This is a genomic window from Plastoroseomonas hellenica (assembly GCF_018129085.1).
In the GTDB taxonomy this organism is placed as follows: domain Bacteria; phylum Pseudomonadota; class Alphaproteobacteria; order Acetobacterales; family Acetobacteraceae; genus Plastoroseomonas; species Plastoroseomonas hellenica.
Genome location: NZ_JAAGBB010000016.1, coordinates 56,636 through 147,677 on the forward strand (window position 1 = coordinate 56,636; position 91,042 = coordinate 147,677).

Consider the following 91,042-nt stretch of genomic DNA (forward strand, 5'->3'; position numbering starts at 1 on the left):
CATACCGCCCTGAAATGCGGTCCCTGGAGTCAGGGCCCGGCCTTCCTCCAGCAGCTCGCGCTGCTCGCCGGCTTCGATCTCGCGGCCATGGACCCGGTCGGCGAGGAGCTGGTCCACACCGTCGTCGAATGCGCCAAGCTCGCCTTCGCGGACCGCGAGGCCTTCTATGGCGACCCGGACTTCGTCGATGTGCCGATCGAGACCCTGCTCTCCGAGGCCTACAACGCGGAACGCCGCAAGCTGGTCACCGACAGCGCCTCGATGGAGCTCCGCCCCGGCAGCGTCGGCGGGACCACGCCCTGGGTGGACCATGAGGCCGCCGCCCGCGCCGAGCTGCTGACCCGCGCCCCCGGCGTCGGCGAGCCGACCGTCTCCCGCCTTGGCGTCTCCGGTGCCGATACCTGCCATGTCGACGTGATCGACCGCTGGGGCAACATGGTCAGTGCCACGCCGTCGGCAGGCTGGCTGCAATCCTCCCCGGCGATCCCGGGACTCGGCTTCTGCCTCGGCACCCGCGGGCAGATGTTCTGGCTGAACGAGGACCTGCCGAACGGCCTGAAGCCCGGCAAGCGCCCGCGCACCACCCTCTCGCCCTCCATGGCACTGAAGGACGGCAAGCCCTGGATGGCCTTCGGCACCCCAGGCGGGGAGCAGCAGGACCAGTGGTCGCCCTTGATGCTCGCCCGCATGGTGAACCATCGCCTCGGCATCCAGCAGGCGATCGACCTGCCGGCCTTCCATAGCGAGCATTGGCCGTCGAGCTTCTGGCCGCGCCATGCCCGGCCTGGCAAGCTCGTGCTCGAAGGGCGCTATGCCCCCGCCGTTACGGAGGCGCTGCGGGCCCGCGGGCACGAGGTCGATGTGGGCGGCGACTGGTCCGAAGGCCGCCTTACCGGCGTGCGGCGGGAGGCGGACGGGCAGATCTTCGCCGGCGCCAATCCACGCGGGATGCAGGGCTACGCGGTCGGCCGCTGAGACCTGGCCAAGCCTTCTGTCCGCTACATGCCCTAGCTGCCCTGGCTGGGCCGCCGCGCTGCGCGGGTGACGGCGACGGCGAAGGCACGGGCATCGGCCGGCGGCGGCTCGCGGGCCGCCATCGTCACCTGGCTCTGCACGAAGCGCCCGCCGCCGCCGCCCAGGCAGACCTGGCGCAGCACCGGGGCGGCGCCGCCGATGCCCTCCAGCAGCACGCAGTGCAGCCCGCGCCCGCCAGTCACCGGCAGCTCGAAGCGCTCGCGCTCCACCAGCCGGCGTCCGCCGCGCTGGGCGCCACTGCTCACCTCCGCGATGACGCGGGCAAATTCCTGGGTGACCTGGGGCGATGCGGGGTCGGACGGCACCGCGCCCCCTCCCCGGTCATAGAGGTAGACGGTCGCCACCGCGGCGCGGCTCGGCGCCTGGTAGTCCACGCCGGCACCGAAACCGGGCTGGCGCTGCTCGTACAGCGACACGCCCGCGCGCTGGAGGCCGGCGGCCTCGCCGGGCAGCCGGGCCACCGCCTCGTTCAGACTGGGTCGCCCGGCCGTGCTGCCGGGCGCCAGGGACTCGCCCTCATCGCTGGTGGCGCAGGCTGCCAGCGAGAGGGCCGCGATCAACGCTGCCGCTACCCGCATCAATGACCGGCGGGATGCGGCGCCGGCACGGGCAGACCGAGCGAAAGATGGGCGTTGGCTTGCAGGAGGCCCTCCCAGAAGAGTTCGATGCCGATATAGAAGATCAGCGCCACGCCGATATAGGCGATGATCTTGTAGCGTGTCAGCAGCCCCGCGAGGAAGTTGCCGAGCAGGCCCATCATCACGATCGAGATGGAGAGGCCCACCACCAGCAGCGTGAAGCTTTGCCGCGCCACGGCGGCTACCGCCAGCACGTTGTCCAGGCTCATGGACACATCGGCAATGACGATCTGCCACAGCGCCTGGCCCATGCTCTTTTCGGAAACCTCCGACGTCTCGCCGGCTTCCCCGTCGTCATGGCCGCCGGCGCGAAGCTCCCTGAAGAAGGTCCAGGCGATGTAGAGCAGGGCCGCGCCGCCCAGGATGTCCACCCACCAGAGCGCCAGCAGATAAGTCGCGAAGATCGAGAAGATGATGCGCAGCACCGCCGCGGCGATCACGCCGAACAGCACCGCGCGGCCGCGCTGATGCGCCGGAAGCCCGGCGGCGGCCAGACCGATCACCACCGCATTGTCCCCGGAGAGGACAATGTTCAACCACATGATCGTCAGAAGATCGGCCATGGAGGCCATCAAGGATTCCATCGGGAACTCCGTGCATCGGGCCAAGCGCCGCGCAGCACGGACGATGGACCTTTCCCCTAGATGCGACGGAAGCTAGGCGAGGCCCCTGAACCGGTGAAGCGTCAAAGGTGAACGATGACGGCCGCGTCCTACACGGCCGTCATGTTTCGTACATGCCAGCGCCCGGTCAGTGCTCTGCCTCGGCAGGGCGGCCGCGCTGGGCGTCCCGAACCAGCCCGGCCACCACGGTCACGAGCGCGGTGTAGATGACGAGCTGCGCCAGGGTCGCGCCCAGCCAGAGCCAGGATGGGAAGGCGCCAGGCACCGCCAGGAAGCCGAGCGGCACAGCCAGGAAGAAGTAGTTCTCCGACACCTGCTTGGTCACATCGACGGACCCGCTGATGATCATCTCGATCGCCACATAGAGGATGATCAGCAGGCCGACCCAGGCGATCCAGCGGTGCTTCGACAGCAGGTTGGCGATCAGCGTCGCCGCCACGCCCATCAGCACGACCGAGATCGCGAGGCCGATGATCAGGATATACGGATGGTCCTTGGCCGCGCCGGCAACGGCCAGCACGTTGTCGAGGCTCATGGACACGTCGGCGAGCAGGATCTGGGTCACCGCCTGGCGCAGCGTCTTGCGCGGCGCCGTCGCCTCCACAGCCTCCAGGTCCTCATGGCCGTCGCCATGCGCCGCCCCACGCAGCTCGCGGTACATCTTCCAGCAGACCCAGAGCAGCAGCAGGCCGCCCACGAGCAGCAGCCCCACGATCGCCAGCAACTGGGAGGTGACCAGCGCGAAGCCGATGCGCATGATCGTGGCAGCACCGATGCCCCAGAGGATCGCCTGCCGCCGCTGCTCCTTCGGCAGGCCGGCGGCGGCCATGCCGACGACGATCGCGTTGTCGCCCGCCAGCACGATGTCGATGAAGAGCACTTGCAGTAGTGGGAATACCCAATCGGGCATGATGGCGGATCCTCGATAGCGGCTTCGTCGCGCGGCATAAACACGAAGCAATCTTTTCGCAACCCTAAGCCGACCAGCGCGCATCCCTGGCACCGGCCCGGAGACTGTACCACGCCTTCGTGGCGGCCCTTGCTTTCGCCCGCCTTTGGCGCGACACCCCGGCCGAACCTCCCGGAGCCCGCGCCATGGTCCCGCGCTATTCCCGTCCGCAGATGGACGCCATCTGGTCGCCGGCCGAGCGCTTCCGCATCTGGTTCGAGATCGAGGCCCTCGCCGCCGAGGCGATGGCCGAGCTCGGCACCATCCCGGCCGAAGCCGCCCGCGCGATCCGCGAGAAGGGCGGCCCCCGGGCAGCCGCGATCGGCCCGGCCGAGGTCGAGGCGATCGACGCCATCGAACGCGTCACCCGCCACGACGTCATCGCCTTCCTGACCTTCATGGGCGAAGGCATCGGCCCGGAAGCGCGCTTCATGCACCAGGGCATGACCAGCTCCGACGTGCTGGACACCGCATTCGCGGTGCAGCTCACCCGCGCCGCCGACCTGTTGATCGGGGACATCGACGCGCTGCTGATCCAGCTCGAGCGCCGCGCCTTCGAGCACAAGCTGACGCCGACCATCGGCCGCAGCCACGGCATCCATGCCGAGCCCACGACGTTCGGCCTCAAGCTCGCCGGCCATTACGCGGAGTTCGTGCGCAACCGCACCCGGCTGGTCGCCGCGCGGGCCGAGATCGCGACCTGCGCCATCTCCGGCCCGGTCGGCACCCAGGCCTCCGTCGATCCGCGGGTCGAAGCCTTCGTCGCCGGCCATCTCGGCCTCGCGGTGGAGCCGGTCTCGACCCAGGTCATCCCGCGCGACCGGCATGCCGCCTTCTTCGCGACCCTCGGCATCGTCGCCTCCGGCATCGAGCGGCTGGCGACCGAGGTCCGCCACCTGCAGCGCAGCGAAGTGCGCGAGGCCGAGGAGTTCTTCCATCCGGGGCAGAAGGGCAGCAGCGCCATGCCCCACAAGCGCAACCCGGTGCTGAGCGAGAACCTGACCGGCCTCGCCCGCCTGGTGCGCGGCTATGTCACGCCGGCGATGGAAAATGTGGCGCTCTGGCACGAGCGCGACATCAGCCACTCCAGCGTCGAGCGAGTGATCGGCCCGGATGCCACCATCGCGCTCGACTTCGCCCTCGCCCGGCTGACCGGGATGATGGAGAAGCTGGTCATCTATCCGGAGCGGATGCAGGCCAATCTCGAGGCCCTCGGCGGCGTGGTCCACAGCCAGAAGGTGCTGCTGGCGCTGACCCAGGCCGGCATGAGCCGGGAGGCCGCCTATGCTGCGGTGCAGCGAGCCGCGATGGCGACCTGGACGGCGCTCGGCAGGCCCGAGGCGCGGGATTTCCGCACCAATCTGCTGGCGGATGCCGAGGTCACGGCACTGATGGATGCCGCCGCCCTCGACGCCGCGATGGATCCGGCGCGGGATTTCGTCAGCGTGGATGCCATCTTCACGCGGGTCTTCGGGCGCGCCTGAGTCGCCCACGGCTTCGTGACCAGCCGCCGCCGCGGCGCCACGTCGGTGCCCAGGTTTCGCCAAAGGACTCGGATTAACATGGCGTCATCCCCGAAGGAGGGTCACCTCATGTTCCGCTTCCTCTCGCTCCCGCGCCTGGGCGGCCTGCTCGGCCTCGGCGCCCTCGCCCTGGTCGGCACCGCGGTGGTGCCGAGCAGCGCGGAGGCTGACGGCTGGCGGCACCGCCACCACCATCGCCACTGGGGCGGCCCGCGCTACTACGGCCCGCCGCGGGCCTATTACGCGCCGCCGCCGCGCTACTACTATGCGCCGCCGCCGCGCGTGTATTATGCGCCGCCGCCGCGCGTGTATTACGCGCCGGCCCCCTACTGGCGCTACTAGACCCGGTCGAGCAGGTTCCGTTCGGGTGATTTCGCCCGGACGGAACCTTCTCCCGATCCTGCCCGCAACGACGAAGCAGGTCTTTGCGTCGTTCCGCGGCTAGAATACAGCGTGGCCGCCACGGTCATCCCCTCTCGCCGCGTTTGGGATCATCATCACCGTCCTGGTGATGGCGTTGCACCCCGCTCATCACGTCCTCGGATGACGAGGAAAGCTTCGTCAGCGAGTGGGCGCGCGGCAACCAGCGCCTGGTCCGACGGGATATCGAGCGCGCGCTGGGTGGATTGATCTGATCCTGCGGCAGGACGGCCCCGCCCTGGCCGCCGGTCGTCAGCCTCGGTTGCGCGGTGCAGGATGGCGCATCGCGGGATGAAGGCCTGACCATCCATGTGCACTGTCGTCATCCTGCGCCGCCCCGGCCACGCCTGGTCGCTGCTGCTCGCGGCCAATCGTGACGAGCGTCTGGACCGCGCCTGGGATCCGCCGGCGGCCCATTGGCCGAACCGGCGCGGCGTGGTCGGCGGCCGAGACGCCACGGCCGGCGGAACCTGGCAGGCGCTATCACCACGGGGCGTGGTGGCCGCGGTGCTGAATCGCCCCGGCAGCCTCGGCCCGGCTGCCGGCAAGCGGTCGCGCGGCGAATTGCCGCTGCTGGCCCTGGAAGCCGAATCCGCGGCGGCCGGGGCGGCACGTGTCGCCACCCTGGATGCCAGTGACTGGCGGCCGTTCAACCTCGTGATCGCCGATGCCGCCAGCGCCTGGTTCGTCCGGGGCACCGGCAGCGGGCGCGCCGAAGCCATGCCGCTGCCCGCAGGCATCAGCATGGTTACCGCGCATGACCCGAATGACCTCGGCAGCCCCCGCACCCGGCGTCACCTGCCGCGCTTCCGCGCAGTGCCGCCCCCAGTGCCGGAACGGGGCGACTGGGAGAGCTGGACGGCGTTGCTGCGCGACGGCAGCTACGACCCGGCAATCGGCCGCGCCGAAACGCTGGCGGTTCCGCCCACCAATGGCTTCGGTACGGTCTGCTCCTCCTTGCTGGCGCTTGGCGCCGGCGGGGAGCGTCAATGGCTCTTCGCCGCAGCCGCCGGGGCCGCCTTCACGCCGGTCGTCATCTAACGAACGGGATCAGCGCTCCTGCGCTTCCGGGTGCTTCAGCATCCAGAGGCGCTCATGCGCGGCGACCAGGCTCTCTATATTGCGGCGTCGGTTGGAATCCGGTGATACGACGCGGCGCGTGAGCATGGTCTCCAGAATACGCAGCAGATCCTCGGCGACCTCGTAGTCCGCCTGGTCACAGGCGTGGTGAAAGGCGATCAGGATCTTGTCCGACAAGCGTCTGGTATGGCGGGGCGCGAAGCTCCCGCCGCGCTCTTCGGCCACGACGCCGTCCCCGGCTACCTCGTCCTCAGCCATCCGTCACCTTTTCGGGGAATTCCCGTTCGCGATCAAGCCGTTGCGGTTCAGCCTGCGCACGCTTTCGCGCCCGCGGCCGATTCCGGCGTGGCATCATCGACGCTTCCGTCCAACAAAACCATACATTGCATCGCCCTGCCACGCGCCGCGATCGGCTTCACAACCGCCGGAGCAGGTCAGCCGGCCCTGCCTCCGAGCTGGCCGCGGATCGCCCTGGCCATGTCCTCCGGCGAAGTCTGGGGGCGGAACAGGCTGCGTACCCGCCCGTCGGGGCCGGTCAGGTAGATGAAGCTCGAATGGTCCATCAGGTAGTCGGTGGCATTGGCTGGCGTGACCTTGGCGTAGTAGACGCGGAAGGCTCGCGCCGCCTGCGCCACCTGCTCCGTCGTGCCGGTGAGCCCGACCAGGCGCGGATGGAAGCGCGCGACATAGTCCGCGAGCTGCTCCGGCCTGTCCCGGTCGGGGTCGATCGTGATGAAGATCGGCGTCACCCGGGCGGCATCCGCGCCGAGCAGGTCGACCGCCGCCGCCATGGCGCCAAGCTCGGTCGGGCAGACATCGGGGCAGAAGGTGAAGCCGAAATAGATCAGGCTGAAGCCGCCGGCATAGTCGCGCTCGGTCACCGCGCGCCCGCTCTGATCGGTCAATGCATAGGCGCCACCGAGGGCCATGCCCTGCGGCATCTGCACGCCGCCGGCGGAGGGTGCCGGCATATCGGCCCCGGCGATGCCGGCCAGCCGCCGCACGAAGGCCTCCGCCACGCCTTCGCCCGGCGCCCGCCCCATCCAGGCGAGCCCCCAAAGCCCCCCGAGCAGCACGAGGAGGGCGAGGGCGACATAGCGGACGATGCGCAGCATGGCCGGGGACATAGGCCGCCCCGCCGCACGCCGCAAGCACGCCTCAGGGGGCCGTCAGGCGCTGGGCGGCCTGCCGCCGCCCATGGCCATCCAACAGCTCAGTGCCGCTCCTGCCCCAGGATCTCGCCCTCCGGCTGCGGCGTGCCGAAGGTCTGATCGGCGAAGGCCTCTTCCCAGGTGCCGGCCGTGCTGGCCTTCGAATACTCGGTGGCGCGATTCTCGAAGAAGTTGGTGTGCTCCACCGCATTCAGCATCTCGTCGAGCCACGGCAGCGGATTCTTCTCGATATGATAGAGCGGCTGCAGGCCGAGCTGCTGCAACCGGCGATCGGCGATGAAGCGGATGTATTCCTTGGTCTGCCCCGCATCGAGGCCCTGCACGCCGCCCAATTCGAAGGCGAGGTCGATGAAAGCGTCCTCGTGGTCGACAATGGTCGCGCAGATCAGATAGAGGTCGCGCTTCAGCTCCTCCGTCCAGATCTCCGGGTTCTCCTGCACGAAGGTGCGGAACAGCCGGATGACGGAGAGGCAGTGCAGCGTCTCGTCGCGCACCGACCAGGACACGATCTGGCCCATGCCCTTCATTTTGTTGAAGCGTGGGAAATTCATCAGGATCGCGAAGGATGCAAAGAGCTGCAGCCCCTCGGTGAAGGCCCCGAAGGCAGCCAGCGTCTTCGCGATCTCGGTTTTGTTCTCAACCGAGAAGCCCTGCATGTAGTCGTACTTGTCCTTCATCTCTTTGTACTTAAGGAAGGCCGTATACTCGATCTCGGGCATGCCGATGGTGTCGAGCAGGTGCGAATAGGCCGCGATGTGGATGGTTTCGATGTTCGAAAAGGCGGACAGCATCATCAGCACTTCGGTCGGCTTGAAGACCTGGCTGTAATGCTTCATGTAACAGTTGTTCACCTCGACATCCGCCTGGGTGAAGAAGCGGAAGATCTGGGTGAGGAGGTTGCGCTCGCCGTCCGTGAGGTTCTTCTGCCAGTCCTTCACGTCATCGGCCATCGGCACCTCTTCCGGCAGCCAATGGACCCGCTGCTGGGTCAGCCAGGCGTCGTAAGCCCAAGGGTAACGGAAGGGCTTGTAGACAGGGTTCGCGGTCAGCAGATCGAAGCGGATGGGCAGCTCATCCTGCGGGGGGGTCATGCCGTCGGCCATGGGGGCGCCTTTCCTGCGACAGGGCCGCCCCTGCCAGGCGGAACCCTTCGAATCCGATGCCCGGATTATGCGATCGCTGCCGATGGCCCGCAAGGGCGACAGCCGCGAGCCTTACAATATCTAGTGGTTGAACTCGTCAGGAGACCACCATCTGTTGATCAGGAACCCTTTCAAGGCGAGATCTCGGGATCCGGGTGTGCCGCAGCGCACAGCGGCCAGCCGCACCGCGGCGAAACCATTGACAATTCAAGGCGGCGCTGCGGACAATCCCGCCGCCCGGACAGCACCGCGGCACCGCAGCGGGCAGGCCCAAGCCTTGGACGTCCACCCTCCATCCCTCCTGATCGTGGACGACCAGGACATCAACCGGCGTGTCTACGCCAAGCTCGCCGCCACGGTGGCGGAGGGCGTGCGCGTCACCGCCTTCGGGGACCCCGGCGCCGCCTTCGCCTGGCTCGAGGAAAACCAGCCCGACGTCATCATCACCGACTACCGCATGCCGGGCATGGACGGGGCTGAATTCACCCGCCGCGTCCGGGCCATGCCGCATGGCGCCGATGTGCCGATCGTCGTCATCACCGTCTACAACGACCGCCGCTTCCGGCTGGATGCGCTCGACGCCGGCGCCACGGATTTCCTGCTGAGCCCGGTCGATCATTCGGAGTTCGGCGCCCGGATCCGCAACCTCATCGCGCTGAACGCCCATCGCCAGATGCTGCGCCGCCAGGCGAGCGCGCTGCAGCGGGAGCTCGACGACAGCGAGCGTTCCCGCCAGCGCCTGCTGCACGACAGCCGCGAGGCGCTCGCCCAGGTCATCGACACCCTGCCCGCGCTGATCAGCGCGACCGGGCCTGACGGCCGCTGCGTCTTCGTCAATGCCAACCTCGCCGCCGCCCTCGGCCACGCGCCGGCCGACATCATCGGCCAGGATATGGCGGAGCTGCTCGGCGAACGCGGCGCCCGGTCCCGCGACGCCGATCGGATGGTGCTGGAACGCGGCGCCCCGCTGCCGAACTACGAAGAGGAATTCCCTGACCGGGACGGAAGGATGCGGGTCTTCCTGACCGCCAAGGCGCCGCTGCGCGACGCGGCGGGCGAGCTGGTGGCGGTGCTGACCTCCTCAGTCGACATCACCGAACGCAAGCTGGCCGAGACGCGGCTGCACCACCTCGCCCACCATGACAGCCTGACCGACCTGCCCAATCGGTTCTTCCTGACCGAGCGCCTGCCACGCGGCCGCCAGCACAGCCGGCGTGGCGACCAGCGCATGGCGCTGCACTTCCTCGATCTCGACCGCTTCAAGACCGTGAACGACGTCTTCGGCCACCATGTCGGCGACGGCGTGCTGCGCGCCATCGCCCGCCGGCTGCTCGGGCTGGTGCGGAGCGGCGACGTGGTCGCGCGCCTCGGCGGTGACGAATTCGCCGTGCTGCAGAACGGCGTCAGCTCCCCTGACGAAGCCGCGGCGCTGGCCGAGCGAATCGCCGAGGCAGTCTCCCGCCCCTTCCTGATCGAAGGGCGGGAGGTCGTGGTCGGCAGCTCGATCGGGATCGCGCTCTATCCGCGCGATGGCCTCTCCGCGGACGAGCTGCTGCGCCGCGGCGACCTCGCGATGTATCAGGCCAAGGCCGATGGTGGCGGCAGCTTCCGGTTCTTCGAGGCCGGCATGGACGCCAGTGCCCGCCGGCTGATGATCCTCGAGACCGATCTGCGCTCCGGCCTTGCCCGCAACGAATTCGTGCTGCTGTATCAGCCGCAGCTCTCGCTGCGCACCCGCCGGATCGTCGGCGTGGAGGCGCTGATCCGCTGGCAGCAGCCGGACGGCATCCTGCTCGAGCCCAAGGATTTCCTGCCGCTCGCCGAAGAAACCGGGCTGATCCGCCCGCTCGGCGCCTGGGTGCTGCAGGAGGCCTGCCGCCAGGCGGCGCAATGGAACATGCCGGGGTCCCCGCCGCTTCGGGTCGCGGTCAACATCTCGCCGCTCCAGCTCCGCGGCGCCGACCTCGTCCGCACGGTGCAGACGGTGCTCGCCGAAAGCGGCCTCGATCCCACCCGGCTCGACCTGGAGCTGACCGAGAGCGCCGTGATCCGCGATGCCGATGGCGTGGCGGAGACGCTCGCGCAGTTGCGCTCACTCGGCCTCCGGATCTCGATTGATGATTTCGGCACCGGCTATTCGGCGCTGTCCTATGTGCGGCGCCTGCCCGTCGACCGGCTGAAGATCGACCGCTCCTTCGTCGAAAACCTGCGCCCCGGCAGTGCCGATGCGGCGATCATCGGCGCCATCGTGGCGCTTGGCCACAACCTCCACCTCGAAGTCGCCGCCGAGGGCGTCGAGACCGAGGAGCAGGTGCGCGAACTCGCCGCCTGCGGCTGCGATGAGGTGCAAGGCTATCATGTCGGCCGTCCGATGAGCGCCGCGGCGCTGTCGGAGCTGGTGCTCGACATGGCCGCACCGGACGCATGAGCACCGCGGACACACCCGTTCCGATGCGGCGCCGGCTGTTGCGCGCCATTCTCGGTGGCCGCCCCGATACCGAGATGGAGATGGGCCTCAACCGCCTCGTCTTCTCGGCGATGATCGCCGCCTATGTCTTCCTGACGGACGCGACGTCCGACACCATCCGCATCCTCTCGGTGGTCTACGCGACGCTCGGCATCGCCATCTACCTGCATATCCGCGCGCTGCCGGGGAGCAATACCGCACGGCGCACGGTCGCGCTTTTCACCGACATCGGCATCCTGTCGCTGGCGTTGCATGACGGCGGCGAGGCGATGTCGCTGCTGTTCCCGCTCTATCTCTGGATCACGCTCGGCTTCGGCTTCCGCTACGGCCTCGGCTGGCTCTATGCCGCCATGACGATGTCGGCCGGCTGCTTCGCGGCCGTCATGCTCACCACCCCCTTCTGGTACGGTCAGACGCATCTCTCGGCCGGGTTGCTGATCGGCCTCGTGGTCGTGCCTGCCTATGCCGGCACGCTGATCCGCAAGCTTTCCTCAGCCACGCGCCTCGCCGAGGCGGCGAACCGCGCCAAGAGCGTCTTTCTCGCCGGCGTCAGCCATGAGCTGCGCACCCCGCTCAACGCCATCATCGGCATGGGTGCGATGCTGCGCACCACCCGCCTCGACCAGGAGCAGCGCGAGATGGCGCGCACCGTGGACGGGGCCGCGCGATCGCTGCTGTCGCTGATCGAAGGCGTCCTCGATTTCTCCCGCGTCGAATCCGGTGCCACTGCCACCCGGATCGAACGTGTGGAGCTGCCGCACCTGCTGAGCGAGGCGGAGCGCCTGCTCTCCGGCCAGGCCCAGGAGAAGGGGCTGGAACTGTCCTTCCACATCACGCCCCGGGTGCCGCTGGCGATCGAATCCGATCCGCGCCACCTGATGGCGATCCTGCTCAACCTCGCCGGCAACGGCCTGAAGTTCACCGAGGCCGGTGGCGTCGTCATCGCCTTCGATGCGGAACCGCTGACCGATGAAGGGCGCCTGCTGCTGCGTTGCGAGGTGTCCGACACCGGCATCGGCATCCCGACCGAAGCCCAGACACGCATCTTCGAGAGCTTCACCCAGGCCGATCCCACCATCCTGCACCGCTATGGCGGCACCGGCCTCGGCCTCTCGATCTGCCGCCGCCTGATCACCGCCATGGACGGCATGATCGGCGTGCGCAGCCGGACCGGCGAGGGCAGCACCTTCTGGTTCACGCACACCGTCACCGCGTCGGACCCGCAGCCGGCAGTTCCCGGCAATGCCGCGCTGCTGCTGCTGCAACAGCCCGATGATCCCGCCGGGACGGCCTTGCAGGCCCGGCTTGTGGCCGCTGGCCATCGCGTACGGCCCTGCTCGACCGTCGAGGAGGCGGCCACCCTCTCCCGCCGCCTGATGCCGCAGGAAAGCCACGCATTGATCGTGCTCGGCCAGCGTCTTCCCGCGGGCATTCAGGCGACGGCCGGGTTGCCGGTGATCCTGGCGACGCCGGACGTGATGCCGGGGCTGCCGCCCCTCGCCCTTCGGCGCATCTGCCGCACGCGCCTGGCACCGGATGCCGATGACATCGCCTGGTCGCGCGCGCTCGGCGCGACCCTCGCCCCCGGGCAGCAGGAGGAAGCCGCGCGGCCGCTGCCGGTCAGCGCCATCTCCCGCGCCATCCTGGTGGCAGACGACAATCGCATGAATCGACGCGTGCTCAGCACCATTCTCGAACGCGCGGGCCATCGGGTGCTGCTGGCCAATGACGGCGAGCAGGCGCTCGACATGCTCGAGGCCGGCAGCATCGATCTTGCGATCCTGGACCTCAACATGCCGGTGATGGACGGGCTGGAGGTGGTCAAGCTGCACCGCTTCACCACGCTCGGGCGCCGGCAGTTGCCGATCATCGCGTTGACCGCCGATGCGACGCCGGAAGCGGAGGCCCGCTGCAGGGAGGGTGGCTTCGACGCCTTCCTGCTGAAGCCCGTGGAACCGCGCAAACTTCTGGAGACGATCGACAGTATGATGACCGAGGTGACATCGGAGCCGCGGCCGGCGGTTGCCGATATCAGCGAGCATCCGCGCTGGCGTCCAGGCAACAGCACGATGCCGGCGCTGGATCCCAGCGTCATCGAAAGCCTGGTGGCACTGGGCGGCGCCGATTTCGTGCAGGAACTGGCCCAGGATTTCCTCACCGACGCGGCGGCGCATCTGGCATCCATGGGCGGAGCAGCAGAAGCCGCCGACGTCGTCGCCTTCCGATCGGCGGCGCATGCCATACGCAGCATCGCTGCCAATCTCGGAGCGCGCGCGGTCGAGGATTGCTGCCAGCGCGCCGAGCGCCTGCAATCCCGCGAGTTCGGCTCCGGCGCTCCGGCGGCGGTGGCGCGTATCGGCGCCGAGATCGAACGCGTCCGCCGGGCGATTGCCGATGCCGGCACCTTGCCGGCACAGACCAGCGGCTGATCGCCCACCGCGGATCGCATCAGCGGAAAGCGTGAAGCGCGTGACCGGGTCTGGGCTCCGGCCTCCGAGGGGGCGCCCGGCGCGCCCCCTCCCGGTGAGTGCTCAAGACGCCGCGAAGGAGGACCGCGGCGCGCTCACGCTCTCCATGCGGCGATCCTGGGCGGCCGCCAGCCGCATCATCTTGCGCAGATCCATCTCCGGCAGCGCCAGCGCCGCGTCCACCCAGATGTCGAGGATGTCCGACAGCTCCTCATAGCTCACCGGATTGGCCCGGCGCCGCGCGCGATAAATCGCCAGATGCGCGTTATGCCGGCGCGTCTGCTGCGCGATGTACTGGCGCACCACGACCTCGCCCTCGCCATCCTCGGCCAGCACGTCGACAACGCCCATCGCGTGCAGTTCCTCGGCGCTGTAGAGCCGCCCGCTCATGATCATCTTCTCCGCCGCCACGGTGCCGATGCGCCGCGCCAGGAAGGAGTAGGCACCCATGCCAGGGAAGAGGTTGAAGATGATCTCCGGCAGGCCGAACTTCGCGCGCCGCTCGGCCACGATCACATCGAAAGCGAGCGCGCATTCGAAGCCGCCGCCGAGCGCGTCGCCCTGCACCAACGCGACCGTCACCAGCGGCAGGTCGTAGGCGATGGCGTTGTCGTGCACGGTGCGGATGCAGGCCTCGCCATAGCGGCGCAGTGTGGCGCGGTCGCCGGCACGGATGCGCTCGGCGAAATGGCCGAGGTCACCGCCCAGGTTGAATACGCCCGGAGTGCGCGAGGCCAGCACATGGTACAGCGCCGGCGCCGCGCCGGGCGCCGCGGCGGCGAAGAGGCCGCGCAGCCGCTGCTGCATGGTCGACAGGTCGCGCAGAATATCCATGTTGAAGCAGGGGCGGCCGAGCGGCTGCATCCGGCACCAATGAGTGCGGCTCTCGGCCTCAAGCGTCACGTCGAGCGTGTCATAGCGCGCGAAGGTGGAATAGGCAGCGGTGTCGAGCAGGCTGTTGCTGTTGCCGGCGCCGTGACGGAGGGCGGCGGGGGTGCCGATGAACGTCATCGCGGGGTGTCCCTTTCAAGGGTATCGCGGTTGTTGTCGTGCCCCTTTCCGACGGTCCGGGGCGCTGGGCCTGCGGCCCTCGCCCCATCACGATACTGCAAGTAGTAGTTTTTTTGAATTTGTCTGCTATAGGTCGCAAACTGTCGTCTCTGTATTTGCAACAAATTCACGCAGCCGCTGTCACTGCTGCCATAATGCCGGGCAGAAGCCGTCGTTTCAGGCGCCCTGCCGGCTTTCCCGGACCATAGCATCGGCCCGCTTTGCTACCTGCGGTAGCAAAGCCGTTCCAAGCCCAGTACCTTCCATTGCAGAAATAAATCCACGCTCCACCTTCGGCAGCACAGTCACCAGATCCCGATACCAGGTTGCCAGTGTCGCCCGCACCACTTCCTGGAACACCGCCGTCGACGCGTGCAACGCCAGGTGCAGGGAGGCGACCAGGGTGACCGGCCCGGTGCAGTCATGAGGTGCCACCGGCCGCGCCCAGGCCTCCGCCAGGGCAGCGATCTTCCGCGCCTCCGTGAGTCCCCCGCACCAGGTGAGATCGAGCATCACGATATCGGTCGCCCCGGCCACCAGCAGGTCCCGGAAGGCGACCTTGCCGCCCAGCGTCTCGCTGGCGCAGATCGGCACCCGGGCGCCGCGCCGCAGCTCCGCGAGGCTCGCGACGTCATCCATCTTGTTGAGCGGGTCCTCCGCCCAATAGATGCCGTACGGCTCCAGCGCCCGGCAGATGCGCATCGCCGCCGGCAGCGACCAGAGCGAGTGCAGCTCCGCCATCACCTCGATCCGGTCACCGACCGCAGCGCGGATCTTCTCGAAAGGCTCCAGCCCCCGCTTCAGATCCTCGAGGCTGATCGACTGCCCCTGGGTCGCCGCCGCGTAGGGGTCGAGCGGCCAGATCTTCATAGCCGCGTAGCCTTCCTCCAGCAGCGACTGCGCGAGGGCGCCGGCGTCCCGGGTGAAGGCGATCTGGTCGTCATAGGGCCCGCGCGCGACATCACCGCTGCCGATATCACGCCGCCCGGCGATGCTGCCGGCCTGGCGGGAGTTGTAGTCGTAGCCCGCGCAGGTGTTGTAGGCGCGGATCTTCTCGCGTGAGAGCCCGCCCAGCGCTTCATGCACCGGGATGCCGTGCCGCTGACCGGCGAGATCCCAGAGCGCGATGTCGACCGCGGAGGCCGCCCGTATCTCGGCGCTCGAGGAGCCGAAGCCGACATAGGGCGTCAGGAGCTGGCGCGAGATGCCCTCGATGTTGCGCGCGTCGCGGCCGAGCAGCGCCGGCGCGACCTGCTCGTGGATCACCGCCTCCACCGCCTGGGCGCCGCGGAAGGCCTCGCCGAGCCCGGTCAGCCCTTCATCGGTCGTGACCTCGACCCAGAGCAGGTTGGGCCGCTCCGCGATCCGGATGGTGCAGAGCTTCTCGATCTTCGGCATGGTCCCTCACTCCTACTCCGCGCGGATGTTGTTGCGGCGCACGACCTCGGCCCAGCGTGCGACCTCGGTGCGGATATGGGCGCCCATCTGTTCCGGCGTGCCGCCGACCGGCGTCACCGCCAGCTCCGCCAGCCGCCGCCGCACCGTCTCGTCGGCAAGCGCCCGGGCGAAGGCCGCATTGAGCGCAGCGATGGCGGCAGGCGGCGTCCGCGCCGGCGCCATGAAGCCAAACCAGCTATCGATCACCATGCCCTGCACGCCGCTGTCGCCGAAGGTCGGTACCTCCGGCAGTTCCGGGATGCGCGCGGCACTCGCCGCCGCCAACGCCCGCACTGCGCCGCCACGGATATGCGGCAGGATGGACGGCAGGTTGTCGAAGAAGATGTCGATCCGTCCGGCGATGAGATCGGTGATTGCCGGCGCCGAACCGCGATAGGGCACGTGGTTCATCTCCAGCCCCAGCAGACTGCGCAGCAGCTCAGGCCCCAGATGGTTCGAGGCGCCGACGCCGGAGGATCCGAAGGTCAGCGCCCCTGGCCGCGCCCGGGCGAGCGCGATGAAGCCCGCGACGTCCTGCACCGGCAGGTCGCGCCGTACCGCCATCACGTTGCGCACCGCACCCGAGATGATCACCGGGGCGAAGTCGCGCTGCAGGTCGTAGCCGGGATTGGCGTAGAGCGCCGGATTGGCGCCGCAGGGACCGAAGGCGCATTGCACCAGCACGGTGCCGTCCGGGGTGCCGCGTGCGGCTTCCGCCATGCCGATATTGCCGCCCGCGCCGCCCTTGTTCTCGACCACGGCGCCGCGCGGCAGCATCGGCGTCGCCGCTTCCGCCAGCACGCGCGCGACGATGTCGCTGGTGCCGCCGGGCGTGAAGGTGACGATGATGCGGATCGGCCGGTCCGGCAGATCCGCGGCCGCGAGCGGCAGCGCGAAGAGCAGCATGATGGCGATCAGGACGTGCCGCATGGGGCGCATCGATGTTCCCTCCCGAGGGATGACTGGTTGCGGCAAACCTGCACCGCGGCCGCCATCAGCGGAAGGGGTTCTGGACAGGCCGCGCCGCAAGGTCCTCAATTCGCCCGGCAGCCGAGGGAAACACGTCCATGACCTATCATCCGCGCGAATTCCGTGCCCGCACCTGGCATGACGCGACGCCCGCTTTCGCCGCAGGCCGCGACACGCCGCGCGCTTATCTGGAGCGCTGCCTGGAGGCGATCGCGGCGCGCGAGCCCGTAGTGAAGGCCTGGGTGGTGCTGAATGAAGGATCCGCGCGGGAGGCTGCGGATGCCAGCACCGCGCGCTGGAAGGCCGGCCGGATGCTGTCCTCCATCGACGGCATGCCGATCGGCATCAAGGACCTGCTGGAAACCCGGGACATGCCGACGCAGCAGGGCTGCGAGGCCTTCCGCGGCGCCTTCCCGAAGCGCGACAACGCCGCGGTCGCAGCACTCCGCCAGGCGGGTGCGGTGGTGCTCGGCAAGACGGTGACGACGGAGCTCGGCTCCTCCCACCCCGGCCCGACCACCAACCCCTTCGATGCCGGCCGCACGCCCGGCGGCTCCTCCTCCGGCTCCGCCGCCGCGATCGCGGCGGGGATGGTGCCGGCGGCGATCGGCAGCCAGGTCGGCGGCTCCATCATCCGGCCTGCCAGCTATTGCGGAAACATCGCGCTGAAGCCGAGCCAGGGCGCCATCCACCGCGGCGAGCGGCAGGCGACCAGCATGAGCACCCATGGCGTCCATGCCGGCAGCTTCGAGGACATGTGGACGGTCGCCATCGAGATCGCCAAGCGCGCCGGCGGCGATCCCGGCCGCATGTCGCTGAAGGGCCCGGACGCGGCGCCGGCCGCGCGCAAGCCACGCGCCCTCGCCGTGCTGGAGACCGAAGGCTGGGCGGAGCTCGATCCCGGCAGCAAGGCCGCTTTCGCAGCACTCCTCGACCAGCTCGCCCGCGCCGGCGTGCGCATCCTCCGCCGCGCCGACCACCCTTTCCTGGAGACGCTGGAGCGCCGGATCGCCGATGCCCGGGCCATGGCGAACACCATCACCAACTGGGAAGGCCGCTGGTCGCTGCGCGCCCTCGTGGATCAGTACCCCGACGGCGTCAGCGACCGCGCCAAGCAGCGCCTGGCCTTCATCGAGACGCAGACGGTCACCGATTACGAGGCGCGGCTCGCGGAACGCGCCGCCGCGCAGCAGGCGCATGCGGCGATCGCGGGCCTCGCCGATGCGGTGGTGATGCTCTCCTCGCCAGGGCCGGCGCCGGTCTGGGCCGGCGACGTGCCCGGCCAGAAGCTAGCCCCACGCCCGACCGGCGACATCGCCTTCAACGCCCCCTCCTCCGCCCTCTTCGCGCCGGCGGTCACCGTGCCGCTGCTCGCGGTCGGCGGCATGCCGCTCGGCGTGCAGGCGATGGGCCAGCAGGGCCAGGATGCCGAGATGGCGGCGATCGCCCGCTGGCTGCATGAGAGCCTGGAGCCGATCGCGGTCTGACGCGCGCCGGCGCCCTCAACGCTGCGGCCGGATGCCCATCGCGATGCTGCGCTCGTCCATGCGCGGGTCGTGCACCAGGCCGCGGCGATGCGCCCAGTTGTTCACGTACTGCACGAGCTGGATCAGCGGCACCTGCTCCGCGTAGTAGGCCACCGCCTCCCGCCAGATCGCCTCCCGCGCCTCGTCATCCATGGTCGCGGCGCCGCGCACCAGATACTCGTCCATGCGCGGATCGGAGTAGCGGGACATATTCGCCGCCCCGGTCAGGCGCTGCCGGTCATAGGTGCCGACGATCGAGAGCAGGAAGTTCGAGGCCTCTCCCGTGCTGCTGCCCCAGGCGCCGAGCTGCACCGCGAAATCGAGCCGGGTGCGGCGCGGCACGAAGGCCGAGAAGGGCATCGCGTCGATGCTGGTGCGTACCCCGATCCGCGTCCACATCTGCGCCACCGCCTGGCTGATCCGGCCGTCATTCGGCCAGCGGTCGTTCGGCGTATAGAGGCTGATGCGGAAGCCCTCGGGAAAGCCTGCCTCGGCCAGCAGCCGCTTTGCGCCCTCAGGATCGAAGGCCGGCGGCCGCACATCGGGATTGAAGCCGAAGGCGCCTTCCGGCAGCCATTGCGCCGTCGCCTGTGCGGCGCCGTCCATCACCCGTTCGACCAGCGCTTCGCGGTTGATCGCCATCGACAGCGCCCGCCGCACCCGGAGGTCGAGGAAGGGGTTGCGGGGCAGCGGCACGCCGGCATTGTCGGTGACGCTCGGGTGCGGGCCGGTCCGCGAATAGTCGGTCAGCATGAAGGTGGTGCGCAGGCTCGGGATGCTGGTCACCACGATCCGCGGCTCCCGCCGCAACCGTTCGAGATCGGTGGTCGGGATCTGCTCGATCAGGTCCACGTCGCCCGCCAACAGGGCCGCGGTGCGGGCGCCGTCATTCAGCAGGAAGCGGACATTCACGCGCTCCCAAGGCTCGCGCCCGCCCCAGTAGCTGTCGTTCCTGAGGAGCTCCACCCGATCGCCGGAGCGGTAGGTGCCGAGCCGATAGGGGCCGGTGCCGATCGCGGCGCGTCCGGCGTTGAAATCCTCGGTGCCGGCGCCGGTCGCGGCATGGCGCGCGATGATGGAGACCGAGGCGAGGTCGAGCGGCATCAGCGGATGCGGCTGGTGCGTGTGCAGCCGGATGGTGTGGGGGTCCACCACCTCGACCCGCTCGATGGCGCGCAGGAAGCCGATGAAGCTGCCTGGGCTGTTCTGCACCTGCGGCACGCGTTCGAAGGTGAAGACCACGTCATCGGCGGTGAAGGGGCGGCCGTCATGCCAGGTGACGCCGCGGCGGAGCTTCAGCTCCCAGACCCGGTCGGAGACCGCGGTGATGCTCTCGGCCAGCATCGGATGCGCGCGGGCCCGCGCATCGCGCCAGATCAGCGTGTCGAAGATATGCATGGCAAGCGCGTTGTTCGGCCCGAGATTGTGGTAGTGCGGGTCGATCGTCGTCACCACGGAGGCATTGCCGATGGTGAGCACCTGCGCGGCCGCGATGCCTGGTGCTGCCGCCGCGAGGGCCATGGCCAGCCCCAGCGCTTGCCGACAGCGCGTGACTACTCCGCTCATCTCCATCCCCTCCTGCCTGCGTGATTGGGTCGAGCATGCACCGGGTGCCGCCCGCCATGGAAGCGCCCCCGCATGAGCGGCGGAAAATCCGCCTAGCGGTTTGACAGCCCTCCCCTTTCCTTCCGATGCTGCCCGAAAATCAGAATGTGCGGAGGATGCGGTGATCCTATTGGAACGGCGTTCGGCGAAACGCGGCGTCGGCCGACGACCGCTGCTGGCGGCGGCAGGTGCGCTGCTCGCCGCTCCGGCTCTGGCGCAAGCTGCCTGGCCCAACCGGCCGGTGCGCATCATGGTCGGCTTCCCCGCAGGCGGCACCACCGACATCCTCGGCCGCATCGCCGGCCAGATCCTGCAGGAGGAGCTTGGCCAGCCCTTCGTCATCGAGAACCGGCCGGGCGCCGGATCGAACATCGCGGCCCAGGCGGTGCTGCGGAGCCCTGCGGATGGCTACACCCTGCTGCTCGGCTCCCCCGGCACCAATGCGATCAACCCGCATCTCTATCCCAACAGCGGCTACGACCCGCTGACCGACTTCCTGCCGATCAGCCAGATCGCGGAGATGCCGAACCTGATCGCAGCGCATCCCTCGCTCGGCGTGCGCGACGCGGCCGCCCTGATCGCGCTGGCCAAGCGGCGCACCCTCTCCTACGGGGAGACCAGCATCGGCGGCTCCACCCATCTCGCGGCCGAGCTCTTCCGCCTGGTGGCGGGGATCGAGGCGACGCATGTCCCCTATCGCGGCAGCGCACCGATGATGACCGACCTGCTGCCCGGCCGCATCGATTTCGGCACCGACAACCTGGCCTCCATCCTGCCGCATGTGCGGAGCGGCGCGCTGGTCGGCATCGGCGTCACCTCGACGCGCCGCTGGTCCGGTGCGCCGGATATCCCGGCGATCGCCGAGACGCTGCCGGGCTATGAGGTGACCGCCTGGTTCGGCCTGGTCGCGCCGCGCGGCACGCCGCCCGAGGTGATCCAGCGCGCCAACGCCGCGCTCCGCGCCGGTCTCACCAAGCCCGAGACGGCGTCCCGCCTGCAGGAGCTCGGCGCCACACCGCTGCCCGGCACGCCCGAGGAGTACCAGGCGCGCAACGCCGCGGAATTCGCGCGCCTCGGCGATGTGATCCGGCGAGCGGGGATCCGCGCCGAATAGCGGTCAGGAGAGTTGCAGGAGCGGCTTGCCGATCATGCGGCGATCCTCGAGCGCCGCATGTGCCTGCTCGACATCGTCGAGCGTGTAGCGGCCGGCGATTGCGATCGAGAGGGAGCCGTCGAGCAGTGCCGCGAAGATCTCGGCGGCCCGGCGCCGGATCGTCGCTGCATCGTCGAGGTGGTCGGCCAGGCGCGGCCGGGTGAGGAAGAGGGAGCCGGCCTCGCCGAGCTCGATCGGATCGAGATCCTTCACCGACCCGCCGACACTGCCGAAGCTGACGATCAGGCCCTTGGTGCGGGCGGCGCGCAGGCTGTCGCGCAAGGTCGGCCTGCCGATCGGGTCGAACACCACATCGACGCCGCGGCCACCGGTCAGTTCGCGCGTCCGGTCGGCGAAGCGCCCCTCGTCATAGAGGAAGGCCGCCGCGGCGCCGCGCTGCCGGGCGACCTCCGCCTTCGCCTCGCTGCTCGTCGTCGCATAGATGGTGGCCCCGAGCCGTGCCCCGAGCTGCACCAGCAACTGCCCGATGCCGCCCGAAGCGGAATGCACCAGCGCAGTGACACCCGGGCCGAATTGCCCAAGGTCATGGGCGAGGTAATGCGCCGTCAGGCCGTGGAACATCGCGGCCGCGGCGAGATCCAGCGACATCGCCTCCGGCACCGGCACGACGCGCCAGGCGGCGACGATCGCATAATCCGCGTAGCTTCCCCAGGAGAGGCAATAGGCAACGCGGTCGCCGAGCTGGAATTCGGTGACGCCATCGCCGAGCGCCGCGACGGTCCCGGCGCCCTCCATGCCGATCGTCGTCGGGACCCGCACCGGGTAGGTGCGGGAGCCGGCGTACTTCCCCTGGCAGGTATGGATGTCCATGAAGTTGATGCCGGACCAGGCGAGGCGGATCAGCACCTCGCCCGGGCCGGGCCGGGGGATCGGCAGGTCCCGGCGGATCATGACTTCGGGGCCACCATAGCGGTCGATCTGGATCGCGCGCATGGCGGCTTCTCCCAAGGTCAGCCCAGCTTCTTCTTCAGCAGCTCGTTGACCAAGGCCGGGTTTCCCTTGCCCTGCATCGCCCGCATGGTCTGGCCCACGAAGAAGCCGAACAGCTTGTCCTTGCCGGACCTGTATTCGGCGACCTTGTCGGCATTGGCCGCGAGCACGCCATCGATCACCGCCTCGATCGCGCCGGTATCGGTGACCTGCTTCAGCCCCTTCTCCTCCACGATCGCGCCCGGGCTCTTGCCGGTCTCGATCATGATCTCGAAGACCTCCTTGGCCAGCTTGCCGGACAGCGTGTTGTCGGCCAGCAGGTCGAGCAGCGCGCCGAGATTCTCCGCCGTCACGGGCGGATCGGTGATGTCACGCTTCAGGCGGTTCAGCGCGGCGAAGAAATCGCCGGTCACCCAGTTGGCCGCGATCTTCGCGTCGCGGCCGCGGGCGACGACGTCGAAGAAAGCCGCCGTCTCCTTCTCGAGCGTCAGCACATGCGCGTCGTAGGGCGTGAGCCCCATGGCGACGTAGCGCGCGCGCCGCGCATCCGGCAGTTCCGGCAGCGCCGCCCGCAGCCCCTCCACCCAGGCGGCGTCCAGCACCAGCGGAGGAAGGTCGGGATCGGGGAAGTAGCGGTAGTCATGCGCATCCTCCTTGGAGCGCATGCTGCGCGTCGTGCCGCGGCCGGTGTCGAAGAGGCGCGTTTCCTGCGTGACCTCGCCGCCCGTCTCCCAGACCTCGATCTGGCGCCGCGCCTCGGCTTCCACCGCCTGCATGACGAACCGGATGGAGTTGACGTTCTTCACCTCGCAGCGCGTGCGGAACCCCTCGCCCGACTTCCGCACCGAGACGTTCACGTCGGCCCGCATGGAGCCTTCGTCCATGTTGCCGTCGCAGGTGCCGAGATAGCGCAGGATCTGCCGCAGCTTGGTCAGATAGGCCCCTGCCTCCTCCGGCGAGCGCATGTCGGGCTCGGAGACGATCTCCATCAGCGCGACGCCGGCGCGGTTCAGGTCGATGAAGCTCTTGGTCGGGTGCTGGTCATGCAGCGACTTGCCCGCATCCTGCTCCAGATGCAGGCGCGTCACCCCGATCTCCTTCGTGGAACCGTCGCCGAGGGTGATCTCGACCACGCCGGTGCCGATGATCGGATGCGCGAACTGGCTGATCTGGTAGCCGTTCGGCAGGTCCGCATAGAAGTAGTTCTTGCGGTCGAAGCGGCTCCAGAGGTTGATCTGCGCATTGAGTCCGAGCCCGGTGCGCACCGCCTGCGCCACGCATTCGCGGTTGATCACCGGCAGCATGCCGGGGAAGCCGGCATCGACGAAGCTTACCTGGGTGTTCGGCGCGGCGCCGAAGCCGGTGGCGGCGCCGCTGAACAGCTTCGCCTCGCTGATGACCTGGGCATGGACCTCGAGGCCCACCACGATTTCCCAGGGACCGGTCTCGCCTTCGATCGTGTAGCTCATGCCATCACCCGCGGACGCGCCGTGAACGCGGCGGCGCGCTCGATCGCGCTGCCCACCGCGAAGACCGTCTCCTCGTCAAAACTCCGCCCCAGCACCTGCAGCCCGAGCGGCAGCCCCTGGGCATCGAGCCCCGCCGGCACCGAGAGCCCCGGCAGCCCCGCGAGGTTCGCCGTCACCGTGAAGATGTCGTTCAGGTACATGGTCACGGGATCGTCGGTGTTCTCGCCTTCGGCGAAAGCAGCGCTCGGCGTCGCCGGCGTCACGATGGCATCCACCTTCTGATAGGCTTCGGTGAAGTCGCGGGCGATCAGCGCCCGGATCTTCTGCGCCTTCAGGTAATAGGCATCGTAATAGCCGGCGCTCAGCACATAGGTGCCGATCATGATGCGCCGCTTCACCTCCGCCCCGAAGCCCGCGGCGCGGGTCTTCTCATAGAGATCCTTCAGGTCGCGCCCATCCTCGCGCAGCCCGAAGCGCACGCCGTCATAGCGCGCGAGGTTGGACGATGCCTCGGCCGGGGCCACGATGTAATAGGTCGGCAGCGCATACTGCGCGTGCGGCAGGCTGATCTCGACGATCTCCGCGCCAGCATCCCGCAGCCAGGCGAGCCCCTGCTCCCAAAGCGCCGTGATCTCCGGCGCCAGGCCGTCCAGGCGGTATTCCTTGGGCACGCCGATGCGCAGCCCCTTCACGCTGCGCCCACAGGCGGCGCGGAAATCCGGCACCGCGACCTCGGCGCTGGTGCTGTCCTTCGGGTCGAAGCCGCTCATGCTCCGGAGCAGCACCGCGCAATCCTCGACCGTGCGCGCGAAGGGGCCGGCCTGATCGAGCGAGGACGCGAAGGCCACGATCCCGAAGCGCGAGCAGCGCCCATAGGTCGGCTTGATACCGGCGACGCCGCAGAAGGCCGCCGGCTGGCGGATGGAGCCGCCGGTATCCGTCCCCGTCGCCCCCAGCGCCAGCCGCGCCGCGACCGCCGCCGCCGAGCCGCCGGAGGAGCCGCCTGGCACCAGCACCGTGTCCGGGTCGTTGCGTCGGTTCCAGGGGTTCTGCACGGCCCCATAGGCCGAGGTCAGGTTGGAGGACCCCATCGCGAATTCGTCGAGATTGGCCTTGCCCAGGAACACCGCGCCGTCGCGCTTGAGCTGGGTCGTCACCGTGCTCTCATAGGGCGGCACGAAATTGTGCAGGATCCGCGATGCCGCCGTGGTCCGCACGCCTTCAGTGCAGAACAGGTCCTTGATGGCGAGCGGAATGCCGTCGAGCGGCCCCGCCTCCCCCTTCGCGCGCCGCGCGTCCGATGCCTGGGCAGCCTCGATCGCCTGCTCGGCCGTCACCGTGACATAGGCGTTGAGGCGCGGGTTCAGCGCCTCGATGCCCGCGACATGGGCGCGCGTCAGCTCCTCGGCGGAGATGGCGCCTTCCTCCAGCGCGGTCAGCGCGCCGGCGATGGTGAAATCGGTGGCACGCATCACTCGACGACCTTCGGCACGCCGAAATACTCGCCCTCGCGGTCCGGGGCATTGGCCAGCACCTTCTCCGGGATGCCGCCATCGGTGATGACGTCCTCGCGCAGGCGCATAGCACCGCTGGTGACGGCGCCGCCGGCCATTGGCTCCACCCCGTCGGTGTTCACGGCCTGGAGTTGCTCGATCCAGCCCAGGATGCCGTTCAGCTCCGCCTGGAGCTTGGCGACTTCTGCGTCATCGACATGAAGGCGGGCGAGCGAGGCGACACGCCTCACCGTTGCGGTATCGAGCGACATGATTCCGTTGGTGCTTTCCGGAAAAAGAGTCGCGGACCATAACGGCGGGAATGGCCGTCTTCAACCTGCGCGACCTCCGTGCCTCCCTCCCCCGCGGACAGCGGCTGATCGGTCTCGATCCCGGATCGAAGACGATCGGCGTCGCCCTGACCGATGTGACGCTGATGCTGGCTTCCCCCTACGGCGTCATTCCGCGCGGCAAGCTCAAGGCGGTCGCCGCCGAGATCGCCCGGATCGCCGCCAAGGAAGGGGCGGGCGGCCTGGTGGTCGGGCTGCCGCTGTCGATGGATGGCAGCGTCGGCCCCGCCGCCCAGGCCGCGCAGGACTGGACGGCGGCGCTGTCGGAGGCCTGCGGCCTGCCGGCGGCGCTCTGGGACGAGCGGCTCTCCTCCTCCGCCGTCAACCGCATGCTGATCGCGGAAGCGGATCTGACGCGGGCCAAGCGCGCGCTGGTCGTGGATCGGGCCGCGGCGGCCTACATGCTGCAGTCAGCGCTGGACGCCACCCGCGGCTGATATGAGCATAAATTCCTAGAGCCGAAGCCCTGTTCTCGGGGCTTTGCCCTCGCCGTCCCCGCGCTTTAGCTTCCGGCGGAGCATCTCCCGGACGAATCGCCTCATGCCGGCTTTCCACCAAAGACACCTCCTCGCCATCGAAGGCCTGGAGCCGCCCTATATCGCCGACATGCTGGACCTGGCGGAGAGCTACGCGCTGCTGAACCGGTCCGGGAAAACCCAGCGCGACCTGCTGAAGGGCCGCACGCTGATTAACCTCTTCTTCGAGGACAGCACCCGCACCCGCACGAGCTTCGAACTCGCGGGCAAGCGGCTCGGCGCCGATGTCATCAACATGAGCGTCTCGACCTCCTCGGTGAACAAGGGCGAGACGCTGCTCGACACGGCGTCGACGCTGAACGCCATGCATTGCGACCTGCTGGTGGTGCGCCATGCGCAGTCCGGCGCGCCGGCGCTGCTCAGCCAGAAGGTCGATGCCGCGGTCATCAATGCCGGCGACGGCACCCATGAGCACCCGACCCAGGCGCTGCTCGACGCGCTGACCATCCGCAGGCGCAAGGGCCGGATCGAGGGCCTCATCGTCGCGATCTGCGGCGACGTGCTGCACAGCCGCGTCGCGCGCAGCAACATCCACCTGCTGCTGACCATGGGTGCGAGGGTCCGCATCGTCGGCCCGCCGACCCTGATCCCGGCCGAGGCCGAGCGCTTCGGCGTCGATGTCTTCACCGATATGCGTGCGGGCCTCGACGGCGCCGACGTCGTCATGATGCTGCGCCTGCAGAAGGAGCGGATGACCGGCGGGCTGATCCCCTCCTCCCGCGAGTTCTTCCGCTTCTATGGGCTGGATGCCGAGAAGCTGGCGGTCGCCAAGTCGGATGCCATCGTCATGCATCCTGGCCCGATGAACCGCGGCGTCGAGATCGACAGCGCCATCGCCGACGATCCCGTGCGCAGTGTCATCGGCGAACAGGTGGAGATGGGTGTGGCCTGCCGCATGGCGGTGCTCGACCTGCTGTCGCGCAACCTGCGCCGCAATACCTGAGGGGCGCGATGGCACCGGACCAGCCCGGCAGGGCGCCCGGTGCCTTCGTCACGCGCCTCCGTGCCGGCCCGGGGGGTCGCCGTCTCATCCCGATCATCCTCGGCTGTGTCGGGCTGATCGCGGGTTTCGCCGCCCTCGTGCAGGCCGGCAATGCATTGATGGACGCGGCCATCCTGCGGTCCTGGCCGTTGATCGACGCCGAAGTCGTCGCCGCCGAGGCCCTGCCGCAACGGGGCCGCGGCGGCCTGCCCTTTCATCTTCAGCTTCGTGTCACGGACGCTGCGGGGCAGCCGCTGCTCGGCGAGACCAGCAGCCCCTATCGCCTCCGCGGCTCCTGGTCGGAGCCCGCCCGGCCACCCATGCCCGGCGACCGCATCCGGGTCTTCCTCGATCCGGATGCACCGCAACGCATGCGGCCGGAGGACACGCTGTCCTCGCCCTGGCTATCGGGCTTTTACGCCCTGCTCTACGGCATCGCGGGTTTCGGCGCCCTGGCGCTGCTCATCCTGCTGCTGCGGACGCGCGCGGCGGCCCCGCCCCATGGCGGGGACTCGGGCGCCCCCCTATAACCACCCTGATGCCCGACACGATCATCACCAATGCCCGCCTGATCGACCCGGCCACTGGCCTCGATGCCCCCGGCGCGCTGCTCATCCGGGATGGCCTCATCGCCGATCACGGCGCGGGGCTCACCGCGCCGGAGGGAGCCGCCACCCTCGACGCCAAGGGCGCCATCCTCGCCCCCGGATTGATCGACCTGCGCGCCAGCCTCGGCGAACCGGGCTTCGAGCATCGGGAGACCATCGCCTCCGCCGCCCGCGCCGCGGCCGCCGGCGGCATCACCACCCTCTGCGCCCTGCCGGACACCGAACCCGCGCTCGACGACCCCGCGCTGCTGCAATTCATCATCCGCCGCGGCGAGGCGACCGGCAGCCTGACCATCCTGCCCTATGGCGCCGCGACAGCGGGTTGCCAGGGCAAGGAGATGGCGGAATTCGGCCTGCTGCGCGAAGCCGGCGCCATCGCTTTCACGGACGGGCGGCGCGCGATTGGCAATGCGCGTGCCATGCGCCTCGCCCTCTCCTATGCGCGCGGCTTCGGCTGCTTCGTGGTGCAGCACCCGGAGGAACCCTCGCTCGCCGCCGGCGGCGCGGCGACCGAGGGCGAGCTTGCCTCCCGCCTCGGCCTGCCCGGCATCCCCGCCGCCGCCGAGGCCATCCTGGTCGCCCGCGACATCGCGCTGGTCCGCCTCACGCGCGGCCATGTCCACTTCGCCCATGTCAGCACCGGCGCAGCACTCGACCTGATCCGGGCTGCGAAGGCGGAAGGGCTCGCGGTCACCTGCGACACCGCGCCCCCCTATTTCGATCTGAACGAGACCGCGATCGGCGACTACCGCACCTATGCCAAGCTCTCGCCCCCACTGCGGCGGGAAGCGGACCGGCTCGCGGTGGTCGCAGCACTGGCCGACGGCACCATCGACGCCATCGCCTCCGATCATCAGCCGCATGACGCCGATGACAAGCGCCTGCCCTTCGCTCAGGCCGAGGCCGGTGGCGCCGGCCTCGCGACCCTGCTCGGTGTGACCTTGGCGCGGTTCCATGGCGGCGACCTGACGCTGATCCAGGCGCTCGACCTGCTGACCGCGCGCCCAGCCAGGCTGCTGGGTCTGGAGAGCGGCCGCCTCGCCAAGGGGGCGCCGGCCGACCTGGTGCTGTTCGACGCCGAGCGCGGCTGGAAGGTCGAAGCCGGGAAGCTGCCCGGCAAGGCGCAGAACTCGCCCTTCGACGGGCGCGCGCTCGAAGGCCGGGTGATCGCCACCTTCAAGGCGGGCAGCCGCGTCTTCGGGGGTTGATGTCCGAGATGGCCGAACATCGGGAGAGCCTGCTGTTCCTGGCGGCGCTGGTGCTGCCGTATCTGTTGGGCTCGATCCCCTTCGGCCTGCTGCTGACCCGTGCCGCCGGGCTCGGCGACATCCGCAGCATCGGCTCCGGCAATATCGGCGCTACCAACGTGCTGCGGACCGGCAACCGGAAGATCGCCCTGGCGACGCTGCTGCTCGACGGGCTGAAGGGCGCGGCAGCGATCTGGCTGCTGCGGGCGCTGGGCGGGGTCGGCCAGGACCTGGTCGCCGGCACCGCCGTGGTGCTCGGGCACATGTTCCCGGTCTGGCTGCGCTTCAGAGGCGGCAAGGGCGTCGCGACCGGGATCGGCACCTATCTCGCCGCCATGTGGCCGGTCGGGGTCTTCGTCTGCCTGGCCTGGGCCGCGGCGGCGAAGCTGACCCGCATGTCCTCGGCCGGCGCGCTCACCGCCTTCGCGCTCGCCCCGGCCGTCGCCTGGCTGCTGGTCGATGCCGACCATGCCCTGTTGGCCTTGCTGGTCGGCCTGCTGATCTTCTGGCGGCACGAGGCGAATATCCGCCGCCTGATCGCCGGCACCGAGCCGCGCATCGGCCAGAAGGGCTGATCCCCACCCCTTCCCATGCAGCAGGCCGACCTCCTCGCTCACCTCCGCCTCGCCCGCACCGACGGCATCGGCCCGGCCAACTACGCCCGGCTGATCCAGCGCCACGGCAGCGCCGAGGCCGCGCTCAGCCGGCTGCCCGCCCATCTGCAGGCGGCTGATCCAAAGGCGATTGAACGCGAGATCGCCGCCGTCGCGCGGCTCGGCGGCCGCTTCCTGTTCCCGGGACAGCTAGGCTACCCGCCGATGCTGGCACTGCTGCCCGACGCGCCGGCGGCGCTGGCCTGCCTTGGCGACCCGGCGCACCTCGCGGTGCGGGCGGTCGCGATCGTCGGCGCCCGCAACGCCTCCGCCGCCGGGCGCCGCATCGCCGAGACCCTGGCCGCGACCCTCGCCGAGGCCGGGATCCTCGTGGTCTCCGGGCTCGCGCGCGGCATCGACTCCGCCGCCCATCTGGGTGCGCTCCGCCATGGCCGCACCGCCGCCGCGGTCGCCGGCGGCCTCGACCAGCCCTACCCGCCGGAGAATGCGGCGCTGCAGGACCGCATCGCCGCGGAAGGCTGCGTGCTGGCCGAGGCGCCGCTCGGCACCGCGCCCCTCGCCCGCCATTTCCCGCGCCGCAACCGGATCGTCGCCGGCCTCGCCCTCGGCGTCGTGGTGGTTGAGGCGGCGCCCCGCTCCGGCAGCCTGATCACCGCGCGCCTGGCCCTCGACTACGGGCGGGAGCTCTATGCGGTGCCCGGCAGCCCGCTCGATCTCCGCTCCCAAGGGTCCAATGACCTGATCCGCCAGGGCGCCCACCTGACCGAAACGGTGGACGATATCCTGGCCCACCTGCCGGAGGCGCCGCACCCCGTCGACCTGTTCCGGGCCGCCCCGGCGCCGGCCCCGACGGCCCGGGATCTGCCGCCGGAGGCCCCGCCCGCCTCCGACGAGGCCGCCCAAGTCCTTGCTCTGCTTGGATCTTCGCCGGTTGCGGTTGACGATCTCCTCCGCCGCTGCCACCTCTCGCCCTCCCGCGTCCAAGCGATCCTGCTCGATCTCGAGCTCGCCGGACGGCTGGAGACCTCGCCCGGCCCCCGGGTGGCTCTCCGCCCTCCGGTCAGTCCAGGCGCCTGACGACACGGGCAGGAGCGTGCGCAGACCATCGCCATGTCGGATGTCGTCGTCGTCGAATCCCCGGCCAAAGCCAAGACCATCGAGAAGTATCTCGGGCGCGATTTCACCGTGCTCGCGAGCTTTGGGCATGTGCGCGACCTGGAGGAGAAGGACGGCGCGGTGCTGCCGGACCAGGACTTCGCCATGGTCTGGGGCAAGGATCCCCGCGGCGAGCAGCAGGTCGCCAAGATCGCGGGGGCGCTGAAGGGCGCCAAGCGCCTGTTCCTCGCCACCGACCCGGATCGCGAGGGCGAGGCCATCTCCTGGCATGTGAAGGACATGCTGGCCGCCCGTGGCGCGCTGCGCGGCAAGGACGTCCAGCGCATCACCTTCAACGAGATCACCAAGCGCGCGGTGCAATACGCGGTCGCGCATCCGCGCGAGCTCGACGTGCCGCTGATCGACGCCTATCTGGCGCGCCGCGCGCTCGACTACCTGGTCGGCTACACCCTCTCGCCCGTCCTGTGGCGGAAGCTGCCGGGGTCCCGCTCGGCCGGACGCGTGCAATCGGTCGCGCTCCGCCTGATCTGCGAGCGCGAGGCCGAGATCGAGGCCTTCAAGCCGCGCGAATACTGGACCGTGGAGGCCAGGTTCGCGACCCCGGCCGGCGCGCCATTCAGCGCCCGCCTGACGCATCTGGACGGCAAGAAGCTCGACCAGTTCGACCTGCCGGACGAGCCCAGTGCGCAGCGCGCCGTCGCCGCCATCATGGCCGGCCGGTTCTCGGTCGCCTCGGTCGAGAAGAAGCGGGTCCGCCGCAACCCGCCGCCGCCCTTCATGACCTCGACCTTGCAGATGGAGGCCAGCCGCAAGCTCGGCATGGGTGCCCAGGCGGCGATGCGCGCCGCCCAGCAGCTCTACGAGGCCGGGCACATCACCTATATGCGGACCGACGGCGTGACCATGGCGCGGGAAGCGGTCGCCGCCATCCGCGACCATGTGAAATCCGCCTTCGGCGGCGACTACCTGCCGGCCGCGCCGCGGGAATACGTCTCCAAGGCCAAGAACGCCCAGGAAGCGCATGAGGCGATCCGCCCGACGGACGTGACCCGCACGCCGGAAAGCCTGGTGGGCGAGCTGGAAGGGGCGCAGGCGCGCCTCTACGAGCTGGTCTGGAAACGTGCTGTTGCCTCCCAGATGGCGAATGCCGAGCTGGACCAGACCGCCATCGACATCGATGACGCCGCCGGCCGCGCCCGGCTGCGCGCAACGGGTTCGGTCGTGGCCTTCGACGGCTTCCTGAAGCTGTACCGCGAGGACGAAGACGATCGCGCCGCCGATGCCCGCGCCGGCATCGCGACCGGGAGCGCTGAGGACGAGGACAGCCGCATCCTGCCGCCGATGCGGGACAAGGATCCGCTGAAGCGCGGTGAGGTCACGCCGAGCCAGCACTTCACCCAGCCGCCGCCGCGCTATTCGGAAGCGACGCTGGTCAAGCGGCTGGAGGAGCTCGGCATCGGCCGGCCCTCCACCTACGCTTCCATCCTGCAGCGTCTGCAGGACCTGAAATACGTCACGCTCGAGAAGCGGCGCTTCATCGCCCAGGATCTCGGCCGGATGGTGACCACCTTCCTGGTCCGCTTCTTCGAGCGCTACGTGAACACCGGCTTCACCTCCGCCATGGAGGAGCAGCTCGACGAGATCTCCGAAGGCCATATCGAGTGGCGCGCAGTGATGCGCGCCTTTTGGGAGGAATTCTCCAAGGCGGTCGAGGCGACCAAGGATCTCATGATCCGCGATGTCATCGATGCGCTGGACGAGGATCTCGGCCCGCATGTCTTCCCCGATCGCGGCGACGGCAGCGACCCGCGCCTCTGCCCGAAATGCGGCTCCGGACGGCTCGGGCTCAGGCTCGGCAAGGGCGGCGCCTTCATCGGCTGCTCCAACTACCCCGAATGCCGCTACACGCGGCCCTTCGGCGTCGGCGGCGAGGATCAGGAGAAGGGCGGCGGCGAGCAGGAGCTCGGCACCGATCCGGCGACCGGCTTGCCGGTGACGCTGCGCCGCGGTCCCTACGGCCTCTATGTCCAGCTCGGCGAGCCGGGTGTCGATGCCAAGGGCAAGCCGACCAAGCCGCCGCGCACCAGCCTGCCCAACGGCATGAACCCGGAAAGCCTGACCCTGGAGCGGGCGCTCGGCCTGCTGTCGTTGCCGCGCCCGATCGGCATCGACCCGGAGACCGGCGAGGAGATCACGGCCGGGCTCGGGCGCTTCGGCCCCTATGTCCGCTGCGGCAGCATCTTCAAGTCGCTCGACCGCGATGACGATGTGCTGACCATCGGCATCAACCGGGCCGTGGCACTGCTGGCCGACGCGCGGTCGCGAGTGCGGGAGCTCGGTGCCCATCCGAAGGATGGGCAGCCGGTCGCGATCAAGAAGGGGCGCTTCGGCCCCTATGCCCAGCACGGCAAGACCATCGCCAACCTGCCGCGCGGGGTGGAGATGGAGGCGATCACGCTCGCGGAAGCCGTGACGCTGCTGGCCGAGAAGGGCAAGGTGCTGGCCCCGCGCGGCGCCAAGGGGCGGAACGGGAAGGCCAGGCCCGCCGCGGCGGCGCCGGCCACCCCGGCCAAGACGGTGGCCAAGAAAGCGCCGGCCAAAAAGGCGGCGGCCCGCAAGCCGGCCGCCACGGCGCCGGCGCGCAAGCCGGCCGCCAAGGCGCCGGCACGCAAGCCCGCGGCTGCGAAGCCGGCCAAGGCCGCAGGGCCGAAGGCGGCCGCGAGCAAGGCCAGCGTGGCAAAGAAGCCCGCGGCGAAGAAGCCTGCCGCGAAGGCCAAGGCGAAGCGTTGAGAGCCCTTTCTAGAATGGCGCGGCGGCGGGCTGGCTGGGGATTTTTCGCTCATGTCGTGTCGGTCGACGCAGCCGATGCTGGTTGCATCGGCGAGGAGATCGGCGCGGCAGGGGCGGAAAAGACCCGCCAGGGCGCCCCGTTGCCATTCTCGAAGGGGCTCTGAGTGCCGCGCTTCGGCCCACCGCCCAAGGGCCACAAGGCGAAGAAGCGCCCGCCTGTCCCGAAGCCGGCCGCCACGGCGCCCGGCGTCATGCCCTCGCAGGCGGCGCTGCGCGCCTTCATCGCCGAGGCCGGCGGCAAGGTCGGCAAGAGCGAGATCAGCCGTCATTTCGGCCTGACCAGCGACCAGCGCCCCGAGCTGCGGGCCCTGCTAGCCGAGCTGAAGGCCGCAGGTGCCGCCGCCCCGGCCGGCGGCCGCAGCCTGATCGCGCCCGGCCGCCTGCCTGACATGGCGGTGGTCGAGGTCACCGGCACCGACCCCGATGGCGACCCGATCGCCAAGCCGCTCGTCTGGGTGGGCGAGGGCCGCGCGCCCATCATCTACATGCGCCCGGAGCAGCGCGGGCAGCCGGCGCTGGCGCCAGGCGAGCGGGTGCTGGCTCGGTTGAAGCCGATCGGCGCCGGGAAATACGAGGGCCGCACCTTCAAGCGCATCGCGGCCGCAGGCCCTGCCCGCATCCTTGGTGTCTACCAGGATGGCCGCATCGAGCCGACCGACCGCCGCCACCGCGCCGACTGGGTGGTCCCGCCGGGCGATGCGAACGGCGCCGAGCCCGGCGAGATCGTGCTGGCCGAGCCGCTGCCCGGCGGCGTGCTCGGTCCGCGCCCGGCGCGGGTGGTGGAACGGCTCGGGGTGATGGGGGAACCGCGCTCCGTCTCGCTGATCTGCATCCATGCCCATGGCATCCCGGACGTCTTCCCAGCCGAAGCGCTGGCCCTCGCCGCGCAGGCCGAGGCGGTGGCGATCGGCAGCCGCGAGGATCTGCGCCCGGTGCCGCTCGTCACCATCGACGGCGAGGACGCCCGCGACTTCGACGATGCCGTCTGGGCGGAACGCGCCGGTGAAGGCTGGCGCGTGCTGGTCGCCATCGCCGATGTCGCGCACTACGTCCGCCCCGACGACGCGCTCGACCGCGAGGCCTGGAAGCGCGGCAACTCCGTCTACTTCCCCGACCGGGTGGTGCCGATGCTGCCGGAGGCGCTGTCCAATGGCTGGTGCAGCCTGCGCCCCGGCGAGGATCGCGGCTGCCTCTTCGCCGAGATGCAGTTCGATGCCGCCGGCCGGAAGACCGGGCACCGATTCGGCCGCGGCGTGATGCGCTCCGCCGCGCGCCTCACCTATGAGCAGGCCCAGGCGCACCGGGACGCGGGCACCGACCCCGAAGGCCTGGCGCCCGGCCATGTCGCGACCCTCTACGGCGCGTTCCGGGCGCTGCTCATGGCGCGGGAGGCGCGCGGCACGCTGGAGCTCGACCTGCCGGAGCGGCGCGTCACCCTCGACGAAGCCGGGAATGTAACCGCCGTGACGCCGCGCGCGCGACTCGATTCGCACCGGCTGATCGAGGAGTTCATGGTCGCCGCCAATGTCTGCGCCGCCGAGGAGCTGGAGGCACGTGGCCAGCCCTGCATGTACCGGGTGCATGACCGCCCCTCCGACCAGAAGCTCGAAGGGCTGCGCCTGTTCCTCGACAGTTTCGGGCTCTCGCTGCCCGCCTCCGACCGGCTGCGCCCCCGCGACTTCCAGCACCTGCTGGAGCTGGTGAAGGGCCGTCCCGAGGAGCGGCTCGTGCATGAGACGGTGCTGCGCGCCCAGGCCCAGGCCGCCTATGCGCCCGATAATATCGGGCATTTCGGCCTCGCCCTGCCGCGCTATGCCCATTTCACCAGCCCGATCCGCCGCTACGCCGACCTGCTGGTGCATCGCGCACTGATCCGCGGGAAGAAGCTCGGCGATGATGGGCTGACCGAATCGGAAGCGGCGCGCGCGGCCGAGACCGGCGAGCACATCACCGCCACCGAGCGCCGCGCCGCCGCGGCGGAACGCGAGGCGGTGGAACGCTATCTTGCGGCCTATATGTCGCACCGCGTCGGCTGCATGTTCGATGCGCGGATTTCCGGCGTGACTCGTTTCGGCCTCTTCGTCACCCTGGATGAGAACGGTGCGAGCGGAATCGTCCCACTCGCCTCCCTTCCGGACGACCGATGGCAGCACGACGAGGCCAAGCAGGCGCTGGCCGGTCGCAAGACGGGTTTGACCTTCACGCTCGGCCAAGCGGTCGAGGTGCGGCTGGTCGAGGCGGTGCCGCGCACTGGAGGCATGGTCTTCCACATCATGCAGGGCGTGCCGCCGGCGCGGTCGCGCGGGCCCTCGCGCTGATCCTGCTGCTGGCGCTGCCGGCCTGGGCACAGGACGCGGCGCCGCGCTTTCCGCGCATCGAAGCGGAGCAGGTCCTCACCGATGGCTTTGCCGCGGTGCTGGAGCGCCACCTCACGGAGATCACGCCGCCCGATCTGGTGCTGTGGACGCTGCGCGGCCTCACGGCACTCGATTCCTCGCTGACGACCGAACTCCGCGACGGGCGGGTCAGCGTCATGGCCGGGGAGCGCGCAGTCCATAGCGAGCCGATGCCGCCCCGACCCCCGCGCAGCGCGCCGAATGCGCCCGCCCATCGCTCGGCGGCGCCAGGCCTGGCACGGGTGCTCTCGCGGCTCTTCGCCGCTGCCTGGGATGCGTCGCCCGCGATCCGCAATGCCGGGGTCGAGCGCCTGCTGCAGGCGGGCTTCGAAGAGCTGTTCAATCAGCTCGATCCCTATAGCCGCTACGTAACAGCGGAGGAGGCGGATGCCGCACGGGAGCGGCGGATCGGCCAGAGCGGCCTCGGCTTGCGGCTGGCGGTCGGCCCCCGGCGCAGCGTCGTGCTGGCCACGGTGACGCCCGAAGGACCGGCGGCGGCGGCACGGCTCAGGCCCGGCGACCGGCTGCTGGAGATCGATGGCGTCGCGGTCTCCGCCGACGACCTGCCGGACGCCGCGGCGCGGCTGGAGGGACCGTCCGGGCGCGCGGTCACGCTGCTGCTCTTGCGTGGCGGGCGGCGGATCCGGGTCAGCCTGCTGCGCGCCCCAGTACCGCCCGAGACGGTCACCGCCGAGCGGCGGGACGGTATTCTCTGGCTGCGGCTCTCGGGCTTCTACCAGGGCACCGCCTCGCAACTGGTGCGCGCCATCACCGATGCGGCCACGGGCGGGCCGCTCCGCGGCTACGTGCTGGATCTGCGCGGCAACCGCGGCGGGCTGCTGCCGCAGGCGGCGGCGGTCGCCGATGTCTTCCTGCAGTCGGGCGAGATCCTGCGCACCGACGGCCGCCACCCCGACGCCGCGCGCACGCTGCTCGCCTCCGGCCAGGACCTGGCGCATGGCCGGCCGGTGGTGGTGCTGATCGACGGGCGCACCGCCTCCTCGGCCGAAGTGGTGGCGGCCGCCCTCTCCGACCGCGGCCGCGCCGCGCTGGTCGGCAGCGCGACCACCGGCAAAGGGCTGGTGCAGCTCTTGGTACCGATGCCGAACCGGGGGGAATTGCTGATTTCCTGGGCGCGGCTGCTGGCGCCGGATGGCTGGCCGATCCAGACCCTCGGCGTCCTGCCCAACCTCTGCACCAGCCTTGGGTCGGAGGCGGTGGCGACGAGCCTCGCCGCGCTGGCGGCGGAGGAGACGCCGATGGCCGTGCCGCTGGCCCGGCTCCGCGCCGCGCGCGCCCCGGTGAGCGAGGCCGAGGCCCTGCGCCTGCGCGCGCCCTGCCCCGCGGCGGAGGGGCGTGAGGCGGACCTTGCGGTCGCGCGGGCGCTGATCGAGAGCCCCGATGCCTACCGCACGGCGCTTCGCCCTTGATTTTCGGCGCATTCCCTGTAGGTATCCCGCCCTCTCACAGATTTCGCCCGCGCCGGCCGATCCGGCCCCGGGTACCGGAGTTGGGTCATGGCCAAGGCAAACACCATTCTGATCAAGCTCGTCAGCAGCGCTGACACGGGCTATTTCTACGTCACGAAGAAGAACACCCGGAACATCACGGGCAAGATGGAAAAGCGGAAGTACGACCCCGTGGCCCGCAAGCACGTCGTCTTCCGCGAAGCCAAGATTAAGTAATTTTCTGACCTCAAACGCCGGCGCGCGCATCCGCGCGCTTTGGCTTTCGCGCGCCCAGGTAAGTACGGGACGCGACTGATGGTCGCGCGCGGGGGGCCGCCTTCGCGGCCCCGGGGCATCGCTGCGCTCGCCCCGCAGGATCGGGCGGCGGCCTGCGGCCGCGGGGGCGGGGCGAGCCCCCGACCGGCTTGGCCGGTGGGATCAGGATGCGGCGGGCCAGTCGGACTCCGAGGCTAGTTCCACGCGGTCCCGCCCGTTGCGTTTGGCCCGGTAGAGCGCCGAATCCGCGGCCCCAATCACCATGTCAGTGGTCTTGGCCGGAAGCGCCAGCGCCGCACCAATGCTCACGGTCACGGTCAGCCGCTGGTCGCCGATGCGGATCGGCATGTCGGAGACGGCACGGCGCAGCCGGGCAGCGACGCCCATCACTTCCTCCACCGAGCTGGAGGGCAGGACCAGCAGGAATTCCTCCCCGCCATAGCGCGCGATGATGTCGGAGGCGCGGATCTGGTCCTGCATCCGCGCCGCGATCTCCCCCAGGACGATGTCGCCGGCGGCATGGCCGAATTGGTCGTTGATCGACTTGAAGTGATCCACGTCGATCAGCAGCGCGGCCACCCCGGCCGGACTCTTGAGCTGGCCCTCCAGGTGGCGCCGCACGAAACGACGGTTCCGAAGGCCGGTCAGCGGATCCGTCACCGCCAGCTCGAGCGAGCGGTCGAGGTCCAGGCGCAGCCGCTCCTGGAAACGGCGGCGGCGGATCTGGTTGCGCACCCGCGCACGCAACTCGTTGGGGTCCACGGGGCGCAACACGTGGTCACTGGCGCCGAGGTCGAAGCCGCGCAGCACCTGCTCATGCTGGGCCGGGTCGGCGATCAGCAGCACCGGCATGTCCCGCGTCTCCGCCCGAGCGCGCAGGCTGGACGCCAGGCGCAGCCCTTCCGTCTCGGGGCTGCCGAGCGAGAGCAACACGAGGTCGAAGCCGCCGCCCATGAGGAGGCGCCGCCCCTCCTCCTCGGATTCGCAGGGAAACAGCGACAGCCCGTCCGGCTCCAGGAAGCCGGCCAGCAACCGCGCCTCCTCCGGCTCCGACCGGAGCAGCAAGGCGCGGGTGCCATGCAGCTCGAGAGCAGGCAGTGCCGGCGGATCCAGCCCGAGCTCCAGGGCCGTCGTCTGACGGAGGCGCCAGGCATCGGTCACCTGCTTGACCCGCAGCAGGGCCCGCAGGCGCGACAGCAGCATCGCCTCGCTGACGGGCTTCGAGAGGAAATCGTCCGCCCCGGCCTCCAGCCCGCGCACCCGCTCCTCGGTGTCCACGAGGGCAGTGACCATGACGACGGGAATGTCGAGGGTGACGGGATGGGCCTTCAGGCGCCGACAGGTCTCGAACCCATCCATGACCGGCATCATGACGTCCAGCAGGACGACATCGGGGACCCAGCTCAGCGCCAGGACCAGCGCCTCCTCGCCCGAGGCGGCGGTGGCGACCTCGAAGAACTCGGCGCGCAGCCGCAACTCCAGCAGGCGGCGATTGGCTGCGACGTCATCGACGACCAGGACGCGCGCTGTCACCCACGCTCCCCTTTGGGCGCGGCGCTACCCGGTCCGTCGCGGCGCCCTGAAGGGCGCCTATTGGCGACACGCGAATCCATCCGTTCCTGCCCGAATACGGTAAAGCGCGGCGCGCGGTTCCTTGGCATCGACGGTCATCGTCGCAGCCTCGACCCTGGCGGCCAGGTTGCAGTCTAGCGCAGCCCGTTAACGGTAGCGTGAAAAACAAACCACCCGGAACAAACCGCCCGGGGACGATGGCGCGCTCCGTGCCGAAGCGCCATCCCCGGGGCGACGTATCCCCAGGCGGTATCGCCTGCGAACCCGGCAAGCCTCCGCCCATCCAGTGTTTCCAGTTGCATGGGATCTGCCCTAAAGCCCGCCCGTGATCGACATCGTCCCGCGCACCGCCATCATCATCGGCGCCTCCTCCGGCATCGGCGAGGCGCTGGCACGACGCCTAGCCGCCGAGGGCTGGAGGCTCGGGCTCATGGCACGGCGCCTGGACCGGCTGAATGCGCTCGCCGCGGAGATGAACGCGGTCGCCGCCCCGATCGACCTCGACGACGCGGCGGCCGCGCGTCTGGCGCTGTCCGCGCTGATCGACAGGCTGGGCGGTGCTGGGCTCGTCGTGCTGAGCGCCGGGACCGGCCATCTGAACCCGGCGCTGGACTGGGCGCCCGAGCGGGAGACGATCGCGGTGAACGCGCTCGGCTTCGCCGCGGTCGCGCAGGTCGCCATGACGCATTTCCTGGCCCGCGGCAGCGGGCACCTGGTCGGCATCTCCTCCGTCGCCAAGCTGCGGGGCAGCGGCGGGGCGCCGGCCTATGCCGCCAGCAAGGCCTTCGTCTCGACCTATCTCGACGGGCTGCGCGACCTCGCGAAGCGGCGCGGCCTGCCGATCGCGGTGACCGAGATCGCCCCAGGCTTCGTGGACACCGCGATGATGCAGGCCGACCGGCCCTTCTGGGTGGCAACACCTGCCAAGGCGGCTGCCCAGATCCATGCAGCGATCCGGCGCCGCGCGCGCCACGCCTATGTCACGCGGCGCTGGGGGCTGATTGGCTTCCTGCTGCGCCGCCTGCCCGCCCCCGGCTGAAGGCTCAGGCGTTGCCGCTGAGATAATCGAGCGCCGCCTGCGCGCCACCCGGACTGTGCGGAACCCCCGCCGCGCGCAGCCCCATCTCGACGCCCGAGAGCGTGCCCATGAGCTGCAGGTCGCCGAAATCGCCGAGGTGCCCGATGCGGAAGGCACGGTCGTTGAGCTGGCCGAGCCCGTTGCCGAGGCTCATGTTGAAGCGCTCCAGGATGGTGGCGCGCAGCGCATTGGCCGAATGGCCTTCCGGCAGCCGCACGCAGGTCAGCACCGGGGAGTAGTGGCGCGGGTCCTGGCACTGCACCTCCATCCCCCAATGCCTGACTGCGCGGCGCGTCGCCTCGGCATGGCGCTCATGGCGGGCAAAGACGTTGTCGAGCCCCTCCTCCAGCAGCATGTCGCAGGCGGTGTCGAGGCCGTAGAGCAGGTTGGTCGCGGGCGTATAGGGGAAGTAGCCGGTCGCGTTGGCGGCGATCATCGGCTTCCAGTCCCAGAAGCTGCGCGGCAGCTTCGCGCCCTCGCTTGCCTTCAGCGCCTTCTGGCTGACCGCGTTGAAGGAGAGGCCCGGCGGCAGCATCAGCCCCTTCTGCGAGCCGGAGACGGTGACATCGACGCCCCATTCGTCATGCCGGTAGTCGACCGAGGCCAAGCCACTGATGGTGTCGACCAGCAGCAGCGCCGGGTGCTTCGCGTCGTCGATCGCGCGGCGCACTTCGGCGATGCGCGAGGTCGCGCCGGTCGAGGTCTCGTTGTGGACGACCGCCACCGCCTTGATCGCATGCGCGCGGTCGGCCGCCAGCCGCTCGGCGATCTGCTCGACATCGGCGCCGCGGCGCCAGTCGGTCTTCACGAGATCGGTGACGATGCCGAGACGGCCCGCCATCTCCTGCCAGAGATGCGCGAACCAGCCGGTCTCGCACATCAGCACGCGGTCGCCGGGCGAGAGCGTGTTGCAGAGCGCCGCTTCCCAGGCGCCGGTGCCAGAGGCCGGGAAGATCACCACCGGCTGCGCGGTCTTGAAAATGGTCTGGATCTTGGCCAGCACCTGCTTGCCGAGCAGCCCGAAATCGGGGCCGCGGTGATCCATGGTCGGGTTGTCGATGGCACGCAGGATGCGGTCGGGCACGGTGGAGGGCCCGGGGATCTGCAGGAAATGGCGCCCGGCGACGCGCTTGCTCTCGAAATAGGCCATGGATCCCTCCGCTTTCGGCGCCTTCTCTAGGCGCTTCCCATGTCATCCGCCAATGAGTTCGGCTGTTCGGATTGATGAGCATTATAGATCGGACAGCGCGTGCCGCCCTGGCTAGTGTGCGCCCGGAAGGACGCCCGCAGCATGAACGTGATCACCCCGGAGAAGACCCAGATCGGCGACAGCCGCCTCGCCGCGCGCCTCCGGCGCGAGACCGAGGGCGAGGTGCTGTTCGCCGCCGGCGACCGGGGCCGCTACGCGACCGATGCCAGCATCTACCAGGTCGAGCCGGTCGGTGTGCTGGTGCCGAAGACCATCGCCGATGTCGAGGCCGCGATGGCGATCTGCCGTGAGGATGGCGTGCCGGTGCTGCCGCGCGGCGGCGGCACGTCCCAATGCGGGCAGACGGTGAACCGCGCGCTGGTGATCGATTGCAGCAAATACCTGCGCAACGTGATCTCCGTGGACTCGGAGCAGCGCATGGCGCGGGTGCAGCCGGGCATCGCGCTCGGCGCGCTGAACGACGCGCTGAAGGCGCAGGGGCTGTTCTTCCCGGTCGATCCCTCCACCTGGATGCGCTGCACGATCGGCGGCATGGCGGGAAACAACTCCTGCGGCTCGAAATCCATCCGCTACGGGCTGATGGCGGACAATGTGCTGGCGATCGACGCGCTGCTGGCGGACGGCTCGCGCTTCGCCTTCGGCGCGCTGCCGGACAATCTCGGCGACGGCGTTCCTGCCCCGGCCGTAGAGTTGATCCAGCGGCTGCGCGCGCTCGGCGCGCGGGAGGCGGCGGAGATCGCAGCCCGCTTCCCGAAGCAGCTCCGCCGCGTCGGCGGCTACAACCTCGACGCGCTGACGCCGGAGGCGCGCGCGGCGGGGCGGGACAACATGGCGCGGCTGCTGGTCGGCAGCGAGGGGACGCTCGCCTTCTCGGCCGCGCTCGACCTGAAGCTCTGGCCGATCAAGCCGCGCAAGGTGCTCGGCATCTGCCAGTTCCCGACCTTCCGCGCGGCCATGGCCGCGGCGCAGCACCTGGTCACCCTGAACCCGGAAGCGGTGGAGCTGGTCGATCGCACGATGATCGACCTCGGCCGCTCCATCCCGATCTTCCGCGCGACCATCGACCGCATCGTGATCGGCGAGCCGGACAGCCTGCTGATCGTCGAATTCCACGGCGATGACGACGCCGCGCTGCTGCGCGAGCTCGGCCGGCTCGAGGAGATGATGGGCGATCTCGGCTATCCCGGCCAGGTGGTGCGCGCGACCGAGGCCGGCTTCCAGGCGGCGATCGCCGAGGTGCGGGAGGCCGGCCTCAACATCATGATGAGCATGAAGGGCGACGGGAAGCCGGTCTCCTTCATCGAGGACACCGCCGTCGACCTCGCCGACCTCGCCGACTACACGGAGCGGCTGAACGAGGTCTTCGCCAGGCACGGCACCAAGGGCACCTGGTACGCGCATGCCAGCGTCGGCTGTCTGCATGTGCGGCCGGTCCTGAACATGAAGTCCGGCGAGGACGTGTCGAAGATGCGCGTCATCGCCGAGGAATGCTTCGCGTTGGTGCGCGAATACAAGGGCAGCCATTCCGGCGAGCATGGCGACGGCATCGTCCGTTCCGAGTTCCATGAGCCGATGTTCGGCAGCCGCATCGTGCGCGCCTTCGAGGATGTGAAGGACGCCTTCGATCCCGCGGGCCTGCTGAACCCTGGCCGCGTGGTGCGGCCGCCGCGCATGGATGACCGCACCCTCTTCCGCTACGGCCCGGGCTACGCCGCCGATCCCAGGGTGACGCCGGCGCTCGATTGGTCGGAGCACCCCGCCGGGCTGCTGGGGGCGGTCGAGATGTGCAACAACAACGGTACCTGCCGGAAATTCGATGCCGGCACCATGTGCCCCTCCTTCCGTGCCACGCGCGATGAGCAGCATGTGACGCGCGGCCGCGCCAATACGCTGCGCCTCGCGCTCACCGGCCAGCTCGGGGAGGATGGGCTGGCGGGGGATGCGGTGCATGCCGCGCTGAAGCTCTGCGTCTCCTGCAAGGGTTGCCGGCGCGAATGCCCGACCGGTGTCGACATGGCGCGCTTCAAGATCGAGGCACTGCATGCACGAAGGAAAGTGCATGGCACGCCGCTGAAGGACCGGCTGATCGCGATGATGCCCCGCTGGGCGCCTTATGCCGCGATGGTACCGCCGCTCGCCAATGCACGGGAATGGATCCCGGGCGCGCGCTGGGCGGCGGAGCGGCTGCTCGGCTTCGCCAGGGAACGCGCGCTGCCGCGCTTCGCCTGGGGCGCCTTCCATGATGCGGAGCTGCCGGCGCCGAGCGGTGCTGAGGGCGAGGTCATCCTGCTGCCCGACCTCTTCAACCGCTATTTCGAACCGGAGAATCTCCGCGCCGCCGCGCGTGTGCTGGCCGCGGCAGGCTACCGCGTGGCGGTGGCACGCCCGCCGCGCGGCACGCGGCCGCTGGATGATGGCCGCACGCTGCTGGCCGCCGGCATGGTCGAGGAAGCCCGCGCCGAGGCGGCGCGCACCATCGCGGCCCTTGCTCCCTTCCCCGCGACGCCGGTGATCGGCATCGAGCCTTCCTGCCTGATGACGCTGCGCGACGAATTCACCGCCTTGCTGCCCGGCGAGGCGAGCGCCGCCTTGGCGGCGCGGGCCGAGCTGCTGTCGGAATTCCTCGCGCGCACCAAGGCCGCATTGCCGCTGAAGCGGCTGGAGGCGGTGGCGCATGTGCATGGCCATTGCCATCAAAAAAGCTTCGGCGCCTTCCCGGCGGCGATCGCGCTGCTGCAGCGCATCCCGGGCCTGACGGTAAAGCCGATCACCTCCTCCTGCTGCGGCATGGCCGGCAGCTTCGGCTACGAGGCGGAGAACCTTGTGGCCTCCAAGGCCATGGCGGAGCTCGCGCTGCTGCCGGCGGTGCGGAAGGCGGAGCCGCGTGACCTGATCGTGGCCGACGGCACCTCCTGCCGGCACCAGATCGGCGACCTCGCGTCGCGCCAGGCGCTGCATGCCGTGCGCGTGCTGGACATGGCGCTGTGACGCCGGCCGCTGTCCTCGATTTCTGGTTCGCCGGCGATCGCGAGACCATGCAGGAGCGCTGGTTCCGCCGCGACGACGCCTTCGACGACGCCATCCGCTTGGGGTTCGGCACGCATCTGCAAGCTGCCGGGAATGGCGCCTTCGACGCCTGGGCGGAGGATGCGCGCGGCGCGCTGGCGCTCACGATCCTGCTCGACCAGTTCCCGCGCAACCTGCACCGCGGCTCGCCCCTCGCCTTCGCGAGCGATGCCCATGCCCGCGCCGTGGCGCGGCGGGCGGTGTTGGAACGGCAACTCGACCAGGCTCTGACGCTGACCGAGCGCTGCTTCCTCTACTTGCCCTTCGAGCATTCGGAGGCGATGGCCGACCAGGACATTTCCGTCGCGCTGTTCGAGGGGCTGCGCGACGATCCGGCGCACCGGGCACCGGGCGGTACCATCGATTACGCTTGGCGCCATCGCGCGGTGATAGGGCGCTTCGGACGCTTTCCGCACCGGAACAAGGTTCTGGGGCGCGAGGATACGGCGGCGGAGGTGCTCTATCTGAGCCAGCCCGGCAGCGGCTTCTGACGTCATCAAAGTGCAACCGCCGCGTGCGTGACATTGCGAAGCAGCAATATATATCGTTCCTGCATCAGAACGGGAGCGAGTCATGCCTGTCCCCATCACCTTCCGCGAATTCTGCGGCATCGCGAAGATCACTTATGCCCCCGCGGTCACCGCGGCCGCCGGCGGCTTCGCGCGCTACACGCCGATGGACCGCCGGCTGTCCGGCTTCCAGGGTGCCATCTACCGCCGGCCGGCTGAGGGCGGGCTCGAATGGGTGGTCGGCATCGCCGGCACCCAGCCGACCGACGGCATGGGTGCCGACGTGGTGGCCGATGCCGGCTTCGGCGGCAGCACCGGCGGCGTCATCGCGGGCATCCTGCTCGGCCCGCTCGGTAGCGTGCTCTCCACCGCCGGCGCGGTGTTGCTGGAGCGGCAATGCCATGCCGCCGGCGAGCTGATCACCGCGGCGCGCGGCGCCATGGGGCGGAGCGACCGCCTCTATGTCACCGGCCATTCGCTCGGCGGCGGCATCTGCCAGATCGTGGCCTCCCGCTTCGGCGTGCCGGCGGTCTGCTTCAATCCGCCCTCGGTGACCGCCGTCGCGGGGGTCGAATCGGCCTATCTGCGCACCAAACCCGCCATCGTCTCTCTGCAGGTCCGGAACGATCCGATCAACGAAACCGGCCGGATCGGCCGCTGGCTCGGCAAGATCGTACCGCTGCCGACCGCCCGCAGCGGCGGCGACGCGCATTCCATCGATCTCACCTATGGCGAGCTTGGGCCGGCAGGGCCCTTCACGGCCATTGGCGCGCGCGATCCGTTCAGCTTCTGACAGCAAAGGGGCGCCGCACGAAAGCGTGGCGCCTCTTTTCTATTACTGGTTGAATTAGTTAATCAGAAATATCCACGCTATAAGCTTGTTGTTGCAACGCGAAGACACATATGCATACAAAGGATTCCAAGACCACCATCCCTCAGGAATTTCCTTAAGGACAGGAGGCAGACCGAGGAAAGCCGCGCACAAGCCCTGAAAGGAGGGGCACGATGCGTCGCCTGTTGTCCCGGAGCTTGGCTCCGTCCCTATCGCGCCGAAATCTTTTGGGCGCCGCCCTCGCCGCCCCCGCGCTGCTGAAGACACACCGCGCCGCCGCCCTGGAGCCGGTCGATGTGGAGTTGGTGCTGGCCGTCGATGTTAGCCGCTCCGTCGATGCCCAGGAACAGGCGCTGCAGTTCGCCGGCTACGCCGCCGCCTTCCGCGATCCGCGCCTCGCCCAGGGCATCGCCGGCGGGCCGGTCGGTTCCATCGCCGTCTGCCTTTTCACCTGGTCGGATTGGGATATCCAGAACCTGCTGGTGCCCTGGACCCGCATCGATGGGCCTGCGAGCGCGGCGGGCTTCGCCGCCGCCGTCGATGCGGCGCCCCGCGAGACCTTCCTCTACACCTCAATCTCCGGCGCCATCGACTATGCCTCCCGCCTGTTCGGGCAGCGCTACGAGGGCACCCGCCAAGTCGTCGACATCTCGGGCGACGGCGTGAACAACTCCGGCCGGTCACTGGCGGAGACGCGGCAAACGGCGCTCGATCGTGGCATCGTGCTGAACGGGCTGGCGGTGCTCGATCGCGACCCCTCACCCAACGCCGCGCTCGCCGGCCTGCCGCCGCTCGACGAATACTACCGCGACGAGGTGATCGGCGGCCCCGGCTCCTTCCTGATGGTGGCTGAGGGCTTCGAGGCCTTCGAGACCGCGGTGCGCCGCAAGATCATTCGCGAGATCGCGCTGGCCCCGCCGCCGGGACCGCTGGTGGAACGCGCCTACGCCTGACGGCGGCGGCCCTTCGCCGACATTGCCAAGCTCAGCCCCTGCCCGGACACTGGCCTTGCATCGGGCCGGCTGAGCGGGGCGCTGCCGATGCGCTGTCCTGTGCCATCCCTCCCCGCCCGAGGATCCGAGGATGGAGCATCTCGAATTGCGGGCGAACGGCGCCCGGTTCCATGTCGCCCGCACAGGCCGCGGCAAGCCTCTCTTGCTGCTGCATGGCTGGCCCGAATTCTGGCTGACCTGGGAGCCGGTGATGACGCGGCTCGCGGACCGCTTCCAGCTCATCGTGCCGGACCTGCGCGGCTTCGGTGACAGCGACAAGCCGGCCGGTCCCTTCGGCGCGGCCGAGCACGCGGCAGACCTGCTGGCGCTCCTCGGTGCGCTCGGCATCGAGCGCGCCGGCATCGTCGGCCATGATGTCGGCGGCGCCATCATGCAGCCGCTTGCCCGCCGCGCGCCCGATCGCGTCGCCGGACTGTTCTTCTTCGACTTCGTCCACCCCGGCATCGGCCCGCGCATGGCGCATCCCGATCGCCTCAACGAGATCTGGTACCAGTCCTTCCACCAGATGCAGATGGCCCCGGCCCTGGTCGGCGCCACGCGGGAGAGCGCCTCGGCCTACTTCGCGCATTTCCTCCGCCACTGGGCGCATCGGAAGGATGCCTTCGACGATGTGCTGGACGCCTTCGTCGACAACTTCCTGAAGCCCGGTAACCTCGCCGGCGGCTTCGCCTATTACCGCGCCGCGCATGCCGGGCGGATCGCCATGATGAAGGGCGAGGCGCCTGCCCTGCCGCCGATCGCGGCGCCGACCTGCGTGCGCTGGGCGGAGCATGATCCGCTCTTCCCCTATGCCTGGACCGATCGGCTCGGGGAGACCTTCTCCAACTTGGATCTCGCACCCTTCCCCGGCGTCGGCCATTTCCCGCACCGCGAGGATCCGGACCGCGCGGCGGCCGAGATCGCGGGGTTCTTCGAGCACCTTGGTTGGCGGTGAGCATGCGCTGACGCATGAGGTGAGCGGACGCCAAGATCTCACGGGCTGAGGTCGATTCCGCGCAGCAGTTCCGACTTCTCGGCGACGTCCCGGGCCAGGCGCCGTGCGAAGGCGTCGGCGCCGGTGTAGTAGGCCTCCGGCTGCAGGGCGCGGCGGGCGGCGGCCCGATACACCTCATCCACCGCGACGACGGCACAGGCTTCTTCCAGCACCGCCAGGCGCTCTGGCGGCGTCGCGGCAGGCGCCATCAGCCCGCCGAAACTGGTGGGGGCGACGTCGAAGCCCTGCTCCATGGCGGTCGGAACCTCCGGAAAGGCTGGATTGCGGGCCGTGTCGAAAACCGCCAGCAACCGCATGTCGGTACGGCCCGACGCCGAACCGAGGACGATCGTCGCCAGATCCAGGCGACCGCCGAGGACGTCCGTCATGACCGCGACATCGCCGCGATAGGGCACATGGGTCATGTCCACCCCGGCAGCCCGCGCCCATTGCAGGATCGCGAGATGCGGGATGGAGGCGATGCCAAGCGATCCGTAGGTGATGCTGCCGGGCGCGGCCCTGGCCGCGGCGACGAGGTCCGCCAAGGATCGGAGAGGGGAATCCCGGCGCACGGCCAGAGCCTGGGCATTGGCGAACATCTGGCAGACCGGGCGGAGGGAGTTGGACTGCACGCCGGAATTCGGCTGCGTCACCGGCAGCACGGAGAGTACCAGGGCCGGCACGAAGGCCAGAGTATAGCCGTCCGGCGCTGAGCGGGCGACGGCGGCGGTGCCGACTGCCCCGGCCGCGCCGTCACGGTTCACCACGACCACGGGCTGACCGAGCCGCTGCTGCAGGCCCGTGGCCATCGCGCGCGCCATCAGGTCCGTGGAACCGCCGGCAGGATAGGGGTTGATCACCTGGATGGGGCGGGAGGGATAGGCCTCCTGCGCCCTCGCCTGGCCGAACGCGGCCAGGCAGAACGCGGCGGCGAAAATCCGTCGTGCGATCATGCGATGCTTCTTCCCTGGGGCGTCCCGGTTCTCCGGGATCGGACGGTCTATTCGCAGGTGATGACGGCGTCGGCCCAGGCGCAGCCGCTGCTGGGCCAAGGCCCCGGATTGGGATCGGGTGCACGGATACCGCGGGCCGCGGCGTCCATGGCCAAGGCGCGCATCCGGGCGCGCGCCTCCTCCGGCATGTGGAAGCGTTCATGTCCCCAGAGGCTCGGACCGTCACGCGTCTCATGCGGCGTCCAGGTCGCGGGGTCGATGGTGCGTGCGCCCCAGCCGACCTCGACGAAGAAGCCCGAAGGCGTGTTGGCGTAGAAGGAGGTCATGTGGTCGTTGGTGTGACGGCCGAGGCCATAGGCCAGCCGGCCTTCCTCCATCCGCGCGATGTCATGGCCTTGGCCGACATCATCAAGGCTTCCCAGTTCCACCATGAAATGGTGCAGCCCGGTGCGGCCGGAGCCCACCATCGCGAAGGAATGGTGCCGTCCGTTCACGTGGAAGAAGTAGAGGGGGTAAGGCGTGCGGGACCAATCCGTCACGCCGAAGCCGAGCAGGTCCCGATAGAAGGGAACCAGCGCATCGGCATCGGCCACGTGCAGCACCGCATGTCCCATGCCGAGCGGCCCGGTGCGGAACCCGGTGATGGGGCGGCCGGGAATGAAAGGCCTGTCCGCCGTGACGGCACCGTGGAAGGCCTCCAGCATCGTTCCCTGCGGATCCCGGAAGCTGATGAGATCGGCGACCTGGCGTTCCTCCGCGATCCCGCGGGGAGCGCGGGCAACGCGCGTTCCAGCGGCCTCCAGGCGGGCGGCCAAATCGTCGAGACCGGTGGCGTCCGGGACCTCCCAGCCAATGGTTGCAGGCCCGGCGCTGTCCGACACGATCAGGCGCTGCTGTCGGTCATCCATGCGAAAGGCCCGCAGGCCTCCGCCGCGGTCCACACGTTGCATGCCTAGCAGGCCGGTAGCGAAGCCGTCCCAAGCGTCCAGCCGATCGGAGCCGATCACCATGTAGCCGAGGGCTATGATCGCCATCGCTAGTCCTCCCCGGCGACGGGATTGCGGAGGATGCCGATGCCGGAGATCTCGACCTCCGCCACATCGCCGGGCTTCATGAAAAGCGTCGGGGTGTGCTTCATCCCGACGGCGCCGAATCCCGTGCCGCCAGCCATCTCGAACGATACCAATTTCATGAGGCCTTCCCTCCGCTCCTGATCGTGCCGCCGCGAAGGGTGAGCATCAGGGGGCGCCCTTCCCCTCGAATTGGCCTGCTTCCGGCTCGAGGGCGTCATCCATCACCGCGAGCGCCAGGGTCATCGTCGCCTCGTAGTGGTCGGTCAGGGCCGCCACCGCGGCGTCGGCATCGCGGGCCAGCACGGCCGCCGCGATGCAGCGATGTTCCCCGGCGACGTCACGGGAATCATCCGGCTGGGCCGGCACGGACAGGCGCCTATACCGCTCGCTCTGGGAGAAGAGGGTGCTGCGGAAGCGCAGCAACCATTCGGAAGCGCAGGCGGATAGCAGGGCGAGATGGAAGCGGTCATGCTCGACCGCCCAGGCCTCGTTCGGTAGCAGGCGATCCTCGCCCCGGCGACGCGGGATGGCGCAGAGTCGTTCCAAGGCGACGCGGATATCGTCCTCCCACCGCTTGCCGCCGCGCTCGATGGCGCGGCGCAGCGCCAGCCCCTCGATCTCGATCCGCGTGCGGGTGACGTCACGAAGGTCGTCCAGGCTGACCGGGCTGGCGCGGAACCCCTTCTGGTCCTCCATCCGGACAAGGCCATCCGCGGCGAGGCGGGAGAGAGCCTCACGCACCGCCGAAAGGCTGACGGCGAACATGCCGGCGATCTCGGCCGGGCGCAGCTTGTCGCCGGGGCTGATACGACAGCTCAGGATATCGGCGCGAAGCCGCTGGAAGACAGCGGAGGTGATGGACCGGACCGGAGCTGCATCGCTTTGCCCTGACGTTTCCCAGCCATGCGCGGTCAGAGGATTGATGGCCATGCGGGGAGCCTACCCATCCGGCCGGCCGGCACAACATAAAAATCGATTATCGTTTTTAAGTCGGGAGCCTTCCGGCACCAAGTCGACGAGCACGACCGGCGGCGTAGGATGCTTTGCCGCCAGGGGGAGCACCGCATGAGCACGCCGACGCAAAACCACTACCTTCCCGTCCGCGACGCCTGGCTGGCCTCGCGGCAGGAGGAGATCCTCGATCCCGCGCAGCCGATCATCGATCCGCATCACCACCTCTGGGACCGGCAGGGCTGGCGCTACCTGCTTGACGACATGCTCGCCGATATCCGCACCGGCCATGACGTGCGCGCGACGGTGCTGGTGCAGGCCCGCGCCATGCACCGCGCCGATGGGCCGGAGGCGCTGCGCCCGGTCGGCGAGACGGAATTCGCCAATGGCGTCGCCGCCATGTGTGCCAGCGGCATCTATGGCCCGGTGCGCGTCTGCGCCGGCATCGTCGGCTTCGCCGATCTCAGGCTCGGCGCTGCGGTGCGGCCGGTGCTGGAGGCGCATGTCACCGCCGGCGGCGGCGCTGAGGGGCGCTTCCGTGGCATCCGCCACATCGCGACCTGGGACCCTGATCCGGCGCTGCTCAACCCCGCCTATACGCCGGCCGAGGACATGCTGGCGAGCGACGCCTTCCGCGCCGGCTTCGCGGAGTTGACGGCGCTCGGCCTCTCCTTCGACGCCTGGCTCTATTTCCACCAGATCCCGCGCCTGACGGCGCTGGCGCGCGCCTTCCCGACGACGCCGATCGTGCTCAACCACTGCGGCGGCGTGCTGGGCATCGGGCGCTATGCAGGGCGGCGCGAGGAGGTCTTCACCGAATGGTCGAAGGCGATGCGCGATCTCGCCGCCTGCCCGAACGTGATGGTGAAGCTCGGCGGCCTCGGCATGCGGCTGCCGGGCTTCGGCTTCGAGGACGGCGCGACGGCACCCTCCTCCGTGATGCTGGCCGAGGCGTGGCAGCCCTGGATGGAAAGCATCATCGCGATCTTCGGCACCGCGCGCTGCATGTTCGAAAGCAACTTCCCGGTCGACAAGGGCGGCTACGGCTACGCCGTCGGCTGGAACGCCTTCAAGCGCCTCGCTGCCGGTGCCAGCGCGGAGGAGAAGGCGGACCTGTTCTGGCGCAGCGCGGCGCGCTTCTATCGCCTGCCGGATCTGGCCTGATCAGAGCACCGGCTCGAGCCCGAGCCCCGGGCCCTCCGGCACCGCGACGAACCCGTCCCGTACGGCAAGCGCGTCGCCATAGGGCGGCGCGTCGAGATCGGCGAAATAGACCTCGAGCGGTTCCTCCTGCTCCATGGCCGCGAGGACGTGCAACGTCGCGAGCAGGCCGGGCCCGAAATAGGGGGAGTGCGGCACCACCGCGACGCCCGCCGCCTTCGCCAGCGCCGCGACCTCCAGCATCGCGGACACGCCGCCATGCTTGGTAATGCTGGGCTGCGCCACATCGACGGCGCCTTCGGCGAACAGGCGCTGGAAATCGATCGGGCCGCCCAGGTTTTCACCGGCGGCAATGCCGCAGCCCGCTGCTGCGCGTACCCGGGCGATGGCAGCGAAATCCCCGGGCGGCCAGGTGGGTTCCTCGACCCAGCGGATGTTCATACCGGCGACCGCGCAGCAGAAGCCGATCGCCTCCTCCGCGCTGTTCCAGGCGCAGTTGATGTCGAGCATCAGCGGCACCTCCGGCGGTGCCGCGTCGCGCGCCGCGCGGATGCAGGCGAGATCCACCTCGTGCAGCTTGATGCGGCGATAGCCGCGGCTGACAGCCGCGGCCGTGTTATCAGCGACATCCTCAGCGGCGCCGTAGCGCAGCAGGCTCGCATAAGCCGGCACCCGCTTGCGCGCGGCATGGCCAAGCAGCGCATGCAGCGGCTTGCCGGCGCGCCGGCCCGCGATGTCCCAGAGTGCGATATCGATCGCGGAGAGGCCGAAGGTGACCGGCCCGTTGCGCCCGAAATTGTGGAAGCGCCGCTGCAGCATGCGCCCGAGCCCCGCGATATCCCGTGAATCCTGGCCGATGCAGGCGGGGCCGATCAGCCGGTCCACCGCATCCTGCGTGGTCTCCGCGAGGGTGAAGCCGAAGCCCTCCCCCCAGCCATGCACGCCGTCCTCGCACTCCACCCGCACCAGCAAGGTGTCCATGCTGCGCAGATGCAGGTTGCCGCCGACGCCGCCGGTGCTGGCGCCATAGGTGAAGGCGCTGCGGTGCAGATGGGTCTCGACCCCGGTGATCTTCACGCGTCCGTCCTCGCTTCCCGCTTCCGCCGGCATGGTTGATAGTGTCACCCATTGCCGGGCCATAGAAGCCGCCGCGGAGGAAGACGATCATGCTGCGCCTTGTCACGGGGGGCCTGCTCACAGCCCTCATCATCCTCTCCGGCGCCCTGCCCGCACCGGCGCAGGAGGCTTACCCGACCCGGCCGATCCGGGTGATCGTGCCCTTCGCCGCCGGCGGACCGAGCGACATCGTCATGCGCATCATGGCGCCCCGGATGACGGCGACGCTCGGCCAGCCCCTGGTGATCGAGAACCGCTCCGGCGCCGGCGGCGTCACGGGCATCGAGGTCACCGCGAAGGCGGCGCCGGATGGCTACACCATCGCGATCGGCAGCGCCGGGGGCCTCGCCGTTGCCCCGCGGCTCGATCGCGGCACGCCTTACGATCCGCTGCGCGACCTGGCGCCGCTGACCTTGGCCATGCTGGTGCCGGAGCCGCTGGTGGTGCCGGCGGCGATGCCCTTCCGCTCCGTCCAGGAGCTGGTGGCCGCCGCGCGCGCGCGGCCGGGATCGCTGAACTACGGCTCCTCCGGGTCGGGCAGCATGCCGCATCTGGCGGGCGAGCAGCTCCGCGCCGCGGCCGGCATCGACGTCACCCATATCTCCTATCGCGGCGGCGCGCCGCTGGCGACGGCGCTGCTGCAGAACGAGGTGCAGCTCGGCTTCGCCGACCTGCCGATCCTGCTGCCCTATCTCCGCGCGGGCAGCTTGCGCGCGCTCGCGGTCGGCACGCAGCAGCGGCTGCCCTGGATCCCGGATGTGCCGACCATGGCGGAGGTCGGGCTGCCCGATGTCGATGCCAACAATTGGCACGGGCTGGTGGCGCCGGCGCGGGTACCGGAGCCGATCCTGGTCGCGCTGCACCGCGCTGCCGCCGGCGCATTGCGCGACCCGGAGGTGGTGCGGCTGCTGAACGAACAGGGCGCCATTCCCGGCGGCAACAGCCGCGAGGAATTCGGCGCCTTCCTGCGCAGCGAAAACGAGAAATGGGGCGAGGTCATCCGCCGCGGCAATATCCGCGCCGACTGACGATCCCGCCGTATCGGCCATGGTCCGGACAGGCAGGGCCCACGCTTTGACGAGGGTCTTTCCGAGGGGCAACCTGCCGGCAAGCAAACAAGCAAGCAGGAAACGTCCGGTGCCCCATCCCTTGAGGACTCTGTCCCGCCGCGCCGCGCTGGCGGGCGCTGCGATACTGGCTGCGCCACGCGTCGTGCGCGCCGCCTTTCCCGATCGGCCTCTCCGGCTGATCATCCCCTATGGCGGCGGCGGGCAGACGGACATCGTCTCCCGCGTCACCGCCGAAGCGCTGCAGCAGCGGCTCGGCCAGACGGTGGTGGCGGACAACCGGCCCGGCGGCGCGGGGAACACCGCCGCGGAGGCGCTGATCCGCGCGCCGGCCGACGGCTACACGCTGATGATCGCCACCATGGGCACCAACAGCGGCCTGAATGCCGTGCTGTACCGCAACCTGCCCTATGACTGGGAGAAGGACTTCGCGCCGGTCGGCCAATTCTGCTCGACCGCGCATGTCCTGGTCGTGCACCGCTCCATCCCTGCCGAGGATTTTTCGGGCCTGGTCGCCTGGATCCGCGCCAACCCCGGCAAGTTCAACTTCGCCTCGGCAGGGGTGGGTGCCAGCACGCATCTACTGATGGAAGATATCGGCGCGCGGCTCGGGCTCGAGATGGTGCATGTGCCCTATCGCCAGAGCACCCAGGCGATGACCGACCTGCTGGCTGGCCGCATTCACGCCCGCTGCATGGGCCTGCCGGAGGGTGAGGCCATCCGCACCGTGCCGAGCGTGCGCCCGCTCGCGATCACCAGCGCGGCGCGGCGCGACAACTGGCCGGGCGTGCCGACGGTCGCGGAGACGCTCCCGGGCTTTACCGGCCTCGCCTATTTCGGCCTGACGGCGCACGCGGCGACACCGCCCGAGGCGATCGCCCGGATATCGGCGGCGCTGAACGAGGCGCTGGAGGATCCCCGCGTGCGGGCCGGCTATGAGCGCGTCGGGGCCGATCCCGCACCGCGCAATTCTCCCGAGGATTTCCGACGTGTCACCCGGGCCGATGCGGAACGCTGGGTCCCCCTGATCCGGCGGCTCAATCTGGTGGCGGATTAGGCGGGTGGGCCAAGTGCCAGGCCCGGAGCCGCCGATGGTCGGGGAAACTGGAGCGGGCGAAGGGAATCGAACCCTCGTCACTTGGTTGGGAACCAAGAGCTCTACCATTGAGCTACGCCCGCGCCGGATCCTCCGATTAGCCCAGGCTTGCGCTCCGGACAAGCCAAGGGCTAGATGGCGGCGCTCCGGGCGACCGGGGCCCTCGCGATTTGTCCGGCCAGCTTGCGGCGAGGTCCCTCACGGGTTCCCATCTACGGCGCTCAGCGACGTGCATGGGATGAAAACAAGCGCGCTAAACGGCCGTGGGGCGCTCTGCGCCCCCGTCCCCGTTCCAGGGGGCCGGACGCCGTTGTTCCGTGGCAGGTGTCCGTCCATGTCCCAGTCCGATCGCCCCGCCTACCGCCCCGCCACGCTGCTGGTCCATGGTGGCCAGTCGCGCAGCAATTTCGATGAGACCTCGGAGAGCCTCTACCTCACCTCCGGCTTCGTCTATGACAGCGCCGAGCAGGCCGAAGCGACCTTCGCCGGCACCGAGCGCCACTTCCAGTATTCCCGCTTCGGCAACCCGACCGTCGCGATGCTGGAGGAGAGGCTGGCGCTGTTGGAAGGGGCCGAGGCCTGTCGCGCCACCGCGACCGGCATGGCGGCGGTGCATGCGGCGATGCTGTCGCACCTCAAGACTGGTGACCGCGTCGTCGCGTCGCGCGCGCTCTTCGGGTCCTGCCACTGGATCGTCTCCACCCTGTTGCCGCGCTACGGCATCGCAACCGAATTCGTCGATGGCGCCGACCTCGCACAATGGGAAGCGGCGCTCGCCAAGCCCGCCGCGCTGGTGCTGCTGGAGACGCCATCGAACCCGATGCTGGAGCTTGTCGACCTGAAGGCGGTCTGCGACCTCGCACGCAAGGCCGGCGCGCTGGTGGTGGTGGACAATGTCTTCGCGACGCCGCTGCTGCAGCGGCCGATGGAATTCGGCGCCGATGTCGTCGTCTATTCCGCGACCAAGCATTTCGACGGCCAGGGCCGGGTTCTGGGCGGCGCCGTGCTCGGTACCAAGAAGTGGGTCGAGGACACCCTGCAGCCCTTCATCCGCAACACCGGCCCCTCGATCAGCCCCTTCAATGCCTGGGTCGTCCTGAAGGGGCTGGAGACGCTGAACCTCCGCGTCCACGCCATGTGCCGCAGCGCAGCCGCGATCGCCGATGCGCTGGCCGAGCATCCGGCCGTCTCGCGCGCCCTCTATCCCTTCCGTGCCGACCATCCGCAGCAGGCGCTGGCGCAGAAGCAGATGAGCGCCGGCGGCACCCTCGTCACCTTCGAGCTGAAGGGCGGCAAGGATGCGGCCTTCCGCGCGCTCAACGCGCTGAAGCTCATCCGCGTGTCCAACAACCTCGGCGATTCCAAGTCGCTGGTCACCCATCCCGCGACCACCACGCATATGCGCGTCGGCGCCGAGGAGCGTGCGCGCCTCGGCATCTCCGACGGCACGGTGCGGCTCTCGGTCGGGCTCGAGGATGTGGGCGACCTGATCGAGGACCTCGCCATTGCGCTGGATGCCGCGTCATGACGGCGCCTGGCGCGGTGCGCGGACGGCCGCCCTTGCTTCCGCCTCGCTCAAATCGGTGGGAGCGGCCGCAGCGGCCGGCGGCGCTGCGCGTGACGCTTTACAGCAGGTGCCGCGCGGGCGTTTGATCCGCGCGGAGGACGCACCGATGGCGCGCAACGATGCATTCGAGGAGACGACGCGCGGTGTCCGCGTGACGGTGCGCGCCTTCTACCTGGCCGATCAGTCGGAGCCGGAGCGCGGCCACTACGTCTGGGCCTATCGCGTCACCATCGCGAACCAGGGCACGGAGACGGTGCAGTTGCTGCACCGGACCTGGCTGATCACCGATGCGCAAGGGCGAACCCAGCGGGTCCACGGCACCGGCGTGGTCGGCGAGCAGCCGGTGCTGGAGGCCGGGGAGAGCTTCGAATACACCTCCGGCACCCCGCTCTCGACGCCCTCCGGCTTCATGCGCGGGCATTACCACATGATGGTGAGCGCCAGCGGCGAGAGCTTCGACGCCGTGATCCCGGCCTTCAGCCTGGATAGCCCGCACGCCGACAGCGGGCGGGTCCATTAAGGGGCGCCGGGCTTTTCCCGCCCCTGCCTCAATCCTGCCCTGAGAAATTGAGGGCTGTTGCAGGCCGATGAACCAGCCCCAAATGACTTCTTGAGGAAGGTGGCGGGTGCCGATCGTCCCGCCGGCCGAAGGAACCCAGGACCGTGAATATCCAGAGGCCAAAGAGCCAGCCCGGCGATGACACCGCTTCCGCGAGCACGGAACAACGCCCGACCCGCGAAGAGGCCGAGGCCGCCGTCCGCGTCCTGCTGCGCTGGAGTGGCGACGACCCGAAGCGGGAAGGCCTGGTCGATACCCCGAAGCGCGTCGTGCAGTCCTATGAGGAGTTCTTCACTGGCTACGACATCGATCCGGTGGACCTGCTCGCCCGCTCCTTCGAGGAGACGGATGGCTATGACGAGATGGTGGTGCTGCGCGACATCCGGCTGGAAAGCCATTGCGAGCATCACATGGTGCCGATCATCGGCCGCGCGCATATCGCCTATCTGCCGGCCGGCCGGGTGGTCGGCATCAGCAAGCTCGCGCGCGTGCTGGACGTCTATGCCAAGCGCCTGCAGATCCAGGAGAAGCTGACCGCCCAGGTCGCCAACACCATCAACGAGGTGTTGAAGCCGAAGGGCGTCGCGGTGGTGCTGGAAGCCGCGCACCAGTGCATGACGACACGCGGCGTGCACAAGCCGGGCGTGACCATGGTGACCAGCCGCATGCTCGGCGCCTTCCGCGACGACCCTTCGACGCGGCGAGAATTCATGGCGCTGATCGCCGGCAGCGCGCGCGGTCCGGTCGAGGGCTAAAAGCAGGCGTTAGGCGCCGGGGCCTGCCGCAGCGCTTCCGCGATATCCTCCAGTGCTTCGCGGATCGCCGCCCGGTCCGCCGGCCCGCCGAGACAGACGCGGAGCGCTTCCGGCGCCGGCGTGGTGACGGCGAAAGCGTCACTCGCCGCCAGGCCCACGCCCTGCACCCGGACCTGGTCGAGGAAGGCGCTGCGCGTCCAGGGCAGCGGCAGGCTGAGCCAGAGATGAAAGCCGATCGGATCTGCCAGGACATGGGCCGCGGGCAGGATGCCGGCCGCCAGCGCCTGCCGCGCCGCTGATTCCACACGGACGAAGCGCAGGATCGCATCCGCGGTGCCGTCCTCGAGCCAGCGCGTGGTCAGCGCGACCGTGAGCGGCGACGCCATCACCGTTACGCTGCGGGCCGCGGCGGCGAAGGCCAGCGCTGCGCCTGCCTCCGGCGCCACGACATAGGCGACGCGGAGCCCGGCGCCGAAGCATTTCGACAACCCCGCCAGATGCCAGGTGAGATCCGGCAGCAGCGCCGCGAAGGGTGCCGGCCCGCGCGCCGGCAGGAAGCCATAGGCGTCGTCCTCCAGGATCGGCAGGGCATGCCGCCGGGCGACCTCGGCGATCGCGATGCGGCGCGCCGTGCTGACCGTCAGCGTCGTTGGATTGCGCAAGGTCGGGTTCAGGTAGAGCAGCTTCGGCGCCTCGCGTCGGCAGGCGTCATCCAGCGCCTCCGGATCGATGCCTTCCGCATCCTCCGGCAGACCCAGCACGCGCAGCCCCGCCTGCCCCGCCAGGCCGCGCAGCCCGGGATAGGTCAGCCCCTCCGACAGGATGGCATCGCCGGGGCGCGTCAGCAGGCCGAGGATCGCCTGGATCGCCGGATGCGCGCCCGGTGTGACGAAAAGCCGCTCCCGCGGCGGCCGCAGGCCGCGGCGGGCGAGCCAGCCGGCGGCCGCATCCTTATCGGCGGCGGAGCCGCCGAAGGCCTGGTAGCGGAGATGGGCCAGGATATCGCGCCCGACCTCCTCGAAGCCCGCCTGCATGCGCTCGACCAGTGTGGGATCGGCCGGCTCCGGCGGCAGGTTCATCGAGAAATCCGCGGCGGAGCGCCGGCGCCCCTGCTTGCGCTCCAGCGGGGCCGGCGCGCGGACATAGCTGCCGCGGCCGACCACGGCTTCGACCAGGCCGCGCCGCTGCGCCTCGGCATAGCCGCGGGCGACCGTGGTGAAGTCGAGGCCGAGCCGCTTCGCCAGCAGGCGCTGCGGCGGCAGGCGGTCCCCCTCCGAGAGCCGGCTGGCGGCGAGATCGGCGGCGATGGCGTCGGCGATCGCGAGGTAATGGGGCTGGCCGGCGGCATTGAGGTCCGGCGTCCAGTCATTGCGGCGCTCGGCCCCGGCAATCATGCGGTCAGGCGGCATTGCCCGACTGTGCCGCAGCGGGGCTGCGGCCAGCAAGGTGATCAGAGACCGTTTGGAAACGGCGGCGGCGGAGGCGTGGCGAGGGATTTTTCGTCCGTGGCGTGTCGGCTGACGTAGCCGATGCTGGTTGCATCGGCGAGGAAGCCGGCGCGGCAGGGGCGGAAAAGACCCGACAGGCCGACCTGCGGCTGTTTCCAAACGGTCTCTCAGGCGCCGATCACCGCCTCCGCCGGCAGGATGCCGAGGAAGCCGGCAGCGGGCCGGAACAGCGCCAGCGACCCTTCCGGGAACTCAGCCTGCCCCAGGCTGCGGCCGAGAATCATGCCGAGCGGCACGATATGCCCGACCAGCACGTCGTTCCCATGCGCGGGCGCCCGCGCCAGCCGCGCCCGGGTCGCTGCGATGTTGCGCGCCAGGAGCGCCGGATCCGGCGTGTAGTCATCCGCGGTCAGGAAGGGCTCCACGCGCACCGCATCGCGGCCGAAAGCGAGCTCCGCCGTCTCCCGCGCCCGGAAGACCGGGCTTGCCAGCACATCGCCGAGCGGCAGGGCAAGGCGCCGCCAAGCCTGGCCCAGCGCCTCGGCCTGGGCGATGCCGGCGGGCGAGAGGTTGCGCTGCCCGGCACGGTCATCGAGGCGGCCGGAATCGCCTTGGCTGCGATCGGTGATGGCGTGCCGCATATAGGCTGTGACGCCGCCGCCGCGCAGCGCCGCGAGCAGAGGCTCCTGCGCGCGGAGCGGCGTCACTGCGAGCACCGGCGCGACAAGCAATGGCGCCGCCAGCAGGCCGCGGCGCGGGATCAATCGGCCACCAGCCGGTAGCCGCGGCCCGCCTTCTCCACCCGGCCGACCGAGGGCGCCGGGAAATGCGCGGTGCAGAGCAGTGCCCGCGTCTCGCAATGGCAGTCGAGGAAGCGGCGCCGCGTCGCCACCACCTGCGCCGGGTCGCTGTCGACCCGCATGGTCAGCTCCGGATGGCGAAGCTGGATCGGCGAATGGATCAGGTCACCGCTCAGCACCGCCTCCGGTACCGCGCCGCGCCCGATCTCGAGCGCCACATGATGCGGCGTATGGCCCGGCGTCGGCGTCAGGCGCAGATGATCGCCGAGCTGGTGGTCGTCGGCGACGAGCTCGGCACGGCCGGCCTCCAGGATCGGCAGAACGCTGTCCTCGAACAGCGGCAGCGGCTCCCGCGCGTGCTCGGCCTGCCAATGCTCGGTCTCGCCCTTGGAGAAGACGTAGCGCGCCTTCGGGAAGGTCGGCACCCAGCGGCCATTCTCCAGCCGCGTGTTCCAGCCGACATGGTCGACATGCAGGTGGGTGCAGAGGACGTAGTCGATATCCTCCACCTGGAAGCCGAGCTTCGCCAGGTTGCGCGGCCAGGTGTCGTCGTCCCGCATGTTCCAAAAGGGCCGCGTGGGGCGGCGCTTGTGGTTGCCGACGCAGGTGTCGACCAGCACGGTGTGGTGCGGCGTCCGCACGATGTAGGACTGGATCGGCAGGTTGAGCAGCCCGGTCGCCGCATCCAGCCATTCGTTCGGATGCGCCGCGGCATCCTCCGCCATCAGCTCCGGCGTCAGGCCGGGGAAGAAGGCCAGGGGATCGAAGATCGGCGTCGTCTGCTCGACGACGCGATGCAGGGTGACCTCGCCGAGGGTGATCATGCCGCGAGCAGCCCGGCCAGGCGCGGCGCGCGTTCGAGGCCGGCGAGTCGGTCGAAGACCGCGCCGGCATCGATCGGCGCAGCGCCGGCGCAGTCGAGGAATTTCTCCCGCAACTCCGGCAAGGCGAGCGGGTCCTTGGCATTGCCGTGCGGGAAGCGGATCTCGCCGGAATCGAGCTCGCGGCCGGCGGTGGTGCGGATGCGCACGCGGTCGGTGAGCGCGAAGATCGGCTCCACCGGGCATTGCGTGTCGACGGTGCCGATCCGGAGCTTGTCGAACTGTGCCTGCACCTCGGGCCGCGCGACGAAGCCGTCGGTCAGCTCCGCCAGGCCGACGCGCCGCGCGACGAGCGCCGCGGCCATCGCGAATTCCAGGCTGAACTTGGCCTCCAGGCCAGTCGCGGGGCGGTGGTTGCGGAGCATCGAGGCCTGGGTGGCGCCGACCGTCACCGCGATCTCCGTCACATCCTCGGGCCGGAGGTTCTCGCGCGCGGTCAGCGCGAGCATGCCGTCGATCGCACGATGCGTCGCGTAGCACATGGGGTAGCGCTTGATGGAGAGGCCGGCGTCGAGGATGCGCAGCGTTCGGCCGAGGGCGACCGAGCCCTCGCGATCCGCGCGCCCGGCGGGGGAGAGTGCCGCAAGGAAGCCCGCATGATGTTCCATGGCGTCCGGCGATGCCGTGAAGCCACGGGCTGCGAGCCGGACCGCCTCCACCGCCGCCGCTGCCGCGCGGCCGGCGTGGAAGGGCTTGGTCATGCTGCCGAAATTCGCGACCAGCCCGCTCGCCATGCTGCCCGCGAGCGCCACGGCATGCGCCGCGCGCCCGGCCTCCAGCCCGTTCAGATGCGCGAGCGCCGCGGCGGCGCCGACCGTGCCGAAGACGCCGGTCGGGTGCCAGCCCTTGCGGTGATGCGGATCGGGGTCGCGCGCGATCAGCTCGCCCCAGACCTCGTAGCCGATGAGATAGGCGCGGATCGCGGCGGCGCCGTCGACACCGAGGCGCTCGCCCTCCGCCAGGATCGCCGGCACCAGGACTGTCGAGGGATGGCCGCCGAGCGCCACGTCGTCATAGTCGAGCGCATGCGCGGCGGTGCCGTTGATCAGCGCCGCATCGGCGCTGTAGGCGCGATCGGGGCCGAGCAGGACGGTCGCTTCCTCGGCAGTGCCGCGTCGCTCCGCGAGCTGCGCGCGCAGCAGGCGCACCGCCGGTTCCTCGCGCCCTGCGATCATGGTGCCGATGGTGTCGATGAAGCCGGAGCGGATGATGGCGGCGGCATCCTCCGGCACCGCGTCGATACCAGGTGACGCGATATAGGCCGCGATCTGCTGCGTGAGGCCCATCGATTATCTCCCCTTGAAGTCGGGCTTGCGCTTCTCGTTGAAGCTGCGCACGCCCTCCAGCCGATCCTCGGTGCCGACCAGCCGGTTATAGGCCTCGATCTCGAAGCGGAAGCCGGTGCGGACATCCATCTGGCCGCCATAGTGAATCGATTTCTTGGCCTGCCTGACGGAGAGCGGCGCATTGCCCGCGATCACCTCCGCGGTCTCGAGGGCGGCCGCCATCACCTCGCCCGGCTCGCAGACGCGATTGAGGATGCCCCACTCCTGCGCCTGCTCGGCGGAGAAGGGCTTGCCGGTCAGGATGATCTCCTTGGCGCGGCGCTCGCCCACCGCGCGCGGCAGGTTCTGGGTGCCACCGGCGCCGGGCATGATGCCGATCGTCACTTCGGTCAGCGCGAAGCGCGCGGCGCTGCTGCCATAGGCGAAGTCGCAGGCCAGCACCATTTCCAGCCCGCCCGCATAGGCATGGCCGTTCACCGCCGCGATCACCGGGATCGGGCAATCCATCAGGGCCCAATAGGCACGCTCGAAGATCTCGTGCTGGCGCTGCCAGGCATCGTCCGTCATGCCGTTGCGCTCCTTGAGGTCGCCGCCGGCGCAGAAGATCCGGTCGCCAGCGCCGGTCAGGATCACCGCGCGCACGTCGCGCGCATCTTCGGTCAAGGCGGTCCAACAGGCGAGCAGGTCGCGGCCCATCTGGGTGTTCAGCGCATTGGCGACCGCCGGGCGGTTGAGCCGCACCACGAGCACGCGCGGCGATGCGCGTTCCAGCGCGATGGTCTCATAGGATGGATCGCTCATCGGCTTCCTCGCGGCATGGTGCCCGCGCCCACGCCCATGTTCTTCTTGCGGGATGACGGGGCATTGAAGACCCCGTACCGTGGTGCGTCAACGCGGCGCGGACGGCCCGCCACCCATGAGCAACTGATCACGAATCAGTTGTTCAGGCGGATATTCGCCGTCTGGATGATGCGACGGAAATTCGCGCTCTGCCCGCGCAGGTAATCCGCGAAGGCCTCGCCGGTGCGCTGATCGGGCTCGATGCCGATGGCGGAGAGCCGCTCCCGCGCGTCATTCGCGTCCATGGCCCGTACGATCGCCTGCTCCAGCGCGGCGAGGATCGGGCGTGGCGTACCGGCTGGCGCCGCGACGCCGACCCAGGCACCGACATCGAATTCGGGCACGTTCATCGCCTGGGCGATCGCGGGAATCCCGGGTGCGAGCGAAGTGCCGCGCGCTAGCGACACGCCATAGGCGCGGAGCGTGCCGGCACGGACCAGCGCCTGTGTCGAAGCCAAGGTCTCGATGCTGTAGGTCACCTGCCCCGCCACCACGGCGGTGAGCGACGGGGCGCTGCCCTGGAAGGGGATGTGCTCTGCCTGCAGACGGAGCGCCACGTTGAACCATTCGATGATCAGATGCGCGCTGGCGCCGGTCCCGGAGGAGCCGAAGGTGTATTCCCCCGGGCGCGCCCGGATGGCCGCCACGAATTCCTGGACCGTGGTCGCCGGGAAAGCGGGGTTGGTGACCAGCACATAGGGCGAGATGCCGGCCATCGCGATCGGCGCGAAGTCGCGCTCCGGATCGTAGGCGGTGCGCTGCAGCAGCGGATTGATGGTGTAGGGCCCGGCCGAGGCCGCGAGCAGCGTGTAGCCGTCGGGCGCGGATTTCGCGACCGCATCGGTGCCGATCATGCCGCCGGCACCGGCCCGGTTCTCGGCCACCACGGGCTGGCCAAGGACTTCGGACAGCTTCTGGGCAATGAGGCGGCCAGCCAAGTCCGTCGCCTGCCCTGGCGGCCAGGGCACGATCATGCGGATCGGGCGATTGGGATAGGTCTGGGCGGCGGCGAAACCCATGCTCAAACCCAGCGCGGCCGCAGCCAGCAACACAACGCGACGGAACATCCGTAACCTCCGGTGCGTCCCGCGCGTGTCAGGCGCGCGCGGTTGCATCCGGCGGCGTCACGGGATCACGCGGCAGAGGCTATCCTGCTGCCGCACGCCCGCCAAGCAACCCGCTCAGAGGCCGTTTGGAAATGGCGACGGCGGAGGGCGGCGAGGGATTTTTCGTCCCTGGCGCGGCGGCTGACGCGGCCGATGCTGGTGGCATCGGCGAGGAAGACGGCGCGGCAGGGGCGGGAAAAGACCCGCCAGACCGACCCGCCGCTGTTTTCAAACGGCCTCTTAGTAGGGCTTGTAGGCCACGGCCGGCGGCGGCGCGTAATAAGCCGGGGGCGGCGGCGCGTAGTAGACGCGCGGCGGCGGCGCGTAATAGACCGGCGGCGGCGGCGGGGCGTAGTAAACCGGCGGCGGAGCCGCGAGAGCGCCGCCCACGATCGCGCCGAGCGCGAGGCCGCCGACGATGCCGGCGGCAACGGCGCCGCCGCCATGGTAGTGGCCGCGCCGCCAGTAGCCTGCCTCAGCCGGTGCGGCCATGGCAGCGGTGCCCAGAAGGGCGGCGCCTGCGATCAGGCCGAAGCGTTGCGAGCGGGTCATTGGTGCATTCTCCACGCTGAAGCAGCAATCATCAGCCGAGCGAGAATCGACGTTCGCCGTGGCAATTTCAAGGCGATTCAGGGCCCAAGGCGCCATACATCGTGTAACGCACGCGATTGTGTTCCGATATCGATACGAGCGAGCCCCTAACCCTCCGGCCCCGCCATCGGCATCATCCCGTGCCAATAGACCGGGAGAATCGTCATGCCGACGCGCCGCGCCATCGGCCTTGCCTTGCCTGCCCTCATCGCCGCGCGTGCCGCCAAAGCACAGGCCCCCTTCCCCGATCGGCCCGTACGCGTGCTGGTCGGCTTCGCGGCCGGCGGCGCCACGGACGGCGCCATGCGCGCGGTGGCGCCGCGCTGGGGCGAGCTGCTGGGCCAGACCGTGGTGGTGGACAACCGCGGCGGCGCCGGCGGCAACATCGCGACCGAAGCGGTGATCCGTGCCCCTGCCGATGGCCTGACCCTGCTGCTCGGCACCATCGGGCCGATGGTGGTGAACCCGGTCGCCGGCTCGCTCGCCTTCGATCCGATGGCCGACCTGATGCCGGTCGCGCCGCTGGTGTTCCAGCTCGGCGTGCTGGTGGTCCCGGCAGCCAAGCCCTGGCGCAGCCTCGGCGACCTGATCGCGGAGGCGAAGCGGCAGCCGGGCGTGCTGAACTGGGGCTATTCGGGCATCGGCACCTCCGGCCACTTGGCCGCGCTGCTGATGGACAGGCTCGCCGGCATCCAGACCGTGGGCGTCGCCTATCGTGGCGGCGGCCCGCTGATGACCGATCTCGTCGCGGAGCGGCTCGACTACGCCTTCTCCACCGCGCCGCCGGCGATGCCGCAGATCGAAAGCGGGCGGCTCCGGGCGCTGGCGGTCCCGGCGACCCGCCGCGCCGCCTTCTTGCCGGATACCCCGACCGTCGTGGAGGCCGGGCTGCCGGGCTTCGACGTCGGCAATGTCTACGGCATCCTGGCGCCGCGCGGCACGCCGCCGGCCGCCATCGCCCGCCTCGCTTCCACGCTGCGCGAGGCGCTCGGCCATGCCGGGACCGTCGCGGCGCTGCGCCGCCAGGGGCTGGAGCCGGCGCCGGGTGGGCCGGAGGATTACGCCGCTACGCTCCGCGCCGACCAGGCGCGTTTCGTGCCGCTGGTGCGTGACGCCGGTATTAGGGTGGAGTGATCTCCGTCCGGCGATGGGCGCGCCAGGCGACCGCCGCGCCTGCCAGCGGCAGCGCTGCCAGCACCGCGAAGGCCAGCGCGTAGGAGCCGACAGCGGCGAAGATCGCCGCGAACAGCGTCGGCCCCGTCACCACGCCCGCGAAGGTCACCGACAGCACCGCCCCGGTCGCGTGGCCCGACCCGCCGGGCGGCGCGAGGCGCGACGCCTCCGCCAGCATCACCCCGTTCCAGCCGGCGGCGCAGAGGCCGAGCAGGCAGAGCATCGGCGCCAACGCCGCCATCGGCCAGCCGGTTGTGAGCGGCAGCGGCAGCAACATCGCCGCCGTCATCAGCCCGAGCCCCGCCAGCACCTTGAGGCCCGATCGCATGCGATCCGCCATCCAGGCCCAGAGGATGCGCCCGAAGGCGCCCGTGATCTGCAAGGCGGCAGCGAGCACCCCTGCCACCACCGGGCTCCAGCCGAATTCCTCGACCAGCATCGTCACCGCATAGGCGCCGAGTGCCAACTGCGCCGCCGAATAGAGCGCGCCGATGATCGCGACCGAAGCAAGCCCCGGGCGGGCGCGCAGCAGCGACAGCCCGCCCCCCGCACCGCGCAGCGGCGCCGCCGGGTTGCGCGCGGCATCCCAGTGCCGTCGGAACAGCCCAAGGGCCAGCGTCATCGCCAACAGCACCGTGGCGACCGCCAGCGCCGCCCCGCGCCAACCGATCGCGATCGCGAGGCCCGGCAGCACGAGCCCGGCCAGCGCCGCGCCGAACGGCACGCCCATCTGCTTGATGCCGTAGACCAGGTTGCGCCGGCCGGCCGGCGTCATGCGGCTCAGCACCATCGACGCCGCCGGATTGGTCAGCCCATAGCCGGCCCCGATCAGCACCGAACCCAGCACCGCGCCCGGCAGCCCGCCGAGCGCGATGAGCACGCAACCCGCCGCGCCCGCCGCCACCGCCACCTGGCTGCCCCGCGCCGGGCCCCAGCGCCCGATCAGCCCGCCGGCGATCGAGGAGACCAGCGCCGCGGCGATATAGATCGCCGCGACCTGATGCCCGATCCAATGCGGCTCCACCCCCAGGTCGCGCAACGCGAAGGGCGCCAGCACCGGCAGGATGAAGACCGCAAAAGTCGCCAGCCCCTGCGTGGCCGTGGTCGCCACCAGCGCGGCCGTGAGCCCGGAGGCGTGGGCCATGTCAGGCAGCCCGGAAGGGGCTTTGCCCCTCCCGGCCCCACCCCACCAGGAGGATAGATCCTCCTGGACCTGCTTCACTTGGCGCCCTGATGGCCAAGGGGGCCGCCCACTTCGGGGCGGCCCCCTTGGCCATCAGGGCTCTAAACGTAAACGGGGTCGAGGCGCCTGTAGGCTCCTCGCGGGTGGGGTCCGGGGAGGGCAGCGCCCTCCCCGGGATACCCCTCACAGCCCAGCCTGGCTCACGAACTTGGTGTTGAGATAGGCCTCGATCGCCTCGGTGCCGCCTTCGCTGCCGTAGCCGCTGTCCTTGATGCCGCCGAAGGGCACTTCGGGCAAAGCGAGGCCGAGGTGGTTGATCGTCATCATGCCGCTCTCGACCTTCGCCGCGATCGCGTTCGCGGTCTTGGCCGAACGGGTGAAGGCGTAGGAGGCGAGGCCGTAAGGCAGCCGGTTCGCTTCCTCCACCACCTCGTCGAAATCCTTGAAGCGGGAGATCATGGCGACCGGGCCGAAGGGCTCCTCGTTCATGATGCGCGCGCTCTTCGGCACGCCGGTCATGACGGTCGGCTGGTAGAAATAGCCCTTGTTGCCGATGCGCTCGCCGCCGGTGTGGATCTCGGCGCCGTTCTTGCGCGCATCCGCCACCAGACCATCCACCGCCGGGATGCGGCGGTCATGGGCGAGCGGGCCCATCTGGGTCCCCTCCTCCATGCCGGAGCCCACCTTCAGGGCGCGGGCGGCGGCGACGAACTTCTCGACGAACGGCTCGTAGAGCGCATCCTGCACCAGGAAGCGGGTCGGGCTGACGCAGACCTGGCCGGCATTGCGGAACTTCGCCCCAGCCAGGGTGCGCGCCGCGAGGTCGAGGTCGGCATCGTCGAAGACGATCGCCGGTGCATGGCCGCCGAGTTCCATCGTGGCGCGCTTCATGTGCTTGCCGGCGAGGGCTGCCAGCAGCTTGCCGACCGGGGTGGAGCCGGTGAAGGTCACCTTCCGGATGACCGGATGCGCGATCAGGTATTCGCTGATCTCACCCGGCACGCCGTAGACGAGGCTGACGACGCCCTTCGGCAGGCCGGCATCGAGAAAGGCCTGGATCAGCGCGGCCGGGGAAGCCGGGGTCTCCTCCGGCGCCTTGACGATGATCGAGCAGCCGGTGGCGAGTGCCGCCGAGAGCTTGCGCACCACCTGATTGATCGGGAAGTTCCAGGGCGTGAAGGCGGCGACGGGGCCGACCGGCTCCTTCACGACGAGCTGGTAGACGCCCTCGGCGCGGGCCGGAATGACGCGGCCATAGGCGCGGCGGGCTTCCTCGGCGAACCAGTCGATGACGTCGGCGCCGGCCAGCACTTCCATTTTCGCCTCGGGCAGCGGCTTGCCCTGCTCCAGGGTCATCAGCTTGGCGATTTCGTCGGCGCGGGAGCGGAAGATGTCGGCGGCCTTGCGCATCAGCTTGGAGCGCTCGAAGGCGGAGACCTTGCGCCAGGTGGCGAAGCCGGCCTCGGCGGCTTCCAGCGCCTCGTCGAGATCATCGGTGCTGGCATGGGCGACCTTGCCGATCACTTCTTCGGTCGCCGGGTTGAGCACGGGGATGGTGCGGCCGGAGCGCGCCTGGCGCCACTCGCCGGCGATGTGCAGCAGGGTATCGCGATACATACGCATCTCCTCCTGGCCGCTTCGGTACGGCCCTCTCGGAGGAGAGTCCTAGAAGCCCGCGGGCGGGACGTCCACCCGGGGCGGGGGACATCCGCGAGCCCTTGGAGACCGTTCGGGAATGGCGGGCGGGCGGAGGGCTGGCGAGGGATTTTTCGTCCCTGGCGTGTCGGCCGAGGCAGCCGATGCTGGTCGCATCCGCGAGGAAGCCGGCGCGGCAGGGGCGGAAAGGACCTGCCGGGCCTACCCGCCGGCATTTCCAAACGGATTCTTAGACGCCGCCGGCTGGCCGCATTCACGGCCTCGGGCCGGTCGTCAACCGGCCCGTCGACTATGCGTCGGCCTTCTCCGGCGCATGCTCGGCCGCGGCGATGGTGGCGGCGCGGGCCTCGGCGGCCTGCTCGCGCGCCAGCCGTGCCGCACGGCGGCGGGCCAGGACGAAGCGGAAGACGAAGAACAGGAAGACCGTCAGGCCGATGCCGCCGATGCCGTAGACAAGCTGCTGCGGGGTGAAGAGCCCGGCGACGAACCAGCCTACCCAGACGAAGGAAGCCGCCCAGATGCCAGCGGCGAAGAAATTCAGGAAGGCGAAGCGGCGGTGGTCCATGCCCGCGATGCCGCAGGCGGCGGAGGCGACGTTGCGGATGCCGTAGGCGAAACGGAAGGTCAGCACGAAGAGGGCGCCGTAGCGTTCCAGGAAGCTGGTCGCGACGGCGACGCGCTTCTCCGCCCCGGGGATGCGCTTCAGGGCGCGGGCGCCATAGCGCCGGCCGAGGAAGAACCAGGTCTGGTCGCCCGCGTAGGACCCGGCCCAGACCGCGAACATGAGGATCCAGGGGTCCACCGCGCCGGTGTGCTTCCCGGCCGCGGCGGCGAAGAGCACGAAGGTCTCCCCCTCAAAGAAGGCCCAGCCAGCGGCGACCAGATAGGCGAGCGCCCCGTATTCGGCCCAGAATTCGGCCATGTCGAGCTGGTAGCCTCCTGCATGATCGCGGTCCCGTGAGGCCGCCCCGATGGGGGCGCATTTCGCACAGACCGAGGGGGGCTGCGCAAGCCTGTTCAGAGTCCACCGCGTTATCCCCGGAACCTGGGGACGGGGCTGTGGATGAATCCCGCATATCGCCGCCGAAGCCAGCACGGAGGCCGCGCGCAACGACAGCCTTGCGCATGCTCCCCGGCTGAGCTAGGGGCGCCGCCTCTCACCCCTTTGCTCGCGTGTTGTCACGCAGTTAACACTTCCCACGCGCATCATCGCCGATCGCGTCACCGCTAAGCACTCCCCGCGAGCGTCACCGCTAAGCACTCCCCGCGCGCGTCGCCGCGCGACCTCTCCGCTGCTGGCGCAGCACATCCTCGATCCAGGCATTGAGGCGCTGGGTCTCCGCCTCGGCCTCGGCGCCGTCGGCGAAGGCCGCGGGGAAGCGCTGCGCCATCCAGCGCCAGGCGACCAGGCGGCGCTGCACCTTCTCGCCGCGCTCCAGCTCCTCCGGCCGGGCACGATCGGGTGGCGGTAGGCGGCCCGCCTCCGGCGGCCGCACGCCGCGCCCGGCGCCATGCTCCACCGCCCAGCGTCCGAGCCGCGCCACCCCATTGTCACGCAGGTCGATGGGGCAGAGCGCATAGGTCCAGCGGTCGAGCAGCGAGAGCCCCGGCACCCCGTCCACCACGCCCGCGATCGCCATCGGCGCCGCGAGGTCGGCCAGGCGGTAGTTCGGATCGTCCTTCCGCAGCACCGCCCGCTTGATGCGCGCCAGCACGCCGAACAGGCTGTCGGAGCCGATCTCGGCCGCGACGGCGGCGACGATGTCGGCATCGGGCTGCACCAGGGGACGGGTCTCGACAGGGGTCTCGTGCGCGGCTTCCAGGAGCCGCTTCAACACCTCCGGTGCGCCGGCGCCGGCCAGGACCGCGACCACCCCCTCCTCATGCAGGCCGTAGCGGCCGGCGCGGCCCCCGATCTGCTTGACCTCCTGCACCGAAAGGTCGCGGCGCTGCTCGCCGTCGAACTTGCGCAAGGTCGAGAAGACGACGCGGCGGATATTGAGGTTGAGGCCCATGCCGATCGCATCCGTCGCGACCAGGATGTCGGCGTCGCCGCCGTTGAAGCGCGCTGCCTCCGCCCGCCGCACCTCGGGGCTGAGGGCGCCATAGACCACGGCGACTCGGCGCCCGCGCCGGATCAGCTCGGCCCGCAGGTCCAGCACGTCCCGGCGGGAGAAGGCGATCAGCGCATCGCCGGCGCGGAGGTCGCCGAGCGGCACCGGGGCCCGGGCAGCGATCAGCGGCCCCTTGCGTTCCAGCACCACCTCTTCGATGTCGTCGCCGCAGAGCTTCGCGATGCGGCGCACCATGGCCGCCCCTTCCGGCGCCCCGAGCACGAAGACGTCCCGCGCCGGTGCGCCCATGATGGCGGCGGTCCAGGCGGCACCCCGGTCGCGGTCGTGCAGCATCTGTGCCTCATCGATCAGCGCGACATCAACCGGGTTGCGGAAGGGGCACATCTCGACCGTCGCCGCGACATGGCGGCTGCCGGGGATGAGCATCCGCTCCTCCCCGGTGGTCAGCGAGGCGGCGACGCCGCGCGTCGCCAGCGCCTCCCGGAACTCGTGCGCCAGGAGGCGGAGCGGCGCGAGGGCCAGGCCGCTCTCCGCCTGCGCCAGCCGGTTGAGCGCCAGGTAGGATTTGCCGCTGTTGGTCGGCCCCGTCACCAGTGTGATGCGGCGGATCAGCGCCCGCGCGGTCGCGAAATGCGCGGCGTAGCGGTCGAGCGCCGCGACGCGCGCGACCGCGGCATTGCCCGATTTGCCGCGCGCCAGGGCGGGTGCGGCAGGCTTCTCCTCCCGCGACCGCCAGTCCGGGACCAGGGCGCGGAGCGGCGCCAGTTCCACCGGATCGAATTCCCAGCGCTCACCGGCCTTGCCGGGAATGCGCCGGGCGACCGGGATCAGGCCGGCGGCGATCCAGCGCAGCGCTTCCTTCGCGGTGCAGCCGAGCAGTTCCGGCACCGGCTGGAAGGGCACCAGGCTGCGCTCCCACTCGCGCAGCCGCTTCACCTCCGCGCGGCGGGCCTCGCGCGCCGCGATCTCGGCGCTGCGGCGCTCGGCCCGCCGGGCTTCCTCGGTGGCGCGGACGGCTTCGGCGAAGCTGTCGGGCGCCGGATGGCCATGCGCCTCCGCGATCGCCTGAGCCAGCGCGGCCATGCGCGGCGGCGTCAACCCTCCGCCGCCGCCATCGGCGATCTCGGCGGCAATCGCTTCGAGCGCCGCCTCCGGCGTGCGCCCGGCATCGCGCAGCCGGGTGGCGATGGCCGCCTCCAGCGCGGCTTCCAGCAGCGCGTCCTCGGCCTCCAGGCTGTCGATGCTCTCGGCTGCCGCGCGCAGGTCCTCGCGCCGCGCCCAGACGATGCCGCTGCGGTTGGCAATGTCCGCGAGCCGGGCGACATAGCCGCGCCGCCGCAGCTCCAGCAGCGCCGCGCGCACCGTGCCGGCATCGGCCGGCAGCTTGCGCGCTACGGCGCGGATCAGCGCCGGCATCTCCTTCGCGGTCACGGCAAGGCCGGACGCGAGGATCGCCGCCTCGGCGGGGTTCTGCACAGTGTCGGTCAGAGCCGGTCTCGGTATGGAACGGTGGTGATCTGGCGAGGCATTTTTTGTTCCTGCCGTGCTGGGTGACGCAGCCGATGCTGGTTGCATCGGCGAGGAGGCCGGCGCCGCAGGGGCGGAAAAGGACCGCCAGAGCGCCGCCGCGCCATACCGAAACCGGCTCTCAAGCTTCCAACTCCTCACGCAGCATTTCCAGGCGCAGCCATTCCTCCTCGGCAGCCGCCAGCTCCGCCTCGCGGGCGGCAAGGCCGGCCGAGAAGCGGTCGAAGCCGGCGCGGTCGCGCGTGAACAGCGCGGGGTCCGCCAGCTTGTCGCGCAGCAGCGCGATCTCGGCGTTCAGCTTCTCCATCCGCGCCGGCAGCGTCTCCAGCGCATGCTTCTCCTTGAAGGACAAGCGGCGCGCAGCGGTGGCGGCCGGCACCGGCGCCCGCGGCGCCGCGGGCGCCGGACGGGATGCGGCCTCCGCCGCCCGCGCCCGCACGCCATGGCCGCGCTGCGCCACCATGTCGGAATAGCCGCCGGCATAATCCTGCCAGCGCCCCTCTCCCTCGAAGGCGATCACGCCGGTCACGGTGCGGTCCAGGAAGTCGCGGTCATGGCTGACGATCAGCACGGTGCCGCCATAATCCGCGACCAGCTCCTGCAGCAGATCGAGGGTCTCGAGGTCGAGGTCGTTGGTCGGCTCGTCCAGCACCAACAGGTTGGAAGGGCGGGCAAAGGCGCGCGCCAGCATCAGCCGCCCGCGCTCGCCGCCCGACAGCGCCGAGACGGCCGTGCGCCCCTGCTCCGGCAGGAAGAGGAAGTCCTTCATGTAGCCGACCACATGCCGCGGCTGGCCATTCACATGCACCATGTCGCCGCGGCCTTCGGTCAGCGCCTCGGCGAGCGATGTGGCGGGCGGCAACGCCTCCCGCTTCTGGTCCAAGGTGACCATCTCGATGCCGGTGCCGCGCCGGATGGTTCCGGCATCGGGCTCTAGCTCGCCGGTCAGCAGCTTCAGCAGCGTGGTCTTGCCGGCGCCATTGGGGCCAACGATGCCGATGCGATCGCCGCGCATCACGCGGGTGTTCAGGTCACGGATGACGACGCGGTCGCCGAAGCGCTTCTCCACACCCTCGGCCAGCGCCACCAGGCTGCCGGATCCGTCCGCCTCCGCGGCCGCCATGCGCACGCTGCCCTGCGGGCCGACGCGGTCGCGCTTGCGCTGCCGCAGCGTGTGCAGGTCGGCCAGGCGCTTCACGTTGCGCTTGCGCCGGGCCGTGACGCCGTAGCGCAGCCAATGCTCCTCGCGCACGATCTGGCGGGCGAGCTTGTGGGCCTCGGCCTCCTCCTGCTCCAGCACCTCGTCGCGCCAGGCCTCGAAATGGGCGAAACCGCGCTCCAGGCGCCGCGTGGTGCCACGGTCGAGCCAGACCATGGCGCGGGACAGATCCTCCAGGAAGCGCCGGTCATGGCTGATCAGCACCAGCGCACCGCGCTGCTGCGCGAGCTCGCTTTCCAGCCATTCGATCGCCGGCAGGTCGAGATGGTTGGTGGGCTCGTCCAGCAGCAGGATGTCGGGCGACGGCGCCAGGGCGCGGGCGAGCGCCGCGCGCCGCGCCTCCCCGCCGGAGAGCCGGTCCGGTGCCTCCTCCCCGGTGAGGCCGAGGCTCTGCATCAGGTAGTCGGCGCGATACGGGTCGTCACCGGGGGCGAGCCCGGCCTCCACATAGGCGCGCACGGTCGCGAAGCCGGCGAGGTCGGGCTCCTGCGGCAGATAGCGGAGCGTGGCGCCAGGCTGCAGGAACCGGGTGCCGCCATCAGGGTCGACCAGGCCCGCCGCGATCTTCAGGAGCGTCGACTTGCCGGAACCGTTGCGCCCGACCAGCGCCAGCCGCTCCCCGGGGGAGACCGAGAGCGAAGCACCGCCGAGCAGTACGGTGTTGCCGAAGGACTGGCGGATGTCAGTGAGCAGAAGTATCGGGGGCGCGGCCATGGGCGGGAAGGAAGGCAGCGCGAAGGCCGCGTCAAGGCCCTGCTTCGATCAAACCGTGAACTGCTCCGCGATGATCCGCTCCGACAGCCCGTGGTCGGGGTCGAAGAGCAGGGTCAGGGCGATGCTGCGGTCCTCCCGCACTTCGACCCGGCGCACATCCCGCATCTCGGTGTAGTCGGCAACGGCGGCAACCGGGCGCTTCTCGGCCTCCAGGATCTCGAAGACCACGGTGACGTCGGACGGCAGCAGCGCGCCCCGCCAGCGCCGCGGCCGGAAGGCCGAGATCGGCGTCATCGGCAGCAGGTTGGCGCCGAGCGGAATGATCGGCCCATGCGCCGAGAGGTTGTAGGCGGTGCTGCCGGCGGGGGTGGAGACGATGATGCCGTCGCAGATCAGCTCCTCCAGCCGCTGCTTGCCGTCGACCAGGATGCGCAGCTTGGCCGCCTGGCGGGTCTCCCGCAGCAGGGAGACTTCGTTGATCGCCAGCGCCTCGGTACGCCGTCCCGCCTCGGAATCGGCGATCATGCGGAGCGGGTGCAGCGCGGAGGCCTGGGCGGCGGCGATGCGCTCCGGCAGATCCTCCTCCCGGTAGTCGTTCATCATGAAGCCGACGCTGCCGCAGTTCATGCCGTAGACGGGGATGTTGCGGCCGAGATGACGGTGCTGGGTCTCCAGCATCAGGCCGTCGCCACCAAGCGCCACCAGCACATCCGCCCGGTCCGGCGGCAAGTCGCCATGGAGCGCCACCAGGCGCGCGCGCGCCTCCTGCGCCTGCTCGGTCGGCGCGGCCGCGAAGGAGAGCTTCACGCGAGGCGCCGATGCTCGAGCACGGGCATGTCGCGTCGCACACGCTCGGTCACCGCGGGCTCGATGCGGGCGGTCGAGAAACCGACGCCGTCGCTGGCCTTGGCGACCACATGGCCCCAGGGGTCGGCTATCAGGGAATGGCCGTAGACGCTGCGCTGCGCGCCACGCTCCTCATACTGGCCCCAGCTCGCGGCGGCGATAATCCAACACTGCGTCTCGATGGCGCGGGCGCGCAGCAGGACCTCCCAATGGTCCTTGCCGGTCTGCAGGGTGAAGTTGGATGGCACCAGGATCGCCTCCGCCCCGGCGCGGCGCAGCGCCAGGTACTGCTCGGGGAAGCGCATATCGTAGCAGATGGTCAGGCCGAAGGTGATGCCGTGGGCGGTGAATGTCACCAGCCTGTCGCCGCCGCCATAGAGTGCGCTCTCGCGGTAGCCGGTGCCGTCCGGGGCCGTGATGTCGAACAGGTGGATCTTGCGGTAGCGCGCGATCTCGGCGCCTTCGGGGTCGAAGACCAGGGTCGTGTTGAACAGCTTCTCGCCGCCATCCTCGATGATGCTGCCGCCATGGACGAAGACCTCGTGGCGACGGGCGATGGCGCGCATCGCCTCATAGGCGGGACCGCCCTCGCCCCCCGGATCGGGCAGGATCTCGGCCGCGCGCATGCGGGCGTCACGGCCGCCGCCGAGATTGGTCCAGGTCTCGGGCAGGCTGACGAGATGCGGGCGATCGGATTCGGCCGCTGCGGCGATGAGGCGCTCGGCGGCCGCGATATTGGCCGCCTTGTCGCTGCCCTGGTTCATCTGGATGACGGAGACGCGCATGGGCCTGATCTTCGGGCAGTGGTGCTGCGCGGGATGAAGGCCGGGAACGGGTTCCAGGGCAAGGGCGGAGGTTCCGCGGATCGAGCCGCCAGAGCAACGGATGGGGCATTCGAACGGCCCGTTAAGGCTTGAAGCGTATACGCTTGAGCGTCGGGCCGCCTGATACGTCGGTGGCGGATGCCGCCTGTGCGATCGCGGAGGAAATCACCGTCCTGAGATTGCGAACGCCCGAAATGAGAATAAGTATCAGTATAGATTCTCTTTTCGGGAATAAAAATGATGCGCGAACTCATGTATACATGTGGAACGATAGAACTATATTAACACTCCTGTTCCACATTGCCAGGGTCGCCAAACTTCATCCTGAGGATTGCCTCCATGCCGGCGCTCCGTCTCCCTGGCTTTCTGCGGTTGCCGAGCATCGGGATCGTGCCGCGCATCGTCGTCACGAGCCTGTTCGCGCTGTTCCTCGCCGTCATGGGCACCCAGGCCTGGACCACCCAGAAGCTCGCCCAGCAGAAGGAGGGCGAGGCTCTGGCCTCGCTCCGGACGAATCTCGGCATGCTGCGCGAGCTGCTGCGCCCGCTCGGCAGCGAATGGCGGGTCGAGGGCGAGCAGCTCCTGCTCGGCAATACGCCGGTCAACAACCGCAACGACATCGTCGATGCTGTGAAGCGGGTGGCGGGCGGCGTCGCCACCGTGTTCCGGGGCGACACGCGCGTCGCGACCAATGTGCAGCGCCCGGACGGTACCCGCGGGGTCGGCACCGTGCTGGCGCCGGGTGCGGCCTATGATGCGGTGATCCGGCGTGGGGAGACCTATCACGGCCGGAACGAGATCCTCGGCGTCACCCACATCACCATCTACGAGCCCATTCGCGATGCCGCCGGACGGCAGGTCGGCATCCTGTTCGTGGGCGTGCCGGTGCCCGATATCCAGGCGCAGATCCGCCAGCTCTGGCTCGAGCTCGGTGCCGTCTCCCTGGCACTCGGTGTCCTGATCGCGCTCGGGCTGTGGCTGGTGCTGCGCCGCGCGCTGCGGCCGCTGCGCAGCCTGGCCGAGGTGCTCGTCGCGATCACGCGCGGAGACACCAGCGTCGCGGTTCCCGGGACCGAGCGGCGCGACCAATTGGGCGATATCGGCCGTGCGGTGGCGTCCCTCCGCGACGCCGTCGCCGAGCGAAGCCGGCTGCAGCAGGGTGCGCGGGAGGCGGAGGCGCGTGCCGAGGCGAACCGGGTCGCCGAGGCCGCGAGGCTCGCCACCAGGATCGAGGGCACTGTCGGGCAGGTCGCGACCTCGCTTTCGGATGCCTCCAAGGCGCTCTGGACGGCAACCGAGCGGGTGACCGACGGGGCACAGCGTGGCGGCCTGCGGGCAAATGACGCGGTGGCGCGGGCCAATGAGGCGGCCACGAATGTTCAGGCGGTGGCCGCCGCGACCGAGGAGCTGGCGGCCAGCATCACCGAGATCAATCGCCGTGCTGCCGAGGGCAGCGCCGCGGCGCAGGCCGCGGTGGCGGCGACCGAAGCCTCCGATGCGACGGTGAAGAGCCTCTCCGATGCGGCGAGCCGGATCGGCGAAGTGGTGCGCCTGATCGCCGACATCGCCGGCCAGACCAATCTGCTGGCGCTGAACGCGACGATCGAAGCCGCACGCGCCGGCGATGCCGGCAAGGGCTTCGCGGTCGTCGCCGGCGAGGTGAAGTCGCTCGCCGCACAGACCGCCCGCGCGACCGAGGATATCGGCAGCCAGATCGCGGCCATGCGCAACGCCACGGAGGAGGCAGTCGCGACGGTGCGCGGGATCGCCGATGCCGTCTCCCGCATCGGGCAGTACACCGGCGCCATCGCGGCCGCGGTGGAGCAGCAGGGCAGCGCCACGCAGGAGATCGCCCGCAACGCCGCCGGGGCCGCCGCCGGCACCCAGGCGGCCTCGGAAGCCGCACAGGAAGTCGCCGCGGCGATGGCGCAGGCCGGCGGCTCGGTCGGCGCGCTGCGCGAAGCGACGGGCGGCATCGCCGCGCAAGGCGAGGCGCTGCAGCGGGAACTGGCGCAGGTGGTGCGGCAGTTGCAGGCGGCCTGAGGCGCGGCGCTGGGCCCGGGCTGCCTGCAGGGCGGTCTGCGGGCCACCAGGCGCCGATCGGCGTGGAGGTCAGTTCTGGGCCACGGGCGTCGAACGTGACCGTCAGTTCGGGGCGCCCAATGGCGCCAAGCGAGAGGACAGTGCGCTGCGGCGCCGCGCCAGGACGTCGGGGTTGGCGCCGCTGCGTCCCTCCCCGACGATCCGCTCAGCCAGGGACTGATCCGCGCGCGCTCCCTCGGCATCGCCCAGGCGCTCCCGCGCGATGCCGCGCTCCAGCGGGAATTCCCAGCGCCGGCCGTTGATCGCGATGGCCCGGTCATAATCCTCGCGCGCCGGGCCGAACTCGCCGCGCAGCAGGCGCAACAGGCCACGGACTTCGTAACCATCGGCCGCCCCGGGAGCCAGGGCCAGCAGGCGATCGGCATCCTCCGCCGCGCCGGCCAGATCGCCCTTCAGCGCCCGGGCACGGCCGCGGCCACGGAGCCCCTGAATATCCCGGGGTTCCTGCGCAACCAGTGCCTCGAAATCGGCAAGCGCGCGATCGGGATCCTCCCGCAGCAGATAGACGAGGCCCCGATTGGCGAGAGCGGTGGCGTATCGTGGATCGAGACGCAGCGCCTCGTTGAAGTCGGCCATGGCGCGATCGAGGTCGCCTCGTTGGGCATGGGCGCCGCCGCGATTGCTGACGGCGTCGACATTCTGCGGATCGAGGCGGACCGCCAGATCGAAATCGGCCAGGGCGCGGTCAATGTCGCCCCGCTGGCCATGGACGAAGCCGCGAAAGATGATGGCGTGGAGGTAGCGCGGATCGAGGTCGATCGCGGCGTCGACATCGGCCAGGGCGCGATCGAGGTCACCTCGCTGGAAATGAACAAGGCCACGATTGTTGAAGGCCCGGCTGTACCGCGGATCGAGGCGGATCGCCGCCTCGAAATCGGCCAGGGCGCGATCGAGGTCGCCTCGCTGGAAATAGACGCGGCCGCGATTGTTGATGGGGTCGGCATCCCCTGGATCGAGCCGGATCGCCGCTTCGAAATCGGCCAGCGCCCGATCCAGATCGCCCTGCCGCAAGAACGCCGAGCCTCTGCTGTTGAAGAAGCCGCTATTCCGCGGATCGAGCGCGATCGCGGCATCGAGATCGGCAAGAGCGCGATCGAGATCGCCCTGGCGCTCGAACAGCTCGGCGCGATTGCCGAGAGCATTGCTGCTCCGTGGATCGGCTTCGATCGCCGCGGTGAAGTCAGCCAGCGCGCGATCCGCGTCACCTCGGCGGAGGAAGATGAGGCCCCGGCCGTTAAGGGCGCCGCCATGCCGCGGATCGGCTTCGATCACCGCATTGAAATCCACCAGCGCGCGGTCAATGTCGCCCCGCCGCAGCAGGATGCCGCCCCGGTTGCCGAGGGCATCGCTGTCCCGCGGCCGGAGTCGGATTGCCGCATCCAGATCGGCGAGCGCAGCGTCCAGATTGCCCCGGAGGGCATGGATGGCGCCGCGCCCGGTGAAGGCGGCGACATTCTGCGGATCGAGGCGGATCGCCTCGTCGAGATCCGCCATGCCGCCATCGAAGTCGCCCCGCCGCGCGCGGATGGCGCCGCGGTTCTGGATCGCCCCGCTGTTGCGGGGGTCGAGGCGGATCGCCTGCTCAAGGTCGATGAGGGCGCGGTCCGGATCGCCCTGCAGCGCGAAGAGGCGCCCCCGATCCCCGATGATGCGGCTGTTGCGTGGATCGAGGCGAACAGCCTCGTTGTAGTCGGCCATGGCGCGGGCGAGATCGCCCTGCCAGGCACGGGCTGCGCCGCGGCCGGCCAGGGCCTGGGCATGGCGCGGGTCGATCTGCAGGGCGCGGCCGAAATCGGCGATGGCCTGCGCCGTGTCGTCGGCATCAAAATAGGCGAGACCCCGGTTCGTCAGGGCAGCGGCCTGCCCGCCGCGCGGCGCCCTCGGCCCGATCAGCCGCGTGCAGGCGGCGATCCTGGGCTCGACCGGTCCGGATGCCGCGCAGAGCTCCGTATCCCCGCGCCGCTGCGCCTCGGCAGGCGTCGCGGCCAGGGAGAGGCCGAGAGCGAGGACTGCGAATCCTGGCGCGCGCCACATCGCTGAGGGGAACCTGCCTCCGGCAGCCGGCATCGCTTTCCTCACCATGCGTATTCCGATCGGGTGTCTTCAGGACATGATCACCCGTTCAGGTGAGGCCATCCGACTGGGATCCGCTCTGGTGGCGCCGATGGTCGATCCAGTCCAGTACGATACCGACACCAAATCCTTCACGATATCGATATGACCTGCGCCACGACGCCGGACAGCAGTAAGCCGGGTCAGGCATCGCCCTCCCCCGGCTTCGCGATTAGGATGAAGCCTGTGCGGGGCCGCGCTACTGGCAGGCCAGGCACTCTTCGTAGTTGTTGTTCTCGGCGGGCTTCGCCGCGATCGGCAGCGGCCCGAGGTCCGGCACATGGGCAGCCATGATGTCGCCCTGCCCCACCACCTTGGCGCTGATCGTGTCGGCACGCTGGATCGAGAGCGAGCGGCAGTAGTAGAGGCTCTTCACGCCCCGCTTCCACGCCAGCATGTGGATCTGGTGCAGGTCGCGCTTGTGGATATTGGCCGGCAGGAACAGGTTCACCGACTGTGACTGGCAGATATAGGGCGTGCGGTCGGCCGCATGCTCCACGATCCAGCGCTGATCCAGCTCGAAGGCGGTCTTGTACACCGCCCTCTCCTGGTCGGTCAGGAAGTCGAGGTGCTGGACCGAGCCCTTGCTGACGGTGATCGAGGTCCAGGTCTCCTCGTCGTCGCGCCCGTACTTCGCCAGGAGCTTCTGGAGATAGGGGCTGCGCACGATGAAGGAGCCGCTGAGCGTCTTGTGGTTGTAGACATTCGCCGCCACCGGCTCGATCCCCGGCGAGGCGCCGCCGGCGATGATCGAGATGCTGGCGGTCGGCGCGATCGCGATCTTGTTCGAGAAGCGCTCCATGAAGCCGTATTCGGCGGCATCCGGGCAGGCGCCGCGCTCTTCGGCCAGCAGCCGGCTCGCCGCATCGGCCTGGGTGCGGATGTGGCGGAACATCTTCATGTTCCACACCTTGGCGATCGCGCTCTCGAAGGGGACGCCCATCTTCTGCAGGAAGCTGTGGAAGCCCATGACGCCGAGGCCGACCGAACGCTCGCGCATCGCCGCGTACTTGGCGCGCGACATGCTCTCGGGCGCGGTATCGATGAAGCTCTGCAGCACGTTGTCGAGGAAGCGCATCACGTCGGTGATGAAGAGCGGATGGTCCTTCCACTCCGCCCAGGTCTCGAGGTTGAGCGAGGAGAGGCAGCAGACCGCCGTCCGCTCCTGCCCATGCTGGTCGGTGCCGGTCGCGAGCGTGATCTCGGAGCAGAGGTTAGAGGTCTTCACCTCGAGCCCCGCGAGCTTGTGGTGCTCCGGCCGCGCGTTGTTCACGTGGTCCGAGTAGATGATGTAGGGCTCGCCGGTCTCGATCCGCGCGGTGAGGATGCGGATCCAGAGATTGCGGGCCGAGATCTTCTTCACCAGCGCGCCGTCCTTCGGCGACACCAGGGCCCATTCCTCATCGGCCTCGACCGCGCGCATGAAGGCGTCCGACAGCAGGATGCCGTGGTGCAGGTTCAGCGCCTTGCGGTTGGGGTCACCGCCGGTCGGACGCCGGATCTCGACGAATTCCTCGATCTCGGGGTGATGGACCGGGATGTAGACGGCGGCCGAGCCGCGGCGGAGCGAGCCCTGGCTGATCGCGAGCGTCAGGCTGTCCATCACGCGGATGAAGGGGATCACGCCGGAGGTCTTGCCGTTGCGGCCGACCTTCTCGCCGATGCCGCGCAGGTTGCCCCAGTAGCTGCCGATGCCGCCGCCCTTGGACGCCAGCCAGACATTCTCGTTCCAGAGGCCGACGATGCCTTCCAGGCTGTCGGAGGCCTCGTTCAGGAAGCAGGAGATCGGCAGGCCGCGACTGGTGCCGCCATTCGACAGCACCGGCGTCGCCGGCATGAACCAGAGGCGGCTGACATAGTCGTAGATGCGCTGCGCGTGCTCGGCATCGTCGCCATAGGCCGATGCGACGCGGGCGAAGAGATCCTGGTAGGATTCGCCAGGCAGCAGATAGCGGTCGTCGAGAGTCGCCTTGCCGAAATCGGTCAGCAGCGCGTCGCGCGCGCGATCAATCCGAACCTGGCCATGGCCTTCAAGCTGTACGGCGTCAAACACGATCAAACCCCCTGAAATCCCCCGGCCGTCAGGATGCACGCGGAGCTGGGACGGACACAAGATGTAGTCTTGCAACACCCTTGTCACTACCACATCGCGTAGCCTCTCGGGGACTTGCATGTGGCCATGACTCGGAAAGACATGGCGTCCGTACTGGCTTCGTTCCAGCTCCGCGCATGCATGTCAGGCAGGCCTGCCCATCCTGGCAGCAATCCGCCGAAAAGAATCGCGATCGTGCCGAGGCCGAACCGGAGCGACGCGGGTCGGGCTAGAAAGCGACCCGGCCGAACATCGCCTGCAACAGCGCGTAAAGCGCCGCGCCGGCCAGGAAGCCGACCACGGTCCCGTTCACCCGCACATATTGCAGGTCGCGCCCCACCCGCAGCTCGATCTTCTCGACCACGGTCGCCGGATCCCAGCCCCGCACCACGCCGGCGATGAAGGTCGAAAGCCGCTCCCGCGCCGCCGGCAGCAGCGCCACCAGCACGCGCTCCGCGGCGCGCTGCAGCCGCTCCCGCGCGCCCTCGCTTTCCGCGAGGAAATGGCCGGCATTGGCGAGTCCCGCTTCCAGCACCGCGACGGTGCGGCCTTCCGGATTGCCGGCATCGGCTTCCAGCGCGGCGCGCAGCCGCGCCCATACATCGCCGAGCCAGACCGCGACCGAGGGATGCGCCACCGCGGCGCGGAGCGCCCGGCCGACGCTGGCCGCCCGTTCCGGGTCGGTCTCCAGCCGCTCAATCTCGGCGCGGATCCAGGCTTCGAAGGCGGCGCGCAGGTCGCTGTCGGAAGGCTCCACCTTCTCCAGCTCGGAATTGACCGCCGACAGCACCCGCTTGGCGACCGTCGCCCCGGCAAGCCAGCCGATGACGGCGCCCCCCTCGGCCCGGACCCGTGCCGCGATCGCGGTGCGGAGCTGCTCTTCCTTGCCCGACAGCACGGTCTTCAGCTCCCTGACCGCCAGGTCGAACACCGCGTGGTGGCGCCCGCCCTCGACCAGCGCCCGCAGGGCACGGGCCAGCAGCCGTGCCCCCTCGGCACCCGCGATCCGGGGTGCGATGCGCTGCAGCAGGCGGCGCGCGCGCCCATCCTCCAGGCTGGCCAGCACCCGCGGCAGCATCCCGGCGAGCGCCTGCGCCGCCGGGCGGGTGGAGGCGGGATCGGAGAGGAAGGCGCGCAGGATGCCCGACACATCGAGGCGCCCGATCACCCGCCTGACCTCGGCCTCGGTGAAGACATGGTTGGCGACGAAGCCGCCCAGCCCCCGCCCCAGCCTCTCCTGCTGGTTCGGAATGATCGCGGTGTGCGGGATTGGCAGCCCGAGCGGGTGGCGGAACAGCGCCGTCACCGCGAACCAGTCCGCCAGGCCGCCGACCAGCCCGGCCTTGGCGCCCGCCTGCAGCAGCTCTGTCCAATAGCCGGGCGGCAGGTGATAGGAGAACAGCACCAGCCCCGCCATGACGACCAGCAGCCCGGTGGCGAAGGCGCGGTGGCGGGCGAGGCTGCGGCGCAGCACTGCGTCGGCATCGGATCGGCTCTGCATCGCCAACCGAGATAAGGCGCCTGGCCCGGCTTGCCCAGCAGGACCATCATGATACATGATAACATCATGCAGGATCCCCTCGCCCTATCCGCCGGCCTAGGCGCTCGCCTCGCGCTGGTCGCGCTGGCCGCCGGCGCCGTCTGGGCGGCGACCCTCTGGGCACTGATGGCATGACCGCGCCCGATCGGCTGCGCCGGAATATGATCTCGCCGCCGGCCATCACGCTGACGGGGCTGGTCGCCAGCCATGGGCGCCACCCGGCGGTGCACCACCTGTCCGGCTGCTTCGAACCCGGCAGCATGACGGCGGTGGTCGGGCCGAACGGCGCCGGCAAGACGACGCTGCTCCGCACCCTTGCCGGGCTGCACCGGCTGGACGAGGGCCGCATTCAGGCGCCCGGCCTGACGCCCGCGCGCATCGCCCTGCTGCCGCAGGCCGCCACCATGGACCGCAGCTTCCCGATCGGCTGCCGCGACGTGGTGCTGCAAGGCCTCTGGGCCAGGCTCGGCGCCTTCCGCAGCGCCGGCCGGGCGGAGCTCACGGAGGCCGAGACGGCGCTGGCCGCCGTCGGGCTCGGCGGCTTCGCGACGCGGCCGGTGGGCAGCCTCTCCGCCGGACAGTTCCAGCGCCTGCTCTTCGCCCGCCTGCTGCTGCAGGACGCCGAGGTGATCCTGCTCGACGAGCCCTTCAATGCGGTGGACGCGCGGACCGCGTCCGACCTGCTCGGCGTGCTGCGCCGCTGGCATGGCGAGGGGCGCACCCTGATCGCGGTGCTGCACGACCTCGACTTGGTCCGGCGCGAATTCCCGGAGGCCCTGCTGTTGGCGCGCGACCCGATCGCCTGGGGCCCGACCGAGGCCACGCTCAGCGCCGAGAACCGGATGCGCGCCCGGATGATGGCGGAAGCCTGGGACGAGCAGGCGGTCACCTGCGAAGCCGCCTAGGAGAGCCTGCCTCGGAAGGGGGCGGCGGCGATCTGGCGGTCCTTTTCCGCCCCTGCCGCGCCGGCTTCCTCGCCGATGCAACCAGCATCGGCTGCGTCACCCGACACGGCAGGAACGAAAAATGCCTCGCCAGTTCACCACCGCCCCCTTCCGAGACAGGCTCTGATCGCCCTTGAGCCTGCACGACCTCCTGATCGCGCCCTTCGCGGAGTTCGGCTTCCTGCGCCGGGCGCTGGTGGGCTGCCTGGCGCTGGCCGTCGCCGCGCCGCCGCTCGGCGTCTTCCTGACGCTCCGGCGCATGAGCCTGACGGCGGAGGTCCTGTCCCACGCCGTGCTGCCCGGAATCGCCGCCGCCTATTGGGTGGCGGGGCTCTCGGCCGCGGCGATGTGGGCCGGCGGCATGGCGGCAGGGCTGGTCGTGGCACTCGGCGCCGGGGCGCTGGCACGCGCGACCGGCGGGCGCGAGGATTCGACCCTGACCGCCCTCTATCTGCTGGCGCTGGCAGCGGGTGTCGCAATGATCTCGGTGAGCGGCGGCACCGGCGACCTCTCGACGCTGCTGTTCGGCAGCGTCCTCGGCGTCGATGACGACGCACTGCTGCTGATGGCCGGTGCGGCGACGCTCACGCTTCTGGGCCTCGCCTTCGCGTGGCGGCCCCTGGCGCTCGAATGCTTCGACCCGAGCTTCGCCCAGGCGACCGGGGCCCGCGGCGGCGCCTGGCACCTGCTGTTCCTGGCGCTCGTGGTGCTGAACGTGCTGGCCGCCTTCCAGGCGCTCGGCACCCTGATGGCGGTCGGGCTGATGATGCTGCCGGCGATCGCCGCGCGGCACTGGTCACGGCAGCTCTCGGGCATGGTCTATGCCTCGGTCGCGATCGCGGTGGCGGCGAGCCTGCTGGGACTGCTGCTCTCCTACCACGCCGACCTGCCGACCGGCCCCGCGATCGTGCTCACCGCGGGTGGGCTCTGGGCGCTCTCGGTGCTGGCGGGGCCCGTTGACGGCGCGCTGCCGCGGCTGTTTCGCCGACGCCATCTGGCCGGCTGAGCCCGCCGGTACTATCTTCCTTCGGTCGGAAAAGTGAGGCCGGTTTGGTTGAGCCGGTCGCCTCCTGATCCCCGGGAGGTTCTGGCGGGTGTCTCGGCACTCAGCCCCATGACGCGACGCCCGGCGCAAGCCGCGCCGGCGAACCGTGGAGCTTGAACCGATGCAGCAAATTTCTCTCATCACCCTTGGCATCAGCGATGTCGCGCGGTCGCAGCGCTTCTATGCCGAGGGCTTCGGCTGGCAACCGATCTTCACCAATGGCGAGATCACCTTCTACCAGATGAACGGCCTGGTGCTGGCCACCTGGCTGGCGCCTCTGCTCGCCGCCGATGCCGGGTTGCCTGGCCCACTGGCACCCGGCGGCCTCGCCCTGTCGCATAACGTGACGGCACGCGAGGCCGTGCCGCCGCTGATCGAGCGCTTACTGGCCGCCGGCGGACGCCTGCTCAAAGCACCGGTCGAGCCACCGCATGGCGGCCTTGCCGGCCATGTCGCCGATCCGGATGGCCATGTCTGGGAAATCGCCTGGAACCCCGATTGGGCGATCGATGCCGAAGGCCGTGTGACCTTCGGCGCCCCAAGCCTCGGTTCCTGAGGGATCCGCCGTTATCGGCGGATGATCACGAAGCGCATCACGCGCCCGCCCGGGCCGGGCGGCACCCCGCCGCCCGTGCTCCTGGCCCGGCGCATGCGCCACCAGAGGCTGCCAGCGCCGATCGCCGCCGCCACGATGGCGATCGGCAGCAGCACCGCGAGCGAAAGCACCGCGAGTGCGGCCAGCACCAGGCCGCCCGCGATGACCGCCAGCAGGATGGCGACGCCGCCGACCCGCGCCAGCACCCGGTCGAAGCGACCAGGCTGCCGCAGCGGCGGTTCCCGGAATTCGCCTTCCGGGGTCATGTCGATGATCGGCGGGCGACGGTTGTGCGTGTCCATAACGAACGAAACGTGGCCCGCCCGGCCCGATCCTTCAAGCCTTCCAGGGGCCGAGCCGGTCAATCTCCCGCTGGCGGACGTTCAGCCACCAGCCGGCCTGCTTCGGCCAGGTCGCGAACCGTGCCTCGGGATCGGCGGCGCCGAGCGTCGCCTCGGCATGCACCGCCCAGTTCGGGTCGGCCAGCGCCTCCCGCGCGATGGCGATGAGGTCGGCGTCACCCGCCTGCAGGATCGCCTCGGCATGGCGCGGATCGGTGATCAGACCGACGGCCATGGTCGGCAGCCCGGCCTCATGCCGGATCCGGGCGGCGAAGGGCACCTGGAAGCCGTAGTCGCGCGTCACCCGCGCCGCGGTCGCGGAGCCGGCAATGCCGCCCGAGGAGCAGTCCACGACATCGACACCGCCGGCCTTCAAGGCCTGGGCGAAGGCAATCGTGTCCTCGATGCTGTTGCCGCCTTCCGCGCCATCCACGGAGGAGACGCGGAAGGAAAGCGGCAGGTTCGTGGGCCACACCGCGCGCACCGCCGTGGCAATCTCCAACGGTAGGCGCCAGCGGTTCTCCCGTGCGCCGCCATAAGCGTCGTCGCGATGATTGCTGATCGGCGAGAGGAACTGGTGCAGCAGGTAGCCATGCGCGCCGTGCAGCTCCAGCAGCTCGAATCCGGCCGCGGCGGCGCGGCCCGCCGCCGTGACGAAGGCTTCGACCAGCGCGGCGATATCGGCAGCCGTCATCGCGCGCGGCGTGATCCAACCCTCGCCGATCGGGATCGCGGAGGCGGAGACGGTCTCCCACGGCCGGTCGCCGCGCGCGATATCGGCATCGTTGAGCGGGCCATTGCCGTACCAGGGCCGCTGCATGCTGGCCTTGCGTCCGGCATGGCCGATCTGGATGCCGGGCACCGCACCCTGCTGCTTCAGGAAGGTGGCAACCCGCGCCAGCGGCGCCACATGCGCCTCCGACCAGATGCCGAGATCGCCATGGGTGATCCGGCCTTCCGGCAGCACCGCCGTCGCTTCCGCCACCACCGCGCCGGCGCCGCCGAGCGCGAAGCGGCCGAGATGCACCAGGTGCCAGTCATCGGCGATGCCGTCCTTGGCCGAATACTGGCACATCGGCGAGATGATGACGCGGTTGCGGAAGGTGATCCCGCGCAGCGTGAAGGGCGTGAAGAGCATCGCGGTCACCTCTTCGGCAGGTAGAAGACGCGGCCTTCCATCAGGCGGCGCGCGGTGCGAAAGACGACGGCGCTCTCAGCGTGCCAACTCTCCCCTTCGGGGCGCAGCACGCCGCCGACCGAGAGCACGCCGGACGGGTTGCCGACCCTGACCTCCTCGCCCGTGATGCGCCGCGCCAGCAGGTTTGGCAGCGTGCCCGGCACCCGCGTCGCGACGCCGTGGCACATGGCGGCGGTCAGCGGGATGGCGCGATGCGCGCGCTCCATCGAGATCACCCGGGCGGCAATGTCGAATTCATCCGCGGCGACGCGGGTGCCGTCGAGTGCTGTGAAGTCGCGCGGCGGCGCCACCATGCCGACCTTCGGCACCGCGAGGCCCGCTTCCCCCTCCGTCGCCGCCATGCCCATGGCGACCGCCGCCATCCGGCGCAGCCGGTCGAGCGCTGCCATCAGGCCAGGCTTCGCCTCGATCGCATCGGGGCTTTCGGTGCCGTCGCAGCCGAGCGCCTCGGCATCGACCAGGATCATCGGGTTTGCGGCATCGACCATGGAGACGCGGATGCGGGCACCGTCCAGCACCAACTCCTGCAGCGCCTGGCCGGTCGGTAGCAGCCCGCTGGTGCGGGTGCCGCCGGGGTTCAGGATATCGACCCGCACCCGCGCGCCGGTGCCGGCGACACCCGCGATGGCAAGGTCGCCGGCGACCGCCGCGCGCCCACCCACCATCGGGAAGCGCGCATGCATGATCTTCCTCGTGTTGGTCTGATGGATGCGCACGAAGGCCTCACCATCGCGCGGTGCCGCGACCAACCCCTCATCCACCGCGAAGGGTCCGACCGCGCCGGAGAGGTTGCCGCAATTCGACCCCCAGTCCACCACCGCCCGGTCCACCGCGACCTGCGCGAAGGTGTAGTCGATATCGGCCTCCGGATGCGTCGGCGGGCCGATGATGACCGCCTTCGAGAGCGAGGAGATGCCGCCGCCCATGCCGTCGAGCTGCCGCCCGTACGGGTCGGGGCTGCCGATGACGGCCAGGAAGACCGCCTCCTGCTCAACCCGGCTCTCCGGCAGATCGCCGGCGTGAAAGAAGACGCCCTTGGATGAGCCGCCGCGCATGAAGACGGCGGGGATGGAACGCTGGGTCATGGTGGTCTCCCCGATCCTGGTGGGATGGACCCCGGGGGAATGAATTCCCCCGGACCCCCTTCTTTTATTTTTGGTGACTTAGGCTGGTCAGCACGACCGCATGGCCCGATCCGGCAGTGCAAGTGATAAAAATCAAAGATGGGGGTCTGGGGGAATTCATTCCCCCAGCCTTACGTCATTCACGCCAACTGCTATCCGTCCGGTCGAGCTTCCGCATCAGGGCTGGCCATTCGAGCTTGCCGAAAGGACGGCGCGTCGTCGGCTTGTAGAGGTGGTTGGTGTGTTCGATGACGTCCTGCGGCGGCAGGATCACCTTGGTATTCGCCGCCATCGCCAGCACCTGCGCCTTGCAGGCGAGTTCGGCGCGATAGATGTTCGAGAAGGCTTCCGGCACCGACGGCCCGCAGACCAGCAGGCCATGATTGCGCAGCACCATCAGGTCGGCGTCGCCGAGGTTCTTCACCAGTTCCTCCTGCTCCTTCAGGTCCACCACCACGCCGCGGAAGTCGTGGTAGGCGATCTTGGAGAAGCGCATCGCGGTCTGGGTCATCGGCAGGAAGCCGCATTCCATCGCGGAAACCGCCATGCCGACCGGCGTGTGCGTGTGGATCACGCAATCGGCGTCGTGCCGATGCCGGTGGATCGCCGAATGGATCACGAAGCCGGCGCGGTTCACGCCGTAGTCGAAATCCGGCTTCCAGACGATGTTGCCGTCGAGGTCGATCTTCACCAGCGACGACGCGGTGATCTCCTCGTAGAGCAGGCCATAGGCGTTGATCAGGAACTGGTTGTCGGTGCCGGGAACGCGGACCGAGATATGGTTCGCGATCATGTCGGTCATGTCCCAGAGCGCCACCAGCCGATAGCAGGCGGCGAGATCGAGCCGCGCCCGCCACTCATCCGGGCTCACCTCGTCCTTGATCGATCGGATGCCCAGTTGGTCGTTCGACATGGTCCGCTCCTAGAGCGTGATCGCCTGAGGTGGAATCACCGAAAGGCGTGAATCACGCGATCCAACAAAATGGCTGGGCATGATCGCTTCAGCTTGAAGGGATCATGCCCAGCACACTGCTTGGGAGTTTTGGACCAGCCGCACGGGCGAGCGTCAAGCGGCGCCGGGCGCGGTTTCCCAGGCGAGGCCGGCGAGCGTCACGATCCGCTGGCCACGCCCCGTCTCGCGCGAGACGATCAGCCCCTGCGCCTCGATAAAGCCGAGCACCCGCCGGGCGCGGGCGGCCGATGCGCTGCCATAGGCGCGGGCGATCGCCGCGTCCTCCGGGCAGGGCGCACCGTCGCGGGCAGCGCGGGCGAGCAGCAGGAAGACGCCCTGCATGTCCTCGGGCAGTGTCGCAGCGCGGGCGGCGGCCTGCCGCCAGCCATCATCCGTCTCCGCCTCGGCGCCGATGCCGGCGCGTGCCAGCGCCAGCAGCCGGCGGAACTCGGGCAGCGCGGGCGGCGTGCCGCCGACCTCGTGGATCCGGAGGCGCACCAGGAAATCCTGATAGAGCACGCCGGGCGCCCGGAAAGCGGCATCCTCGGCGCGCAGGATATCGGCCAGGATCTCCGCCATGCGGGCGCGGCGCCCCGCCTGTTCCTCCGGGCTCGGCGCCGGCTCGGGGGCCGCGGCGGCGGGACGCGCGGCGGCCAGGTCGGCCAGGATGTCGCGCGGCGGCG

At 70.1% G+C, this 91,042-nt stretch carries 76 protein-coding genes, 1 tRNA gene and 3 pseudogenes (1 of these 80 only partly in view); 35 read left to right on the top strand and 45 right to left on the bottom strand.

Annotation, left to right across the window (positions count from 1 at the left end; genetic code table 11):
• A protein-coding gene (locus GXW71_RS14670) for a gamma-glutamyltransferase family protein (protein ID WP_211853276.1) crosses the window boundary here: on the top strand, positions 1-975 show its 3' portion. 810 nt of this gene lie to the left of the window's left edge; only the last 975 of its 1,785 coding nucleotides appear in the window; the start codon falls outside the window, past its left edge; its stop codon occupies positions 973-975.
• Positions 976-1,007: 32 nt separating this feature from the next.
• On the opposite strand, the gene GXW71_RS14675 is transcribed toward GXW71_RS14670, so the two are convergent.
• From GXW71_RS14675 to GXW71_RS14685, 3 genes and pseudogenes are all read right to left on the bottom strand, one after another.
• Positions 1,008-1,613, bottom strand: coding sequence for a hypothetical protein (locus GXW71_RS14675; protein WP_211853277.1), 606 nt, complete (start codon positions 1,611-1,613; stop codon positions 1,008-1,010).
• A complete protein-coding gene (locus tag GXW71_RS14680; protein WP_211853278.1) occupies positions 1,613-2,257 on the bottom strand; it encodes a TerC family protein in 645 nt (214 codons plus the stop codon). Before GXW71_RS14680 ends, GXW71_RS14675 begins: the two co-directional genes overlap by 1 nt.
• A 349-nt stretch (positions 2,258-2,606) precedes the next feature.
• Positions 2,607-3,206, bottom strand: a pseudogene (locus GXW71_RS14685) (TerC family protein); the annotation flags it as partial.
• 185 nt (positions 3,207-3,391) lie between these two features.
• Between GXW71_RS14685 and purB the strand changes: the two are divergent.
• From purB to GXW71_RS14700, 3 genes are all read left to right on the top strand, one after another.
• Positions 3,392-4,729: an adenylosuccinate lyase gene (gene purB, locus GXW71_RS14690; protein WP_211853280.1), complete on the top strand. Its 1,338-nt coding sequence runs from the start codon at positions 3,392-3,394 to the stop codon at positions 4,727-4,729.
• A gap of 108 nt (positions 4,730-4,837) precedes the next feature.
• Complete coding sequence (locus GXW71_RS14695; protein ID WP_211853281.1) at positions 4,838-5,110, top strand: hypothetical protein; 273 nt, start codon at positions 4,838-4,840, stop codon at positions 5,108-5,110.
• 387 nt (positions 5,111-5,497) lie between these two features.
• A complete protein-coding gene (locus tag GXW71_RS14700) occupies positions 5,498-6,229 on the top strand; it encodes an NRDE family protein (RefSeq protein ID WP_211853282.1) in 732 nt (243 codons plus the stop codon).
• 9 nt (positions 6,230-6,238) lie between these two features.
• On the opposite strand, the gene GXW71_RS14705 is transcribed toward GXW71_RS14700, so the two are convergent.
• The 3 genes from GXW71_RS14705 to GXW71_RS14715 all read right to left on the bottom strand — a co-directional run bounded on the left by GXW71_RS14705 (position 6,239) and on the right by GXW71_RS14715 (position 8,543).
• Entirely contained in the window at positions 6,239-6,526 is a 288-nt protein-coding gene (locus GXW71_RS14705; protein ID WP_211853283.1) for a hypothetical protein, read from the bottom strand.
• A gap of 176 nt (positions 6,527-6,702) precedes the next feature.
• A complete protein-coding gene (locus GXW71_RS14710; protein ID WP_246526580.1) occupies positions 6,703-7,395 on the bottom strand; it encodes an SCO family protein in 693 nt (230 codons plus the stop codon).
• Positions 7,396-7,481: 86 nt separating this feature from the next.
• Positions 7,482-8,543 carry a ribonucleotide-diphosphate reductase subunit beta gene (locus GXW71_RS14715; protein ID WP_211853284.1) on the bottom strand — a complete coding sequence of 354 codons (1,062 nt, stop codon included), beginning with the start codon at positions 8,541-8,543 and terminating at the stop codon, positions 7,482-7,484.
• Between the two features lie 316 nt (positions 8,544-8,859).
• On the opposite strand from GXW71_RS14715, the gene GXW71_RS14720 reads away from it, so the two are divergent.
• Entirely contained in the window at positions 8,860-11,010 is a 2,151-nt protein-coding gene (locus GXW71_RS14720) for a putative bifunctional diguanylate cyclase/phosphodiesterase (protein ID WP_211853285.1), read from the top strand.
• Positions 11,007-13,478 carry a hybrid sensor histidine kinase/response regulator gene (locus GXW71_RS14725; protein ID WP_211853286.1) on the top strand — a complete coding sequence of 824 codons (2,472 nt, stop codon included), beginning with the start codon at positions 11,007-11,009 and terminating at the stop codon, positions 13,476-13,478. Before GXW71_RS14720 ends, GXW71_RS14725 begins: the two co-directional genes overlap by 4 nt.
• Positions 13,479-13,580: 102 nt before the next feature.
• Here GXW71_RS14725 and GXW71_RS14730 read toward each other — a convergent pair whose 3' ends face one another.
• From GXW71_RS14730 to GXW71_RS14740, 3 genes are all read right to left on the bottom strand, one after another.
• Positions 13,581-14,528, bottom strand: coding sequence for a crotonase/enoyl-CoA hydratase family protein (locus tag GXW71_RS14730; protein WP_211853287.1), 948 nt, complete (start codon positions 14,526-14,528; stop codon positions 13,581-13,583).
• Between the two features lie 216 nt (positions 14,529-14,744).
• Entirely contained in the window at positions 14,745-15,965 is a 1,221-nt protein-coding gene (locus GXW71_RS14735; RefSeq protein ID WP_211853288.1) for a mandelate racemase/muconate lactonizing enzyme family protein, read from the bottom strand.
• Positions 15,966-15,977: 12 nt separating this feature from the next.
• Entirely contained in the window at positions 15,978-16,943 is a 966-nt protein-coding gene (locus tag GXW71_RS14740; protein ID WP_211853289.1) for a Bug family tripartite tricarboxylate transporter substrate binding protein, read from the bottom strand.
• 128 nt (positions 16,944-17,071) lie between these two features.
• Here GXW71_RS14740 and GXW71_RS14745 point away from each other — a divergent pair, with 128 nt between their 5' ends.
• Complete coding sequence (locus tag GXW71_RS14745) at positions 17,072-18,460, top strand: amidase (protein ID WP_211853290.1); 1,389 nt, start codon at positions 17,072-17,074, stop codon at positions 18,458-18,460.
• Positions 18,461-18,475: 15 nt separating this feature from the next.
• Here GXW71_RS14745 and GXW71_RS14750 read toward each other — a convergent pair whose 3' ends face one another.
• The gene (locus GXW71_RS14750; RefSeq protein WP_211853291.1) at positions 18,476-20,065 is read right to left on the bottom strand and encodes an ABC transporter substrate-binding protein; all 1,590 of its coding nucleotides are present in this window, start codon (positions 20,063-20,065) and stop codon (positions 18,476-18,478) included.
• Positions 20,066-20,225: 160 nt separating this feature from the next.
• Here GXW71_RS14750 and GXW71_RS14755 point away from each other — a divergent pair, with 160 nt between their 5' ends.
• Entirely contained in the window at positions 20,226-21,218 is a 993-nt protein-coding gene (locus GXW71_RS14755) for a Bug family tripartite tricarboxylate transporter substrate binding protein (protein WP_211853292.1), read from the top strand.
• Positions 21,219-21,221: 3 nt separating this feature from the next.
• On the opposite strand, the gene GXW71_RS14760 is transcribed toward GXW71_RS14755, so the two are convergent.
• The 4 genes from GXW71_RS14760 to gatC are packed head-to-tail and all read right to left on the bottom strand — an operon-like array spanning position 21,222 to position 25,442.
• Positions 21,222-22,211, bottom strand: coding sequence for a quinone oxidoreductase family protein (locus GXW71_RS14760; RefSeq protein ID WP_211853293.1), 990 nt, complete (start codon positions 22,209-22,211; stop codon positions 21,222-21,224).
• Between the two features lie 17 nt (positions 22,212-22,228).
• On the bottom strand, positions 22,229-23,677 hold the full coding sequence (gene gatB / locus GXW71_RS14765) for an Asp-tRNA(Asn)/Glu-tRNA(Gln) amidotransferase subunit GatB (protein WP_211853294.1): 1,449 nt from the start codon (positions 23,675-23,677) through the stop codon (positions 22,229-22,231).
• Positions 23,674-25,149 carry an Asp-tRNA(Asn)/Glu-tRNA(Gln) amidotransferase subunit GatA gene (gene gatA, locus GXW71_RS14770; RefSeq protein WP_211853295.1) on the bottom strand — a complete coding sequence of 492 codons (1,476 nt, stop codon included), beginning with the start codon at positions 25,147-25,149 and terminating at the stop codon, positions 23,674-23,676. Before gatA ends, gatB begins: the two co-directional genes overlap by 4 nt.
• Complete coding sequence (gene gatC / locus GXW71_RS14775; protein WP_211853296.1) at positions 25,149-25,442, bottom strand: Asp-tRNA(Asn)/Glu-tRNA(Gln) amidotransferase subunit GatC; 294 nt, start codon at positions 25,440-25,442, stop codon at positions 25,149-25,151. Before gatC ends, gatA begins: the two co-directional genes overlap by 1 nt.
• 50 nt (positions 25,443-25,492) lie before the next feature.
• Between gatC and ruvX the strand changes: the two genes are divergently transcribed.
• The 10 genes from ruvX to rpmG all read left to right on the top strand — a co-directional run bounded on the left by ruvX (position 25,493) and on the right by rpmG (position 37,554).
• The gene (gene ruvX, locus GXW71_RS14780) at positions 25,493-25,957 is read left to right on the top strand and encodes a Holliday junction resolvase RuvX (RefSeq protein WP_211853297.1); all 465 of its coding nucleotides are present in this window, start codon (positions 25,493-25,495) and stop codon (positions 25,955-25,957) included.
• 103 nt (positions 25,958-26,060) lie between these two features.
• Complete coding sequence (locus GXW71_RS14785; RefSeq protein WP_211853298.1) at positions 26,061-26,999, top strand: aspartate carbamoyltransferase catalytic subunit; 939 nt, start codon at positions 26,061-26,063, stop codon at positions 26,997-26,999.
• A gap of 8 nt (positions 27,000-27,007) precedes the next feature.
• Entirely contained in the window at positions 27,008-27,568 is a 561-nt protein-coding gene (locus tag GXW71_RS14790; RefSeq protein WP_211853299.1) for a DUF3592 domain-containing protein, read from the top strand.
• Positions 27,569-27,576: 8 nt separating this feature from the next.
• The gene (locus GXW71_RS14795) at positions 27,577-28,854 is read left to right on the top strand and encodes a dihydroorotase (protein ID WP_211853300.1); all 1,278 of its coding nucleotides are present in this window, start codon (positions 27,577-27,579) and stop codon (positions 28,852-28,854) included.
• A gap of 8 nt (positions 28,855-28,862) precedes the next feature.
• Complete coding sequence (gene plsY, locus GXW71_RS14800) at positions 28,863-29,468, top strand: glycerol-3-phosphate 1-O-acyltransferase PlsY (protein ID WP_211853301.1); 606 nt, start codon at positions 28,863-28,865, stop codon at positions 29,466-29,468.
• 15 nt (positions 29,469-29,483) lie between these two features.
• On the top strand, positions 29,484-30,584 hold the full coding sequence (gene dprA / locus GXW71_RS14805) for a DNA-processing protein DprA (RefSeq protein WP_211853302.1): 1,101 nt from the start codon (positions 29,484-29,486) through the stop codon (positions 30,582-30,584).
• Positions 30,585-30,617: 33 nt separating this feature from the next.
• Positions 30,618-33,413, top strand: a complete 2,796-nt coding sequence (gene topA / locus GXW71_RS14810; RefSeq protein WP_211853303.1) for a type I DNA topoisomerase — start codon at positions 30,618-30,620, stop codon at positions 33,411-33,413.
• Positions 33,414-33,664: 251 nt separating this feature from the next.
• Positions 33,665-35,791: a ribonuclease R gene (gene rnr, locus GXW71_RS14815; protein WP_211853348.1), complete on the top strand. Its 2,127-nt coding sequence runs from the start codon at positions 33,665-33,667 to the stop codon at positions 35,789-35,791.
• Positions 35,792-35,886: 95 nt separating this feature from the next.
• Positions 35,887-37,299, top strand: coding sequence for a S41 family peptidase (locus GXW71_RS14820; protein WP_211853304.1), 1,413 nt, complete (start codon positions 35,887-35,889; stop codon positions 37,297-37,299).
• An 87-nt stretch (positions 37,300-37,386) separates the two neighbouring features.
• Positions 37,387-37,554, top strand: coding sequence for a 50S ribosomal protein L33 (gene rpmG / locus GXW71_RS14825; protein WP_211853305.1), 168 nt, complete (start codon positions 37,387-37,389; stop codon positions 37,552-37,554).
• A gap of 201 nt (positions 37,555-37,755) precedes the next feature.
• Here rpmG and GXW71_RS14830 read toward each other — a convergent pair whose 3' ends face one another.
• The gene (locus tag GXW71_RS14830; RefSeq protein WP_211853306.1) at positions 37,756-39,126 is read right to left on the bottom strand and encodes a PleD family two-component system response regulator; all 1,371 of its coding nucleotides are present in this window, start codon (positions 39,124-39,126) and stop codon (positions 37,756-37,758) included.
• Positions 39,127-39,490: 364 nt separating this feature from the next.
• On the opposite strand from GXW71_RS14830, the gene GXW71_RS14835 reads away from it, so the two are divergent.
• Positions 39,491-40,204 carry an SDR family NAD(P)-dependent oxidoreductase gene (locus tag GXW71_RS14835; protein WP_211853307.1) on the top strand — a complete coding sequence of 238 codons (714 nt, stop codon included), beginning with the start codon at positions 39,491-39,493 and terminating at the stop codon, positions 40,202-40,204.
• A 4-nt stretch (positions 40,205-40,208) separates the two neighbouring features.
• On the opposite strand, the gene GXW71_RS14840 is transcribed toward GXW71_RS14835, so the two are convergent.
• The gene (locus GXW71_RS14840; RefSeq protein WP_211853308.1) at positions 40,209-41,393 is read right to left on the bottom strand and encodes a pyridoxal-phosphate-dependent aminotransferase family protein; all 1,185 of its coding nucleotides are present in this window, start codon (positions 41,391-41,393) and stop codon (positions 40,209-40,211) included.
• A 141-nt stretch (positions 41,394-41,534) separates the two neighbouring features.
• Here GXW71_RS14840 and GXW71_RS14845 point away from each other — a divergent pair, with 141 nt between their 5' ends.
• The 5 genes from GXW71_RS14845 (at position 41,535) to GXW71_RS14865 (ending at position 47,807) form a co-directional block, all read left to right on the top strand.
• Positions 41,535-44,441, top strand: a complete 2,907-nt coding sequence (locus GXW71_RS14845; protein ID WP_211853309.1) for an FAD-binding and (Fe-S)-binding domain-containing protein — start codon at positions 41,535-41,537, stop codon at positions 44,439-44,441.
• Positions 44,438-45,010 carry a DUF924 family protein gene (locus GXW71_RS14850; protein WP_367617309.1) on the top strand — a complete coding sequence of 191 codons (573 nt, stop codon included), beginning with the start codon at positions 44,438-44,440 and terminating at the stop codon, positions 45,008-45,010. The genes GXW71_RS14845 and GXW71_RS14850 overlap by 4 nt, the downstream gene beginning before the upstream one ends.
• Before the next feature lie 82 nt (positions 45,011-45,092).
• Positions 45,093-45,821, top strand: coding sequence for a hypothetical protein (locus tag GXW71_RS14855; protein WP_211853310.1), 729 nt, complete (start codon positions 45,093-45,095; stop codon positions 45,819-45,821).
• A 266-nt stretch (positions 45,822-46,087) separates the two neighbouring features.
• On the top strand, positions 46,088-46,813 hold the full coding sequence (locus GXW71_RS14860; protein ID WP_246526581.1) for a DUF1194 domain-containing protein: 726 nt from the start codon (positions 46,088-46,090) through the stop codon (positions 46,811-46,813).
• A gap of 130 nt (positions 46,814-46,943) precedes the next feature.
• Positions 46,944-47,807 carry an alpha/beta fold hydrolase gene (locus tag GXW71_RS14865; RefSeq protein WP_211853312.1) on the top strand — a complete coding sequence of 288 codons (864 nt, stop codon included), beginning with the start codon at positions 46,944-46,946 and terminating at the stop codon, positions 47,805-47,807.
• A gap of 38 nt (positions 47,808-47,845) precedes the next feature.
• Here GXW71_RS14865 and GXW71_RS14870 read toward each other — a convergent pair whose 3' ends face one another.
• Genes GXW71_RS14870 through GXW71_RS14885 form a run of 4 tightly spaced genes read right to left on the bottom strand, consistent with a single transcriptional unit; the run spans position 47,846 to position 50,802 of the window.
• Entirely contained in the window at positions 47,846-48,799 is a 954-nt protein-coding gene (locus GXW71_RS14870; protein ID WP_211853313.1) for a tripartite tricarboxylate transporter substrate binding protein, read from the bottom strand.
• Positions 48,800-48,846: 47 nt separating this feature from the next.
• The gene (locus tag GXW71_RS14875) at positions 48,847-49,833 is read right to left on the bottom strand and encodes a VOC family protein (protein ID WP_211853314.1); all 987 of its coding nucleotides are present in this window, start codon (positions 49,831-49,833) and stop codon (positions 48,847-48,849) included.
• 2 nt (positions 49,834-49,835) lie between these two features.
• Positions 49,836-49,991, bottom strand: a complete 156-nt coding sequence (locus GXW71_RS14880) for a fumarylacetoacetate hydrolase family protein (RefSeq protein ID WP_211853315.1) — start codon at positions 49,989-49,991, stop codon at positions 49,836-49,838.
• Between the two features lie 46 nt (positions 49,992-50,037).
• Positions 50,038-50,802, bottom strand: coding sequence for a GntR family transcriptional regulator (locus GXW71_RS14885; protein WP_211853316.1), 765 nt, complete (start codon positions 50,800-50,802; stop codon positions 50,038-50,040).
• A 135-nt stretch (positions 50,803-50,937) separates the two neighbouring features.
• Here GXW71_RS14885 and GXW71_RS14890 point away from each other — a divergent pair, with 135 nt between their 5' ends.
• A complete protein-coding gene (locus GXW71_RS14890) occupies positions 50,938-51,987 on the top strand; it encodes an amidohydrolase family protein (RefSeq protein ID WP_246526582.1) in 1,050 nt (349 codons plus the stop codon).
• Here the strand turns inward: GXW71_RS14890 and GXW71_RS14895 are convergent, their stop codons facing one another.
• Positions 51,988-53,061 (bottom strand): mandelate racemase/muconate lactonizing enzyme family protein, encoded by a 1,074-nt coding sequence (locus GXW71_RS14895; protein ID WP_211853317.1) that lies wholly within the window; start codon positions 53,059-53,061, stop codon positions 51,988-51,990.
• 89 nt (positions 53,062-53,150) lie between these two features.
• On the opposite strand from GXW71_RS14895, the gene GXW71_RS14900 reads away from it, so the two are divergent.
• Positions 53,151-54,128 carry a Bug family tripartite tricarboxylate transporter substrate binding protein gene (locus tag GXW71_RS14900; protein WP_246526583.1) on the top strand — a complete coding sequence of 326 codons (978 nt, stop codon included), beginning with the start codon at positions 53,151-53,153 and terminating at the stop codon, positions 54,126-54,128.
• Between the two features lie 109 nt (positions 54,129-54,237).
• Positions 54,238-55,224, top strand: coding sequence for a Bug family tripartite tricarboxylate transporter substrate binding protein (locus tag GXW71_RS14905; RefSeq protein WP_211853318.1), 987 nt, complete (start codon positions 54,238-54,240; stop codon positions 55,222-55,224).
• Between the two features lie 48 nt (positions 55,225-55,272).
• Here the strand turns inward: GXW71_RS14905 and GXW71_RS14910 are convergent.
• Positions 55,273-55,346: transfer RNA gene (locus tag GXW71_RS14910), tRNA-Gly, on the bottom strand.
• Positions 55,347-55,597: 251 nt separating this feature from the next.
• Here GXW71_RS14910 and metZ point away from each other — a divergent pair.
• The 3 genes from metZ to folE all read left to right on the top strand — a co-directional run bounded on the left by metZ (position 55,598) and on the right by folE (position 58,144).
• The gene (metZ, locus tag GXW71_RS14915; RefSeq protein WP_211853319.1) at positions 55,598-56,791 is read left to right on the top strand and encodes an O-succinylhomoserine sulfhydrylase; all 1,194 of its coding nucleotides are present in this window, start codon (positions 55,598-55,600) and stop codon (positions 56,789-56,791) included.
• Between the two features lie 145 nt (positions 56,792-56,936).
• Entirely contained in the window at positions 56,937-57,350 is a 414-nt protein-coding gene (gene apaG, locus GXW71_RS14920) for a Co2+/Mg2+ efflux protein ApaG (protein ID WP_211853320.1), read from the top strand.
• Between the two features lie 149 nt (positions 57,351-57,499).
• On the top strand, positions 57,500-58,144 hold the full coding sequence (gene folE / locus GXW71_RS14925) for a GTP cyclohydrolase I FolE (protein ID WP_211853352.1): 645 nt from the start codon (positions 57,500-57,502) through the stop codon (positions 58,142-58,144).
• Here the strand turns inward: folE and GXW71_RS14930 are convergent.
• The 7 genes from GXW71_RS14930 to GXW71_RS14960 all read right to left on the bottom strand — a co-directional run bounded on the left by GXW71_RS14930 (position 58,141) and on the right by GXW71_RS14960 (position 65,057).
• Positions 58,141-59,553: an aminotransferase-like domain-containing protein gene (locus tag GXW71_RS14930; protein ID WP_246526585.1), complete on the bottom strand. Its 1,413-nt coding sequence runs from the start codon at positions 59,551-59,553 to the stop codon at positions 58,141-58,143. The genes folE and GXW71_RS14930 overlap by 4 nt on opposite strands.
• A gap of 206 nt (positions 59,554-59,759) precedes the next feature.
• The gene (locus GXW71_RS14935) at positions 59,760-60,356 is read right to left on the bottom strand and encodes a histidine phosphatase family protein (protein WP_211853321.1); all 597 of its coding nucleotides are present in this window, start codon (positions 60,354-60,356) and stop codon (positions 59,760-59,762) included.
• Complete coding sequence (locus tag GXW71_RS14940; RefSeq protein ID WP_211853322.1) at positions 60,353-61,216, bottom strand: MBL fold metallo-hydrolase; 864 nt, start codon at positions 61,214-61,216, stop codon at positions 60,353-60,355. The genes GXW71_RS14935 and GXW71_RS14940 overlap by 4 nt, the downstream gene beginning before the upstream one ends.
• Positions 61,213-62,559 (bottom strand): MmgE/PrpD family protein, encoded by a 1,347-nt coding sequence (locus tag GXW71_RS14945; protein WP_211853323.1) that lies wholly within the window; start codon positions 62,557-62,559, stop codon positions 61,213-61,215. The genes GXW71_RS14940 and GXW71_RS14945 overlap by 4 nt, the downstream gene beginning before the upstream one ends.
• A 3-nt stretch (positions 62,560-62,562) precedes the next feature.
• The gene (locus GXW71_RS14950; RefSeq protein ID WP_211853324.1) at positions 62,563-63,360 is read right to left on the bottom strand and encodes an enoyl-CoA hydratase/isomerase family protein; all 798 of its coding nucleotides are present in this window, start codon (positions 63,358-63,360) and stop codon (positions 62,563-62,565) included.
• A gap of 134 nt (positions 63,361-63,494) precedes the next feature.
• The gene (locus GXW71_RS14955; protein WP_211853325.1) at positions 63,495-64,466 is read right to left on the bottom strand and encodes a Bug family tripartite tricarboxylate transporter substrate binding protein; all 972 of its coding nucleotides are present in this window, start codon (positions 64,464-64,466) and stop codon (positions 63,495-63,497) included.
• Positions 64,467-64,745: 279 nt separating this feature from the next.
• Positions 64,746-65,057 carry a hypothetical protein gene (locus tag GXW71_RS14960; protein ID WP_211853326.1) on the bottom strand — a complete coding sequence of 104 codons (312 nt, stop codon included), beginning with the start codon at positions 65,055-65,057 and terminating at the stop codon, positions 64,746-64,748.
• A gap of 204 nt (positions 65,058-65,261) precedes the next feature.
• Here GXW71_RS14960 and GXW71_RS14965 point away from each other — a divergent pair, with 204 nt between their 5' ends.
• Positions 65,262-66,230, top strand: a complete 969-nt coding sequence (locus GXW71_RS14965) for a Bug family tripartite tricarboxylate transporter substrate binding protein (RefSeq protein ID WP_211853327.1) — start codon at positions 65,262-65,264, stop codon at positions 66,228-66,230.
• On the opposite strand, the gene GXW71_RS14970 is transcribed toward GXW71_RS14965, so the two are convergent.
• From GXW71_RS14970 to GXW71_RS15000, 7 genes are all read right to left on the bottom strand, one after another.
• Positions 66,217-67,413: an MFS transporter gene (locus GXW71_RS14970; protein ID WP_211853328.1), complete on the bottom strand. Its 1,197-nt coding sequence runs from the start codon at positions 67,411-67,413 to the stop codon at positions 66,217-66,219. The two genes, GXW71_RS14965 and GXW71_RS14970, sit on opposite strands and share 14 nt — an antisense overlap.
• 222 nt (positions 67,414-67,635) lie before the next feature.
• On the bottom strand, positions 67,636-69,069 hold the full coding sequence (locus GXW71_RS14975; protein ID WP_211853329.1) for an NAD-dependent succinate-semialdehyde dehydrogenase: 1,434 nt from the start codon (positions 69,067-69,069) through the stop codon (positions 67,636-67,638).
• 328 nt (positions 69,070-69,397) lie between these two features.
• Complete coding sequence (locus tag GXW71_RS14980) at positions 69,398-70,030, bottom strand: DedA family protein (protein ID WP_211853330.1); 633 nt, start codon at positions 70,028-70,030, stop codon at positions 69,398-69,400.
• A gap of 331 nt (positions 70,031-70,361) precedes the next feature.
• Complete coding sequence (locus GXW71_RS14985; RefSeq protein ID WP_246526599.1) at positions 70,362-72,599, bottom strand: helicase-related protein; 2,238 nt, start codon at positions 72,597-72,599, stop codon at positions 70,362-70,364.
• Positions 72,600-72,831: 232 nt separating this feature from the next.
• Positions 72,832-74,643 (bottom strand): ABC-F family ATP-binding cassette domain-containing protein, encoded by a 1,812-nt coding sequence (locus GXW71_RS14990; RefSeq protein WP_211853332.1) that lies wholly within the window; start codon positions 74,641-74,643, stop codon positions 72,832-72,834.
• A 48-nt stretch (positions 74,644-74,691) separates the two neighbouring features.
• Complete coding sequence (locus GXW71_RS14995; protein WP_211853333.1) at positions 74,692-75,450, bottom strand: NAD kinase; 759 nt, start codon at positions 75,448-75,450, stop codon at positions 74,692-74,694.
• A complete protein-coding gene (locus GXW71_RS15000) occupies positions 75,447-76,274 on the bottom strand; it encodes a carbon-nitrogen hydrolase family protein (RefSeq protein ID WP_211853334.1) in 828 nt (275 codons plus the stop codon). The genes GXW71_RS14995 and GXW71_RS15000 overlap by 4 nt, the downstream gene beginning before the upstream one ends.
• 378 nt (positions 76,275-76,652) lie before the next feature.
• On the opposite strand from GXW71_RS15000, the gene GXW71_RS15005 reads away from it, so the two are divergent.
• The gene (locus GXW71_RS15005; RefSeq protein ID WP_211853335.1) at positions 76,653-78,356 is read left to right on the top strand and encodes a methyl-accepting chemotaxis protein; all 1,704 of its coding nucleotides are present in this window, start codon (positions 76,653-76,655) and stop codon (positions 78,354-78,356) included.
• Between the two features lie 102 nt (positions 78,357-78,458).
• On the opposite strand, the gene GXW71_RS34795 is transcribed toward GXW71_RS15005, so the two are convergent.
• The 4 genes and pseudogenes from GXW71_RS34795 to GXW71_RS15020 form a co-directional block, all read right to left on the bottom strand.
• Complete coding sequence (locus GXW71_RS34795; RefSeq protein WP_246526586.1) at positions 78,459-78,992, bottom strand: tetratricopeptide repeat protein; 534 nt, start codon at positions 78,990-78,992, stop codon at positions 78,459-78,461.
• Positions 78,993-80,498 (bottom strand): annotated as a pseudogene (locus GXW71_RS35465) (tetratricopeptide repeat protein); the annotation flags it as partial.
• A 229-nt stretch (positions 80,499-80,727) separates the two neighbouring features.
• Positions 80,728-82,581, bottom strand: a complete 1,854-nt coding sequence (locus GXW71_RS15015) for a ribonucleoside-diphosphate reductase subunit alpha (RefSeq protein WP_367617310.1) — start codon at positions 82,579-82,581, stop codon at positions 80,728-80,730.
• A 268-nt stretch (positions 82,582-82,849) separates the two neighbouring features.
• Positions 82,850-84,121, bottom strand: coding sequence for a DUF445 domain-containing protein (locus GXW71_RS15020; protein WP_211853338.1), 1,272 nt, complete (start codon positions 84,119-84,121; stop codon positions 82,850-82,852).
• Positions 84,122-84,291: 170 nt separating this feature from the next.
• On the opposite strand from GXW71_RS15020, the gene GXW71_RS15025 reads away from it, so the two are divergent.
• The 3 genes from GXW71_RS15025 (at position 84,292) to GXW71_RS15035 (ending at position 86,705) form a co-directional block, all read left to right on the top strand.
• The gene (locus GXW71_RS15025) at positions 84,292-85,065 is read left to right on the top strand and encodes a metal ABC transporter ATP-binding protein (protein WP_246526588.1); all 774 of its coding nucleotides are present in this window, start codon (positions 84,292-84,294) and stop codon (positions 85,063-85,065) included.
• Between the two features lie 172 nt (positions 85,066-85,237).
• A complete protein-coding gene (locus GXW71_RS15030; protein ID WP_211853339.1) occupies positions 85,238-86,110 on the top strand; it encodes a metal ABC transporter permease in 873 nt (290 codons plus the stop codon).
• A 160-nt stretch (positions 86,111-86,270) separates the two neighbouring features.
• Positions 86,271-86,705, top strand: coding sequence for a VOC family protein (locus GXW71_RS15035; RefSeq protein ID WP_211853340.1), 435 nt, complete (start codon positions 86,271-86,273; stop codon positions 86,703-86,705).
• Positions 86,706-86,716: 11 nt separating this feature from the next.
• Here GXW71_RS15035 and GXW71_RS15040 read toward each other — a convergent pair whose 3' ends face one another.
• From GXW71_RS15040 to GXW71_RS15060, 5 genes and pseudogenes are all read right to left on the bottom strand, one after another.
• Positions 86,717-87,010, bottom strand: a complete 294-nt coding sequence (locus tag GXW71_RS15040; RefSeq protein WP_246526589.1) for a hypothetical protein — start codon at positions 87,008-87,010, stop codon at positions 86,717-86,719.
• A 70-nt stretch (positions 87,011-87,080) separates the two neighbouring features.
• Positions 87,081-88,223, bottom strand: coding sequence for an NADH:flavin oxidoreductase/NADH oxidase (locus tag GXW71_RS15045; RefSeq protein ID WP_211853342.1), 1,143 nt, complete (start codon positions 88,221-88,223; stop codon positions 87,081-87,083).
• Positions 88,224-88,228: 5 nt separating this feature from the next.
• Complete coding sequence (locus GXW71_RS15050) at positions 88,229-89,368, bottom strand: 2-methylaconitate cis-trans isomerase PrpF family protein (protein ID WP_211853343.1); 1,140 nt, start codon at positions 89,366-89,368, stop codon at positions 88,229-88,231.
• A gap of 175 nt (positions 89,369-89,543) precedes the next feature.
• Positions 89,544-90,320, bottom strand: a complete 777-nt coding sequence (locus GXW71_RS15055) for a class II aldolase/adducin family protein (RefSeq protein WP_211853344.1) — start codon at positions 90,318-90,320, stop codon at positions 89,544-89,546.
• A 153-nt stretch (positions 90,321-90,473) separates the two neighbouring features.
• Positions 90,474-91,042 (bottom strand): annotated as a pseudogene (locus GXW71_RS15060) (ATP-binding protein); the annotation flags it as partial.

What these genes read in the sequence shown, in the direction of transcription:
- GXW71_RS14675 (WP_211853277.1), bottom strand. Translation starts at nt 1,613, where the DNA reads ATGCGGGTAGCGGCAGCGTTGATCGCGGCCCTCTCGCTGGCAGCCTGC.
- GXW71_RS14680 (WP_211853278.1), bottom strand. Translation starts at nt 2,257, where the DNA reads ATGGAATCCTTGATGGCCTCCATGGCCGATCTTCTGACGATCATGTGG.
- purB (WP_211853280.1), top strand. Translation starts at nt 3,392, where the DNA reads ATGGTCCCGCGCTATTCCCGTCCGCAGATGGACGCCATCTGGTCGCCG.
- GXW71_RS14695 (WP_211853281.1), top strand. Translation starts at nt 4,838, where the DNA reads ATGTTCCGCTTCCTCTCGCTCCCGCGCCTGGGCGGCCTGCTCGGCCTC.
- GXW71_RS14700 (WP_211853282.1), top strand. Translation starts at nt 5,498, where the DNA reads ATGTGCACTGTCGTCATCCTGCGCCGCCCCGGCCACGCCTGGTCGCTG.
- GXW71_RS14705 (WP_211853283.1), bottom strand. Translation starts at nt 6,526, where the DNA reads ATGGCTGAGGACGAGGTAGCCGGGGACGGCGTCGTGGCCGAAGAGCGC.
- GXW71_RS14710 (WP_246526580.1), bottom strand. Translation starts at nt 7,395, where the DNA reads ATGTCCCCGGCCATGCTGCGCATCGTCCGCTATGTCGCCCTCGCCCTC.
- GXW71_RS14715 (WP_211853284.1), bottom strand. Translation starts at nt 8,543, where the DNA reads ATGGCCGACGGCATGACCCCCCCGCAGGATGAGCTGCCCATCCGCTTC.
- GXW71_RS14725 (WP_211853286.1), top strand. Translation starts at nt 11,007, where the DNA reads ATGAGCACCGCGGACACACCCGTTCCGATGCGGCGCCGGCTGTTGCGC.
- GXW71_RS14730 (WP_211853287.1), bottom strand. Translation starts at nt 14,528, where the DNA reads ATGACGTTCATCGGCACCCCCGCCGCCCTCCGTCACGGCGCCGGCAAC.
- GXW71_RS14735 (WP_211853288.1), bottom strand. Translation starts at nt 15,965, where the DNA reads ATGCCGAAGATCGAGAAGCTCTGCACCATCCGGATCGCGGAGCGGCCC.
- GXW71_RS14740 (WP_211853289.1), bottom strand. Translation starts at nt 16,943, where the DNA reads ATGCGCCCCATGCGGCACGTCCTGATCGCCATCATGCTGCTCTTCGCG.
- GXW71_RS14745 (WP_211853290.1), top strand. Translation starts at nt 17,072, where the DNA reads ATGACCTATCATCCGCGCGAATTCCGTGCCCGCACCTGGCATGACGCG.
- GXW71_RS14750 (WP_211853291.1), bottom strand. Translation starts at nt 20,065, where the DNA reads ATGAGCGGAGTAGTCACGCGCTGTCGGCAAGCGCTGGGGCTGGCCATG.
- GXW71_RS14760 (WP_211853293.1), bottom strand. Translation starts at nt 22,211, where the DNA reads ATGCGCGCGATCCAGATCGACCGCTATGGTGGCCCCGAAGTCATGATC.
- gatB (WP_211853294.1), bottom strand. Translation starts at nt 23,677, where the DNA reads ATGAGCTACACGATCGAAGGCGAGACCGGTCCCTGGGAAATCGTGGTG.
- gatA (WP_211853295.1), bottom strand. Translation starts at nt 25,149, where the DNA reads ATGCGTGCCACCGATTTCACCATCGCCGGCGCGCTGACCGCGCTGGAG.
- gatC (WP_211853296.1), bottom strand. Translation starts at nt 25,442, where the DNA reads ATGTCGCTCGATACCGCAACGGTGAGGCGTGTCGCCTCGCTCGCCCGC.
- ruvX (WP_211853297.1), top strand. Translation starts at nt 25,493, where the DNA reads ATGGCCGTCTTCAACCTGCGCGACCTCCGTGCCTCCCTCCCCCGCGGA.
- GXW71_RS14785 (WP_211853298.1), top strand. Translation starts at nt 26,061, where the DNA reads ATGCCGGCTTTCCACCAAAGACACCTCCTCGCCATCGAAGGCCTGGAG.
- GXW71_RS14790 (WP_211853299.1), top strand. Translation starts at nt 27,008, where the DNA reads ATGGCACCGGACCAGCCCGGCAGGGCGCCCGGTGCCTTCGTCACGCGC.
- GXW71_RS14795 (WP_211853300.1), top strand. Translation starts at nt 27,577, where the DNA reads ATGCCCGACACGATCATCACCAATGCCCGCCTGATCGACCCGGCCACT.
- plsY (WP_211853301.1), top strand. Translation starts at nt 28,863, where the DNA reads ATGGCCGAACATCGGGAGAGCCTGCTGTTCCTGGCGGCGCTGGTGCTG.
- dprA (WP_211853302.1), top strand. Translation starts at nt 29,484, where the DNA reads ATGCAGCAGGCCGACCTCCTCGCTCACCTCCGCCTCGCCCGCACCGAC.
- topA (WP_211853303.1), top strand. Translation starts at nt 30,618, where the DNA reads ATGTCGGATGTCGTCGTCGTCGAATCCCCGGCCAAAGCCAAGACCATC.
- rnr (WP_211853348.1), top strand. Translation starts at nt 33,665, where the DNA reads ATGCCCTCGCAGGCGGCGCTGCGCGCCTTCATCGCCGAGGCCGGCGGC.
- rpmG (WP_211853305.1), top strand. Translation starts at nt 37,387, where the DNA reads ATGGCCAAGGCAAACACCATTCTGATCAAGCTCGTCAGCAGCGCTGAC.
- GXW71_RS14840 (WP_211853308.1), bottom strand. Translation starts at nt 41,393, where the DNA reads ATGGCCTATTTCGAGAGCAAGCGCGTCGCCGGGCGCCATTTCCTGCAG.
- GXW71_RS14845 (WP_211853309.1), top strand. Translation starts at nt 41,535, where the DNA reads ATGAACGTGATCACCCCGGAGAAGACCCAGATCGGCGACAGCCGCCTC.
- GXW71_RS14855 (WP_211853310.1), top strand. Translation starts at nt 45,093, where the DNA reads ATGCCTGTCCCCATCACCTTCCGCGAATTCTGCGGCATCGCGAAGATC.
- GXW71_RS14865 (WP_211853312.1), top strand. Translation starts at nt 46,944, where the DNA reads ATGGAGCATCTCGAATTGCGGGCGAACGGCGCCCGGTTCCATGTCGCC.
- GXW71_RS14870 (WP_211853313.1), bottom strand. Translation starts at nt 48,799, where the DNA reads ATGATCGCACGACGGATTTTCGCCGCCGCGTTCTGCCTGGCCGCGTTC.
- GXW71_RS14875 (WP_211853314.1), bottom strand. Translation starts at nt 49,833, where the DNA reads ATGGCGATCATAGCCCTCGGCTACATGGTGATCGGCTCCGATCGGCTG.
- GXW71_RS14880 (WP_211853315.1), bottom strand. Translation starts at nt 49,991, where the DNA reads ATGAAATTGGTATCGTTCGAGATGGCTGGCGGCACGGGATTCGGCGCC.
- GXW71_RS14885 (WP_211853316.1), bottom strand. Translation starts at nt 50,802, where the DNA reads ATGGCCATCAATCCTCTGACCGCGCATGGCTGGGAAACGTCAGGGCAA.
- GXW71_RS14890 (WP_246526582.1), top strand. Translation starts at nt 50,938, where the DNA reads ATGAGCACGCCGACGCAAAACCACTACCTTCCCGTCCGCGACGCCTGG.
- GXW71_RS14900 (WP_246526583.1), top strand. Translation starts at nt 53,151, where the DNA reads ATGCTGCGCCTTGTCACGGGGGGCCTGCTCACAGCCCTCATCATCCTC.
- metZ (WP_211853319.1), top strand. Translation starts at nt 55,598, where the DNA reads ATGTCCCAGTCCGATCGCCCCGCCTACCGCCCCGCCACGCTGCTGGTC.
- apaG (WP_211853320.1), top strand. Translation starts at nt 56,937, where the DNA reads ATGGCGCGCAACGATGCATTCGAGGAGACGACGCGCGGTGTCCGCGTG.
- GXW71_RS14930 (WP_246526585.1), bottom strand. Translation starts at nt 59,553, where the DNA reads ATGCCGCCTGACCGCATGATTGCCGGGGCCGAGCGCCGCAATGACTGG.
- GXW71_RS14940 (WP_211853322.1), bottom strand. Translation starts at nt 61,216, where the DNA reads ATGATCACCCTCGGCGAGGTCACCCTGCATCGCGTCGTCGAGCAGACG.
- GXW71_RS14945 (WP_211853323.1), bottom strand. Translation starts at nt 62,559, where the DNA reads ATGGGCCTCACGCAGCAGATCGCGGCCTATATCGCGTCACCTGGTATC.
- GXW71_RS14950 (WP_211853324.1), bottom strand. Translation starts at nt 63,360, where the DNA reads ATGAGCGATCCATCCTATGAGACCATCGCGCTGGAACGCGCATCGCCG.
- GXW71_RS14955 (WP_211853325.1), bottom strand. Translation starts at nt 64,466, where the DNA reads ATGTTCCGTCGCGTTGTGTTGCTGGCTGCGGCCGCGCTGGGTTTGAGC.
- GXW71_RS14960 (WP_211853326.1), bottom strand. Translation starts at nt 65,057, where the DNA reads ATGACCCGCTCGCAACGCTTCGGCCTGATCGCAGGCGCCGCCCTTCTG.
- GXW71_RS14965 (WP_211853327.1), top strand. Translation starts at nt 65,262, where the DNA reads ATGCCGACGCGCCGCGCCATCGGCCTTGCCTTGCCTGCCCTCATCGCC.
- GXW71_RS14970 (WP_211853328.1), bottom strand. Translation starts at nt 67,413, where the DNA reads ATGGCCCACGCCTCCGGGCTCACGGCCGCGCTGGTGGCGACCACGGCC.
- GXW71_RS14975 (WP_211853329.1), bottom strand. Translation starts at nt 69,069, where the DNA reads ATGTATCGCGATACCCTGCTGCACATCGCCGGCGAGTGGCGCCAGGCG.
- GXW71_RS14980 (WP_211853330.1), bottom strand. Translation starts at nt 70,030, where the DNA reads ATGGCCGAATTCTGGGCCGAATACGGGGCGCTCGCCTATCTGGTCGCC.
- GXW71_RS14985 (WP_246526599.1), bottom strand. Translation starts at nt 72,599, where the DNA reads ATGCCGGCGCTGATCCGCGCCGTAGCGCGCAAGCTGCCGGCCGATGCC.
- GXW71_RS14990 (WP_211853332.1), bottom strand. Translation starts at nt 74,643, where the DNA reads ATGGCCGCGCCCCCGATACTTCTGCTCACTGACATCCGCCAGTCCTTC.
- GXW71_RS15000 (WP_211853334.1), bottom strand. Translation starts at nt 76,274, where the DNA reads ATGCGCGTCTCCGTCATCCAGATGAACCAGGGCAGCGACAAGGCGGCC.
- GXW71_RS15005 (WP_211853335.1), top strand. Translation starts at nt 76,653, where the DNA reads ATGCCGGCGCTCCGTCTCCCTGGCTTTCTGCGGTTGCCGAGCATCGGG.
- GXW71_RS34795 (WP_246526586.1), bottom strand. Translation starts at nt 78,992, where the DNA reads ATGGCCGACTTCAACGAGGCGCTGCGTCTCGATCCACGATACGCCACC.
- GXW71_RS15020 (WP_211853338.1), bottom strand. Translation starts at nt 84,121, where the DNA reads ATGCAGAGCCGATCCGATGCCGACGCAGTGCTGCGCCGCAGCCTCGCC.
- GXW71_RS15025 (WP_246526588.1), top strand. Translation starts at nt 84,292, where the DNA reads ATGACCGCGCCCGATCGGCTGCGCCGGAATATGATCTCGCCGCCGGCC.
- GXW71_RS15035 (WP_211853340.1), top strand. Translation starts at nt 86,271, where the DNA reads ATGCAGCAAATTTCTCTCATCACCCTTGGCATCAGCGATGTCGCGCGG.
- GXW71_RS15040 (WP_246526589.1), bottom strand. Translation starts at nt 87,010, where the DNA reads ATGACCCCGGAAGGCGAATTCCGGGAACCGCCGCTGCGGCAGCCTGGT.
- GXW71_RS15045 (WP_211853342.1), bottom strand. Translation starts at nt 88,223, where the DNA reads ATGCTCTTCACGCCCTTCACGCTGCGCGGGATCACCTTCCGCAACCGC.
- GXW71_RS15050 (WP_211853343.1), bottom strand. Translation starts at nt 89,368, where the DNA reads ATGACCCAGCGTTCCATCCCCGCCGTCTTCATGCGCGGCGGCTCATCC.
- GXW71_RS15055 (WP_211853344.1), bottom strand. Translation starts at nt 90,320, where the DNA reads ATGTCGAACGACCAACTGGGCATCCGATCGATCAAGGACGAGGTGAGC.